Origin of the sequence: Intestinicryptomonas porci, from assembly GCF_033971905.1 — a bacterium.
GTDB lineage: Bacteria > Verrucomicrobiota > Verrucomicrobiia > Opitutales > Intestinicryptomonadaceae > Intestinicryptomonas > Intestinicryptomonas porci.
Genome location: NZ_JALBUT010000002.1, coordinates 1 through 115,343, shown reverse-complemented (window position 1 = coordinate 115,343; position 115,343 = coordinate 1). Strand labels below are relative to the sequence as shown.

The following is a 115,343-nucleotide window of genomic DNA, read 5'->3' as shown; positions in this document are numbered from 1 at the left end:
CTCAAAGCCTTCCGCATGCGCGCATTGCCTTATTATATCCCTGCACTTTTCGGCATCGGATTCTCCTTGCGGAAGAAAAGCCATCATCACGGCGTATTCGCCCGCGTTCGGAAGTTTGAAATTCAATGTCTTTCTGAAAAACCCGTCGGGAATCTGCGTAAGTATTCCCGCCCCGTCGCCCGTTTGCGAGTCCGCGCCGACTGCGCCGCGGTGCAGGAGACGGTCGAGGATTTTTATGCCGTCCAAAACTATTTTATGACTCGCCTTGCCGTTTATATCGACAATCATGCCGACGCCACAGGCGTCATGCTCGTTTTGGGGATCATACAACCCTTGTTGTTGTGGATAATTAGTTTTCATTGCTCTTTGCATATTTTGAAAGTTTCTACTTTTTTGTAGCAGATTTTATGCCAACTTTTAAAAAAATACAAAATTTTGCACGCAACATATTGAAAACAAACATTTTGCAAACATACATTTTTGTTCATTTCCGATTTGAGCAATCAATACAAAAACGCAACCAACAAATTTGTCAGTGCCAAAAATGAAAAAACTACAAATTTGTTTGCGCCAAGGAATACATTTTTGCAACAAATTGATTTTTGTATTTCTGAAAAATTTTTTTCAAAAACTAAAAAATCTTGTGTTTATAAAGGGCGAGCAACGCCGATTTTTGGCAATTTTACAAATTTTAAATACATAATTGCAGTTATTGGTATGGTTTGTGCTACAAAAAGTTATCAACCCTGTAAAAAGAGATGAAACTAATAATAGCATACATCAAGCCCGAACAGCTTGGCGACGTAAAGGAAGAACTCGTCAAGAGCGAAGTGTTCAGGCTCTCCGTAACTAACGCTCTCGGCTGCGGAAGGCAGAAGGGATACAGCGAAAACTACCGCGGAAGCGAAAGAGAAGTAAATCTTCTCAAAAAAGTCCGCCTTGAAATCGCCGTAAATGACGAGTTCCTCGATCAAACGGTTGACGCCATCATAAAAGGGGCGAAAACCGACCACATAGGAGACGGAAAAATTTTCATATTAAACATCGAAGAATGTATTCGCGTAAGAACAAGAGAAACGGGACGCGATGCAATCGGTTAACATTTAACGGAAAAACAAAATGAACTTAAAGTATTTATTGTCATTCCTTGCACTTGTTGCGGTAAGCAGCGTTGAAGCGGCGGAAGAAACTGTAAAGGTGTCGGAGGAAATGTTCACAATCAACAATCTCTGGATTCTGCTTGGCGCAATTCTGGTTTTTTCAATGCACCCGGGATTTGCGCTTGTTGAAACAGGCTTGTGCCGTGCAAAAAACAGCGTAAACATTCTGGCAAAAAACATGATAACCGTCGCAATCGGGCTTTTGACCTATTCGATTATCGGGTTCAGCCTGATGTATCCTGGCGAATCTTGGACGCTCGGCAAGGTCTTGGGCTTTTCGGGATTTGGGATTTCAAGCCCCGAAGGCATATCGGGCGCGATTGCCTATAACGGCGGCAAATACGGCTACTGGACAGACTTTATCTTCCAGGGAATGTTCGCCGCGACTTGCGTTACGATTGTTTCGGGCGCGGTTGCAGAAAGAATCAAGTTTGGTGCATACCTGATATTTGCAGTAATTTACGCAAGCTTGGCATATACAATCATAGGCTCGTGGGGCTGGGGCGGCGGCTGGCTTTCAAGCATAGGCTTCTATGACTTGGCAGGCTCGACTTTCGTGCATTCTGTCGGCGGCTGGGCGGCTCTGATGGGCGCAATGCTTCTCGGACCCAGAATCGGAAAGTATGTAAACGGTCATTCAAAGGCGATGCCCGGCAGCAACTTGGGCTTTGCAACACTCGGCGTGTTCCTGCTCTGGTTCGGATGGTTCGGATTTAACGGAGCTTCGGTTTTCTCGGCAGACCCTGTCATGGTAGCTTATGTATTCACAACGACTTCGCTTTCCGCGGCGGCAGGCTTGGTTGCGGCAATGCTCGCATCTTGGGCAGTGCAGAAGAAGCCCGACCTTTCAATGATGCTTAACGGTTGCCTTGCGGGGCTGGTAGGCATTACGGCGGGCGCGGACTGCGTGTCAATCCCCTCTTCCTGCATAATCGGTATAGTATCGGGCGTGGTTGTTGTGTTCAGCGTTTACTTCTTTGACAGAATCCGTATAGACGACCCTGTCGGCGCGCTTTCAGTGCACTTGGTTTGCGGCGTATGGGGAACATTGGCAGTCGGCATATTCTCGCCTGACCACGCTCTCCTTCCGCAGGTAATCGGCGTGGTTGCGGTTGCGGCGGCAAGCCTTTCTTCAAGCTTCATAATATTCTACGCAATCAAGAAGACCATAGGTTTGAGAGTAAGCAAGAACGAAGAATTGAAGGGGCTTGACATCTCCGAACACGCAATGGAAGCCTACAACGGATTTCAGATTTTCATTAACGAATAACTTTTAGAGAAGGAAAAAATATGAACGCAAGAAGAATTGCAATGGCGGAGATTGCCGACACCAATACTCCAGAAATAGAAGAAGGCGGCAACTTCATCGAAGAATTCGGCTGCGACGTATTCGGCATCAACACGATGTCCGAATACCTCCCCAAGCCCGTATTCAAGAAGCTGCGCGAAACAATGGAGACGGGCAAGGCTCTCGACTCCTCCATATCCGACGATGTTGCCCACGCAATGAAAACGTGGGCGATGGAACGCGGCGCAACCCACTACACCCACTGGTTTATGCCTCTTACGGGCGCGACTGCCGAAAAGCACGATTCATTCCTCGAAACATGCGCAAACGGCAATGTAATCGCAAGATTTTCAGGCAAGAACCTGATTATGGGCGAACCCGACGCGTCAAGCTTCCCCTCGGGGGGCTTGCGCTCGACTGCGGAAGCGCGCGGCTACACCGCATGGGACCCATCCTCCCCCGCTTTCATAAAGAGGGCAAACGGCGTCGCAACCCTCTACATTCCGACGGCTTTCTGCTCGTACACGGGAGAAGTTCTCGACAAGAAAACCCCTCTCTTGCGCTCGATGCAAGTTTTGAGCGCGCAGGCAAAAAGGCTTTTGAAGTGCTTTGACAAGGACTTTGAAGGCGGCGCGAAAGTTACGCTCGGTGCGGAACAAGAATACTTCTTGATTGACAGAAGATTTTATGTGCAACGCCCAGACTTGATGCAAACAGGCAGAACTTTGTTCGGCGCGCCCCCGCAACGCCACCAGCAGCTTGAAGACCACTATTTCGGCGCAATCAAGCCGCGCATTCTCGCATTCATGGCGGATCTCGATCGCGAGCTTTGGAGGCTCGGCATTCCCGCAAAGACGCGCCATAACGAAGTCGCGCCCGCGCAGTTTGAAGTCGCGCCGATTTTCGAGGAAGTCAATTTGGCAGTTGACCACAACATGCTCATAATGGACGCCTTGAAGCGCATTGCCGAAAAGCACAACTTTGCATGCCTCTTGCACGAAAAGCCTTTCGCGGGCGTAAACGGCTCGGGCAAGCACAACAACTGGTCCATATCGGTGGGCGACATCAACCTGTTAAATCCCGGCAACGACCCGCACCAAAACGCGATATTTTTGACGTCCCTTTGCGCGGTAATCCAAGCTGTTGACAAGCACGCGGATCTCCTGCGCTCGGCAATCGCGGGGGCGGGCAACGACCACCGTCTCGGTGCAAACGAAGCTCCGCCAGCCATCATTTCGATGTACCTTGGCGAACAGCTCGCAGACATCGTCGAGCAAATCGAAAAAGGTCAGGCAAAGACAAGCAAGCACGGCAAGACAATCAAAATCGGCGCGGACATTCTTCCCGAGCTCCCCTGCGACGCGACGGACAGAAACCGCACAAGCCCGTTCGCGTTCACAGGCAACAAATTCGAGTTCCGTGCGGCAGGCTCATCGCAATCCTGCGCAAGCCCGAACATTGTCCTCAACACCGCAGTTGCAGAAGCCTTCGACGAAATCGCAACCGCGCTTGAAAATCTGCCAAAGAATGCCGATTTCCACGCGGAATTGCAAAAGATGCTTTCTTCCATCATAAAGAAGCACAAGAAAATCATATTCAACGGCAACAACTACGGCGACGAATGGAAGAAGGAAGCGGCAAAGCGCGGACTGCCGAATTTGCGCACAACTCCCGAAGCCATAAAGCCGCTCACCGAAGCAAAGAACATCGCGCTCTTTGAAAAGTACGGCGTCTTTAACCGTGCTGAAATGCTTTCGCGCCACGAAATCTTCCTCGAAGAATACGAACGCAAAATCGGCATTGAAGCGGGACTTTCATTAAAGCTTGCCCGCACCCACATAATCCCTGCGGTTGCGGCGTATTTGAAGGAGCTTGGCGGCGCGCTTGAAACGGAAAAAATGCTGGGAGGCACAAAGAAGTCGAAGGCGGCGGCGTACGCTGCAAAAATCTCCGCACGCTTAAATTCCCTCATAGAAATTTCCGACAATCTCGAAACGCAAATCAAGAAGGCTGAAAAGCTGCCGAAGATTATCGAAACAATGGCAGAATTGCGCAAAGTTGCCGATGAAGTCGAAGGCGAAGTAAGCAACGAACTTTGGACGCTTCCAAAGTATTGCGAAATGCTTTTCGTTTATTAAACCAAATCCCGATTTTTAAAAAAAATGGACTTTTTACAAAATCTGTTTGCTGAAAGAATCGGAGGCGTCAACTACGGCAAAGCGACCGAAATTTACAAGTTTGAAAAAATCAAGCGCGCAAAGAGGTCCGCAATGCTCGCCCACCCCGATGTCGAGCTAATCGACATGGGGGTCGGCGAACCCGACGCCATGGCATTCAAGGAAGTTGTGGACGCCCTTTGCGAGGCGGCAAAAAAACCGTCAAACAGGGGCTATGCCGACAATGGCGGCATTCTATTTAAAACCGCCGTCAAAAACTACATGAAAAGCGTCTTCAATGTGGAGCTTGACGCGGAAAGGGAAATCGTCCACTCCATCGGCTCAAAAGCGGCTCTGTCAATTCTGCCAAGTTGCTTCATAAATCCGAAGGACGTCGTTATAATGACAGTCCCGGGCTATCCCATTTTCGGCACGCACGCAAAATATCTGGGGGGCGAAGTGTTCAATCTCAAACTTCTGCCCGAAAACAATTTTCTGCCAAAGCTAAGCGATATTCCAAGCGATGTATTAAAGCGCGCAAAAGTGTTTGTCATAAATTATCCGAACAATCCCACAGGCGCAAGCGCGACTGAAAGCTTTTACCGCGAACTTGTGGATTTCGCAAAGAAAAACGAGATTATCATTATTTCGGACGCGGCATACTCTTCGCTTGCGTTTGACGAAAAGCCACTTTCAATACTGCAAATCGAAGGCGCAAAAGACGTCGCCTTAGAACTCCACTCGCTCTCCAAAAGCCACAACATGACAGGCTGGAGAATCGGCTGGGTATGCGGAAATCCCCTCCTTGTAAAGGCTTATGCCGACGTCAAAGACAATACCGATTCGGGACAGTTTCTGGCAATTCAGGAAGCCGCCGCAACAGCTCTTGGCAATCCCGACATCACAAGGCAAATCGCAAAAAAATACTCGCGGAGAATGGATATTTTAATATCCGCCCTGTCCGAACTCGGCTTCGATGCAAAAAAGCCAAAAGCGGGATTTTTCCTGTATGTCAAAGCCCCGAAAGCCGCGGTTTCAAAAAGCGGAACTGTGAGGGAATTTAAAAATGCCGAAGATTTTTCAGAATGGCTCATAACCGAAAACCTGATAAGCTCCGTGCCGTGGGACGACGCGGGCGCGCATGTCAGGTTCTCAGTGACATTCTCCGCGCCAACGCCCGAGGACGAAATTAAAATCGTAAACGAAATCAAAAACAGACTAAAAGAATACACCTTTCAAATATGAAATTTTCAAAGTATCACGCGCTCGGCAACGACTATTTGGTCTTGGATCCGAACGACTGCCCAAACGTCCCTTCAAACGAAGACATTGTTAAGATATGCCACCGTAACTTCGGCTTGGGAAGCGACGGCATTTTGTTCGGACCTGAAAAGAGCGAAGTTGCCGATTTCAAACTTAGAATTTTCAACCCCGACGCAAGCGAAGCCGAAAAAAGCGGCAACGGACTCCGCATTTTTTCGCGCTATCTCTTCGACACAAAAAAAGTCGAAGAAAACCACGAATTTACGGTGGAGACGCTCGGAGGCGTGGTGAAGTCCACGGTTTTAAAGAACGGCAATTTCATAAAAGTCGAAATGGGCAAAGTAAGCTTCGACTGCAAAAAAATTCCCATTCTCAAAGACTGCGAAGAAGCAGTGAACTGCGATGTCGAAATAAACGGCAAAACCTACAAATTCTGCGCCGCCACAATCGGCAATCCGCACTGCGTACTGCCGATGGAAAAAGCGACCCCGCAAATCGCCCATACACTCGGACCGATTTTGGAAAACATGACTTCGCTCTTCCCCAACAGGACAAACGTCCAGTTTTTGGAAGTAATCGACCGCCAAAACATAAAAATCGAAATTTGGGAGCGCGGCGCAGGCTATACCCTCGCCTCAGGTTCAAGTTCGAGCGCGGCGGCGGCAGTCGCCAGAAAACTGGGGCTTGTAGATGAAAAAATCACCGTGCATATGCCGGGCGGTGAAATTTTCATAGAAATTGCGCCTGATTTTTCCATTACCATGAGCGGAAGCGTTGTAAAAGTCGGCGTTTACGAGATGTCAAACGACGTGATTTTGCAAAAATTGCCCCAATGAACGGACGCAACGCAAAAAAAAGCTTGCCAAGCATTGCCCATAAATGATTTAAAAAATTTCCCGTTATGAAGTATATTTTTATCACCGGCGGCGTTGTATCGTCTTTGGGCAAGGGGTTGACATCCGCGGCTCTCGGAGCACTTCTCGAAACCCGCGATTTGCGGGTTAAAATACAAAAGTTCGACCCATATTTGAATGTTGACCCCGGAACGATGAGCCCGTTCCAGCACGGCGAAGTTTACGTTCTCGATGACGGTGCGGAAACCGACCTCGATTTGGGGCATTACGAAAGATTTACCCATTCGCCGCTTTCCCGCGCAAACAACCTTACGTCGGGAAGGGTTTTTGAAACCATAATACAGCGCGAAAGGCGCGGGGAATTCCAGGGAAAAACGGTGCAAATCATTCCCCATGTCACAAATGAAATCAAACGCCACATTTACGCCGATGAAAACGAAGCAGATGTGGTAATCACCGAAATCGGCGGTACGGTCGGAGACATCGAAAGCCTGCCGTTTTTGGAAGCTCTGCGCCAGTTTTCGCTTGAAGTCGGCAAAGAAAACACGCTCTTTATCCATGTCACGCTCCTGCCCTATTTAAAGGCGGCAGGAGAGCTTAAAACGAAACCCTCCCAGCAGAGCGTCGCAAAACTGCGCGAAATCGGCATACAGCCCGACATCCTCGTATGCCGCACAGAACACCCGATGGACGAAGGCATGCGCCAAAAGCTTTCAATGTTCTGCAACGTCGAGCCAAAGGCAGTCATCGAAGAAGCCGACGTAAAGCATTCCATATACGAGCTTCCGCTCACATTGTCGGAAGAAGGCATGGACGAACTCGTCGCGCAAAAGCTCGGCTTGAAATCAAAACCAAGCGACATGTCAGGCTGGCGCGAAATCGCCCGCAAGCTCATACAGCCTTCCGTAGGCGAATGCCGCATTGCGGTCGTCGGCAAATACATCAATTTGCAAGACGCCTATAAATCCATTTACGAAGCCCTGACGCACGCGGGCATAGGCAACGACTGCAAAGTGAAAATCATCCGCGTCGATTCCGAAAACATCGAAAAATTCGGGGCAAAAAAATATTTGGAAGACGTTGACGGAATATTGATACCGGGAGGCTTCGGGAACCGCGGCATAGAAGGAAAAATCGCCGCGGCAAAGTTCGCGAGGGAAAACGGAGTGCCATACTTCGGGATTTGCCTCGGAATGCAAATACTTGTAATAGAATACGCGCGCAGCGTACTCGGATTTTCAGACGCAAACAGCCTCGAATTTAACGCTGAAACAAAACATCCCGTTATAAAAATAATGGACGACCAAATTGGCGTCGATTTGGGGGCGACAATGCGGCTCGGAGCGTATGAATGCTCCCTTGCGGAAGGCTCAAAGGCACATGCGGCATACAATACCGAAACAATAAGCGAACGCCACCGCCACCGCTACGAATTCAACAACGACTACCGCGATGCCCTTCAAAACGCAGGACTTGAAATTGCGGGAATAAACCCCAAGCGCAACCTCGTGGAAATAGTCGAAGTTAAGGGGCACCCGTGGATGCTCGGGGCGCAATTCCACCCTGAATTCAAGTCAAAGCCGTCTCGCCCGCATCCGCTTTTCTGCGCCTTCATAAAAAACGCGCTTAAAAGAAGCAAAAATTCGCAAAAATAAAAGCGGTTTAAACACAAAGCTCTTTAAAATGCCTTCGGAAAATTTCGCAAGAAACCATCTGATAAGGAATAAAGAAATCGAAAAAAAATATTTGCAAAAAAATATTTTTTTATTTGACAAATCGATAAAAAAAAGCCTTAATGGCATCTTAATTTTTTAACGGTGCTCGGTAGCTCAGCGGTAGAGCAGGTGACTGTTAATCACTTGGTCGCTGGTTCGATCCCAGCCCGAGCAGCCAGTTAAAAAAACAGCCGTATTTCTTTTTTAGAAGTGCGGCTGTTTTTTTTGGGGAGGGGGGCAATCCGAAAGGTTGTGGTATAGTAATTTTGAAGAAATATGAGTTTGCGTTCAAACCATGCGTCCGCAAAAATTAAAAATCCGAACTGACAGCATTTCCTTTCCGCATCAGCTCTCCGTAAGAAAAGCCGTATAAAAATATAGCAATGATAAAAAATATATATCATACCGCATCTTGATATAACATTTATTTGGCATTTTTAAGCCTGTTTTCTATTTTTTGATTTTGCGGAATTTTGAATTTCTGAATATCTAATCTAAGTTCCGACATCTGCGAAAAAAGCCCTTCAACATCGACTTCTTTTGCAGAGGAAATTAAAGGCAAACAGCTAAAAAATACGAATATCGAAATTAAAAGTCTCATATTATTCACAAATACAAGCGTTAATGTCTGTTGATTTTACATCTTGTAGATTTATAATATCATTTTGGACACCACAATATTCTCTAAAATTTTTAATAGCTTTTGCAATAGCTCTTTAACAAGTTTCTGTCCCCGACGGGATTGCCGCCGCAATTTGGCTCCCCTTCTTCGCATGGCTTGCAGTCATCTGCAATCAATAATAATGGCGATAAAGCCAGCCCCAATATCGACAATATTTTCATTAACTTATTTATCATATTTTTAATATACTAAATAAAATAAGTTCATAGTTTTAATTTATTTTTTAATGATTTTGCAAAGTCTTTTGAGACCAAACAAAAAAGCGGGCATTCCCCGCTTTTTTTGCCGCTTGCCATATTACTGTAATATAATAATAAGTCGCAAGCCCCGCGCAGAAGAGTTTAAATTGGTTCATAAAATTATTTTAACTGCGATAAAATATTTATGGAAAAAATATTTAACGAAAATGAAATCTGGTTTATAACGGGCGCGCAGCTCCTCTACGGCGGAGACGCCGTAATTGCGGTTGACAAGCATTCAAACGAAATGGTGAAAGGCTTGAATAATTCGGGCATTCTGCCAATGAACGTGGTTTACAAGGGAACCGCCAACTCTTCAAAGGAAGTGTTGGAAATTTTCAAGGCGGCGAACAATGACGCAAAGTGCGCGGGCGTAATCACATGGATGCATACTTTTTCCCCCGCAAAGATGTGGATTCACGGCTTGCAGGAATTCAGAAAGCCGCTTTTGCACTTCCATACGCAGTTCAACAAGGAAATTCCTTTCGACAAAATCGACATGGATTTCATGAACTTAAACCAGTCTGCGCACGGCGACAGGGAATTCGGGCATATCACTTCCAGAATGCGCAAGCCGCGCAAGGTGATTGTCGGGCATTGGCAGGACGAAAAAACGCAGAAAAAAATCGCCTCTTGGATGCGCGTTGCCGCCGCATGGCTCGACGCGCAAGACATGCGCATAATACGCTTCGGCGACCAAATGAACAATGTGGCTGTGACGGACGGCGACAAGGTTGAAGCAGAATTAAGGCTCGGCTACCATGTCGATTACTGCCCCATCGCGGTTCTGAAACGCTATCAGGACAAAGTTTCAAAAGAAGAAGTCGAAAGCCTGTTTGAAGAATACAAAAAGTCGTACACCATAAAAGGCGAAGACTTGAAAAACGAACATTTTGTCAAGCAGGTCAAAAACGCGGCTTTAATAGAAATCGCCCTTCGCAGGCTTCTTTCCGACATGGGAGCCAAGGCGTTTACGACAAACTTTGACGACCTCGAAGGAATTGACCAGCTTCCGGGGCTCGCAAGCCAGAGGCTCATGGCGGACGGCTTCGGCTTCGGAGCGGAAGGCGACTGGAAAACCGCCGCGCTTTTCAGAACGATGTGGGTCATGGGCAAGGGTCTTACCAAGGGCTGTTCTTTCCTCGAAGACTACACCCTGAATTTCGACGGCGAAAAAAGCGCGATATTGCAGGCGCATATGCTTGAAGTATGCCCGCTTATTTCGGAGGAAAAGCCGAAGTTGGAAGTGCATCCGCTCGGAATTGGCGGCAAGTCGGACCCCGCGCGCCTCGTGTTCACCTCGAAACAGGGCGAAGGCGTTGCCGCCACAATCGTTGACATGGGCAACCGTTTCAGAATGATAGTAAACAAGGTTGACTGCATAAAAAGCCAAAAGCTTCCGATGCTCCCCGTTGCAAGCGCGCTTTGGATACCGCGCCCGAATTTCGAAGTCGGAGCCGCGGCGTGGATTTTGGCGGGCGGCACGCACCATACAAGCTTCTCTTATGACTTGACAATCGAACAGTTGCAAGACTATGCTGAAATGGTAAATATTGAGGTGCTTGTAATAGATGAAAACACCACGATAGATTCCTTTAAAAAGGACATGCGCATAAACGAAATCTATTACATGCTAAACAAGGCCCTCATGTAAAATTCATACGGAAAGAGAATCTCTCATGGACGGAAATCAAGTTTCGATGAACGATGTCGCAAAAGCTTGCGGCGTTTCAAAAAACACGGTTTCGCTCGCGCTGAGGGATTCTCCGTCCATTTCCCCCAAAACAAAAAGCAAAATTCTAAAAGCCGCCAAAAATTTGGGATACGAAAAGAACATGACGTTCTCCAAATTCATGTCGGAAATAAAAAAGCACGGCGCAAACAAGTACCGTGAAACAATCGCGCTCATAAACGCAAACAAAAACCCGAACGCCTTTAAGGAGCACCCGACAATCCCCTGCTATGTCGAGGGGATACGCAAGGCGGCAAAGCGCGAAGGATTTGCCATCAACGAATTTTGGCTTTACGACAAGGATTTAAACGGGCGCAAGCTCGCAAGAATAATGAAACAGCGCGGCATACGCGGAGGCGTCATAACGGGACTTATGGACACAAACCTCCTGCCGCAGAGATACAAGGAAGTTTGGAGCTCGTTTAAGTTTGTCATTACGGGCGTAAGAACATACAACCCGACTTTGAATTTCACAATCGCCGACCACTTTCTGATTGCCTACAAAGCCACGCTGAAAGCCCTTGAATACGGCTACGACCGCCCCGCCTTGGTTCTTGAAAGAAGAATTGACGACCTAATCGAAGGCAGGTTTACGGGAGGCTTTTTGAGGGCGCAATTGCAAATGCCGAAAGAAAACCGCATAGAGCCGTTTTTCGACGTCAAGGAAGCCAACGAAGACATCGAAGTCTTCAAAAAATGGTTCAAGAAAAACAAGCCTAACGCAATCATCTGCCTTTATAACTCCGTCGAAAAATGGGTTGACGACATGGGGCTGAAAGTCCCGCAGGATCTCGGGCTTATCCAGCTTGAAAGAAGGACGCACCAGGGGAAATGGGCGGGAATGAACCAGCGAAACGACATCGCTGGGGAAGCGGCAATCGAAAGGCTTTCGCAAATACTCTATTCTCCAAACACCGACTTCAACATAAACATCACCGCTTCTTTGATAAGCCCCGAATGGGTCGAATCTGAAACTATTTTAAACAGAAACAAAACTTCCAAAAAAAAGAGCCGTTAAAGGCTCTTTTTAAGTTTTATTCAAACCCGTTCGGATGCGCAAAATGCCATTTGCAAGCAGTGCGTATTATGTCTTCCACATTCGCGTATTTTACGCGCCAGCCAAGCTCTTTTTTGGCTTTTGACGAGTCCGCATACAAGGCGTCGGGGTCTCCCTCTCTCCGCGGGGCGAACTCGTGCGGAACTTTCAAGCCACTGACTTTTTCGACGCCCCGTATTATCTCCAAAACCGAATTAGGCGTGCCCGTGCCCAAGTTGTAGTGCAGGAACTTTCCGCTTCCTTCAAGGAGCTTGAAAGAGGCGATATGCGCCCTGCTTAAATCGTCCACATGCACATAGTCGCGCAAGCACGTTCCGTCGGGAGTGTTGTAGTCGGAGCCGAAAATTTTAAGTGCGGGACGCTTCCCCATCGCGGCATAAATGGCAAGAGGTATCAGATGGCTTTCGGGAGAGTGGTCCTCGCCTATCGAACCGTCCTCCGCCGCCCCGCTCGCGTTAAAATAGCGGAACGCAACAGCATTCAAGCCGTACGCCCTCGCGCAGTTTTGCAGGAAATGCTCTACGTCAAGCTTTGTCTGTCCGTATGGGTTTATAGGATTTTGGGGCAAGTCTTCGACTATCGGCAGAGACTTCGGTATTCCGAACGTCGCGCAAGTCGAAGAAAATACGAACTTTTTGACATTATGTTCTATCATCGTTTCGATTAGCGATATGACGCCCGAAAGATTGTTTTTGTAGTATTTTATCGGCTCTAAAACCGACTCTCCAACATTTATGAACGCCGCAAAGTGCATTACAATGTCGATTTTTTCCCCGTCCAAAATTTTGCCCACAAGGTTTTTATCAGCCAAATCCCCCAAGTAAAACTTGACGGATTTGCCGAGAGCCTGCCTGTGCCCGTAAGACAAATTATCCAAAACAACAGGCTCATGCCCCGCTTCGATTAGCTGCCTCACGCAATGGCTTCCGATATACCCCGCCCCGCCGATTACAAGAACTTTCATATGGTCTTTCCTTTTAAAATTTGTTAAAAATTTCTCGCGCCGTCTCCCGCGAAACACTCAAAAATTTTCGGCCTTGCGCCAAACTTTTGCTCGTACCCCCTTGAGACTTCCTCCGCCTGCGCTTCCGTAAAATCTTCGGAAACAAGAGCCATTACAGCCCCGCCGAAACCGCCGCCGCTCAACCGCGCCCCGTAAACATTTTTTTGGAGCTTCAACAAATCTACAAGCTCGTCAAGCTCGGCGCACGAGTTTTCAAAGAGTTTTTTTGAGCTTTCGTGGGAAGCAAACAAAATCTTGCCCAAAGACGCCATGTCGCCAACCCTCATACACTCCTTTGCAAGAAGCACCCTTTCGTTTTCTTCTATGACGTGGCGCGCGCGCTTATAGACGGCCTCGCCCATCTTGTCTTTTTTTGCGTTCAAATCGCGCATCTTAAAATCGCGCAGCATGCGCTCCTTGCCGCCCTCGGACAGGATTTTTGCGGCTTCAAGGCATTCCTTGTGCCTTGCCGCGTAAAGACCGTCAACCAAAGCGTGCTTTTTCGTGGAATTAAAAAGATAAAATTTGCAGTCAGGGGCAAGTGGCAAAATTTCATATTCCTCTGTCTTGCAGTCGATAAAAACGACGGAATTTTTCTTTCCGAAACAGGAAACACCCTGGTCTAAAATTCCGCAAGGCATTCCCACAAAATTGTTTTCGCTTTTTCTTCCGATTGCCACCGCCTGCTTTTTTGAAATATGAAAGCCATAAAGCTTTGATAAGGCATAGCAAGACGCCATTTCTATCGCCGCGCTCGAACTCACGCCCGCGCCCTTTGGCAAATCGCTCGCGTCCGTAAAATCGAAACCGCAGTCCGCTTTAAGCCCCGCTTCAAGCAAAAACTTGAAAACGCCAAGCGGATAATTCACCCAGTTTAAAGAACGCGGCAAAGGCGTTATTGCGCCCATGTCAAGGCTCACCTTCTCCCCCGTGGAAGAGTTGGCAAAACATATTTTGCAGTCGCTTCTTTTTGAGACAGAAACGGCTATGTTTCTATCAATGGCAACCCCCATCACAAAACCGCCGTTATAATCGGTGTGGTTGCCGACAAATTCAATTCTTCCGGGAGCGACCGCGACAACTTGCGGCTCTGTGCCGAAAAACTTTTTAAACTTTTCAATGGCCGTTATTTCCACCATAAAATTTCCTCAGCTGAAATAAACATACAATGACGTTGTAATCACGAGCACCGCCGCGCCCATTATGTAAACCGACTTCGAGTGCTCGATGTTTATCTTTTCGTTCACGGGCATTTCGACTTCCTGTTTAAGCGGCTTTACAAGCGTCATAAGCATCATAATCAAAAGTATGAGAACGAAAGTTATCGCCATTCTGTTAAGGAACGCGACTTCGGGCAGGCATAGTTTAAGAATGCCGTAAATCACGGGGCTTGCAATGATGCCGACTGCGCCCGCAAAGCGCGGTGCTTTCTTGGAAAAGAGACCGAACAAAAATACCGCCAAAATCCCGGGCGAAAGAAAGCCCTGAAACTCCTGTATGTAAGTAAAGATGTTGCCGAAAGCGGGGCTGTTCAAAAACGGCGCGATTATGCATCCCGCGACCGCAAACACCGCCACGCACAATCTGCCCGCAAGCACCTGAACCTTGTCGGAGGCGTCTTTTTTCACAAAACGCTTGAAAATGTCTATCGTAAATATCGTGGAAGCCGCGTTAAGCATTGAGGCGAGAGAGCTTATGACCGCGCCGAGAAGTGCCGCAAAAATAAAGCCCGTAAGCCCGTTCGGCGGAACCAAATCCTTTAAGAGAAGCCCGAAAGCAGTGTCGTATTTATACCCGACAAGCTGGCGCGTTTTGACTTCGCCCAAGAGCTGGCTTTTCAAATTCGGATTTTTAAGTTCCGGATTTTTTTGAAACATCGACTCGTTCCATCCGTCAACAAGCCTGCGCAAATCGGGGTTTTGTTTTGCCCATGCCATGTCGTAGGAATAGCGGATGTTCTTCAAGGCATCGGCGTTTCTCAAATCAAAATACTGCCTGAACTCCTTTTGGATTTCGCCAATGCTTACAACCGCCTTGCCGTTTACCGCTGAAGATTTTGAGATTAAGTTTTCCGCGCTTTCAAGCTCGCCTGCGGGAATTTCTTCAAAATTTTTGTATTTGGCAAAATGCTCTCCCGCGTACGCAAGCATTACCGCGTTTGCGTTTGACGCCTGTATTTTTACGTCAGACGAGGCATAACCCGCCATTTTGTCGGCATACAAATTAAATGCGATAAGCCCCGGAAACACGATTAAAAACGGAATCAAAATTTTCATAAACGCCGCAAACATTATGCCCTTCTGCCCTTCCGCCAAGCTCGACGCGCCGAGAGTGCGCTGCATTATGTACTGGTTCAAGCCCCAATAATAGAAATTCGGAATCCAAAGCCCGATAATAAGAGCAGTCCACGGAACTTCGCTGTTGTCGGCGGGCAAAAACATTGTGAGCTTGTCGGCGTTCGCCGCCGAAAATTTTTCAATGCCGCTTGAAGCGTCCGTAATGTTTTTGAGGGCGTCAGTTCCCGCCGTGTGCGCGATTTTTGAAACTTCCAGCGCGCCCATGGCGTCAAAAGCAAGATAGGCTATAATCGCTCCGCCCGCAATCAAAGCCGCCCCTTGAATTAAATCAGCCCAAGCGCAGGCTTTCAATCCCCCCACAAAAACGTAAACCGCCGCCACAATGCCTATCGCCCAGGCAAAAAACGAAACGTCCATCGGCATTCCGAAAAACGTGTGCCCCGCAAACATTGTTGAAGCAGTAATCGCGCCCGAATAAATAACGCCCGTCACATTGACGGCAACAAGCACAACAACCATCATTAGCGACATCACCGTGCGCGAAAACGTGTCGAAGCGGTGCTCCAAAAATTGCGGCATTGTATATATTCCGCTTTTTAAGAATTTCGGCAAAAAGAAAAACGCCACAAAAACCAAAGTTATCGCCGCCATCCATTCATAGCTTGCAATGGCAAGACCCGCGGGACCCGCCGCGCTCCCGCTCATGCCGACGAACTGCTCTGTTGAAATATTTGCGGCAATGAGCGAAAAGCCTATGAGCCACCACGAAAGCCCCCTGCCCGCCAAAAAATATCCCTCCGCGTTTTCGCCCGACTTGCTCCTGCCCATATAAAGCCCGACAAACAAAACGAGCGCGACAAAACCTATGAAAATTGCTATATCAAGATTGCTGAACAACATAATTTATTTTCCGTTTTAAATTTGGTAGTACATTCCCCCGATAAATATCGGCTCGGGAATGAATAAAGAAACAATTTTTCCGCCCGATTGTAAAGTTTTTTATTTTCTATTTAAAATTTTGAAACAAAGTTTAAAATTGACAAGCAAGATTGCGACACTTAGCCTTAAATTATGCCTTTAAAAGAAAGAATCATTGCCGCATTAAAAAAATCCATACTTGCGCCAATGCTGTTTGCGTCGGCATCGTCAAGTTTTGCAGCCGCGGAATTTGACCGCGACTTTTCTCCTTCGGAAGGAATTTTGGCACCTTGCGAAAAATCTTTCAGGGATGAAATATGCCTTAACGGATACTGGCAGTTTCAGCCCGTCAAAATACCGAACGGCTTTAAATTCGGAAACGGAACTCCCCCCGAACTTGAAAAGCCCGCCCCCGACAAATGGGAAAGCGTGAAGATAAAAATCCCGTCGCCTTGGAACGTCAACAAATGGGGAGGCGGCAACAAAACGGGCGAAGGTACAAACCTGCCCTACGCGCCAAGCTCGGTATATTTCCCAAGCTATCCAGACTCTTGGTGCGACGCCCGCATGGGGTGGCTCAAAAAAGAAATCGACATTCCCGAAAACTTCCGCGGCAAAAGGCTGTTTTTACATTTCGACGCCATTGCAGGGCAGGCTCAAGTATTCGTAAACTCTAAGCCCGTCGGCTCGCACTTCGACCAGCACCTCGGCTTTGAATGCGACATAACAGACGCGGCAAAAATCGGAAAAAATGAAATTCTAATCGGGATACGCCACTCAAAACTTTTCGACAAGCACCACCCGAAATACAAAATGAACGCGACATATCCCGCCGGCTCAAACACCGACGACTTAATCGGGATATGGCAGGACGTATTTCTAATTGCAAAACCAGAAGTTTTTGTTGAAGAAGTGTTCGTTAAGCCATTGGTATCGAAGGGAATTCTTGAAATCGAAGTCTCCGTGAAGAATTCGTCGAAAAAGGATTTTGAAGGGCTTGTTTTTGCTGACATAAACGAATGGCTAAACGGCGCGACGCAGGACTTGAAAAAATCAAACGCGCTAAATTTGGACGACGGAAAGCCTCTCGGCAAAAGACTTGAAACGGTGCTTAACGCCCCCGAACCGAAATGGTCGCTTGCAAAAAATCCGTCTTTAAAGATTTCTCCGCAAAAAATTTCCGTAAAAGCGGGCAAAACCGCCAAAATAACTCTTTCGACATCGCCCAAAGACGCCCTGAAACTATGGTCTTTAAACGAGCCAAACCTCTACGCAGCCCTCGTAAAAATCAAAAGCGCGAAAGAAAACCTCGACATAAAATACACGCGCTTCGGCTGGCGCGAATTTTCGATTTCCGGCTTCAATATCCTCCTAAACGGTGAAAAAATCAAAGCCTTCGGAGACCTCCAACACCCGTTCGGGCCCTATACCTGCTCGCGAAGATTTATATACGGCTGGTACCAGATGATAAAGTCGTTCGGTGGCAACGCCGTCCGCCCGCACGCACAGCCATGGCACAAATGCTACTACGACATGGCTGACGAAATGGGGCTTATGGTGCTTGCAGAAAGCGGGCTTTTCGGCTCTTCAATACGCCCGAACCTCACAGTGGACGAAACTTGGATTAGAACCGAAGAGCAAATAAAACGCCTCGTGAAACGCTACCGAAATAATCCTTCGGTTCTGGGCTGGAGCGTCGGCAATGAAATGTTTGCAATGAGCCTGCCGCACTTGCAGGTCAAGAACTTTGAAAAATTCGGCAGAATAAAAGACGAAAAGAAGGTAAAGCAGGAAGACTTGCAAGACTACAAACAGTACAAAACTGACTTTGCCAAGCTTGAAGAAGATAAAAAGCTTTGGGAAGAAAAACTTGCAAACCTTGCAAAAGTCCCGCAAACACTCGACCCGACGCGCCCCTTCATAACAATAGATGGCGACAGAGACCTTTCGGGCAGTCTTCCCGTATGGAGCAGGCATTTCGGCGACGGCGACATATCAGGCGGAGTGCTTGAAGCAAAGAAAAATCTAAATGCCCCTAAACCAATGGTTGTAGGTGAATTCGGAGCGACATACTACGGCAACCCAAGCCGCGTTTACAAGTATTGGGGCGACGAAGTTTTCTCGTCTTATGCAGGGCGCAACAAGGCTCTTGCGGGCGACCTGTACAGGGCTGTGAAAGAGGTCGCAATTCCCCATCTTGCCTATTTTTCGCCGTCCGAAGTCTGCTGGTTCGGCATAGAGCATCTACCATACGGATATAACGACTTTTCAAGGCTTCCGAATTTGCGAGACGGGGTTTTCCCGAAAAAAGCATACATAGAGGGTAAACCGGGATACCAGTTTGAGCGCATACCGCCGTACATTTTCACGATAAATCCCGCAATAGACAAGTCATTGCCGTTTATGCGCCCCCTCGCCCACTACAAGGCGTTGAAAGCCGCAATCAAAAACGAGCCTTGCGAATTTGCGGAAGTCAAAATGCAAAAAATATTAAATCCGCAGGCGTTCAAGCACCCTCAAAACGCAAAGACTCTGCCGCCCGCGAAGTTCACCGAAGCATTCTTTGTCGGAAATGAAAATTCCGACTTGGCAAAAGCATTAAGAAGAAGGGGCGCAATCTTAAACTTTAAAAACGACAAACTGCCCTTTGTAATTGTCGATGCCGAAAACCTCACAAAAGAAGAGACGCAAATTTTAAAGAAAATCTCATCAAATACGTTTGCAAGAAATAAGGACGCAGTAATGCTTTTTATGGTCGCTGAAAAAGATTTAAGCGAAAGCGCAAAAGAATTTTTTGAAGATAAAATCGAAGTTGTGAAACATACGGGAACTGCAATGGACAAAGGAAAGAGCGAAATTGCAAATTGCTTTAATTTGTTCGACCTCTACTTTTCAGAACCGCAGTCGGGAAATTTTGAAGAGCGCAAAATCTTTAAACAAATAATTTCAGGCGATATTTTAAAAGGAGCTAAAACCGCCTTTGTGCCGTCAAATATCGACTGGTCGCTCTTTGACGCTCCCGAAATGCGAAAGTGCGCCCAGACAATCCTATACGAACGCCTGCAAAAGCCGCAAGGCGCAGTCTTGTTTGAAAAAAATCTAAAAAAAGGCAGGCTCGTTATATCGTCTTTAAACTATAAGCTTAAATCGAACCAGTCCAACCTGCTGATAAAAAGCGTCCTTAGAATTTTGGGACTTGCAACGCAAAGAGGCGAAGCGTCGGCTGAAAAAGCCTCGACCCACGACCTCTTAATGGACGGGCCGATAGATTGAAATAACCTGCACTCACAAAAGGCTGTCTGATTTTTTAGACAGCCTTTTTTATTGAAACAAAGATGTTTTTTATTACCGAAGAATCATTAAATTTTCACAAAACATTAGGCATTTCATATAACACGCAAGACTGCGGCTTAAACGAGACACAAAAAAACTGCGGTAGGACGTACATTGAAGCACGCAACTACTGCAATTATTTTTCGTAAAGCGGAGAAACGCAATATACAATATTTATTTTCGCAAAAAAACATTCGGCTTTCCTATAACGCGTAAGATTGCGGCTTAGACGAGCATTTACAAAAAAACTGCGGTAAGAGCGTACATAGAAGTACATGACTACTGCAGTTATTTTTCGTAAAGCGGAGAAACGCAATATACAATATTTATTTTCGCAAAAAAACATTCGGCTTTCCTATAACGCGTAAGATTACGGCTTAGACGAGCATTTACAAAAAAACTGCGGTAGGAGCGTACATAGAAGTACGTGACTACTGCAGTTATTTTTCGTAAAGCGGAGTATAAGCCGCAATATTACGCGTTATAGAAGTTCGGCAATTTGGACTGCGTTAAGTGCCGCACCCTTCCAAAGCTGGTCGCCCGCAACCCAGAAAGACAGACCGTTTTCAAACGCCAAGTCCTTCCTTATCCTGCCAACGCCGCACTTAACCTTGCGCTGGTAGAAAAGCGGCATCGGATACTTCAAGTTTGCGACATCGTCGTTTAGTTCCGCGCCCGAAAACTGCGAAATCACTTCGCGCGCGCGCTCGACGCTGACGGGCTTTTCAAACTCCGCGTTAATTGCGACGCTGTGCGCGCGCATTACGGGTATTCTTACGCAGGTCGTGGAGCATACGAGGCTCGGAAGCCCCAAAATCTTGCGGCTTTCATTTAGCATCTTCATTTCCTCTTTCGTGTAGCCGTTGTCTTGGAAGACATCGATATGCGGAAGGGCGTTGAATGCGATTTGATACGGATAAACTTTTGAAGTGATTTCTTCGCCTTTCGCGTACTGCTTAACTTGGTTATCAAGCTCCTGCAAAGCGGCTGCGCCCGTGCCTGAAACCGCCTGGTAAGTCGCGGCAAAGAACCTCTTTAAGCCGAACTCCCTGTGTAAAGGGCAGAGAGCCATCAGTGAAATTGCGGTCGTGCAATTCGGGTTTGCTATGATGTTTTTATGCGTCTTAATCGCTTCGGGATTGACTTCGGGAACAACCAAAGGCACATTCGGATCCATGCGGAACGCGGAAGAATTGTCGATTGCAATGCAACCCCTCTTCGCGGCTTCGGGAACGAGAAGTTTTGACGGAGTGCCGCCCGCTGAGAAAATCGCAATGTCGAGTTTTTCAAAACTTTCGGGCTTTGCTTCTTCGATTACGAATTTGTTGCCTTCAAACTCCACTGTTTTGCCTGCGGAGCGGGAAGATGCAAGCAGGGTAAGCTCGCTCATCGGAAAGTTTCTCTTGAAGAGAAGCTCCAAAAGTTCTTGACCTACGGCGCCCGTTGCGCCAACAATTCCAACTCTATACTTTTTTGACATGGATATTATTGATGAAATTTTTAAAGTTTGTGCAAAACACAATGTTAAACCTACAAAGCATTGTATTTTTGTAAAAATTGCCAAGCAAAAACTTTATCTTTTTAAAGAAAAATCTCTAATTGCGGAATATCCCGTTTCGACTTCGCGCAATCCGCCGTCTTGCGTGGAGGGTTCTCTCGGCACTCCTTGGGGGCTTCACAAAATCGACGGCAAAATCGGGGACGGATTGCCTCTTGACACGGTTTTCCGTGCAAGAAAACCCGATGGTCTCTTGTCCGAACAGACTGACGAAGAGAAAAAGAAAAACCTTATACTCGGCAGAATAATGCGCCTTAGAGGGCTTGAAGAAGGCTTGAACAGCGGCGGCAAATTCGACACATACTCGCGCTATGTTTATATCCACGGCACAAACCAAGAGGACAAAATCGGCACGCCCAACAGCCACGGCTGCATACTGATAGGCTCTCAAAATCTTAAAAAAATTTTTGACGAAACCGAAGACGGCTCTATTGTGTATATAGAAAAATAAAGGAATTTAATGCAATCAATTCTGGTAGTCGATGACGAAAAGCATACCCGCCAAGGGCTTCAAATGGCTTTGTCTGAAAATTACGATGTTTCATCTGCCGCAAACGCCGACGAAGCCCTGCGCCTGATGCAAACCCAAAATTTCGATGCAATAATAACGGATCTCAGAATGTCGGGCAAGTCGGGCTTAAACCTGATAGACGAAGCAATCCGTATGCCAAACAAACCCGCGTGCATAATGATGACCGCATACGGCAACATCGACGTGGCAGTAGAAGCCATGAAACACGGAGCGAGCGATTTTCTGACAAAACCAATAGACATAGACCGCCTTGAAACAATTTTAGCGCGCGCTCTCGAAAAGCGCAACGCCGGCAACTCCTCTCCCATTTCCGAAAAGAAATCGAAAATCAACGTTTCAAATTCAGAAATAATCGCGGAAAGCGGCGCAATGAAAAAAGTTTTGGAGCAGGCTCTGCGCGTCGCTTCTTCAAGAGCGACAGTCATGCTCACAGGGGAAACAGGCACGGGTAAAGAGCTTATCGCCGAATTTATCCACAAAAATTCTCCGCGCAAAAACGCAAAATTCGTTCCCGTCCACTGCGCCGCAATCCCGTCAAACCTCATCGAAAGCGAACTTTTCGGATATGAAAAGGGAGCTTTCACGGGAGCTTCCATTCGCAAGGAGGGACGCTTTGAAACGGCAAACGGAGGAACTTTGTTTTTGGATGAAATAGGAGAAATAGACTCTCCCACGCAAGTAAAGCTTTTAAGATTTTTGGAAACCCGAAAGATAGAGCGGCTTGGCGCGGTGGAGGAAACTCCGCTTGACATACGCCTTGTGTGCGCCACAAACCGCGACTTAAAAGCCATGTCCGCCACGGGAGATTTCCGCGAAGACTTGTATTACAGGCTTAACGTCGTCGAAATAAGCCTTCCGCCGCTTCGAAAGCGCAAAGAAGACATCGCGCCCCTTGTGAACTTCTACATAAAAAAATACGCCGAAGAAAACGGCGCGGAAAACGTAAGCGTATCGCCAAGGACAATGGAAATACTTTCAAACTACCAATGGCCTGGCAACATAAGAGAGCTTCGCAACTTCTGCGAAAACGCGGTGGTTTTGCGCACTTCAAACATCATCGATGAAAAGTCCCTCGACGCAAGGTTTTACGAAACCGAAAACCCCATTGAAAACGATTTGCCGCCTCTTACTTTCGACAAAAAAGAAAACGAACTTGCCCTCATAAAAAAAGCGGTTGAAAAATGCGGCGGCAACAAAAGCAAGGCGGCGGAACTTTTGGGCATAAGCCGCAGAACGCTCCACCGCAAGCTGAAAAGCTGAAAACCATAGCTAATCCGCAAAAAAACGGCTCTCTTTGAAAGAAAGCCGTTTTTTGTTTGGAATGAATTTTCGGCTATACGCGAACAGCTCCGTTTGCGGCGGAAGAAACGTTGCGGGCATAAAACTGCAACGCCTTGGAAACCACGCGGTCGCGCTTGGGAAGATAACCTTCCTTTTTCATGGCGTCCCTGCGCGCATTCATTTCGCCTTCAGAAATCAAAAGCGAGATTGAGCGGTTCGGAATGTCGATGTCAATCATGTCCCCGTTTTTGATTAGCGCAATGTCGCCGCCGTCCGCCGCTTCGGGAGAAGCGTGCCCGATAGAAAGCCCGCTTGTTCCGCCCGAAAATCTGCCGTCGGTCAAAAGCGCGCAAAGCTTGCCAAGCCCCATGCTCTTTAAGAAAGTCGTGGGATAAAGCATTTCCTGCATACCCGGACCACCCTTGGGACCTTCGTACAAGATTACGACAACGTCGCCGGGCTCGATTTCCCCGCCCAAGATTGCCTTGCTTGCGTCGCCTTCGGAGTGGAAAACTTTTGCGGTGCCCTTAAACTTCAATATGCTCTTGTCAACGCCCGCAGTCTTAACGATGCAGCCGTCGCGCGCGATGTTTCCGAAGAGGACTGCCAAGCCGCCGTCTTTTGAGTAGGCGTTTTCAATGTTTCTTATCGCCCCGTTTGCGCGGTCGGTATCCAAAGTGTCGTTGTACGCGGACTGCGAGAAAGCCTTGATGTTGAACTTTCCCCCGCCCGTTGCCTTGTAAAAATGCTTGGTTTCTTCGTCGCAATCAGCAGACAAAACATCAAACTTCTCGAGAGTTTCCGAAAGAGTTTTTCCCATGACGTTTTTAACAGAAACATCCAAAAGCCCCGCGCGGTTCAATTCGCCCAAGATGCCGTAAATGCCGCCTGCGCGGTGCACGTCCTGAACATGCACGTTTGGCACGCTCGGCGAAACCTTGCAAAGGTGCGGAGTAACTCTTGAAAGGGAATCTATGTCGCGCATTGAAAAGTTGACTTCGCCTTCGCGGGCGATTGCAAGAAGGTGCAAAACGGTGTTCGTGCTTCCGCCCATTGCGATGTCAAGCTTCATCGCGTTTAAGAATGCAGCGCGGGTCGCTATCGAGCGCGGCAAAATCGAAACATTTTCCTTGTCGTAATATTCGATTGCCATTTCGACAATCCGCTTTGCCGCCTTTTCAAAGAGATTTTTGCGCTCCGTATGAGTCGCAACGGTTGTGCCGTTGCCTGGAAGAGCCATTCCGATTGCCTCCATCAGGCAGTTCATCGAATTTGCGGTGAACATTCCCGCGCACGAGCCGCAAGTAGGACAAGCGGCGCGTTCGATTTCAAGAGCTGTCTCGTCGCTTACATTCGGGTTTGCGCCCGCAACCATGGAATCAATCATGTCAATCTGCTTTTCAACGCCGTCAACCACGATTTTTGCAGACTCCATGGGACCCCCGCTTACAAATATCGTAGGTATGTTGAGGCGCATTGCCGCCATCATCATTCCCGGCGTAATCTTGTCGCAGTTCGAAATGCAGATTAAGGCGTCCGCGCAGTGGGCATTTACCATGTATTCAACGCTATCTGCAATAAGCTCGCGCGATGGGAGAGAGTAAAGCATTCCGCCATGCCCCATTGCGATACCGTCGTCGATTGCGATAGTGTTAAACTCTTTTGCTATGCCGCCGAACTCCTCTATCTTTTGACATACGAATTTTCCGACTTCGTCAAGATGGACGTGGCCGGGGACAAACTGGGTGAAAGAATTGGCGACTGCTATGAGCGGCTTTTTAAAATCGCCCTCTTTTACGCCCGTCGCGCGCCAGAGAGAACGCGCCCCCGCCATATTCCTGCCTTCAAAACTTTTTTTGGATTTTCTTGTAAACATAAATTTTTTTGTTGTGAGATTATAAAATGACTTTAATTCTATAAGGTAAAGTTTTTTTTACATGGAATTTAATCTGAAGAAAATTTTAAAGGCATTGTTGTTTTCGACAAGCGAATGGCTCTCCATAAAAGACATCCAGGCAGTCATTACCCGCTACCACGAAGAAAACGACAAGGCGCAGGAGCAAAACGAAGACTCCGAAAGCGGGGAACAAGGCGTGATTGACGAAATCATAGCCCAAGTCCCTACCCTGCTCACCGCCACGCAAATCAGAGAGGCGATAGACGCTATGTCGGGCGAATTTGAAGAAAACCGCGAAGTTTACAAAATTTTGCAGGGTCCCAACGGCTTCAAGCTCTCGATTTCCCCCGACTATGCAGACTGGGTGAGGCTGCTAAGAAACGACCCCCGCCCTCAACGCCTGACGCAGGCGGCTCTTGAAACCCTCGCAATAATAGCCTACCGCCAGCCTGTCACAAGAGCTGAAATAGAAGCAATAAGGGGTGTTAGCGCGGATTCCGCAATCGCAAGGCTTTCCGACAAGGAGCTTATACAAATAACAGGCAGGGCCGACCTGCCCGGGCGTCCCCTGCAATACGGCACGACTTCCGCCTTTTTGGAATTTATCGGCATAACCTCTATAGAGGAGCTTCCCGCCTCCGACGTTTTAAGCCCCAATCAAATTTCGGAATGGATACGCAGGGCAAGCAACCCGAAAGAAATCAAAAACGAAGACGTCGGGCTTGCATCTGAAAAAGATGGGGCTGAAATTGCAAATCTGGATACGCCAAGCACAAATAAAAATTCCGAACTCCATCAGGAAAATCGGGAAATTTCGGAATGATTTTTCTTTAAAAAAAATTCCACACACACTTTAATAAAAAAGTAATTGGAAAATTTATGGACAAAAACACCTTCAGAGAGCAAATAGACAGCCTCGATACGCAGATATTAAACCTGCTTGAAAAACGAATTTCATGCGCAAAAGAAATAGGCAGGATAAAACTCGAAAAAGGCGAGAACATCTATGTGCCGAGCAGGGAAAGCAAAGTATTTGAAAATCTCATCAAAAAAAACGCGGGCAGAATAGACGAAGAAGCCTTGAAGGCGATTTACAGGGAAATCATATCCGCCTCAATTTCGGCTGAAAAAAAACTGCAAGTTGCATATTTGGGGCCCGTTGCGACTTTCACCCAGCAGGCGGCAATAAAGAACTTCGGCTCAAGCGTCGAATACCGCGCAATGCACTCTATCCCCGACATTTTCACGTCCGTCGAACTCGGAGAATGCGACTACGGGGTTCTGCCCATTGAAAATTCCACGGAAGGCGCGGTTTTCCACACAATGGATATGCTCGCAGAATCAAAGCTCATGATTGTGGGGCAGATATATCTAAAAATCGAGCAATGCTTGATTTCGCGCGGGAAGCTTGCGGAAATCCGCAAGATATGCTCTAAAGACCAAGCGATAGGCCAGTGCAGAAACTGGATACGCCGCAACCTGCCGAATGCCGACATAGAGTATGTGGAAAGCACGAGCCTCGCGGTAAAGCTCGCCCATGAAAATCCTGAAATTGCGGCAATCGCAAGCGAAGTCGCGTCCGATTTTTACGGGGTGCCCGTCATTGAAAAAGGAATTCAAGACAAGCACGAAAACATAACACGCTTCTTGGTAATCGGGCAAAAAGAGCCGCCAAAGGCTGAAAACGTCGAATACAAAACGAGCGTTGTCTTGTCTTTAAACGACCGCCCGGGAGCTCTTTGCGACATGATTATGCCCTTTAACCGCAACAACATAAACCTAACAAGGATTGAGTCCCGCCCAAGCCGCAAAAAAGCGTGGGACTACCTGTTTTTCATCGACTTTTTGGGGCATTGGGAAGACGAAGCCACCAGAAGGGTCTTCAAAGAACTTGAAATGTCTCTTCCAAAAATCAAATGGCTCGGCTCTTATCCCATAAAATAGCGGAGTGCTGTTTGAAACGGCAAAAAAACGGCTCGGGCATAAAGCTCAGAGCCGTTTTTGTTTTGCGAAAAAGCAAAATTACTTTTGAGAGTCGATTTTATGAAGCGCGAAAGCGTACGCACCGACTGCGACGGCTTCCGAAGTTCCGAGCTTCGAAACACCGATGCCGATGCGTTTTACGGGGTCAAATACCACTTCCCTGTCAGAGCCGTAAACCTTGATTTTCTTTTCGCTTCCCTTGACAAACTCGGCAAGTTCGCCTTCGTCTTCAAGGTTGTAAGCCTTTTGCGCAAGGCGCGGCAAAACAGTGCCGTCGTACTTTTTTATTGTGCCGTTCATGCGCTTTAAAATTGAATTCATAAAGAGCCTGTGCCCGTAAGACAAACCGCCGCCGATTACAATCAAAGAGTCGAACAAAGTCGCGGCTGTCGAAAGAGCGTCTCCCATGACATGCCCCATTTCCTCGTAAGCTTCAACCGCCGCCTGCCTGTCGCCTTCAAGCTTGCCAAGCGCAATGTCTTCAATGTCTTTCGGCGAAAGCGCGGCGTAGTCTTGCGCGCCTATCCTGCGGGCATACGCCTTTTGAACCGCGCGTATGCAAGCCCCCTCTTCGGCAATGCAGTCGGGATGCAAGCCGTTTTGCAAGAGCCAAACTTCCGTCGCATTTGAATTGTCGCCGATATAAAGCTCCCCGTCGGCAACCAAGCCTCCGCCAAAACCCGTGCCCAAAGTGACACCGAAGAGTTTTTTATAACGCTTGCTGCTTCCCGCCTCTTCAAGCTTCTTGTTGACGTACGGCAAAAAGCCCGCGATTGCCTCTCCGTAAACAAACAAGTCGCCATCGTTATTGATAAAGACGGGAACGCCGAATTCGTCCTTTAATACGTCAGCCAATGCAACACCGCCTGCAAAGGCGGGCAGATTGCCGACGTTGTAAATAATGCCGTTCGGATAATCCGCAGGCCCGGGGAATGCGAAGCTTATCGCGGCAGGCTTTTCGCCAATCTGCCCGATGAGCCTGCGAAATCCCTCTTTCATGTTCGCAATGGACTTGTCCAAATCCTTCGACTCGGAAGGCAGGCGCACGCTCTCCCCAAGCTGTTTGCCGCCTTTCATTGCGACAAACACGAAATTCGTGCCGCCCGCATCAAGAGTCAAAACCACTCTGTTGTCATTTTCGTAATTCATAAAAATTTTCCTGTTTTTAATTCTGCTTGTTTGAGGGTTTTACCAAAAAACCAACCGCCAAAATGTAAACCGTGCAAAGCGCGGGAACGATAAAGCCGATTAAATTGCCGTCTCCGTTTGAAACAATCTGAACCGCGCCATTTACAATTTCTTCTGTTTTAGTATCAAACTTGTCGGCAAGCCTGCCCATGACAAGCGGAATAAACGCGCCGCCGCAAATTGCGGTAATCATAAGCCCCGAAAGCTCGTTCGACTTTTCTGGCATTTTGTCGATGGCAATGGAAAATATCAGCGGGAACATATTTGCGAACCCGAAAGCTATCACAAACAAAGCCGCAATGGTAAACGTTTTTCCGCCTTCCGCAAGCATCGCAAAACCCGCCAGGGAAAGAATAGAAGTAAAAATCAAAAACGACTTAGGCGTAATTATTTTAAGAATTACCGCGCCCAAGAAACGCGCAACCATAATTGCTATGTAAAAATATGTAACAAACTGCGTTGCCGACTCCATCGAAAAGCCGAACTTGGACTTAAAGTAAACGGGCATTCCCGACCCTATGCAGACTTCCGCGCCGACATACAGGAAAATCCCCGCAACCATCATCAAAACAAACGGATTTCCCAGCATCGACAGGCAAGAGCCTATCGACGCCGCGCGTTCGGAAGACTTTTCCTCAATTTTTAACGACGCGACGGAAATTATGGTAATTAAAATGGAAACGGCAAAAATCGGCAAAAGCACGGGCCAGCATTTTTCCTCGGTGTAGCCCTTCAACGCCGCAATGGTGAAAACCGCGGGAGCAGTGAAAGAGCCTATCGCCTTGACAAACTGCCCAAGCGAAAGATTGCTTGAATACTGCCCATCGTCGGAAACATCGCGCATGATGGGATTTCCCGAAACCTGCAAAATAGTAGCCCCCGCGCCAAGCATCAAAATTGCCGAAAGGAAAATCGAAAATTTATCCACTCCCAAAACCATTACAGATGCGACGCCCGCAAACGCTATGATTAAGCCCGTCAAAAGCGTTTTTTTCTTGCCGATTTTAGATTGGATTATGCCCATCGGGACAGACAAAAGCCCGAACATTATAAACCCCGCAAAGGCGATTAAATTCGCCTCGAAGTTGTCGAGTTGGAATTTTCCCTTTGCTATGCCGACGAAAGAATTAACCGCGTCGCCAAATCCCATGCAAAGGAAAGCGAAAAATATTGGCAGTGTTTTAAGTTTCATAGAAAGTTTTTGTTATAAAGCTTAAATTATGTTTTTAAATTATTTGTTTTTCAATAAAAAACAGAAAAATCGCAATGTTTTTAGAATAACGCCCTGTTCCGCAAAAGCGTACAATCCAAAACAGAGAATTTTAAAGGCGCAAAAAAATCCGCATCAAAAAGAATAAATGCGGATTTTTGTAAAAACGCCCTGCTTTTTAGAACACCGTAATGGTTATGTTCTTAAATTTCAGGTTTCCCTTTTCGCAAAGGAAGCCCGCTTCGCCTTCGCCCGCGACTTCATAACCCGACTTCTTTGAGATGTCCTCCCACTTGTAAGTCAGGAAATTGCGGTCGGCATAGTGCCCGCAAAGGTTTGTGTTGGGAGTAACCCTTACGCCGTTTTCTTCAACGAAAATCATAATTCTGGACCAGCGTCCGTCTTTTGTTTCGTTAAATTTGTTGCCCGGCTTAATTACGCCGTTTATGGAGCCTATCGAAGTTTCGCCTTTGTCGGAATTGAGCTGGCAAAGCTTTATGCGAACAGCCTTCGAGACGTCGCCCTTGGGCGCGCGCACGAATATGCAGCCTTCTCCCGCTTCGTCGGCGTTAAATTCAAGGGAAATTGCGTAAACGCCCTTTGCATTTTTTATAACCAAGGGAGCACCTTCCGCACCTTTCAATTCGCCTCTTTCAATAGTCCAGTTCTTTTGCGCAGATTTTGCGGCAGACATGTCGTCCTTAAAAATGACAACCGAAGAAGGCCACTTTTTTGAGTTCGACTTCGCGCTGTCAACCTTTGAAAGAACTTGCGCTTCCTTTACGAAAACTTCCTTTTTCGGAGCGGCAAAAGCAAATAGCATCGAAGCCGCCGCGACAACTGAAAATACAAATATTTTTTTCATCGAGAAAACCTTTCAATTAGAATACTCTATATTCCTTGTGAATGAACTTGTTTGCTTCGGGCAAGCCGCGGCAAACGCCCTTTTTGTAGTCCCAATCAATGGTCTTATTGCCCAGGCGAAGCGAAAGAACGCCGAGAAGTCCCCATTCCGTCAAGTCCATAGAGTGCTCGACAAAGTTTGAGCCGGGAGTGGGTCCGCCCTGGCAGGCGCGGATAAATTCCATGCGGGCATTCCTGTCCGGAACGCGCGCATACTTTTTCGGCGGGCGGTTCTTGCGGAAGACTTCCCATTTTTCGGCGGGCAGCAAGCGCATGCGCGTGCCGTAGTCGTCGGTGTCAATAATCGCGCCCTTTGTGCCGACATAAAGCATTCCCGTGCGCGGAATATCTTTTTCTTCCTTGAACAAGCCGTCAGGCAAGTCCTTCAAGTGCGGGCGGCACTGACCTTCGTACCAATTAAAGACGACAGGCTTCGGACGCGTTTTTGACGCCCCGATTTCGTACTTTACCTTTGCCCATTTGGGGCATGAAAACTCCGTTGCGCCTTCCGATTCCGAAGAAACTTTAACGTCTCCGCGCAAGTCTATCGCAGTGAAAATCGGGTCGAACATATGGCATGCCATATCGCCGATTGCGCCTGTTCCCCAATCCCACATTCCGCGCCAGTCAAAGGGAACGTAGTCGGGATTGTAGTTGTAGTATTTTGAAACACCAAGCCACAAGTTCCAATCGAGAGTTGAGGGAACTTCAAATTTCTTTTCGGGGTCGGGATTTGGCAAGCCCTGCGGCCAAACGGGACGGTTTGTCCAAATATGGACTTCCGTAACGTCGCCGATGACGCCGGATTCAATCCATTCTTTCAATTCGCGGCATCCGTCGTAAGCATGCCCGTGGTTGCCCATTTGGGTCACCAAACCGGTTTTCTTTGCAAGCGCCTTCAAATAGCGGGCTTCGCCGATTGTGTGAGTGGCGGGCTTTTCGACATAAACATGCTTGCCCAAATTCATTGCCATGACGGCGGCGGGAAAGTGGGTGTGGTCGGGAGTGGCAATCAAAACAGCGTCGATGTTGTCTTTCTGCTCTTCAAGCATCTTGCGGTAATCGCGGTAGCGCGGGACGTTCGGCTCTCTCAAAAACCAAGCCGAAGCCCTGTCGTAATCGACGTCCGCAAAAGCCGCAAATTGCACGCCTCCTGCCATAATATTTGCGTCAACGCCACCCTGCCCGCCACAGCCGATGACTGCAAGGCGCACCTTTTTGTCAGGACTTACCAAGTTTGTGTGCGGCGATTTCCAGTTTTTGTCAACAACTTCCTCTTTGCCAAACAATGACGGTCCGAGTGCCAAACCCGCGCCTGTCAAAGCCGTTGCCTGCAAGAAGTTCCTACGCGATATGATATTCATATACTCCCCTTTTTTATTTTCAGCATGGTTAAAATATTTATTAAGGCGCAAAAAACGACTTTATGCACCCATCAAAATACATCTGTTTTGTTAACAAATAAAAAGTCTGCAAAAATATCCTTAAAAGTCAAACATTTTAACAAAAAAGGCGCATCTCAAACGGATGCGCCCTTTGCAAATTTACGGTTTGTCAAAACATGGAACAGGCAACCGTAACCCCCGCCATTACGATGGCAACCATGCTCATAAGCTTTATCAAAATATTCAATGACGGGCCCGAAGTATCCTTGAACGGGTCGCCAACCGTATCGCCGATTACCGCCGCCTTGTGGGCTTCCGAACCCTTGCCGCCGTAATTGCCCTGCTCGATAAACTTCTTGGCGTTATCCCACGCGCCGCCGCTGTTTGCCATGAAAACCGCAAGCACAAAGCCCGCCGCAAGCGCGCCAGCAAGCAAACCTAAAACGCCCGCAACGCCGAAAACAAGCCCGACCAAAACAGGGGCGAAAACAGCCAAAAGCGCGGGGATTATCATTTCCTTTTGCGCGGCTTTTGTAGAAATTTCAACGCACCTTGCATAATCAGGCTCCGCCTTGCCTTCCATAATGCCAAGCTTTTCCCTGAACTGGCGACGGACTTCATTTACCATCTGGGTTGCCGCTCTGCCGACCGCGTTCATTGTGAGCCCGCAGAACAGGAACGCCATCATTGAGCCTATAAAAAGCCCCAAAAGCACGCGCGGATTCATAAGATGCACTTCGTAAACATTCATGAAATCGACAAGGTTTGCGTTTTCCAAAGTTTTGCCAAGCTTGCCGAGAGCCGCAACAGCAGCGTCCGCCTTGCCGCCTCCGCCTACTCCGTGGGCTATGCCCATGCGGATTTCTTCGACGTAGGAAGCAAGAAGAGCCAAAGCAGTAAGCGCGGCAGAGCCGATTGCAAAACCCTTGCCCGTTGCGGCGGTAGTGTTGCCGAGGGCGTCAAGCATGTCGGTACGCCTGCGGACTTCCTTGCCAAGACCCGACATTTCGGCGTTGCCGCCCGCATTGTCGGCAATGGGCCCGTAGGCGTCCGTCGCCAAAGTTATGCCCAAAGTGGAAAGCATGCCAACAGCCGCAATGCCTATGCCGTACAAGCCGCTTGCCATGTTTGAAATATCCCAGTTTGCGGCAAACATGTAAGAAAGCGCAGTGCCAACAACAATCAAAAGAACGGGATAGCAGGTGGAGAACATACCGGTTCCCATTCCGCCGATTATGACAGTGGCAGGGCCTGTCTGCGCCTGTTCTGCAATTCGCTTTGTGGGCGCATAAGCTTCGGAAGTGAAGTATTCGGTAACTTTGCCAATCAAAATGCCTACAACAAGACCCACGATAATCGCCGCCCAGTTGCCCCACACATTCGGAAGATTTAAAAATTTCAATATCGCCAAAGACGAAAGGATTATCAAAACCGAACTTACGTTTACGCCCTTGCCGAGCGCGCCCAAAAGCTGCTTGCTGTTTGCCCCCGACTTAACCTTTACGCAATAAATGCCAATTACCGACAAGATAGTGCCAACCGACGCAATTAGCATCGGCGCAAGAACAGCCTTCATCTGCGTTGCGGGGTCTGACATAAATGCCGCCGCGCCCAAAGCGGCAGTGGCAAGCACCGAGCCGCAATAAGATTCGTACAAGTCCGCCCCCATGCCCGCGACGTCGCCGACATTGTCGCCAACGTTGTCCGCAATGGTTGCGGGATTGCGCGGGTCGTCTTCGGGAATGCCCGCCTCAACCTTTCCGACAAGGTCAGCCCCGACGTCGGCAGCCTTCGTGAATATGCCGCCGCCAACGCGCGCAAACAATGCCTGCAAGCTCGCGCCCATGCCGAAAGTAAGCATTGTGGTGGTAATTATCACCATCTTTTTGGATGCGCTCGCGTCTTCTACAAAGGCGTTCAAAATCAAAAACCAAACCGAAATATCCAAAAGCGCAAGTCCGACAACCGTAAGCCCCATGACAGCCCCCGAACGGAAAGCAACCCTTAGCCCCTTGTCCAAAGAATGGTTTGCCGCCCATGCCGCCCTCGAACTTGCGTAAGTCGCCGTCTTCATTCCGAAAAAGCCCGCAAGTCCCGAGAAAAATCCGCCGGTGAGAAATGCCACCCAAACCCACTTGTTCTGAATGCCCGCAACCCAGCCCAAATAGGCGAAAATAGCCGCAATCACAACAAACACGATTCCCACAATCTTATACTGCTGTTTCAAGTAGGCAAACGCGCCCGCGCGGACGTGAGAGGCGATTTTCTGCATAATTTCAGTGCCCGCCTCCTCTTTTTTCATGCTTTTGTAAAAATATAAAGCAAAGCCGAGAGCGACTATCGAAGCGATTGGCACAAGCCAAAATATTGGAGGAATGGATGCAAACGGACAGGAAGAAGCCGTATCGGAGGCGGATTGGATAATTTCAGTTGAATTCATTTTTTGCTATTTTAAGTTTTAGTTGATTTTTTAAATAAGAAAAAAGTCCATAACAAAACGGACAGGAAAAAATCCCATCCGCCTTGCATTCAGATTAAGCTCCGAAAGTTGTCAGCGCGCTGCGCCACCATGTGTAATACTTGTCGTCAAGCTCCTCGCGCGAAGGCATGGGATAATATATAAACTCGTCTCCCGCGCCAACGTAAAAACCGCGCTTTACTGTTCTGAAAAGAAGCTCGCCCACCATGTTGCGCACGACAACCTTGTTGTTTTTGCCGCTTTTTAAGCTTATTTCACGAATGCAGTCGCGCAAGTGCGGAATGTTTTTATATGGCAGGTTCTGGGCGTCACCGTTTTCGGGATCTTTTTCAAGCCCGCCCAAAGTTAAATCGCAAAACGCGATTTTTGCCATGTTCACAAGCCTTTCGGGGCTTGTCAAGCGGCTTGCGTACTCCTTCGGGTTTAGGACGCTCGCAACGCGAGGGCGGGCGGGCGCCAAGTCCTGATAAAGAAAAAGCTTGTCGGAATCGGGAACGAAGTCCGCCTTTTTAAGCTCCAAAGTCCTGCCGTCGGCAGTAGTGAGGTACAAATTGCGAAATGCCGAAATCGGGACGTGCTCCAAAACTCGGTAAACGGACAAATAAACCGACTTGTGCGGAGTCCCGTCGGCATGCGGAACGCAAAGCTCGTCGAACTTTCTCATCGGGAAATAGTCGCTTTTGAAATCGGGATTGATTTCAAAGAATATGGCCTGGTCAAACGAGCGATGGTAGTCGCCTGTTGCGTAGTACGCGCCAAACTGTTCGGGAGGCAGGTTTGAAGCAATCAAGGCTTCGGGAGCGAGAGATAAATACAAGAACTTTTCCATAGAAATCAAATGTAGGGCTTATTTTATTCCTTGCAAGAAAATTTTATTTTTCAAGGCGCAGTAAAAATTTAATAAAAAAATGTTGAAAGAAAAGCAGCTCTGCTCTTTTATGTCAGAAGTATGTTGAGGATATTTTTTTTAACGCTTTTTTCAATGGCTCTGTGCATTTGCGCGCCCGCGCAAAACGCCGAGCCGAAAGCAGTGGACATTACCAAGAATTGGGACAGCAAAGCTCCTGTTTACAGGATTTCAATTTCAGGCTCCGACGAGGCGGCAAACCTCGCAAGGCGCGCGCTTTCAACGCACGGCTCTTTCAGGCTCACAAGCGCCGACGCGCATTTTAACATATCTTTTTCAAAAGCCCAAAACAATTCCGTCGAACTTAAAATAGACGGCTCAAAACCTTTCTCCCAAATAGTTTACGGCAAAAATACCGCAAATGCCGTCGCAAAAGCCTGCGATTTGGTCGTTAGGAAAATTTTGGGAGAGCCGTCATATTTCACGGGAACTCTCGCTTTCGTTTCCGACAGGACGGGTCATACCGAAATTTATACTTCGGACATTCTATTCCAAAATATCCGCTCCATAACAAACGACAATTCCGATTCCCTGCTTCCGCACTGGTCGCCCGACGGCTCAAAAATAATCTATACGGGCTACTACCGCACAAAACTGATGGATTTGTACGAAATAAACTTAGCCTCGAAAAGCCGCAAGACATTCGCAAACTTCAAAGGCACCAACACAGGCGGGGCGTTCAGCCCCGACGGTTCGAAAGTCGCAATGATTTTGACTGCGACGGGCAATGCTGAAGTCTGGACATCATCTTCCATGTCAAACGCGAAAAACAACTTGAAAAGGTTGACAAAAACCTCCGCCGCCGAAGCGAGCGCAAGCTGGTCGCCCGACGGCAAAAAGCTGATTTTTTCAAGCGACGCACTCGGAGGCCCCCAACTTTACACAATGCCCTCTGACGGCGGCACAATGAAGAGAATACCGACAAACATCAGCGGCTACTGCTCCGAGCCCGACTGGAACAAACGCTATCCCAACCTGATAGCCTTCACGACCGCGCAAAACGGGGCTTTTCAAATAGCGGTTTACGACTTTGAAACAAAGGAAAGCAGAGTGATAACTTCGGGTGGCTCATCGAGCCTGCCGAAGTGGACAAACGACGGAAGGCACATAATATTCACGAAAAACCACGGCAAAAGCCGCGCCCTTTACATAGTCGATTCAATCACGCAAAAGCAAACCGCACTGCATTCCAAAAATCTCGGCAACTGCGGAGAAGCCGACTTCATTTTAAAAAATTAAAAGCGCAATAAAATGGTAATTTACACCTTAGACTTGGAAGGCGTGTTCATACCCGAAATATGGATTGCCGTGGCTGAAAAAACGGGCATCGAAGCCTTGAAGCGCACCACGCGCGACGAGCCCGACTACGACAAGCTGATGCGCTACCGCCTCGACATTTTGGATTCCCACAACATAAAAATTGCCGACATTCAAAACGTAATCGGGCAAATGGAGCCGCTGGAAGGCGCAAGGGAATTTTTGGACTGGCTGAAAGGGGAAGGAAGAGTCGTAATATTGTCCGACACCTTCGAGCAGTTCGCAAAGCCGCTAATGGCAAAGCTTGGCTACCCAAGCTTGTTTTGCCACTCGCTCGAAATAGAAGATGGCGGAAGAATTTCCGGCTACAAGCTTAGAATTTCTGACCAGAAGAGAAAGTCGGTGGAGGCATTCAAAAGCCTGAATTTCAACGTTGTGGCATCGGGAGATTCCTACAACGACTTGTCAATGCTAAGAGCCGCCGACAAAGCCGTTTTGTACCGCCCGACAGAAAAATTCGCAAAAGAAAATTCCGACCTTCCGACAGCTGAAAACTACGCGCAGTTGAAGGAAAAATTCACGGAGCTTTCAAAAAATCTTTAACAATCGAAAACTATGGCATCAAAGAAAAACGCAACCGACAGATACGCATCCCGCGGAGTTTCTTCTTCAAAAGAAGAAGTGCATGCGGCAGTTGACAAGCTCGACAGGGGGCTGTTTCCGAACGCATTTTGCAAAATCACGAAAGACTACCTTACGGGTTCAAAGAGCAAGTGCAACGTAATCCATTCAGACGGCAGCGGCACAAAGTCAATCATAGCCTACCTCTATTTCAAGGAAACAAACGACGCTTCCGTGTTCCGCGGCATTTCACAGGACTCAATCGTGATGAACATTGACGACTTGCTTTGCATCGGCGCGCTTGAAGGAATTGTAATTTCAAACACCGTAAACAGAAACGCCGTAAATTTCCCCGCGAAAGCCCTCGCCGAACTCATTGGCGGCGCGGAAGACTTCACAAACAAACTCTGCAAACTCGGGGTTAAAACTTACTCCGGCGGCGGAGAAACCGCAGACGTAGGCGACCTCACGGGCAGCGTGGTCGTCGATTCCTGCGCAGTGGCAGTTCTCGACCGCAAAAAGGTTTTGATGCCCGACGGAATAGACGCGGGGCTTTCGATAGTAGGTCTTGCCTCTTTCGGCAAGGCAAAATACGAAGATTTTGAAAACAGCGGCATCGGCTCAAACGGGCTTACGAGCGCACGCCACGACATGCTCTCGCCCTACTACCGCAAAAAGTACCCTGAAACTTACGACGCCAATACGCCAAAATCCCTCGTTTACTGCGGCCCCTACAAGCTTGAAGACAAGCTTCCCGAATCGGACATGACAGTTGGCGAAGCCTTGCTTTCCCCGACGCGCACCTATGCCCCCGTCATCGCAAAAATAGTGAAAAAACACCCGAAACTCATAAAGGGCATAATCCACTGCTCGGGCGGGGGGCAGACAAAGTGTATGCGCTTCGGGAAAAGCGTGCATTTCATAAAAAACAATCTCTTCACGCCGCCCCCGATTTTCAGGGCAATCCAGCGCGCAAGCAAAACTTCGACGCAGGAAATGTACAAAGTTTACAACATGGGGCACAGAATGGAAATATACTGCAAACCCTCCGACGCCCAAAAAGTAATCGACATTGCAAAGTCTTTCGGAATCGAAGCTAAAATCGTGGGGCGCACGGAACCAAGCAAGCGAAAAGACGGCAAAAACCATTTGACTCTTTCGGCAAACGGCGAAGAAATAAAATACGTTCAATCTTAATAAAAAACCAAAAATCCGTTATTAAATTTATGAAAACATCAAAATACATTAAAATCGCGGGAGCGGCTCTCTTGGCATTTCTCGCCTCACCACTAACAAACGCAATGACAAACGAAGAAAAAGAATACCTCAAACTCTATGGAATGATTGCCTGCGAACGCGTCGGCGCAAACCAGCTCCAGCTTACACCCGAACAGACAAAAGTCTTCATAGAAGGCATTGAAGCGCGCATTAAAGGCGAGCTGATTCCCGAAAGCGCGCAGGAAATCGCGCCGAAAATGAACGAATTTTTACAAGCCCAGGCTGAAAAGGCGATTCAGGCGGAGCTTGAAAAGAACAAGGCTAAATACGAAGAATTTTGGAAGAAAATCGACGCCGAAAAAGACATCGTTAAAACCGAAAGCGGCTTGCGCTACAAAATCTTGAAAGCGGGCGAAGGAGAATTGCCGACAGCGGAATCGACCGTAAAGGTCAACTATGTCGGCACTCTTCCCGACGGAAGGGAATTTGACGCGTCGGCAAAGCACGGAGGCCCTGCTGAATTTCCGCTTGCAAACGTTGTTCCCGGATTTCGCGAAGGCTTGCAGAAAGTCGGCAAGGGCGGCAAAATTATGCTCTACATTCCCGCCGAACTCGGCTACGGCAACCGCTCAATGGGCATAATCCCGGCAGGCTCTCCGCTTGTATTTGAAGTGGAAACAATCGAAGTAAAATAAGGCTTTTACAAAAAGCAGGAAAGCGGAGTAAAAAAACTCCGCTTTTTTTGTCTTAAAAATTTAGAAATATTTTATACAAAACAGCCTGATACTTTTTAGGAAAATAAAAAAATTGCAGGGTTAAAACCACCCTGCAAATTTCGCTTAACAGGCAAAGTTATTAAATTTTCTTTCCCTTGCAAAACTTCATAACAACCATAGAAGTGCCGTCATCTGATTTTTTGCAAAAATAAAGAATTCCGTTTTTAAGCATCATATAGTTTGTTTGGGCAAGAGCTTCGAGAAATTTATTTTCATAAGCGGCATACTTTCCCATTCTTCTGGTTGAAAGCATTTTAGTAAATTCAACATCGTTTAAACCCTTAAACTCCAAACCGCCGTTAAAAATGTTGCAACCAGACATTCCACGGACATCAAACCCGCCGTCGCCCTTTGAAAAAGAAATATAAACGGGTCCGAAATCTGTTTCGTTATTATGGGGGGCTGAAACTCCTTCCAAATTCGCGACATACATGGGCTTCCATTGAACTCCCGTAATTTCGTCCGACATCATATATTCGCCGATTGTGGAGCAGGCGCAAAGCAAAACCAAAGACAACGCCGCCAAAGATTTTGAAATTATTTTCATAACACACCTTTCGTTAAAATTTTCATTTTAAAAGTTTTTCGTTTTCAAATTTATCAAAAACAACGCCATGATCAATCTTATATCCGTTCAAAAATTGGCTTACCGAAAGCATTTTCGCGCACGGAGCCTGAATTTTTTGAACATTCAAAAAACCCTCCGCGCAAGAGATTAAAATGCGGTCTTTCGAGACGCTCGCAACCATTCCGAATTTGATATTTTTGCCGCCGCTATTTGCAAAAGCCTCTCCGATTTTCAAAACTTCCCCGTTTATTGAGACTATTCCGCAGCCGAAAGCGCGTATGCGCAAGTCGAGCTCGCGCGCGCTCTTTGAAAAATCCAAATACAAATCCGACTTTGAAATTTTGCGCGAATAAGTGGCATTTTCTTCATTTTGCGGAGTAAAAACCAAAGTTTTTTCCGCGATTTTATCAAAATTGCGCTCCAAAAGCCGCGCCGCGTCAATCCCGATTTTTTCGCGAAGCGACTTCCCCGTTTCGCGCGGGGAAATTTCAGTTTCGACAACATCAGCAACATCGCCCGCGTCCATTTTTTTTACAATGCGCATAAGGCTTACCCCCGTGGAAGTTTTGCCGAGAGCAATGGCGGTTTCTATTGGCGAAGCCCCGCGCAGTTCGGGCAAAATCGAGCCGTGCAAATTAAGACAGCCCAAAGGGGCGAAATTCAAAAACTCCTCTTTTAAAATCCTGCCGTAAGCCATTACAACAACGCATTCCGCCCCCGCATTTTTGAGAGCCTCAATGACATCTTTATCGGGCGATTTTTCGGGGCGCAAAAGCAAAACGCCGTGCGAAACAGCCCATGTGCTGACATCGTTTGGAGACACCTTGCCGCCCCTACCTTTAGGTTTGTCGGGGTTTGAAACGATTGCGACAAGCTCGGTTTTAGGATTTTTCCAAACCGACTCTATTGCGGGTATTGCCACCGCATCGCTTGCCATAAACGCAATTTTCATAAAGCCTCTATTTCTTTTTGCGAAGAGCCTTAATTTTTTGGCGCATCGCCTCTTTCTTTGCGATGAGCTTTTTCAAGGAATGCTTTTTGCGCGGATCTGTTTTCTTTTTGTCGGCGGGCTTTTTGGCGCGCTTAGGCTTTTCGATTTTAACCTTGCCTATTTTAAAGTTCTTCTGCGCCAAACGCTCGTCCGCGGCGATTTTCGTTTTGCCAACAAGGTCGAGTTTTAGAGAAATTCCGCCAAGCTTGAAATTTTCGCGCATGCTGTTTTCCAAAAATTTTTTGTACGCGTCAGTCAATATGTCGGCATTATTGCAGTATAAGCGCAAAGTCAATGGGCGGCTTGAAGTTTGAAGTGCGTAATAAACCTTGAACCTGCGCCCGTTGACATACTTTGGCGGATTGTCCGAAATCAAAGTTTTAAGAAGCACGTTTACCTTCGATGTAGGAAGCGGCTTTGCCATTTTCCTGTAAAGCTTTGCCGCCCCTATTAAAAGCCCTTCCATTCCCTTGTCCTCCTTTGCGGAGACGAAATGAATGGGAGAACCGCTCAAAAAGAACAGGCGTTCGCGCACAGCCTCCTCAAACTTTTCGCGGAATTTTGAAATGCTGTCGTAACCCCTTACACCGTCTTTTTTGAAGGCGTTTACGGCGTAGTCCCACTTATTTACTACAAGCATAACCGCCGCTCCGGTTTCCATAATTTCACCCGCAAGTTTCTGGTCGGATTCTGAAACGCCTTCCATTGCGTCGATTACAAGCATCACAACATCGCACTTGGCAATCGCCTCTTTGGTGCGCATCGTCGAAAAGAAGTCAAGCGAAGTATTCACCTTGCGGCGCGCGCGCACGCCCGCAGTGTCGAAAAACTCGAATTTCAAGACGTCGCCCCTGTCGTTTTCAAAATCGATGTCGCATTTCACGCAGTCTCTCGTCGTGCCTGCAACGTCGCTTACAATCAGACGCTTTGAGCCGAGCAAGCGGTTGCCGATGGAGCTTTTGCCGACATTTGGGCGTCCCGCAACGCAAATTTTCACGCGCTTTTCGGCTTCCTCCAAAGGCTCTTCGTCTTTAAGCTCGCCCAAATAAAATTCGACAGCCTGCCAAAGTTCATCCATTCCCCTGCCGTGTTCGGCGGAAATCGGGCAGACGTTTGAAAAACCGAGCTTGCAAAAATCCGAAATGCGGGAATCGTGTTCGGGGATGTCAGATTTGTTTACGGCAAGAATTGCATTCGTTCCGCTTTTTCTGATTTTGTCGGCAATCTGCTCGTCAAGAGGCATAAGCCCCGACTGGGAATCAACCACCAATATTATCAAGTCTGCGGCTGAAATTGCAAAATCCGCCTGCTCGTTTGTCGCATCGGCGATGACTTTTTGCGTCATCTCGGCGGTTGCGCCGATGCCGCCCGTATCCATCAAAAGAACGCCGCAAGGCAGTTTTTCGGCAACAATGTCGCGCGTGACGCCGGGCATGTCGTGGACAATGCTTACCCTGCGCCCCAGCATTCTGTTAAAGAGGCGGCTCTTGCCCACATTCGGACGCCCGACCAAGGCTATGCTTTTACAGTTTGACATCAAATCACCCTTCAAGTTTAGGCAGGATTTTTGCAATTCTATCGGTTGCCTTTATGATATTTTCGTAGCTCGTGGCAAAGCTCGCCCTCAAATATCCCTCGCCCGAAGAACCGAACGCGCTTCCGGGAACCATCGCCACTTTCGCTTCGCTTAAAATCAGCTTGGCGGTTTCCATTGAAGTTTTTTTGAAACGCTCGATGTTCGGGAACGCGTAAAAAGTGCCGCGCGGCATAAAGCAGTCCATACCGAATTCGTTGAACCTGCCGACAATGAAGTCCCTGCGCTGGCGATACTTTTCGCGCATAAATTCCATGTCTTTTCTGCCGTTTTTAAGAGCTTCCACCGCCGCCTCCTGCGAGACTATCGAAGCGCACATAATCGCATACTGGTGCGCCTTCATCATTGCGTCTATGATTTCCTTGGGCCCGCAGGCGTATCCCATTCTAAAACCGGTCATTGCAAACGCCTTTGAAAATCCGTGTATGAAAATCGTACGGTCTTTCATTCCGTCAAGAGAAGCTATGGAAATGTGCTCCCCTTCATAGGTAAGCTCCGCATAGATTTCGTCGGAAATGACGAGAAAGTCTTTTTCCTTCGCGAATTTTGCAAGCTCTTCGAGCTGTGCTCGGGTTGCGGTTCCGCCCGTCGGGTTTGTGGGGAAATTCATAATGAACGCCTTTACCCCCGGCTGCCAGGCGCGCTTTACGTCCTCAATGTCAAGCTCGAAACGGTTTTTGCCGTAAGTGTTTACGGGAATTGCAACACCGTGGCAAAGTTCGACACTCGGCGAATACGAAACAAAACACGGGGCGTGGTACATGACTTTGTCGCCCGGCTCGATTATGGCTCTGAGCGCGACATCCAAGGCTTCGGACGCCCCTACACTCACCAAAATTTCGTTGTCGGGATTGTAAGATGCGTTGAAATTCGCTTCGACGTACTTTGCGATTTCGACACGCAAACTCTTCATACCCAAATTGTCCGTGTAAGAGGTCTTGCCCTTTTCGAGAGCGAAAATCGCCGCTTCGCGGATATGCCATGGGGTTACGAAATCAGGCTCGCCTATGCCAAGCGACACGGCGTCCTTCATGGTAGAAGCGATTGCAAAAAAGTCGCGTATTCCTGATTTTGGAATTTGCCTTACATGTTTTGCAACAAATTCAGATGCAGATCTGCCCATTTTTATGTTCCTGTTCTATTTCAAAAAAAATACAGCCGCGCCGACTCTCGGCAAGCGCGCCGCAAAGAAATCCGCCTTTAAATTCTACGGCGAAACCAAAGGTCTGTCTTCGTTCGAGTTTTCCGTCGTTAACATAAAGCCCTGCTGCTTGTAGGTGCGCAAGAAGAAGTGCGTAGCAGTCGAAGTCACGCCATGAATGCTTGCAAGGCGTTCGTAAACAAAGCTTGCGACTTCGCGCAGGGAGCGGGCCTTTATAAACAAAAGCAAGTCGTACGCGCCGCTCATCAGATAGCAGGACTCGACCTGCTCAAACTTGCTGACGCGCTCGGCAAGGCGGTCGAAACCACCGTCGCGCTCGGGGCTTATTTTAAGCTCGATGGCAGCCCTGACAACCGACTTCCCTTCAAAGTCGGGATTGAACACGGGCCTCCACCCGAGCAAAATTTTGTCGTCAACCATTTTCTGAATTGCCGCTTCCACTTCGGGCTTTGACATCGACAATATTTTACCGATTTGCTCCGTGTCCAAAGCTTCGCCTTCCAATAAAAGTTTCAAGACCTTTTCCATAATGGGAAACAATCTTGCACACATCTTTAAGTTTTAAAACTCTTTTTTTTAGATTTTCGGCGAATTTTTTTGTTTTAGGCGCAAAAAGACAAAAATACGGACTTTTTCCCAATATTTGCTTGAACGGGGAGACTTTTTTTATTCCCATTACATCATGGGAAAGAACAGAAAACACTTTTATTTCAGAATTGCCGCATTTATGGTGCTTCCGCTTTCAATGCTGTGCGCATGCGCAAAAAGCGGTCCTATCGCGATAAATCCGATAGACATAAACTACAGATTTTCGCAGATGAAAAACGAACCGCCGCGCAGGGAAGCCGCAGACCCCGAAATTATCTTGTACAAGGGCAAATACTATCTGTTTGCCTCAAAGTCGGGCGGATACTGGTCAAGCGACGACTTGGCTTCTTTCAAATACATAAAGTTCCCCAAGAACTTCCCTACCGAAAACTACGCCCCGACCGTGGCTGAAATAAACGGAGAAATCGTATTCTTCGTATCGGGGCACGATAGCTTTTGGACGACTTCCGCCCCCGAAAGCGGCGAGTGGAAGAGAATAAAAGTCGATTATCCCCGCAGGGATACCGACCCCGCTCTCTTTAAAGACGACGACGGCAGAGTTTACATATATTTCGGCTGCAACCCGAAAGACCCGATTATGGGAGTTGAAGTCGATCCGAAAAACAACTACAAAATGATTGGCGAACCCGTCGAGCTTATCGGGCACGAATTTAAGACAAACGGCTGGGAAAAATCCGGAGGCAACAACCAAGACGACAGGTCCGGCTGGAACGAGGGCGCAAACATGATAAAGCATGGCGGCAAGTACTACCTGCAATACGCGGCTCCCGGCACACAATGGCGCAACTACGGCGACGGCGTATATGTTTCCGACTCCCCTCTCGGAAAATTCGTTTACCAGAAAAACAGCCCCTTCTCCGCAAAGCGCGGCGGATTTATCGGCGGCGCGGGGCACGGCGGAACATTCAAGGACAAATTCGGCAACTACTGGCATGTGGCTTCAATGCTTGTTGGCATACACCACGGTTTTGAACGCCGTCTCGGGCTTTTCCCGACATTCTTCGACGAAAACGGCAAAATGTATTCCTTAACGGAATTTACCGACCGCCCGTTTGAAATTCCGCAAAAGAAAATTGATTTTTCAAAGAAAAGCCTGTCCAAAAACTGGAACATCCTGTCGTACAAAAAAGGAGCGAAGGCGACTTCCGAATTTGGAGATTTCTCCGCAAAGAACGCGGTTGACGAAAAAATCGAAACATTCTGGTCGGCAAACACGGGCAACAAGGGCGAAAGGCTTGAAATCGACTTGGGGCAGGTTTGTAAAATCAGCGCGCTTCACATAAACTTTGCAGACGAGGGATTCAATACTTACGACGGCGACCCTGTCCCGATTTACCGCTACAAAGTGCTCGCCTCAAAAGACGGCAAAAACTGGGTTCAAATTTTGGACGAATCCGAAAACCAAAAAGATTCCCCGCATTCGCTCAAAGTCTTGAAAAATCCGCATAAGGCAAGATACGTCGCAATCGAAAATTCAGCAGACATGGACGGCGGGAAATTCTCGATTTCCGATTTCAGAATTTTCGGAAGCGCGAATATGCAAAAGCCCGCAAAGGTTGAAAACATTACCGTTTTGCGAGACTCAAAAGACCCGAGAAACGTCGAAATTTCTTGGGACGAAGTTGAAAATGCAGAAGGCTATGTTTTGCGCTACGGCATAGAAAAAGACAAGCTACATACGGCATACACCCTGCGCGAAAACAAGTTAAAAGGCTCTTTCTTAAATATCGGCGCCCCGTATTTCTTCACAGTTGAAGCATTCAACCGGGCCGGATTTGGCAAAGTGTCAGACATCAAGGAAGCCAAGTAAAAAATTAGCAAAATCCCAAAAACGGAAAGGCGGGGACAGCAAAAAAGCAGTCCCCGCCTCGTTTTATTGACTATAAGAAGAAATTATAAAAGCGAATAAAGGAGGTACAAGAAATAGAGTGTTGCCGCAGTGCCCATCAACATTAAAAGTGAAATGTTAAGCCCCATTTTGTACGAGCCGTTATTTTCACTTTCGGAAGTATCGACTGCCGTAAAGTTCAGCTTGTAAAACCTAAAACACAAGAACGCAAATATAACAACAATAAGCGTAAAAAATAAAAATCCTTGCGAAAATACGACTTCCACAAAGAAATCCAAAAATCCGTATTCCGAGTAGGAGTTCATCTTCCCTTCCGTAGAAAGAGCCTTCGGGCATAAAGCCCGAAAGCCCCATATCCTATTTTATACCTATAAAAAAATTACTTTCTTCTTCTGTACGCCGCAAACGCAAGAGCAACCGCGCCCAAGATTGCCGCATACGTCGAAGGTTCGGGTATTGCGGCATATCCGTATTCCGAAAAATGGGAAACAATAAAAGAAAGATATTTCCCATCGTAAGAAACATTGCTTACATCGTCTGCAACAGCCCAAACATCTTCCCCGTCCGCCTTATGATAAATAGAGAAATCCGACAAATTCAAAAACGGATTATCCACCAAGAAACTCAAAACAACAGTGTCTCCACCATCCATTACCACATCGAAAGAATATGAAGCCGCCGCCGCAAAATCAGAGCCGATTTGGGACAACAAATTTTGGGTTGTTGTGTTCACTTCATTTACGGAAGCATAATCCGAGTTAAACGCCATGCTTATCACAGTGTTTTCAGAACCTGATTCCGTCAAGGAGACCCTTCCGTTGTTTTCAACCGTCAAGGCTGCCCCTGCATTGTCCAAATTCATTTTTTCCGCCGAGCCGACTGTAAAAATATTTTCGGCAAAAATACCACCGTATACTTTTACAGAACCAAAATCCGCAATCGAGGAATTTGCCGAAAGAGCGTACGAACCTTCTTCAAGGCTTCCACCTGCTACAAGAGACAAAGTTCCCGCGTTGGAAAAAGTCAGATTTGAATTTGAAAGAGTGTTAGAACCGTTAATGGTTAGCGATAATACCGCGCCGCTTGCAATATTGACAGAAGACGCCCCAAGCTTATTGTTTACATTCATAACGCCACCGTTTACGTTCAATGCCCCCGTATAGTGTTCCATAGAAGAATTTACAGTAAGAGTTCCCAATCCGATTTTATTTATCGTGTGATTTGAACCTGCGTTTACTTCCGAACTGATTGAGTCATAGCCCGATCTTCCGTCTCCGATTTCGTAAGTCGCATTTTCAGATATGTCAAAGTTTACGGAACTTGTTCCGCGCATAAAAAGAAATCCTCCGCGCTCGTCTGAAAGAGTTCCGTTTTGGGAAAAATAATTGCCCAAATTTTTGATGTTTTTATCGGCAGATATTGTTACATTGGCATTGCGCACAATAATCGCTCCGCCTCCGTTATAAGAAAAGTCGTAATTTCCGACGCTCGCACCGTTGCTTGAAAATACCGTGTTTTTTATGGTGGAAGAGCCGCCATTCAAATACAGCGCGCCGCCAAGAGCTTCCTCTTCTCCCACAGCCTTATTATTTGCAAAAGACGAATTTTCAATCAAAATGCCGGAACCGCTTTTGCCTTGATATATGTACAGCGCGCCGCCGTAAGCTCCCGTGCCTTCCGCCAAATTGTTATTAAATTCGTTGCTGTTTATGGTTAGATTTATCGGTGAATCCTGCCAGCTGTCATAAATATATCCTGCCGCGCCATAAGCCCATCCGTCGCCCTGATACATGGAAGCGTCTGATTTATTGCCGTCAAAAATATTGTTTGACAAAGTGTAAGAACCGCCGAACAAGGATACTACCCCGCCTTGAACACTTTTGGCGGAAGATTTATTACCCGCAAATTTTGTTCCCGACACTTCAACATTCAATGCGCTTGAAGCGTATATTGCAGAACCCTGAGTGTTTGGATAAGCTGCGCCGTCCGCAGGAGTCGTGGCACTCAAATTTCCCTCAAACGAAGAATTTTTCACGCTCAAAGAACCGCCTGAGACTTTAATAAGCCCCTGCGCCCCTACGCCGCTTGCGGGGGAATTTTCAAATATCAAAGAATTGTTTTCAAAAGAACTGCTTTCAACTGACAAGCTTCCGCCCGATTGGACAGACAATAACGGAGTTGTAGAATAATTTTCGCCGTTATTCCATGCGGAACGGTTCGTTATGTTTGAATAGGTTGCATCTGAAACAGTCGCATTGCCTTTTGCATCCATAATCATTTTTGCGGAATTATCTGCCGCAATGCCCGTAAACTTTACATTGGAGTTTGATTCAACGTTGATTTTGTCAAAACCAGCAACTTTAAGCGCAGTAGAGCCTGAATATGCTTCGCTTGATGTCCCGATGTTTAAAGTTTTTGTACCTTCGACAATCGCATTTTCCGCATTGCCGTAAATCGTTCCGCCGATTTTTGCATCATTTGAAAGATTTACAACAACATTGCCAAGCATTTTCGAGGTCTGATTTGAGCCGCTTGCATATACATTGCCGGTTATTTCTCCGCCTGAAATATTCAAGGAGCTATCACCTTTTGTAAGGGCATATTTCCCCGATCCTCCTTCTCCTCCTCCGAGATATACATTACCATTGATTTTTCCGCCGCTTACGTTAATTTCAGCAGAACCCACTGCGGAATATTTAAGAGCTCCCCCATAAACATTGCCTTCTATATTTCCGCCTTCAATATTCATTGTAACTTTATTTGCGGAATTTGCCACGACGCTATCGGGAAGATCGTTTTGATTCATATAGCTTATGTCGTTTAACGTTCTTCCGCCACCGCCGTAAATATCTCCTTTTATCGAAGCATTTTCGGCGATTGTAAGAGTGGCGTCGTTTACGCTTACATACGAACCTGCAACAGAATATGCTTCGTTGCCGTTGCCGCTTGTGTCAATAACGGTATTCCCGCCGATATACACATTGGTGTTGCTATCTGTAGTCTGAAAATTTTGACCGCTTAGAATTGGAGACATAGAACCTGCCCTGATTCCATAATAAAAATTCCCTCCATATGTTTTTATGCCGATATCGCCATTGACAGTTCCAACAGACTGGTAGTTTCCTCCGACAAAAAACGTGTTAACACTGCCACTGTAAAATTCAATGTTTATGTTGCCGTTTACATTTTTACCATCGCCGCCATTATAAATGCCGCCAATAAAGACATCAACAACTTTTAAATTGTCGCTATCCACCGAGAGATTTACTCCGCCTACTGAAACATTTTGACCGCCGCCAACAACAAGCCCGTAAGTATTATTATCGCCGACAATATCCCATGACACAACATTTTCGGTGTCAACATTTGTTCCAAACAAAGAGTCTGCCCAAAGTTGATTTGTTAATAAAAGAGCAATCAAAGATGATGCTATAATATTTCTCATATTTCTTCTCATAAAATAAAAAATTTCGCAAAAAGGATGCGTATTTAGAATACGGATGCCTTTATGTTTGCATAATATAACAAATATAAGCATCTTAGCATTTTTTACTGCTTGCCTTTGCATAGGCAAAATTTGAAAAAACGCCATGCAACCCTTTTAAAATAAAACAATGTTGACAACCGTATTCTAAATACGCATGCCTCGGGATTTAAGAGGCGTTTTTTATTGCTTGAAAAGCAGGGGCAATTTTGAGAGAAATTGAAAATACACAATTTGAATTTTTTTAAGACATGTTACAAGCAGGCATAGTAGGATTGCCGAACGTCGGCAAAAGCACTCTTTTTAATGCGCTCACCCGCTCCAGAAAAGCGGAAGCGGCAAACTATCCATTCTGCACGATAGAGCCGAATGTCGGCGTCGTTGAAGTGCCCGACTCAAGGCTTGCCGTATTGAAAGGCATCGCCAAAACAAACGTGGTAATTCCCGCCGCAGTCGAATTTGTTGACATTGCGGGATTGGTTGCGGGAGCGAGCAAAGGCGAAGGGCTTGGCAACAAATTTCTTGCAAACATACGCGAAGTGGACGCAATAGTGCAAGTCGTGCGCTGTTTTGAAGACGACGACATTCTGCATTCACTCGGCTCGGTCGATCCTATAAGAGATATTCAAATTATTTTGACAGAGCTTGTCCTCGCCGACCTTCAAAGCTGCGAAAAACAGCTTGAATCGAGTATCCGCAAGGCAAAGAGCATGGACAAGGAATCCATAAAAAACGCCGAACTTTTGAAGGCTTTGGTCGCCCACTTAAACGAAGGCAAGCCCGCGCACACCCTCGAATGCTCCGACGACGACAAGGAGAGAATGAAGCAGTATTTTCTCCTAACCTCGAAACCGACCATCTACGCCTGCAACGTGTCAGAAAGCGACTTGGCAAATCCCGACGCAAATTTGTACGTCCAAAAGGTCAGGGAGTTCGCAAAAACAGAACACGACGCCGAAACATGCGTAATTTGCGCAAGAATTGAAGAGGAGCTTTCAGACTTGTCTCCCGAAGAGGGCGCGGAGTATTTAAAGGAGCTTGGCGCGCAAGACAGCGGCGTTTCGGAACTTATCCGCAAGACATACGATCTCTTGGGGCTTGCAAGCTTCTTCACGGCGGGCGAAAAGGAAGTCCGCGCATGGACTTTCAAAAAGGGAATGACTGCCCCGCAATGCGCGGGCGTAATCCACACCGACTTTGAAAAGGGCTTCATCAAGGCAGAAGTAGTTTCATACGAGGACTTGGCAAACGCAGGGTCCGTCGCAAAGGCAAGAGAGGCGGGGCACTACCGCCTTGAAGGCAGAGACTACATTTTTAAAGACGGAGACGTCGCGCTTTTTAGATTTAACGTATAGCGTGAAAATTCTTCTTAAAATATTCTACCTCGCCTCTTCGCCGATACTGACAGCGTTTTTGCTCGCCTATTCGGTATTTTCCATATTTTTTGCGACACTCGAAATTCCGAATATCGGCATTGCGGCAGTTCAGGCGAAATTTTTTGAGTCTTGGTGCGCGCTCGCATTCGGATTTATTCCGCTAATCGGCGGAAAAACCGTCGGAGTTCTGGCGATTTTAAACATTTTGGCGTCCGCCCAGAGATTTACAAGGCGCAACATCGAAGGAATGGGCTTTGCAATGACGCACATCGCCCTTGTGCTTTTAATCGTGTCGGGCTTTTTGCAGGCGGCGTGGAGAAAGGAAGGCGCAGTCGTTTTGCAAGAGGGAGTACCCCAAACTTCGATTTTAAAATCTTCAAGCGGACAGCCCGCATTGCTTTCAACGCTTCCCTTTTCCATTGAGCTAAAAAAATTCGCGATAGAAAACTACGAAAACAGCGACATCGCAAAAGACTATTCGAGCCTTGTGGTTTTCAGGTACAGGGACATAGCAATCGAAAAGCTCATAAAAATGAATGAACCCGCAAGCTTCGGCGCGTGGACGTTCTACCAGTCAAGCTATCGAGACGGCGGCAAAACAAGCGTATTGCAAGCCGTAAAAAATCCCGCGGGGCTTCTGCCAACGGTTTCGGTTGCGCTTATAATGTTTGGAATGGCTTTCACTTACGCCGTCAGAATTTTCAAAAAATCCAAATGAAAAAAATCGCCATAACACTCAGCTTTGCCGTTTGCATTGCAATAATCTGCTTCGGATACTTTTTCGGCAAGCGCGGCGCAATTTTAAAAGACGGTGCGGCTCTTTCTGAAATGCCCGTTATGAAAGGCGGTAGGCTCATGCCCCTTTCAAGCGCAAGCGCGGACATCTTGCGCTTCATATACGGCAAATCAAGTGTAAAAATCGGCGACAAGTGGGCGTCGCCAACCGAATGGTTAGTTTATATTAACGCCCGCAAGCTTGAAGCTTCGGAACAAAAATTTTTCAGCACCGACAACCGCGAACTTCAAAATCTGCTCGGCATAAAAGGAAGATACTATTCATACCAAGATTTTGAAAAAAAGTTTGAAGAGGCGTTTAATGCAGCAAACTCGCAGGATAACTCCCCATTTACAAAGGCGTGCAGGCTTGCGATAGAAAAAATCGCCGCGTACGAAGCCGCGTCAAACGCCTTGTCGTTTTGCCTTGAAGGGGCAACTCCGCGCGAAACGTTTGAAATGTGGAAAGCGATGACAAAGCGCGCGGCGGCGGAAATAGAAAGCGCGAAAGCCCAAAATAGAAAGCCTGACTCCGCAATTCTTGCCGATGTTTACCAATACCTGCAAGCCTTTCAGGAAATAAAGTCGCGCCACGACGAGCTGAAAAATTCAAACATTTTGGTGGTCTCAATGAGCGGCGGCTGGCAAACTCCACTCGACGCCCTCTTGGATACCGCCCCGTCCGAAAACAAAATCGAAACGTTTTCGCGCTACGGCGACATTGTGGAGTGCGTTTCCAAAAACAAGCCCGAAGAGGCAGACATACACATAAAAGAGCTTAAAAGCCTGCTGAATCCGCCATTTAAAATCAGGTTTGAAAACTTCGCAAACCGCCTCGACATTTTTTACAGGGGAGCGATTTTATACGCGGTTGCCGCAGTGATTTTGCTTGCGGGAACAATATTAAAAAGATGCGCAAACATCGCCTTTGCCTCGGGCGCGGTTTTTATTTCATGCGCGTTTTTAACGCACGCATTCGGAATGCTCGCAAGAATGTACATACAAATGCGCCCCCCCGTTACAAACCTTTATTCCTCTGTGATTTTCACCGGGCTTGTCGCGGTTGGAATTTGCATTTTTCTGATGCTAAAAAAAGGCAAAAAAATCTACGCAATGATTGCCGCCCCCGCCGGATTTTTATCGCTTTTGATTGCGCTTAACCTGCCCTATTCGGGCGACACAATGGGAAAGATGGTGGCGGTTTTAAACTCAAACTTCTGGCTTACGGCACACATCGTGCCGATGATGTTAGGCTATTGCGGAGTGTTTTTGGCGGGATTTGCGGCGTCTTTTAAGCTTCTTTTTAACGCCGCAAAGCTCGGAAAAGTTTCGGAAGAATCCAATTTTGAAACGGCAAAAACCGTGTATGCCATAATGTGCTTTTCAATGGTGTTTTCGTTTGCGGGAACAATGCTTGGCGGCGTCTGGGCAAACATGAGCTGGGGGAGGTTCTGGGGGTGGGACCCGAAGGAAAACGGCGCGCTGATGGTTGTGCTTTGGTCGGCTTTTGCAATACATCTTTACGCCTTTAAATACGCCAATGCCCGCGCGTTTCTCGCGCTTGCATGTATTGGCAACATTGTCGCGGCATGGGCGTGGTTCGGCGTAAACATGCTCGGAATCGGGTTGCATTCCTACGGATTTATGAGCGACGGATGGCTTTATCTCGCACTCTTTGTCTTGGCGCAATTTTTAATATCGCTTCTTGCGTTCGTAAAATGCCAAGCCGCACCGAATACAAACCATGAAAAATATTTGAGCCAAACCGATTTTTAAAATCTGAAAGGAGAAAAGTTTTCCATTTCCCTGCCGAATTTTGAATACACCGGCTTTGCCATGGGAGTTGAAATGCATGTAATCCAATCCAAGCCGCACTTTTTAAGCTCCGCCAAGACGGATTCCGCGAGGCTTTGGGCAATGCCCATTTTCCTGAAATTCGGATCGACAATCAAGTCGAGGAGATACGCGTCGCCCACTCCGTCCGACAATGCCCTGAAAAAGCCGACCATTTGCCCGCTTTCATCGAACGCCCCAAACGCGCAAAAGCTGTTTTTAATTGCCAAGTTTATCTTTGACACATCGTCTTTTTCAGAAATCCATCCTTCAAATTCATAAAGGCGGGCAACGGCTTCGGAATAATCTTTTTCAAAAGGATTTAACTTTAATATTTTAATTTTTGAACGCATATTGCGATATTACAATCTTGATAAAACAAAATTTCAACAATGATATTGGCAGAGTTAAAAATTCCCGAAAAAACCGCGTTCGACGCGAACGCTCTTAAAGACATTTCAGCGTCCGACAAAGCGCAAATATGCGCACTTATCGCAAAAAATCCATGCGACAGCTGCGAAAGAAATTTCGCCAACCTTTTCATGTGGCGCAAAATGTATAAAACGCAAATTGTAAAATCGGGCGGCTCCGTTTTGCCGTACAACAGCGCAAACCGCGTCATAATGTTCCCGATTGGCGAAGAGCCTTCGCCAAAAGAGCTTTTTGAAACGGCATCAGCATTCATAAGCGCAAAAAAAAGCGACGACGGCTTCATATACGACATTCCGCCAAGCTACGTTGAAAAGAACTTTTCGGAACTTTCCAAATATTTTGAAATAGGAGAAGACGAAAACGAATTCGACTACATATACGATTTAAACCACCTGATAAATCTAAACGGCACGCTGCTGCGCAAAAAGCACAATTTAATAAGGCAGTTCGACAAGCTTTACCCGAACGCCACCTTTCGGGAACTGAACGCGCAAAACGCAAACGCCGCATTCGACTTCATGCTTGAAATAAACCGCCAAAAGGAAATTTCAATAACCTACGGCGGGTTGAAAAACGAAGACGACGCGCTAATGTGCGCAAGGGAAAATTTCGAGTTTTTGAATTTAAGGGGCATTCTGCTCTTTGCCGAAGAGGGCGTTCTTGCGGGCGTTTCAATATTTAGCGAAATAAACCCGCAGATTTACACCGTCCATTTTGAAAAATGCAACCCCGCGTTCAAGGGCGCTCCGCAAAAGTTGGCATGGCTTGAAGCAAACGAAATAAAAAAGCTCGGAGCGTCAAGAATGAACAGGGAACAGGACTTGGGCATTGAAAACCTGCGCCATGCAAAGAGGTCTCTCGACCCCCTTTTCCTTTACAAGCGCAAATTTGCAAGAGTTAAGACAGCGTAAAAACGCCGCGAAATCCGTGCCTTAAAAAACGACTATTTTTTTAAGGTGCAAAGCTTCCGCTTCGGGCTTTTCCAAAACGACTTTTATAAATCTCGCAGTCTTTTTTTCTTTTAGATTTATATGCCAGCGTTTTTTGGCGAGCTTGCTAACAAATATTTTCTCCCAATCTTTGCCGTTTGAAGAAATGTAAACTCCGATTGGCGCGGTTCTAAACGCCATGTGATCGGCGCGGTTTGAAAGCTGAATGCCCGAAATCTGTTGCGGAGTTTTCAAATCCACAACGACATTCGGGTGTACCTCTTTCAAGGTATGAAAGGCGAAGTTTTGCGCGCCCTCCGTAGTGAAATCGTTTACCTTGGGCGACCATCTTTCGTCAACAGAGCTTAGTTTCACGTCTGCGCCATAGCTTATGACTTTCCCCGAAGGCTTCGGAAACAAGCTCTCGTCCTGCAAATTTTCACCCTCTTTCATTTCCGACATCGGATATGTATAGGAGATTTCCTCTGCCAATTTTTCAGGCGTCATATCTTTATCGACCAAGCCGAATTTAAAGCTAAACTTAACAGAGCCTTTAAAGAAGTGCCTGTATTTATCGAGAGTTTCTGGACCGTGGGAGCTGTTTCCGATGCCAAAAACATTCCATGCAATCCTAAGTTCCGAATTTGAATTTTGAGGAAGCTCATGGGGATGGTTCGCATTCTTCATTTCAGCCTGCGAGTTCGGCAAAATTGCAAAAGGAAGAGGCCTGTCAAGCGCGACAAACGCCAATTTGTATTTTGCCTTGTCGCTTGATAAAATCATATTTCTTACGTCTTCGCGATTGCCCGTATCCTGCGTTTTCGGGAAGAGTTCGAGGAACGACTTTACATCCGAAGAATAAATGCCGACATCCGCGCCCGTTTTTCTGTCGCAATAATTTGCCAATGGCCCCCTGCCGTAATACTCGACGTTTTTAAGCGACTTTTCGATGCCCATTCGCACGCCGATTCTTGCCAAATTGAGCTTTTCGGGCAGGTCGTTTACCTTCGTAAACTTGCAGTCAACCTGAACTCCCTGCATGCCCGGGGAATATTTGATTTCCGACAAAAATCCCGCGCCGTCTTCATTTAGCAGGAACTTTTTGCAAAGCACCGATCTCCCGTCGAAAACAACTTGCGGCTTTTCGGTTTTTAGATTGTCCAAGCCGTACATTTCATAGTCGCGCATAGGCGGCTTCATGCTGTCAATCCAAGCCTGCGAAATATCGAAATCAAGAGGCTCTGTGATTAGCGGCGATTTATCTTTTGAAGAAACCGCGCAAACCAAAGCGGCGTCCTTTTTGGAGAATTTTAAATCTATGGCATTTGAATTGCTAAAACAGGATGCTCTAAACACAATAAAATCTTTGTTTTCCGACAATTTTTTGAAATTAAAATATCCGCAAGAAGAAGCTATATGCGCGCTTCTTCCGACATACCGCTGGTGCTTTGCAACCACCTTGCCGCTTTGCTTTTCTTTTAAAGAGATATTTATAAAGTATTCGCCGTTTAAATTTGAATTTTCCACCAGCTTCTTGTCTTTTTCTATTAAATCCGCCGCGTCAATTTCTATTTCCGCGCTCTCCCACGGTGCAATATTTAGCGGCTTTTGCGCCCTTTTCGCCACAACTTTGCCGTTTCGCAGAACTTCGACTTCAAAGTCAAATTCGTTTAAATTTGTCGCCGTAAATTCGTTTGAAACCTTGAATTTGAACGGGCTTTCCGAGTCCTCAAACCATGCGTTTTGGTGGACTCTTTTAATGTCGTCGAACTTGCCCGAATATGTGCGGTCGGCAAAAATCACGCCGTTTAGACAGAAGTTGTTTGAAGACGGCTTCGTGCCCCAGTCTATCCCGTAGGTCAAATACTTTTCATTCGGATTTTCCTTTAGCGGCATCAATAGCGACTGGTCAACCCAATCCCACAAATATCCGCCGTTTAGCGAAGGGTCTTTTCTGAATTCGTCAAAAATCTCCTTTAAATTGCCCGTGGAATTGCCCATCGAATGCATGTACTCGCAAAAGATGAAGGGGCGCGTTTCATTTCTCATTTTTGTCTGGTACCACTTGATGCGCGGAAGCCCGCCATACATGCCCGAAACGAAGTCGGTCGGGCTGTTTAAACGCTCGTTTTTTAAAGTCAGAGGGTCGCGCATTTCGACTTCGGAATGCACGGGACGCCCGCCGCCAAATTCGCGCGCAAAGTCAAGCATTACCTGATGGTTCTTCGTAAAACGCCATGCGTTCTCGTTGCCCAAACTCCAAATAATCACGCACGGCACGTTTCTGTCGCGCAAAACCATGTTCTTCATTCTGTCAAGCGACATCGCAAAGAACCATTCGTTGTCGCCAGGAATTTCGTCCCTCAATCCGTGGGTTTCAAAATTCGCCTCGTCCATAATAGTGATTCCGTAGCGGGTGCAGAGCATCAAAAATTTATCGTCGGGCGGATAGTGGGAAGTGCGGACGGCGTTTATATTGGCTTCGCGCATCAGCTCGACGTCCTTTTTCATCCACTTGAAATCGCATGCCTTGCCCTTGTCGGGAGACCACGCGTGGACATTCGCGCCCTTTATCAGAAAACGTTTGCCGTTCAAACGGCATGTCTTGCCGTCTATCTCAAATTTTCTAAACGCAATGTCTGCGGCGACGGCTTCGGAAACCTTGCCGTTTTGCGACTCTTCCAATATCAGAGTGTAAAAATCGGGCTTGTCCGAAGACCACAATTTAAAGTTTTTTACAAGTCCCGAAATTTCTGCTTTCCCGCCGCTTGCATTTGCCGACTTTTTGAAAACAGCATTTCCGTTTTTATCGACTATGGAGGCAGAAACTTTCGAGTTTTCTCTTCCGCTCAAAAACACGGTCAAGTTTACTTTTGCCTCGTCCAATTTATCATTTAGCTTTATGTCTGCAAAATAATCGCGGATGTAATTTTTGGGGCGGCTAAGCAAGACGACGTCTCGGATTATGCCCATCATGTGCGGCATGTCCTGCATCTCGTAATACGCCCCCGTTGTGTTTTTAAAAACTTCGACTGCCAGCGAATTTTTGCCTGATTTCAAAAACTTTGAGATGTTGAATTCAGCAGGCGTAAAACTGTCCTCGCTGTATCCGACTTTTTCTCCGTTTACATACAGGAAAAATCCCGTGCGCACCCCGTTAAACCTTATGATTGTTTCGCGGTCTGCCCAGCCCTTCGGAAGCTCGAAAGACGTGCGGTAAACCGCTTTTTGGCGGTGTATTTCGGGAATGAACGGGCTTTTTGCAGCTTGCGACATTTCCTCGCCCTTGCCCTTATGAAAACCTTTAAGCCATCTGCCGTTTTTGTCGAAAAACATTTCAAGATTGATGTTGGCGTAAAAAATGCTGTCGTATCCGCAAGCCTGCCACGAATTTGGAACTTCGATTTCGTTCCAGTTGGAATCGTCAAAATCATAATTGAAAAATTCAGGCGAAACTTCTTCGGGCTTTTCGGCAAAAAAGAACTTCCACTTGCCGTTTAAGACATTCGCCCTGCCCGTGTTCTCATAGAGATTTTCCACATTCTCATCGCCTTGCGAAACGGGAACTTTTGAAGAATCGGCATAGGGGACGAAAAACGCCCGCGCAGGCTCTTTGTTTATGCGGAATACGGAAATGTCGTTCCACGCGTTTTGGGCGTCTTTTAAATCGATGCCAAGGCATGAAGAGCCGAGGCATAGCAGTGTCATAATAACAGTGTTTATTTTCATGTGGCAGGTTTGTTAAAAAAATTAAAAAAGCGACTTTGCGTTTTCGCTTGAAATGCGCTTAAACCAAGCCTCGGAAAGCGGCAGGCTCTCAAAGCGTTCTATCGCGCCCGCGCCGCAGTTTGAAGAGGCAAACAAAAACTGAGAAGGCGGAACGACTGTTTTTATCAAATTGAAAAATTCATCGGGAATTTCTCCGTCCAAAAGATAAAAAACTTTCGACATAAACGGCGCGTAAATTCCGCCGTCCCCGCTTTCAACGCTCCTCATTGCCAGGCTCGAAAGCAGGGCGGATCCGGAATGCGGCAAGATTATTTTCAAACCTTCAAAATTTTTAAAAATTCCGCTTTCAGCCAAATTCATCACGCACTGCGCCAAAAGCATATCCCCCGTCTCCAAAGAAAATTCGCCGCCTTTTACATTGGCAAAAAGATAAACGGGCTTTCCCGCTTCGGAAGCCTTCTTCAAGGCGAAAATAAAATGCTCGGAAGATGCGTCCTTTAAAGAGGAGACAAAAAGCGATATTGCCGCGCACTTATCGCCCGATAAAACTTCGTCCAAATACTTGGAAACACTCAAGCCGCTCGAAATGCGCGCGCAGTACTTTAATTCGTCCCCGCCTTTGCAGAATTTCAGAAGAGCAACATTCTTGGAGATTTCCGCATCCGAACTTTCCGACAATGCCGAAAAATCGCAAATTACGGCAGACTTGAACATCGAAGCGTTTTCGGGAGCGCACAAAGCGTCAAAAATGTCCGCGCCGCTTGCAACGTTTCCCCTCGCCCTCTTTACATTTTCAAGCGTGGCATAAGGTCTGCGCTTCAAGGCGGACGCCGATTGGGGCAAAAGGGCAAACGCCGCAAGCGCCATAATGGTTTTTTTGAAAAAATCACGTCTTGAACTGTTCTCCATAGGCAAATTTTATATGACAGAATTATAGAAGCACGAACATCGGCAAATCAAGGTTTTTTACAATTTGCCCGAAGAAGCTTATTTTTAACAAGAAAGTTTTTTTGTTTGCCAAATTCCGAAAATGGACAATGATAAAACGTTAAATTTACAACATTTTTTACTCTCACATTTACAAACATAAAAATTATGGAAGAAAAAATATTGACAGGGAATGTACTCGTCGCCCAATCAGGCGGCCCGACAGCCGTAATTAACGCAAGCTTGGCAGGCGTTGTGACGGAAGCATTGAACCACGAATGCATCGAAGAAATATACGGCGGCTTAAACGGCGTTGAAGGCATTTTGAAAGAACAGCTCATAGACTTGGCGCAGGAATCGCAACAAAACATACGCGGCTTGCGCCATACCCCGGGCTCCGCGCTCGGCACTTGCCGCTACAAGCTGACGAAAGAAAAGGACTTTGTCCGCCTTATTGAAGTTTGCAAGGCGCACAATATCCGCTACTTCTTCTATATCGGCGGCAACGACTCCCAAGACTCCGCAAACAAAATATCGCGCTGCGCGGAAGAGCAAAATTACGAAATGCGCGTAATCGGCATTCCCAAAACAATCGACAACGACTTGCCGATGACCGACCACTGCCCCGGCTACGGCAGCGTTGTAAAATATCTTTGCACGCAAATCCGCGAACTTGCGGCCGACCATGAAGGCATGGGCAAGCACGACTTGGTTTCAATCGTGGAAGTAATGGGCAGAAACGCGGGTTGGATTGCAGCCGGAACAGCCATCGCAAAGCGCAAGAACCAGATGGACGACCCTCCGCACATCATTTTGCTTCCCGAAGTCGCATTCAATCCCGAAGCTTTCATAAACGAAGTGCAGAATTGCCTGCAAAAGAACAAGTACTGCCTCGTTGTTGCAAGCGAAGGAATTAAGGACTCGAACGGCAATTATGTCGCGGCGGCAGACGGAAAAATCGACAATTTCGGGCATGCGCAACTCGGCGGCGTTGGCGACTATTTGCAAAACCTCGTCCAGACATCGCTTTCAGGCGTAAAAGCGCGCTCCTGCAAATTCGGGCACGCCCAACGCGCAGGCTCGCACTGCTCTTCTTTGACGGACTCAAACGAAGCGTTTATGTGCGGACAGGAAGCCGTAAAGGCGGCTGTCAGCGGCGAAACGGGCGTAATGGTTGCGCTTGTACGCGGCGATACCGACAAATATTCCTGCGAAACAAGCCTCGTTGATTTGAACGAAGTTGCAAACGTCGAAAAGAAGTTCCCCGAAAACTGGATTGGCGAAAACCAAATGTCCATAAGCTACCAGTTCACCCGCTACATTCTGCCTTTGATTCAGGGCGAAGTCCAAGTTCCTTTTGAAAACGGGCTTCCCTCTTATGTAAGGCTTGCAAACAACATGGTGGAACAGCTCCTTCCTCCGTACGAACTCTAATTTTAAATTCTTAAAACTACGCGTCGGAATAAAAAAATTCCGGCGCAATTCATTTGAAAAAAAGATGAAAAGAACACACACTTGCAACGAATTAAGACTGTCAGACGCAGGCAAAGACGTAATGCTCATCGGCTGGGTTGAATCATTGCGCGACCACGGCGGAGTGCAATTTTTGGATTTGAGAGACCGCGAAGGCATAACGCAAATAGTATTCCATCCCGAAAAGAAAGAGCTTTTCGAGCAGGTTCAAAAATTGCGCAGTGAAAGCGTAATCCAAGTCTCGGGCAAAGTCTGCAAAAGGGAAGAAGGCACCGCAAACGCGAATTTGCCGACAGGCGAAATCGAAATCAACGCGGAAAGCATGATTATCCACAATATCTGCGAAGTTTTGCCCTTCCCGCTTGACGAAAATGCCGACAAGGTAAACGAAGACTTGCGCTTGCAATACCGCTTCCTCGATTTGCGCAGGCCACGCAACCTCAACCTTTTGAGAATGCGCCACAAGGCGTCGAAGGCAATCCGCGACTATTTGGATTCGCAAAACTTCACGGAAGTTGAAACTCCCGCCCTCTTTAAAAGCACTCCCGAAGGCGCGCGCGAATTTCTCGTACCGAGCCGCTTAAACCCGGGATGCTTCTACGCCCTCAGCCAGTCTCCGCAGCAGTACAAGCAGATGCTCATGGTCGCGGGCATTGAACGCTACTATCAAATGGCAAGATGCTTCCGCGACGAAGACTTGCGCGCCGACCGCCAGCCCGAATTTACGCAGGTTGACATAGAGCTCAGCTTCGTTGACCGCGAAGACATGTACTCTCTTATCGAAAACATGCTTAAAAAAGTCTGGAAAGACGTTCTTGGAATCGACATCCCGACGCCTTTCCCGCGCATGGGCTATTACGAAGCGATGAACCGCTATGGCGTCGATAAGCCAGATACGCGCTTTGAGCTTGAAATCCAAGACTTTACGGAAACTTTCAAAAGCTCGCAGTTCAAGGTTTTCGCATCTGTCGCAAACTCCGAAGGCGGCGCAATCAAAGCTTTCAACGCAAAAGGCTTGGCAGACTTGACGCAGGGCGAATTGAAAAATCTTGAAGACATCGCAAAGACTCTCGGCGCAAAAGGTCTTGCGTTTATCAAGGCAGAAAACGGAGCATGGAAAAGCCCGATATTGAAATTCCTTTCAGAAAGCGAACAAAGCGAACTAAAATCGAAGCTAAACATTGAAGACGGAGACATTGTTTTCTTTGCCGCGTCAAAATGGGAACAGGCTTGCGCGATTATGGGCAGAATTCGCCTTGAAGCCGCGAAACTTCTGCAAAAGCGCGGCAAGCTGGAAATCCCCACCGATAAGTTCAATTTCCTGTGGGTGATAGAATTTCCGCTCATGCTCTGGGACGAAGAGCAAGGCAGATACGTTTCGGCGCACCACCCGTTCACTTCTCCCGTTCCCGAAGACGTGCCGTTCTTGCTTACAGACCCATTGAAGGTTCGCGGACAGCACTACGACATCGTTTTAAACGGCATAGAATTGGGCGGCGGTTCAATCAGAATCCACCAGCCCGAAGTTCAGGAAATGGTGTTTAAAGATGTGCTTAAAATCCCCGCCGACATCGTTGAGTCGCGCTTTGGATACATGCTAAACGCGTTCAAGTTCGGCGCGCCCCCGCACGGCGGCATCGCGCTCGGCTTTGACAGGCTTGTTGCAATACTCACAAACCGCCCGAGCATTCGCGACATCGTGGCATTCCCGAAGACTCAAAAGGGTCAGGATTTGATGGCGCAGTCGCCGTCGGCTGTCACGGAAAAGCAGTTGAAAGACTTGTTCATCGCAACGAATTTGCCCGAATAAGATTATCTTTAAAAATTCATATTTTTCACAAAACGGCTTGGCGATTTTGCTTAAAGCCGTTTTTTTGCGTTTTGCCTACCTCCGCAATGCCCGTAAAATTGTTTGACATTTCGGTTAATTTTTAAGGTAATGGTAATAGAATTTCTATTTTTTACAATGAATGGGGAACCAACAATTTCCATCTTTCAAAAGCAATATGCCTCCCATTGAAAATTTTACATTTGAAAACCTCTCAAAAACAATAAAATCGGCGGCGGATTGGCTGAACGAACGCCAGGCTCCCGACGGCATGTGGTGCGCCCCGCTCGAAACAAACTGCTGCATGGAAGCCCAATGGCTCATGGCGATGTATTTTATCGACTTCAAAGACCCAAAAACAGAAAAAGTCATAAGGTACATTTTGGATCGCCAGCGCGAAGACGGCTCGTGGGACGTATATTACGCCTCGGAACAGGGAGACATAAACACAACGCTTGAATGCTATTTCGCGCTCCGCCTTTACGGGCATAATCCCGACTCCGAATACATGGCGCGCGCCCGAAAATGGCTTCTGGAAAACAAATGGACAGAGCGCATAAGGGTCTTTACCAAATACTGGCTTGCCCTCTTTGGGCAATGGCCGTGGGCTTGCACTCCCGTGCTTCCTCCGGAAATAATTTTCCTGCCAAGCTGGTGCATATTTAACATTTACGACTTCGCGGCATGGGCGCGCTCCACAATGATGCCCATATCAATTTTAACTGCCCGCCGCCCGATAAAAGAGCTTCCAAAAAATCTCCAACCCGACGAACTTTTCCCCGAAGGAAGGGAAAATACGGATTATCGAATGCCAAACAACAGCGATTTTCCGCTGAGCTGGACAAATTTCTTCATGAAGCTCGACAATATGCTTCATACCTACAACCGCTTTCCGATAAAGCCGCTCAGAGAGCAGGCAATAAAACTCGTCTTGCAATGGCTCTTGGAACACCAAGACGAAGACGGCGCGTGGGGAGGCATTCAACCGCCGTGGATTTACGCCATAATAGTAATGCATGTTGAGGGATTTTCCACCGACCAAATAAACATGTCGAAAGCAATCGACGCCTTCAATTTGCACTGGCAGGTGAAAAGGGGCGAAGGCACGATGCTCCAAGCAAGCGAAAGCCCTGTGTGGGACACAATACTTACGATGATTGCCCTGATGGATTCGGGCTACACTCCCGAAAACTGCCCGCAGCTTTTAAAGGCTCTCGACTACATTTTATCGAAAGAAAACAGGTTTTATGGCGACTGGTCGGTGAAAACGGGCAAAAAGGTTGAAGCTTCGGGCTGGGCTTTCCAAAGGGCGAACAATTTTTATCCCGACATAGACGACACTGCGGAAGTCATAATAACTTTCAAAAAAATCCAAAATCTCATTCCCCGCAACACGGAAATAGCCTGCAAGCTTGAAGCCGCGCTGCGCAGGGCAATCAACTGGATTTTTGCAATGCAGTCGAAAAACGGAGGTTGGGCGGCATTCGACAAAGACAACACGCGCGAGCTTGTCACAAAAATCCCGTTCTGCGATTTCGGCGAAGTTCTCGACCCCCCGAGTTCCGACGTCACAGCGCACGTTGTCGAAGCCCTTTCCATGTGCGGATTTTCACGCTCCCATCCCGCTATGGCGCGCGCCCTCGAATTTATTTACAAGGAGCAGGAAGACGACGGCTCTTGGTTTGGCAGATGGGGCGTAAACTATATTTACGGCACTTGGTCGGTCTTAACCGCGCTCGCGGCAGTCGGGGACACGAAAGACACCCCCGCAGTCAAAAAAGCATTCGCCTACTTGCTCTCGAAGCAAAACGAAGACGGAGGATGGGGCGAAAGCATAGCCTCTTACATGGAGCCGAAATATTCGGGAACGGGCATACCCTCGACTGCCTCCCAAACGGCATGGGCGGTTATGGCGATGTTAGGCTTTGACTATCCCGAATATGAAGACGCCGTAAAGCGCGGCTGCGCATTTTTAATATCGTCGCAAAATGCCGATAATACATGGGACGAACCCTACTATACGGGGACGGGCTTCCCCGGATACGGTTTGGGAGCAAAAATAGATTTGAGAAACGGCAAGGCGTTGCCGCAGGGCAAGGAGCTGGCGCGCGGATTTATGCTGAACTACAACTGGTACAGGCATTATTTCCCCCTCACTGCGCTCGGCAGGGCAAGAGCAAAATATTTCGGAAAAATTTAACAATACATCGCGATGAAAAAAGTTTTGGGAATTGACATTGGCGGAAGCGGCGTAAAAGGCGCGATTGTTGACATAAAGACGGGCAAATTTTTGACGGAGAGACTGCGCGTGCCAACCCCAAAGCCATACAGCCTTGAAGGCCTCTTGGACGCGATAGACGAAATCATCAAAACTTTTAACTGGAACGGCGTCGTGGGATGCGGCTTCCCGGGGGTTGTCCGCCAGCAGATAATTGAGACGGCGTTGAATTTGGGTTCGCCCTTTTACGGCGTAAATCTCGCGGAAGAAATCGGCAGACGCTCCGCCTGCAACGCTTGGGTCATAAACGACGCCGACGCGGCGGGCATAGGTGAAATGCGCTTCGGCGCAGGGAAAAACCAAAACGGCTCCGTCTTGATGCTCACGGTCGGCACGGGCATAGGTTCAGCCCTGTTTACAAACGGCAATCTCGTCCCCAATTTGGAATTTGGCAGCATAAAGATGAAAGACAAGAAATCAGGCAAAATGGTGCTTGCCGAAACGCTATGCTCCGACGCCGCACGCAAAAGGCTCGATTTAAAATGGGAAGTCTGGGCGGAAAGATTTAACAAGTATTTAAACTACATACAAAGCCTCATAAACCCCGACCTTATAATTTTAGGCGGCGGAATTTCGTCCAAGCCCGAAAAATTCTTCGATTATCTCGATGTTAAATGCGATTTGGTTTTGGCGTCTCTTGAAAACCGCGCAGGGATTGCAGGCGCGGCGTTTGAAGCGGGAAAAAGAATTTCATAGTCTCCCCAAAAAAACAAGGCTTCTGCAAGCCTTGTTTTTTTTATGTAAAACTATTCGTAGCGCAAAGCTGTAATCGGGTCTAAACGCGCCGCGCGAAGCGACGGGTAAACTCCCGAAACAATGCCTATTGAAATGCTGAAAAGCATTGCGTACATCATGGAATCAAACGGCACTGCCATTTCTTCCGCGCCCAAAATCTGCTTCAAGGCAAACACGAGAGCAACGCTCAAAATCATTCCGAAAAGCCCCCCCAAGAAGCTTATGACAACCGATTCCGCCAAAAACTGCATGAAGATGTCGGACGACCTTGCGCCAAGTGCCTTTCTCACGCCGATTTCCCTTATGCGCTCGTTTATCACCGCCAACATTACGTTCATAATGCCGATGCCGCCCACAAAAAGCGAGATGAGCGCGACGCCGCCCAAGCCCATTTTCCATTTCATTTCGCGCGCCTTGTATTTTTCAAGCTCCGCCTCGCGGGTCGTAATCGAAAAATCCTGAATGCCGTTATGCATCTGGTTCATCGTATTTTCCACTTGCGAAACCACATCGGAAAGATTGCGGGCATCGCGCACTTTCATGTAAATCGTGTTTACGCCCCTGTCGCCGCGGTAGCGCATTGCAGCCGTCGTAATGGGGATATAAATCAGGCGGTTTTTCCTCGCCAACACATTGCGCCCGCCCACAATTCGCTCGTAGTGCTTCATGACACCCACGATTTGGTAAAGAGAACCTTTCACGCGCACAAACTTGCCTATCGGGTCTTCTCCCGGGGCAAATACAACCCTTGCGTATTCACTGCCTACAACCGCAACCGACGCATAAGAGCGCATGTCAAGCTCGCACAAGTTTCTTCCGCGCTCTATTTCAAGCTGACCTATGTCAACGTTGTCGCCGAATATCGCAAACACGGGCATCCATGTCCTGCCGCGCTTGCCTCGCACGCGCTCATGGCTCACCCAGATTTGGGGGCTTATGTACTCAATCAAAGGCACGGCATACCTAATGGCGTAAGCATCGTCTATCGTAAGCCCCTTTGAAAGAGAAGCAATGTCAGCCTGCTCGTCGGGAACGTCCTGCCTAACGACTTCAATAAGCTCCACACCGCCGCTTTCCTCAAACGCCTGGCGCGAATCTTTCATGAGATTGTCAACAACGCTCATCATCGCAACCAAGGCCGCACACCCCAAAATAATGCCTACCATTGAGAGCATCGAACGGATTTTGTGCGACCATATTTCGCCCAATCCGTTTGAGACGCCGACAAAAAATTCAAAAATGAAATTCATTTTGCAAGCGCCTTTCCCTTTTCGGTCAGCGAATCTTCGATAATCATTCCGTCGCTCATTCTTATGACGCGGTGCGCGCTTTTTGCGACGTCAAGATCGTGCGTAACCATTACGATTGTCTGCCCCTGAGCCACAAGATCGTCAAACAACGCCAAAACTTTTTTAACATTCTTTACGTCAAGCGCGCCCGTGGGCTCGTCTGCAAAAATCACGCGCGGGCGGTTCACCAATGCCCTCGCTATCGCAACCCTCTGGCGTTCCCCGCCCGAAAGCTGGTTTGGAATATGGTTTTGGCGGTGGAGCATTCCAACCCTGTCGAGAGCTTCTCTTGCCATTTCCTCCTGATTCCGAATTTTTTCTCGCGAATAAGAAAAGGGCAGCATCACGTTTTTTAAGACGCTTAGACGCGGCAAGAGATTGAATGTCTGGAAAACAAAGCCTATTCTGTTTGACCTGTACCATGCGCGCTTGTTTGCGGAAATTCTCGAAACGTCCGCGCCGTCAAAAATAATTTCCCCGTCGGTGGGGGTATCCATAAAGCCCAATATGTGCATCAGAGTCGATTTCCCCGACCCCGACGCCCCCAAAATTACGGCGTAGTCATTTTCGCAAATCGTTAAATCCACGCCTTTCAAGGCATGGACATCCTCGTTGCCCAAGCGGTAAATCTTGCGCAACGTCCTTGTCTGCATAATTATGCGGCGGTTTTCCGGCATGTCAATTTTCGAGATTATCCGTTTTTTCCTCTTTCGGGAAGTCTGAAATTGGGTTGGTTGCTACATAATTCTTTTTGGGGTACGAAAGCGCAATAATGTCGCCCTCTTTCAGCCCGCGCTTGATTTCGACATAGCGGATGTCGCTAATGCCGGTTTCAACTCGCTGCCTGCGCCATGAGCCGTCTTCGTTTCTAACAAACACATACTGCCAGGCGGCGTCGGCATAAACGGCGGAAAGCATGACCGCGCAAACGTCGCTCACCCTGCTTACGGGAAATTCAACATTCGCGCTGATACCGGGGCGGACTTTCCCGTCGGACGATTTAAAGCCGACTTTCACGGGGAAAACCCTCGTGTTGTTTTCATTCTTCGCGTAAGGAGATTTTGAAAGGACTTCCCCCGTGTACGTCAAATCCTTCATCGACTCAAAAGAAATGATAGGCTGTTTACCGTTTCCGATTTTTTCGATTTCGATTTCGTTGATCTTGACTTCCGCGTACAAATTTTCAAGAGAGCTTACCTTCATCAAAAGCGTTCCCGAGTTTACAGACCCCGCCCCGACAATGACCTGCCCCAAGGTCAAATCCATATCGGTGACAGTCCCGCTTTGAGGAGCCACGATTGAGGTTTTTGAAAGATTGTCTTTCGCCTTTTCCCATTCGGATTTTTTTACTTCGAGCTGAATTCGCGCCTTGTTCAAAGTGGTTTTCGCGTCGTCATAGTCTTTTGCGATTGCAAAGCCCTTTTTCATAAGCTCTTCCTGACGCACGAAATCGCGCTCCGCCTGCTCAAGCGAAAGCTTTTGCAAATTGTACTCGTTGTTAGCCATTGATTCCTCCGATTGAAGAGAAGTCTTGTCAAGCTCAACAAGAAGGTCGCCCGCCTTAACGATGTACCCGTCCTCAACCAAAATACGCGAGATTTTGCCGTTTATTTCCGAACGGATTTCCGTACTTACGATAGGCTCAACAAAGCCTGTCGCCGTTATTTTTTCGTAAATATCCACGCGCTTAACGGGTTGGGTAGGCGTCGGGTCGAGAGCTTCCCTCGCGCGGATTTCCAAAATGTATTTTCCCAAATAAAAAGTAATTAGCGCGATTGCGCCGACAATCAAAGTTCCCAAAAATATTTTTTTCATATAGTTTACCCCTTAATCTTTTGAAACCGCTTTAGTGGAAGGCGGAAGCTCGTATTCGCCCAAATCGCCCCATGTAAATGAATGGCGCCGCAAAATTGTGCCGTCAAGCCGCGAAAGCTTTGCGCGCGCGAGAATGACGGAATAGACCGCGTCGAGATAGCGGCTTTTGGATTCGTCCAAATCCCTCTGCGCCTGCAAAACGTCGCGAAAAGTGACAAGACCTACGTCATACAAAGCTTTTTGTTGGTCGAAAGACTCCATGTTGAGTGCCAAAGTCCTCGCCGCACTGCGCCGAGTTTCAATGCCCGCCTCCAAATCGCGGTATGCGGAACGCAGGCTTTGCATCAAATCCTGGCGAACGTTCGACAAGTTGACTTGCGACTGCCTCAAATTTATCTGCGACTTTACCTTTCTTGCCCGCTCCTCGCGCAATCCCCACGGAAGCGCGAAATCCACCCCCGCATTCCAAGAGTAGCCCTTGCGCTGTGCGGCGTGTTTGTAAGAATCCAAATAATTGTCGTCCTTGCTCAAAACCGACGCGCCCGCCCGCAGGTTCAAAGTGGGATTTACGTTGTCGTCGGCAACTACGTATTCAAGCCTGCTGCGCTCAATGGCTTCCATTGCTATTTGCATGTCGAGATCGAATTCGAGCGCGCCCGAAACAACGCCCTCGAAATTCGGCATTTCAATATTGTCCTGCGGCAAAACCGCAACCGCGAACATGGGGTTGTTGTCAAATTCAAGTTTCCCGAAAGTCCCCAAAAGCTCGTCGTTGTTCTGCTGTATGAGCTGTTCGGCTGAAATCATTTTTTCCTCCGCCTCCGCGATGTTGGCTTCCGCCTGCAAGACGTCCTGCCGGCGAATAATCCCTACCCCGAACTTTGCCTTGTTCTCTTCAAGAAGCTTCTTTGCAAGCTCCAAATTGCTTCGGCGCAAATCCCTGAAAGCATAAGCCGCCGACAAATTCCAGTAAGCGACTTCCGAATTCAATATCGTATCCAAAATCTTCTTGCGCAGTGCAAGCTCGCTTTCCTTGCGGTGGGAGCGCGCTATTGCAATGGGAGCCAAATTTACCGCAAAACCCGCGCCCTTTAAGACGGGCTGGGTCACGTCAACGCCAATGTTTGCGACATAATACGGATTTAAGGAAGCATCGTGAGAATTAGTCTCCGTCCTTGAAGAACCTGTCCAGACTTTCACGCTTCCTCCCGTTTCCACTTTTTTTTGCAAATTCAAATTGTAATTCAAATAATTGTTGCGCGGAATAATCGCGCCCTCGACATAAGACGAAGAGCGGGAGTCCTTGGAATCCGTGTAAGTAAATGAAAGATTAAGCTGAGGATCAAAAACCGACTCCTCTATTTTTACGTCCTGCGAAGTTTTTTCAGGCTCAAAACGGGTGTAAATCAAATTCAAATTGCCGCGCATTGCCGCATCTATTGCATTTTGCAACGTAAGGGGAGTTTTTTTAAGCTCCTCCGCGCTCGACACATCGGGGTCCACATTTTTAATGTCAATATTTTTTTGAGAAGCCTCTGCGCCGCCCGCCACAACAACTTCTGATTTATCGGGAACTTCCGCATTGACAGCCTGCCCTGCCGACAAAAGAAAAGACGCAGACGCCGCAATAAACATCAACTTTTTAAAAACCCCTATATACATATATCATTTTCGATAAAACCACTTTGACTCTGCCTGCGCAAGCATTTTTGAAAATATTTTTTAAACTTTAAACGATTTTTGAAAAAGAATTACGATATTCTAAAATATTGACTTTTCATCCTGTTTTTGAGATTTTTGTATCGTATATATTTAAGGACAAAATTTATCATGAGCAAAGAAATTGAAGAATCTTGCGAGTTTATGCTCGATTTCACAAAACTAAAAAAAATCGCGAGCTGCCCAGAAGATGTTATTCCCGCAGTGGCGCAAGACGCAGATAGCGGCGAAGTTCTCATCATAGGCTACGTAAACCGCCTCGCGCTCGAAACCGCCCTCAAAGAAAAAATGGCTACGTTTTGGAGCACTTCGCGTAACGAACTTTGGATTAAGGGAAAAACCAGCGGCGATTTTCTGGAAATAGTAAACATACTCGTGAATTGCGAACAAAATTCAATCGTTTACCAAGTCCGCCTGAAAGGCAAGGGTTCCTGCCACACAAAGAATGCCGACGGAACTCCGCGAAAGGGCTGCTACTACCGCAAACTCGTCCAAAAAGACGGCAAACTCGCCTTGGAATTTCTGCCAAGCTACAAATAATTTTTGAATTGCAATTTGATTTGAACAGAATTAAATTGTAATTCACAAAAAAATTAAAAATACACTTCTTATGAAATTTAAAATCAACAAGGAACACTTTTCCATTGGGTTGAAGCAGGTTTCGAACGTAGTCAGCTCAAAGCCGCAAATGCCCGTTTTAAACAACGTCTTGATAAAAGCCGAAAAAGGCAAAGTGCTTTTGACAACCACAAACCTCGACTTGGGCATACGTTGCTCCATAACGGCGGACGTCGAAGAGGAAGGCGACATTACACTTCCCGTAAAGCGTCTTGAAAAAATCGTTGCAAGCACGCCCGAAAAGGAAATCACAATCGAAAGCTCCGACGGACAAACCGCGCGCATACGCTCAGGCAGATACGAAGCCCCGCGTTTCAACGGCTTAAAAAGTGAAGATTTCCCGCCGCTTCCAAGCTTTGTTGACCAGCATACGTTTGAGTTCAGCGCATTGGAGCTTTCCTCCATGCTCCGCTCGGTTTCCTACGCGCAAAGCAACGACGAAAACCGCTACATATTGAATTCTGTATATTTCAACTTTGACGCGGGCAAACTCACGCTTGTGGCAACCGACGGACGCCGCCTCGCGCTCATCTCGCGCGACGTTCCGATGTCAGACGGCGACGAAGGCAGCATAATCCTTCCCGCAAAAACTGTTGCAGAACTCGAAAAGCTCCTGCCGCAAGGCAAGTCGGTCAGAATTTCCTTTAACGAACGCCAAGTAGCTTTCGACATAGCCATTGCCGACGATTCCGAAAGCAAGGGACTTGCGGGTTCAATCTACCTCGTTTCAAAAATCGTTGAAGGCAGCTATCCGAACTACAAACAGGTAATCCCGAAGGAAACCGATCGCCGCATAAAAATCGAACGCGAGCTTATGTCGGAAACTGTCCAGCGCGTTTCAATTATCACAAACGAAAAGCAAAATTCGGTAAAATTGAAGATTGGCGAAAACGCGCTTGAAATTTCGGCTCAAAGCGTTGAGTTCGGCGAATCGCGCGAAGTAATCGACGTTGAATATTCGGGCCCCGAAGTGCAAATAGGATTTAATCCCGAATTTTTGCTAAGCCCTCTTCGCAACCTCACCAAAGACGAAATATTCTTTGAATTCAAAGATGAAATGAGCCCGGGCGTTTTCAAAACTCTCGACAATTTCATATGCGTTGTGATGCCGCTTCGCGTGTAAGCAATTTAAGAAACAAAAAGCACCCGAAAAGGGTGCTTTTTTTGCGCAATCTGACTGCTTTGGGATAAGCCAAAACATTCCCCAAATAATTTGGCGCACAAAGAATGCACGCTACCTAAAATCTATCAATACAGAAGAATGGGGTTTTAACAAAACGCTTTTCAAAAGATTGCCCGTCCAAACTTCGCGAAATTCCGACGCGCCTATTCCCAAGCTTTCCGAAGTCCGCGCAAGCTCAATATCTTCCATAACGGCATCCGTTCTGTTAAATAGCGCAATGTAGCCGCCGACTCCGACGCGCTTTTCAGCCGAAATCGCAAGAACGCCGCCTTCGTTTTTCAATATGCGCACATTCTTCGAGTTTTTATGAAGATTTAATGCACGCCTGTTTATTAGAAGAGAAATCGTAAATTCATCGCAACTTGGCAAGTCTCCGCCGAACATAAGGGGGCTTTTACATATCAGCATTAAATTCATGAGCGTTAACTGTTCGTCCCTCGTTAACCTTGAAGACCTGTCCTTACCAACCTCGGCGCGAATGCCTATCCTGCCGAGCGGAAGCATGTCGCAATCGGGATAACCGCCGCTTGAAATATGACAAACCCGGCGCGAAGCGGCATCCATAAGGCGGTTTACATGTCCCCAGTCGTCCCATAAATCGGGAACAATGCGCCACATGTTCGCATTTGCCTTTACATGTTCTGCGCAATTTGTCGGAGTTTCCCCGGGAGAAACGCTTAAAACGATTTTTCGCCCGCACCTGTCAATAGCATGCCTTATCATTTCAATTTCTTCTGCATGATACGGATTTGCCAGATCGTCGATTTTCAAAAAATCCACGCCCCAAGAAGCATAAAGCGAAATAACGGAATCGTAATACTCCTGCGCTCCCGCCTTTTTAAAATCAATCGTCTTATTATCTTTAAGCCACCAGCAAACAGTTTTGTCGGAAGCGATTTTATCGGCGGTAATTCCGCCTGCGCCTTTTATGGGCGTTTTGTTTTGAACGGCGGCGTTGGGAACGCCCCTCATAACGTGTATGCCGAACTTTAAGCCTTTGGAATGGACATAATCAGCAAGAGGCTTAAAGCCCCTGCCGTTTTTCGCGCTCGGAAATCGGTTTTCGGCAGGCATATATCTGCCACACCCGTCAAGAACAAACTCGGGATCTTTTTGGTTATATCCGCCCGACGACGGATTTTTCACATACCACCTTATGTCAACCACGACATATTCCCAGCCAAAAATTTTCAGATTCTTTGCCATAAAGTCGGCATTTGCCCTGACTTCGCTTTCAACAACGGTAGGTCCGTAGCAATCCCAGCTGTTCCAGCCCATCGGCGGCGTTTTCGCCCAATCCTTGAAATCCGCAAAGGCAGTTGAAAACAAAAATACCCCAAGCAATACATTCCATATCCTCATAAAATAATTTTATGAGCGAAGGTTGGTAAAAGAAAGCTTTTTTTGCCTTTTGAAAAACAAAAATTTGTGCTTTCAAAAACAAATACTGCATAAAGACGCCAAAAAAAAGGACGCCGATTGGCGTCCTTTTTGGCTTGCGAAAATTTGAATTTCGCAATTAAAGAATTATTTTGTGGCTTCGTCCAAGATATCGCCCAAAGAGGTGAGATCTTGATCCTTACGGATTTTGTCGAATGCCGCAACTTCTTCAGCGAGCTTTTCAGCATCGTACTGTGCGGCCTTGATTGAAAGACCGATGCGGCGTTCGTCGCGGTCAATCTTTACAACGCGAGCTTTTACAGTGTCGCCGACTTTCAAGACATCCTTGATTTTTTCAACATGGTCTTCGGAAATCTGGCTGATGTGGACCAAGCCGTCGATGTCGTTTTGAAGTTCAACGAACGCACCGTAGTTGGTAATCTTGGAAACCTTGCCTTCAACGAGATCGCCAATCTTGAAGATTGAATCGATTTCTTCCCACGGGTCAACGGAGAGCTGCTTCATGCCCAAGGAAATGCGCTGATTTTCGGGATCTACAACCAAAACGATTGCGTCAACCAAGTCGCCCTTCTTGAGAACTTCGGACGGATGGTTGATTTTGCGTGTCCAGCTCATATCCGAAACGTGAACCATACCGTCGATGCCTTCTTCAAGCTCGACAAACGCGCCGTAAGTAGTGAGGTTGCGAACCTTGCCGGAAACGTGCGCGCCGACAGGATAGTTGTGGACAGCCATTTCCCACGGATTTTCTTCGAGCTGACGCAAGCCGAGGGAGATTTTCTGTTCTTCCTTTGAAATGTTCAAGACAACGGCTTCAACTTCGTCGCCGACCTTCAATACTTCAGACGGCTTCGAGATGCGCTTTGTCCAAGAGAATTCCGTAATGTGAACCAAGCCTTCCACGCCTTCTTCGAGTTCGATGAACGCGCCGTAGTTTACCAAGTTTACAACCTTGCCGGTTACATGCGCGCCGATGGGGTACTTGCGTTCGATGCCGTCCCACGGATTTTGCATTGTCTGCTTCAAACCCAAAGAAACGCGTTCGCGTTCGGAATCGACTTCGATAATCATTACGTCGATTTCTTCGCCAACCTTCAACATTTCCGACGGATGGGAAATTCTGCCCCAGCTCATGTCGGTTATGTGCAGCAAGCCGTCGAGACCGTCGAGATCGACGAATGCGCCGTAATCTGTAATGTTCTTGACAACACCCTTGCGAATATCGCCCGCCTTGATGTTGGAAAGGAGATTGCGGCGTTTTTCCGCGCGCTGTTCTTCAATGAGTTCGCGGCGGGAAACAACGATATTCTTGCGTTCCAAATTGATTTTAACAACCTTGAAGTCGTATGTCTGACCGACATACTGGTCGAGATTTTTCGGCGGCTGGATGTCGATTTGCGAAGCGGGCAAGAAGGAGTCAACGCCGATTGAAACGATGAGACCGCCCTTTACTTTGCCCTTTACGCGGCCTGCCAAAATTGCGCCTTCGGAGCAGGTTGCGAGGATATTTTCCCAATTCTTCTTCTGCTGCGCCTTGTCGTAAGAGATAACAGGGTTGCCTTCTCTGTCTTCGAGCTTTTCCAGCAAAACTTCAATTTCTTCGCCGATTTGAAGGTCGTTTATGTCTGCGAATTCGTTAACAGGCACTACGCCTTCACTCTTGCCGCCAATGTCAACAACGACTTCGTTCTGGCGGATTTCGATAATTTTGCCCTTGATGATAGAGCCTTGTTTTAGGTCTGCGAAGCTGCTGTTTGCAAGCAACTCTTCCATTATGTTACTCATTTTTTTCCTTAAAAACGTCTTTGGGGCAACGTGCCTTGCGGACGGGTTGAGGTTTATTTTTTAATTGAATGCCGCGGCAACCGCGCCGCAACATTTTTATCTTCGCTTAATTGCGATAAAGATAAAGGTTTGAATATTCCCACAGGATTTTGCGCATTGCAAGAAAAAACTTCCCCAATCAATATATTTTCCGCGATAGACTTTTTAACTATTTTGAGCTTAAAAAAGACTCTTTTTTGGCGATTGTAAACATAAAACAAAGATTTCCCGATTATGACAAAAAAACAAGAAAGGTATTTATGACATTTGTAAAATACTTAAAAACCGCAATAATCTCGCTTTCAATCGCCCTCGGCGTTGCCTCATTGGATGCGAAAGAAACATACACTTCAGATGTATCCGCGCTTCCGCAAGAGGCAATATCGTTTTTAAACAACAACTTTAAAGGCGTAAACATAACGAAAATCAAAATTGAAACAGGCTGGTTCAAAAAGACGACCTACGATGTCGATTTGGGAAACGGCGTTGAAATCGAATTCGACAAAAACGGCAACTGGAAGGAAATCGACAGCAAAGTCGCCAACTTGCCGCTTTCCCTGCTTCCCAAACAACTCGCAGAAGCCGTCAATAAAAAAGTTCCCGACGCAAAAATCGAAAGCATTGAGCGCAAAGGATACGGCTACAAAATCGAGCTTGAAAACGATGTCGAACTTTTGGTTTATGATGATTTGAGAGTGATAAAATCGCAAAAAGATTAAAAACAAAAAAGATTGATTTACAAAAAAAAGCATCGCAAAAACGATGCTTTTTTATTGTCCCGTTCAAAGACTTATTTTTTCCAGTCCATTCCAATGTCAATCCAAACAGACTGGTGGACAAGTGCGCCCGAAGATATGAAATCAACGCCCGTTTGCCCGACTTCTTTAATAGTATCGAGAGTAATCCCGCCGGAAGCTTCCGTCCAAGCCCTGTCGCCTACAATTTTTACGCCCTCTTTCAGTTCCTCCAAAGAGAAATTGTCAAACATCACCACGTCTGCCCCTGCTTCTAAAACGGGGGCTATCTGCGAAATGGAATCGACTTCGACTTCAACCGCATAGCCTTCGTTCATGGCTTTTGCCCTGCGGACGGCGGCGGCAAGATGTGCGCCCGAAACGGCGTCGGAAGAAGCCAAGTGGTTGTCCTTTAACATTACTCTGTCGAAAAGCCCCGTGCGGTGGGTGTACGCTCCGCCGCATGCAACCGCGTATTTTTCGAGCGTTCTGAAACACGGGGTGGTTTTGCGGGTGTCGAGAATTTTTGACGAACTTTCGCCGAGAGCTTCAACGTACTTTGAAGTCAAAGTGGCGACTCCCGAAAGATGCTGCAAGAAATTCAGCATTACCCTCTCAGCCCTAATCATCGTCCGCGCGGGGCCCGAAATTTCCGCGACAGCCTCTCCCTTTTTTACTTTTTCGCCGTCGCAAGCAAGAAGCTTTACGGAACAGCCCCCCTCTCCGTCAAATTTTGAATACACGTCCAGTATTATTTTTATCAGCGGCAATCCGCAAAGAGTCATATCCTTTCTGGCGGCAAGGACTGCGGAGCCTCCGACATTCGGAGTGAGAGTGTCGGTAGTCAAATCGCGCTTGTCTTTCGGCGCGGTTTTAAGCCCTGCGCCGCAAATGTCTTCGGCTCTAGCAAGGCGGACGATTTCAGCCAAATAATTTTCGTCAAGCTCCGCCCATGAGAGGCGGCGCACAAGGTGGTCGATAAATTTTCGGTTTTTCATAACTAATCTTTTATGTAAAATTCTTCACGGCACGCCATCTGCAAATTAAACGTAAGCGGACGCCCTTCTATTCCTGCGCTTTCGCATTTCCAAACTCCGCCCGCGCCTTCTATCAAGGAAAGCCCTGCGGCGATGTCCCAAAGGTTTATGCCGCGTTCATCGTAGCAGTCTGCCCTGCCCGATGCAACCCAAGAGCATGCTATCGCCGCGCTTCCGCACATTCTGACTTTTTTAAATGCCTGCATTCTCTTTACGAAAAGACGCATATTTTCATCAGAATAATCCGTGATGCTCGGGAAACCCGTCATAACGACAGCCTGCTCCATTGTCTTTGCCCATTTTGGCTCGACTTTCACTCCGTTTAAGAACAGCCCGAACTCCCTTCCGCCGCTGAAAAGCTCATTGCGCGTGAAATCGTAAACCGCCCCCACGACAGGCTGCATTCCGCACATAAGCCCGATGCTTACGCACACGCTCGGAATGCCGCGCAAAAAGTTGAAAGTGCCGTCAATCGGGTCAACCACCCAATAAGGCTCCGTTCGGGAAATCAAAGTTGCGTCTCCGCCTTTTTCTTCGCCAACAACTTCAATGCCCGTATCCTTTAAAATGCCGCGGATGAAAATCTCGCTTTCGACGTCCTCTTGAAGCTTTACGTCGTTTGCGGCGTCGCTGTTCACGCGCCTTTCGACAATTTTCGACAGACGTACGCCCGCCTTCAACGCGGCGTCTTCCGCGAATTTCAACATTTTAAAATTATCCATAATGTTTTGAAATAATGAATTTGGCGTCAGGAAATGGCAAGTATTTTAATCGCAGGGGAAAAATGCTTGTTTTTGCCAAAAGAAATCCGATAATTTTTAAAATATAGCTTTCATTTTTAACCCGCCAACACACAAAGACAAGATGCAGCAAAAACAAAACACGTCCGCAGGCGCGCAAACGAAATACCCGTATATAAACAGGGAACTAAGCTGGCTTGCATTCAACAGGAGAGTTCTGAACCTATGCTCAAATCCGAACTTTCCGCTGCTCGAAAGGCTGAGGTTTTTGTCGATAGCAAGCTCGAACCTCGACGAGTTTTTTGAAATACGCGTAGCGGGGCTTATCCAGCAGATAGAATCGGGCGTCATGACGGCGGATTTCGACGGGCTGGGTCCGAGAGAGCTTTTGCGCAGAATACACATCCAGACGCAAACGATGTCCGCCGACAAATACAGGATTTTTTACGATGAAATCCAGCCGCTTCTGCAAAAGGAAAAGATATTCATTCTGTCGATGTCGAAATGCTCGCGTCAGGAGAAGATGTGGCTTGAAAAATATTTCGACGCAAACGTGTATCCCGCGCTAACCCCGATGGCGGTTGACCCCGCGCATCCTTTCCCGTTTTTGAAAAACAAGGGAACTTACGTCATGCTTACCGTTGCAAACGCGCAGATAAAACGCGCCCCCGCGGAAATTGCCATAGTGCACACCCCCCAGATTTTATCGAGAGTGGTCAGAATTCCCACAGAAGATGAAAACGAATACCGCCTCGTGTTTTTAAGCGACCTTGTAAAACACTTTTCGGAAAAGCTCTTCCCGGGATATAAAATCAGAAACCGCGCCCTTTTCAGGCTTACGCGCAATTCAGACCTCTATATCGACGAGGAAGAAACCGAAAATCTTTTAAAGACAATCGAAAACGAATTGCACAGGCAAAAGAAAGGCGCGGCGGTAAGGCTCGAAGTCGAAGACTCAATTTCAGAAAACAACTTGAAGCTTCTCCTCGGCGCGCTCGACTTGGAAATAGACGACGTATATAAAATTTCAAAGACGCCCATAAACATGATAAGGCTCGCTTCCGCCTACGATTTGATAAGCAGGCCCGACTTGAAATTCCCGTCCTACAAGCCCGCACTGCCGCCCGAATTTAAAGACCCGAACGCGATATTCGACGCCTTGAAAGAGGGCGACAGGCTCCTGCATCACCCATACGAAAGCTTCCGCCCCGTCGAAGAATTCATAGCGCGCGCCGCAAACGACGAAAACGTCTTCGCGATAAAGCTTACCCTCTACCGCACAAACAGCGATTCGCGCATTTTAAATTCGCTTAAAGACGCGGCAATGAAAGGCAAGCAGGTAACAGTGCTCGTGGAGCTTAAAGCGCGCGGGGACGAAGAAAAAAACATAAGGTGGGCAAGGGAGCTCGAAGAGATGGGCGTGCACGTCGTGTACGGCATAGTGGGGCTGAAAACACACTGCAAAATCTGCCTTATCGTACGCAAGGAAAATGACGGAATGCGCCTTTACGCGCATATCGGAACGGGCAACTACAACTCGAAAACCGCAAAGGCATACACCGACTTGTCGTATTTTACCGCCGACAAATCCTTGTGCGAAGAAGTCGCGCAAGTTTTCAACACTCTGACGGGCAAAGTCGCAAACCCGCAATTTAAAAAACTGATTGTCGCGCCCTTCAACTTCCATTCAAAATTTTTGGAGCTTGTAAAAAACGAAATCAAAAACGCAAAAGACTGCAAGCCCGCAAGAATTATCGCAAAGACGAATGCGCTGATAGAGCAAAGCGCAATCGACGCCCTCTACGAAGCCTCGCAGGCGGGAGTCAAAATAGACCTCATCGTGCGCGGAATTTGCGGGCTTGTTCCACAGGTTAAGGGGCTTAGCGAAAACATAACGGTAAAGAGCATCGTCGGCATTTACCTTGAACACAGCCGAATTTACTATTTTGAAAACGGCGGAAACCCGCTCCTTTTTGCGGGGTCGGGAGACCTAATGCCGCGCAATATGTTTAGAAGAATCGAGTGCATATTTCCGATAGAAAATCCCGCCATAAAAGGACGCGTAATTGAAGAAATTTTGGGAAGCCTCTTGAAAGACAACATGTATTCGGACTACCTGCACCAAAACGGAGCTTACTACAAGGACGCAAAAATGAAATCCGCCCCTCAATTTTCGGCGCAGGAATTTTTCATGCAAAAAGAAAAGCCGAACATTTAAGTTCGGCTTGTCAAAAAAAAATCCTCGCAAAATCTTATTTTTCGTCAGGTTCAACCCATCGCCCTGAAGCCTTTATGAGGTTAATCAAATGCTCGATTGCCTCTTCCTGAGGGATGTTGATTTCAACGCACTGCTTGTTTTTGTATAGATTGATTTTCCCGGGCGCGCCTCCGACATAGCCAAAGTCGGCGTCGCTCATTTCGCCGGGGCCGTTCACGATACAGCCCATTATACCGATTGTGAGACCTTTAAGGTGCGATGTCCTCGCCTTGATTTTCGCGGCGGTTTCCTGAATGTCGTAAAGGGTTCTGCCGCAACTCGGGCAGGCGATGTACTCCGCCTTGCTTTTTCTTGCGCGCGCCCCCTGCAATATGGCAAGGGCAAGCTCGGCGTTGCGCTTCGGCGATTTTGAAATTTCCAAAGATGCTATGTCGCCAATCCCGTCGGTAAAAAGCGAGCCCAAATAAATGGACGCCTCCGTAAGTTTTGAAGATTCGTCGGCATTGGGCATCAAGCTTTTTGAATCGTCGAATTTAAGCATGACGGGGCAATCCAAATGCAATTTTTTTGCTTTCGCTACAAGCATTCTCGCTTCTCCCACCGAATGCCTTCCGCCTGTCGGAGCAGAGGGAACAAGCACCACAGAGCCTCTCGGCGCATTTCTTATGATACCCGAAAAATCTATGAGTTTGTCGGCTTCAATTTCCGCCGCAACGACCTTGGCATGCTTTAACGCGTCTTCCAAGTCGCAAGGCTCTTGGCACTTCGCAAAGTAAAAATCGCCACACTTATTCGAGCCGTCGAAAGAAAATTCCGCATGCTCATCTTCTCCGCCAAACACCGCGACTGACGGCACGCTGTCAGAGCCGACTTTAATGCCGTTAATTTCGACTTCATCGCACTTGCGACGGGTGTAGGAATAAAAATCCAAGTCTTCGTCAATCTGGGCGACAGCCTTTTGCGCGCGAACCTTGTCGATCAGGCGCGCAAACTCTATCGCGACGGGAACTTCCTCAACGGGATCTTCCGTAAGCGAAACTCTTATGGTATCGCCAATGCCGTCGAACAAAAGCCCGCCAATTCCGATTGCGCTTTTTATGCGGGCGTCCTCGCCGAATCCCGCCTCAGTCACCCCAAGATGCAGGGGATTTGCAAAGCCCTCCTCTTTCATCATCTTGACGGCGAGGCGGTAAGTTTCCGTCATTATACGCGTATTGCTCGCCTTGAAGGAGAATACGAAGTCGTTAAAATCCATGTCCCTGCAAATGCGCGCAAATTCAAAGGCGGCTTCAACCATTCCCAAAGAAGTGTCGCCATAGCGGCTTATTATGCGGTCGGACAGGGAGCCGTGGTTTGTGCCGATGCGCATTGCTCTGCCAAGCTCCTTACACCTTTTGACAAGGGGCGAGAACTTGTCGCGAACTTTTTCAAGCTCTTCGGCGTACTGCGAGTCCGTATATTCCACATGCCCCGAAAGCTTTTTGTCGCTGAAATTGCCCGGGTTTACGCGGATTTTCTCGACATGCTCAACTGCTTCCATTGCGGTTGCGGGAAGAAAATGTATGTCCGCAACAAGTGGATTTTGAAAACCCGCCGCCTTAAATTCCTTTGATATGAATTTGAGGGCTTTTGCCGCCTCCAAATTTTGCGCGGTCAGCCTTATTATTTCGCAGCCCGCCTCGGCAAGCTGAATGCATTGTTTTACGGAAGAGGCGACATCAATGGTTTTGGTGTTCGTCATCGACTGTATGCGTATGGGATTGCCGCCGCCGATGCCGACGCCGCCTACCATAACCTCGCGCGTCTGAAACCTGACGCAGTTAAATCTGGATGTGCAATAATTTTCCATAATTTTGTTATTCTTTGAAATTTACATCGTTTACATAATATGCGCGGTATAGGCTTTCCAACGCTTCTTCGGAATTGTCGCCGCTCCAGCGCATTATGTCAAAGTAGAAAACATAAAACATTAAAAAAACGAATATAAGCATGAATATGCCCTGCAAGCCCGCCACTATCCCTTCGGGGATTTTTCTGCGCATAAGCTTTGCTATGGTTGCAAACAGCATATGCCCGCCGTCCAAAACGGGAATGGGAAGAAGGTTTAATATCGCCAGATTTATGTTTACCAAAACTGCGAATGAAAGCACAAGCATCATGTCTATAAGCGAAAACTTGTACATGACCCTGCCTATGCCCACGGGACCTGAAAGATGCTTTAAGCCTATGTCACTCGAAGGGCTTGCAAGGCTCTTTAACGCGCCCCAAGTGCGCACAATGTTTTCCTTGAACTGCTCGGCGATGTTCGGATGCAAAACCGCGCGCTCCTCTTTTATCTCGTAGCCCATAAGCATTTTGTAGCCCGCAGGTTCGATTTCTGAAGAAATTACGGGAGGCAGGGTTATTTCGCGCATGTTCGAACCGTCTGGGTTTGAAAGAAGCATTTTTGAATAGACGTTTGAAGATGCGCTTATGCGCTCGCGCAAAACCGACAAGTTTTGAATTTCCGCGCCGTTAAACTGCAAGAGGATGTCGCCTGGCTTTGCGTTTTCCAAAAAATCAAGGTTTCTGTTCACCCAAAAAACCGCGATGGAGCCGCTTGCGTAAACGTCCAAATTTTTCGACTTGTCAGAAGAAAGCGACAAAAAGTCAACCGCCTTTTTCCCGCCTGAGGCAAACAAACTGCATAGCGGTTTTGTGACAAAAACTTTCTTGGGCGCGATTTTCAAATTTTTAATTTCACCGCCTCTTGAAACTTCAACAGGCACTTCCTTTTCCGACTTCCTTAAAAGCGCGCCTACATGGCTGTTCGAGTAAACTTTTACGCCCGCAACCTTGCTTACGACGTCTCCCGCCAGAATGCCCGCTTTTTCCGCAGGAGAACCTTTCATAACTGCCGCAACTTTCATTGAAGTTACAGGGTAAATGCCAATCATTCGTATTTCATCGCCCGTTTTTGAATTGGTCTTTACAAGGACGGGGTTTACTTTGACGCTGAACACCTCTGAGCCGCGCTCTATTTTAAGATTAACCTCAGGTTTGCCGTCTTCCGACCTGCCCGTGCCCATTGCGACAAGTTCGGCTATGTTTGAAAAATTTTCGGGCTTTACGGAATCGACTTCCAAAATTTTGTCACCCTCGCGAATGCCCGCCAAATAGGCGGGGCTTTTCAAAGTCTCGTTGTCGGAAACAATTTCTTCGGGGACAAAGCCGACTTGAGTCGAATTTAAAGATACGGAAGCGGGAATGCCGACAATCCAAATAATTGCAGCCAGGACCAGCGCAAACAGCAAATTGAAAAATGCGCCCGCCGCAGAAACTGCCATTTTGTCGAAATAAGAAATTTCAGGAAGAGTTCTTGCAAGCCGCTCTTCTTCGCTCATTCCGTCCGCGCCTTTTTCGCCGCCGCCTTCAAGCCTGCCCATGTCGGCAAGCTGCGGAAGCGCGACATACCCGCCGAACGGCAAAAGGGATATTCGGTATTCGCAGCCGTCCTTTCCCTTCCAAGCGCAAATTTTGGGCCCGAAACCTATCGAAAATTTCAAAACTTTCAAGCCCCTCCATTTCGCCGCAAGAAAATGCCCGAGTTCATGCACAAAAATAGAACCGCCGAAAAACACAACCATTACGGCGATGCCGAACGCGCTTTCAAAAATCGAGGAAAAATCAGGCATTGCAACGCCTTCCAAGCTCTCTTGCTATTTCTTCCGACTTCACCCTCGCTAATGCGTCGCGCTCCAAAAGCTCTTCAATGGAATTTACGTCTTTTGAGTCTATCTTTTCAAGCGCGGAACCGACAACCTTGGGAATATCAAGCCATGAAATCTTCCCCTTTATGAAGTTTGCGACCGCGACTTCGTTTGAAGCGTTGAATATGGCGGTTGCCGTACCGCCCGTTTTCAGAGCGTCAAAGGCATGCTTTAAGCACGGGAAGCGCGTTGTGTCGGGCGGCGCAAAGTCGAGGCTTAGGCATTTGGTAAAATCCACGGACGGCAAAATCGGATTTCCCCTTTCCGGCACAAGCAGGCTGTGCTCTATGGGGAATGTCATTGAAGGCGGCGCAAGATGCGCCAATATCGACCCGTCCTTAAAGCGAACCATCGAATGGACTATGCTCTGGCGGTGCACGACAACTTCAATCTGCTCGGGGCTTACGTCAAACAGCCACTTTGCCTCAATCACTTCAAGCCCCTTGTTTGCGAGGGTGGAAGAGTCTATCGTAACCTTTACGCCCATATTCCAGTTGGGGTGTTTCATCGCGTCTTCTGGGCGAATTTTTTGCATTTGCTCAAAAGTATAGTCGCGGAACATTCCGCCGGACGCCGTTATTATGAGGTTTGCGATATCCTCTTTTCTCTCGCCCTGAATGCACTGGAAAACAGCATTGTGCTCGCTGTCAAGAGGCAGCATTTTCACGCCCATGCGCTTCGCTTCCGCCATCATGAATTTGCCCGACATAACCAAGATTTCCTTGTTTGCAAGGGCAATGTCTTTCTTGCATTTTATGGCGGAAAGAGTGGGGATTAAGGCGTCCGTTCCAACGACTGCCGCAACAAGAGTGTCAAAGCCGTCCATCGTTGAAATTTCTTTAAGACCCTCCGCACCCCTGTAAAGAGTTGCGCCGTCAAACGCGTCTTTACCTTCGTCAAACGCGGCTTCGTCGGAAATGGCAACGTGCTTTACGTTGAATTCCCTTGCAATGTCCGCAAGCTTTTTCCAATTTCTGTTTGCGGCTATGCCCACAAGCTCAAGCCTGTCGGGATTTGCGCGGAGCACTTTCAAAGTGCTGTCGCCAATCGAGCCTGTTGCACCCAATAAAACTATTTTTCTCTTCATACCAAAAAAATCAAAAAAACTGCCCTGCGGAAATTATAATAAGATAAATGCCATTACGGGCGTGGTTAAAATCAAAGAGTCCGCCAAGTCGAGCGCGCCCCCTATGCCCGGAAGCGTGGAGCCCGAATCTTTCACCCCGGCCTTGCGCTTCAATGCCGACTCCACAAGGTCGGAAAGAAGCGCGACAAATGCAATAAAGGCGCACAACGCGCCGATAATCCAAACAGGAGTTCCATTAAAACTCTCCTTTAACAAATAATGCGCCATCGCCATACCGCCCGCGCATGACAAAAATACACTGCCCATCAACCCCTCGTAAGATTTTTTTGGCGATATTGAAGGAGCGATTTTATTGGTGCCGAACCGACTTCCGAACAGATAGCCGCCAATGTCGGAAAGCTTTATGACAAGTATCGCCCAAACAGCTATTTTTACGTCAAAGAACGCGATTTTAACAAAACAGCTCAACATATAGCCTAACGCCATGACTGTCAAAAATTCAGGAACAAGCGTTTTTATCGGATAGTCGTCGTAAGGAGATTTTAACGCCGCAACCGCAAAGAAGCCAAATAAAATTGCAGGAGACAGCACGCAAAACAAAGACATGTTTAAAATGGCAGGCAAATGGGAATTTAATCCCGACTCCTGCAAAATTTTTTCGATAAATATTATGGCAATCAAAGAGCCGACAACCCAAAAGCGCGGAGCAAGCCCGCACTTCTTTTCGATTTGGCACGCCTCGTAAGAGGCGAGAAACGCCAATGCCAAAATCAAAGCGGAAAAACCGAATGCCTTGCCGAAATAAATCGAGCAAGACAAAATTAAAAGAAGAAATATTGAACTTAGCGTGCGTTTAATCATTTGTTTTTAATTGTTCTGTTGTGAAACCGTAGCGGCGTTCGCGCTTTGCGTATTCGCATAAAGCCTTTTCAAGCTGACTTGCGTTGAAATCGGGCCAATATACATTTGTAAAATAAAGCTCCGAATATGCCGACTGCAACAAAAGATAGTTGCTAAGACGCATTTCGCCCGAAGTCCTTATAATCAAATCGGGGTCGGGCATTTTGGCGGTATCCAAATTTTCGGCAATATCCTTCCAGCAAACCTTACCTTTTTTTTCGATTTTGTTGACGGCTCTTACGAGTTCGTCGCGCGAGCCGTAATTCAAGGCAAGCACCAAATTCGATTTTGTGAAGTTTTCCGTCTGCTTTTTCAGCGAATTTAAGGCGTCTTGGCAATCTTTCGGAAGGGCTGATATGTCGCCTATTGTCAAAAACCTGACTTCTTTTTCAATGAAAAGCTTGCCGTATTTTTTTAAAGACGCCAAAAGAAGCTTCATGAGCGCCTTGACTTCAAGCTTGGGTCTGTTCCAGTTTTCGGAAGAAAAAGCGTAAAGAGTGAGATACTCAATGCCGCTTTTTACCGACTCTTCAACAACTTCCAAAACTCTCTTTGCCCCCTCTTTATGCCCCGAAACCCTCGACAGACCTCTTTCTTTTGCCCATCTGCCGTTTCCGTCCATAATAATCGCCACATGCCTCGGAATTGAGCCACACCTTGCAATTTTTTTGGGAGTTTCTGTTTTTCTTCTTATCATAAAATATAAAACGACCTTTAAATTAACATCATGTTTAAGATTTTTGCAAATAATTTTTACCGCAAAGAAAATGGTTGATTTCAGGGCTTAAAATCAAAATTATAAAGATTATGAAAAAATTTGCATGCGCCTTGATTGCGGCACTCGCGCTTTTTGAAGCTTATCCGAAAGTGTCTTTCTTTGCCGACCCCGCCCAATACGGCATAACACCGATAGATTCAGACGACCCTTTTTACGTCAACCCCGTCGCCATTACGGGACTTTCCGAAAAACCGCTTACGCAGCTTTTGGGAATAGACGTTGAACACTGCACAAGCTTAAACGTGGAATACGCCTCCAATATGGTGTCCGACGGAATGAGGACTTCAAACAACACGTTCGCGTTGTCGCTGTTAGACAGGGGCGAGCTGTTTGGCGGAGACGGCTACACGGAGCTTGACGCATATTTGCCGACCGATTCGCAATTTGCAAGAATGTACCGATTTTTGGGCGGATGGAAGTACAATCTCACAAAAGACCTTCACGTCGATCTTGGCGGAACTTTGGTTTACGCGTCAAAGAGAATTTCGGGAGCGGGAATTACGGGGGCGGGAACGCACTTTACCGGGGACATTTACGCGGGGCTTATTTTTGAGTCGCTTTTAAACCCATTCGCCTACTACTGCTACAACTTCGACTACGACTCAAACAAGATAACAATAGGCGTAAATCCGAAATTCAACCTCTCGAACATAACAAACATCGAAAATCTCTCGCTTGAAATAGAAGCTTACTGCGGATATGTGAAAGCCAACCGCTGGACTGCCGACGACAGGATTGACGGCGCACTTCCGCACAACAATTATTTTTATGTACAGACTGAAGCGCAGCTCGTTTATGTTCTGGCAAGCCGCTGGCGTTTTACGATTGGCGGAGGCTATGCCCATAACGACGGTGCGCGCGACATAAAAAACCTTTCAAACAGCCCGAACAACCTGCTTTGGATAAACACTTCTATCGGCTTCATATTCTAAAAGACAATGAAAAACACACTTCGCTTTATTTTGGCAATTTCAACTGCGTTTTTTGCATGCGCCTGCTCGTCGCCATCGCTTGAAAACAACGCGCGCAAAGACTGGTCATTCTTTGACGACGCAAGCGGAGACACTCTCGGCTACGACCGCAACTCAAACGTAAAAATCTCCTATGTGCGCACCCGTTACATAAGCGACATGGAAACGCGCTCAATCGGCGAAGCCCTCACGGGAGACGAATACACGCACGGCTACCTTACCCTGCGCTCCGACCCCGACTCGCGCGAAGGAATGTATTTTTTCATCATGACGGAACTCGGAGTTTCAAAAATTTCGGACGGCACCATGATAGAAGTCTATGTCGATTCAAACCAAACGCCGAAGGTCCGCGAATTTAAATTCGTCGTTCCAGAAACGCATTCGCTTCTAAGAGAAATAAAAATCGGCATTACGGGAAATGACTGGAAAGGCAAAAACGAAAAGCCGAACGCCTATAAAATCGCCATAAAAACGCCTGCTGGGAAGACCATCGCAGAATACAAATCCTGGCTTTGGAGCTTGGGTGAAAAATGAATTTTTCGGTACCCTTTGAAATAGAGAACTCCCCGTTTTTCCTGCCGTCCGATTTCAAGGAAACGCTCGACGGCGGGCAGTCTTTCAGGTGGAGGGAAGTCGGCGAAAACGCATTTGAGGGAGTTTTTGAAGACATCGCGGCAAGGCTTCTCTTAAACGGACGCGGCAAAGTTTGCGCCCAAGTCCCCGAAGGGTTCGACCAAGAAAAATGCGCAAAAAAAATAGCGGATTTTTTGGACGCCGAGCGAGACTATGCAAAAATCACAAAAAACCACAAGGACGAGAGGGTCGTGAAAGCCGCCAAGAGATTTCCGACCCTTCGCATTCTGCGCCAGACGCCGCAGGAAGCGATAATCTGCTTCATCTGCTCTTCAAGCAAGCGCATAGTCCAAATAAAACAATGCGTAAGCCTGCTTTCCGAAAAACTGGGAGACGAAATCGCCCCGAATTTCCACGCCCTGCCAAACTTTGAAAAAATCGCCGACGCGCCCATTGAAATTTTAAGAGACTGCAAGCTGGGCTTCCGCGCGGACTACTTAAAGCGCACTGCTCAAAAAATAGTTTCAGACAAATTCAACCCCGAAAGCCTGCGCGAAATGCCATACCAAGAAGCAAAGAAATACCTTCTCTCCCTTTCGGGAGTGGGGGAAAAAGTTGCGGACTGCATTCTGCTTTTCGGGGCGGCAAAATTCGAGGCATTCCCCGTTGACACATGGATTTCCAAAAGCATGGCGGCTCTATACGACTTGAAAACACCCAAGGACGCGCGCGCATTCGCCTCAAAACAGTTTGGCGCAAACGCGGGCTACATACAGCAGCTTTTGTTTGCCGACATACGGTCTAATCCTTAAAATGCTTGGGATACCTCGCTTTAAGTTCCTTTTTTATGCCAAGCCACGAAGTCTTCCAAAACTCTTCCAAATTTTGAGTGATTTGGACGGGTCTGCCGTTCGGCGCAAGAATTTCAAAAGTGGCAGGCATTTTTCCGTCTAAAATTTTTATTTTTCGCCCGTCAAAATCGTAAAGCTCGGAAAATTTCGCGGATACAACCGCCCTTTTCAAAGGCAGCTCGTAGCGGATTTTTACAGGCTTTCTGCGAAGCGGCAAATTTGCAAATTCGGGCGCAAGATAGTCGAGCATTGCCGCTTGTTCGAAAGACAGCCAGTCTTTCAAAAACGGAAGGACATCGGCGTTTCGAATTTCCGAATAGGAATTTTTTGCAAGGCACATCTGCTCAAAAATCATACGCTTTGCCTCTTCGTCTATCTTTGCAATTCCGCTTTCGGGGCATAGTTCCGACACGAAATTAACCCTGTCTATAAAATTTTCCTCAGCCTCCGACCAGTTTTTCAAAACGAGCTTCCCCTCCAAAATCATGTCGCAGAAAATCTTTGCGCAAACATCGGGCGAACTCGGCGCGCCGCTTGATTTTTCCAAAACCATGTCCCTGAACTTCACGAGTTTTAGCGCGGCAACCCTCTTTGAATTTTCGTCGAAAGAAACGCTTTCCACCTCTGAAAAATCGTTCGGGAAAAGCTCTGCAATCCATTCTTTTTTTAGCGGTACAATGCCTGACGCCATAATGGAAACGCGCCCGCCTACATTTTGCTCGGCAAGTTCCAAAGCCGCAAATATTTTAGAAGCGTACTTTTTCGACGAACGCCTTACCTCGCCTCTACGCCCCCCCGAAATGGCGCAAGCCAAAGTGCCCTCGTTTAAGCGCGCGCACACCCTGTCCGAAAACGCGCTTAAAACGGATTTCGCAAGCTCCACATTCAAGTCTCCCGAAGCCAGGCTTTTTTCCTCGCCTTTCAGCAAGTTGAAAAAGTCCCGCGACACTTCAAAAACCCTGCGGGCGTTCGCCGCGTGAATTCCGTAAGTTTTGCAAAAAGTTTCGTCGAAGTTTCTGCTCCGCGCAAGACGACAGATTTCGGAAATCTCGCCAAGCTCCGACGCGCATTCGCCAAGCATTTCGTAAAGCTCAAATTCGCTCCGTTCATTAACAGCGTCCATTTTAACGCGCCCGACATCCATAACCGCGGCAAACATTGCGGCGTCTTTCAAAACGCCCCTGCTGGCCGCTTCAATCAGCATTCTCCCGTAGCGAACCTCTGTCGGCAAGCGCGAAATTTTGACGCCAAGAGGCGTTGCATTAAAAAATTCATCGACTGCGCCAAGCTCCTTTAAAATTTCAAGAGCAGCAGCCATCTTTTCTTCGCTTGGAGCGTCCAAAAGAGGCAGAGCCGAAATTTCCAAACCCGCGACTTTAAGCCATAGCAAAATCTGGCTCAAATCAAGGCGGAGAATTTCAGGCAAAAGATACGGGGAGAAATCGGACTCTTCGTTTTTTCGCCAAAGCCTGACCGCGATGCCCGCAGAAGTTCTGCCCGCCCTTCCCGCGCGCTGAACCGCGCTCGCGTGAGAAATTCTTTCCACATACAAAGTGTTGACACCTCTTGAAAAGTCGTACCTCGCGACTCTTGCAAAACCCGAATCTATCACGAATTTAACGCCGTCTATCGTAAGCGAAGTTTCGGCTATGTTGGTTGCGACAACAACCTTGCGCCTTTCCGATTTTGCCACAGCCCTGTCCTGCATGGCTCCGCTCAAAGAGCCGTGCAGAGGCAAAACTTCCATTCCGCGCGACGACGGCATTTTTAAAATTGCGGAAATTGTGCGCGAAATTTCATAAGAGCCGGGCATAAATATCAAAAAATCTCCCGACGGATTTTCCCTTGCGAGCCTTTCAAATTCAAGCGCCGCCCTGTCCCATATTTTTTCGGTCTGCCCCCTGAGCGGCGCATACTCGATGTCAACGGGATATAACCTGCTTTCGCATTCAAGGCTGACCGCGCCGCCGCCAAGAAATTTCAAAATTTCATCTGCATCAAACGAAGCCGAACACACAAAAACCGCCAAGTCTTTCCGCCTTGACAAAACCGACTTTAAGACAAGGGCAAAAGAAATGTCGCTAAACAAATTGCGCTCGTGGAACTCGTCGAAAACAACCGCGCCCACACCCTTCAAATCAGGGTCGGACAAAACCATTCTGGCAAGCACGCCTTCAGTCACGAAAACGATTTTGGTTTCGGGCGAATAATTTTTTTCCATCCTGATGTGCCAGCCTGCAAACCCGCCCGCAGAAGAACCTGCGGATTTTGCGACATACTTTGCAAGAAGCCTCGCCGCAACCCTGCGCGGCTGCAAAACCAAAATCCTGCCTTCTATTTTTTCGGCAAGCATCATAGGCAGGCGAGTGGATTTGCCCGACCCCGTCGGGGCGCGAACGACAAATTTTCTTGCGCCGCCTTCAAGAGCGCAAAAGAGTTTGTCTTTAATTTTTTCTATTGGCAAATCCATAACTTGCAAAACAAAGAGCGCGAAAAACGCGCCCCCGAAAAATCGAATTTAAAATCGCGCAAACCTATTTCAATGTTTCAATGTCAAGCTTTGAAAGCATTTCTTTCGTGATTTTGCGGGCTTCATCCGTTGAAGACGCCCTTGCAAGCAAAACCGCCATTCTGCGATGCCCCTTAACCTCGGGCTTCCCGAATATGCGCATGTCGGTCTTGGGAAGAGCCAAAACTTCTTCAAGGTTGCCGAAAACAACCTCATTGCAATCCCCTTCGACAACAACCGCCCTGCTCGCCGAAGCCCCGAAATGCTCGATTTCAGGAATGGGCAAACCCAAAATCGCGCGGGCATGCAGGGCAAACTGCGACAGGTTTTGAGAAATCATCGTGACCATCCCCGTGTCGTGCGGGCGCGGAGAAACTTCGCTAAAAATCACCTCGTCGTTTTTTATGAAAAGCTCAACACCGAAAATGCCGAATCCGCCAAGCGCGTCCGTAATTTTCTTTGCATACTCCTGTGCGCGGGAGACGGCTTTTTCAGACATCGCCGCAGGCTGCCAGCTGACGCGGTAGTCTCCGCTTTCCTGCCTGTGCCCGACGGGCTTGCAAAAAGAAGTTCCGCCGATATGGCGCACGGTAAGCATTGTTATTTCATAGTCGAAGTCAATAAAACCCTCGACGATAACCTTTCCTGCTCCGGAACGGCCTCCGCTTTGCGAATAGTCCCAAGCCTTTTTAATGTCGGCTGCGGTTTTCACAACGCTCTGCCCGTGCCCCGAAGAACTCATTATGGGCTTTACGACGCACGGAAGACCTATCTTTTTTACGGCTTCCTCAAATTCTTTTTCAGTGCTTGCAAAAACGTACGGGGAAGTCCTCATGCCCAACTTTTCCGCGGCGAGAGTTCGTATGTTTTCCCTGTTCATCGTAAAATTTACAGCCTTGGCGGTCGGCACGACGTTAAAGCCCTTTTCTTCAAGCTCGATTAGCTTTTGAGTCGCGATGGCTTCGACTTCGGGTATTATAATGTCGGGCATTTCCTTGCGGATTACGCCTTCAAGGGCGTCTGCGTCAAGCATTGATATTACATGGGAGCGGTCGGCTATCTGCATCGCGGGGGCGTTTGCGTACTTGTCCACTGCGACAACTTCAACACCGTAGCGTTTCAACTCTATTGCGACTTCTCTACCAAGTTCGCCACTGCCCAAAAGCATGGCCTTCTTCGCGCTTTTTTTGAATACCGTTCCTATTTTTACCATAAGAAAACCCTTATTTTTATCGCAATAATCAAAACGCCTTCATTCGGCAAAGTCAAACATTAAGGAATTTATCGTTAGCATTTAAAAGAAGTTTCCGATTAGTAAAAAAACAATTCAAAAAAAAGGCAAAAAAATGAAATCAGACAAATTCATAGGCTTGATTCTCGCACTGGCGGGATTATTCTGTATCGCATTCCCAATCGCAACCTCAATATCCGTTGAAATAATCGTTGGCGCATGCTTCTTCGTTGGGGCAATATTTACGCTGTTTCAGTCTCCGCGGCAAAAAGGGGGATGGGACAAGGCGATATATCTGGCAATCGCGGTATTGTACGCAATCGGCGGCTTTATAATGCTCGCCTACCCCGTGCAGGGAACATTTATGCTTACAATGGTAATCGGCGCAATATTTTTGACGCAGGGAATTTTCACCCTCTTCTACTGGGCGGCAAAGAAAAAACGCCACGCAAACACATCGATGACCCTGCTAAACGGCATAGTAAACATCCTGCTTGGCGCGATAATCCTGCTAAACATAAACGCGGGGCTTGGATTTATCGGACTGCTTGTGGGTATCAACCTGCTCTTTACGGGCATAACAATACTAATGCAGCCGAGCCTTCCCAAAGAAGAAATCTGAAAAACGCCGTTAAAAACAAAAAAATCGGGGAAAGCATACCCCGATTTTTTTGCGCCCGAAAAAAAGCAATCAAAACGCTTGACAAAACAAAGAAATATGATTGTTCTATTTCTTTTATTTAATGGTGGATGTAGCTCAGTTGGTTAGAGCATCGGATTGTGGTTCCGAGGGTCACGGGTTCGAGTCCCGTTATCCACCCCATAAAACCAATAAACGCAAAACTGACGCAACCTAAAAGCAACAGTTTTGCGTTTTTTTTGCGCCCTGACATTTTTATGCAGTATTAAAAGGTTTATTTTGAATAAAATTTGAATATCATTCCTTCCATTGCTGATGCATAGAAAAAACAAGGCGTAAAAAACATTAAAAGCAAAAACAACTTTTTCATAAAGCTCCTCCCAAAAAAATATTTTATATTTTTATATGATTTTATGGAAAAACTGTTCGGCGTAAAGGTAAAAGTTGCTTATAAAGAAAGATTCTTCAAACAAGCAAAAGAATCATGCCTAAATACTTGCGAATGCAAATGAGAATACAAATGGGCAAAAAATCTATCTATTACGAAAGCGTTAACTGTAAAGTATGTGATGTTTTATAGGTGTGAACTTTGGGACGTAAAACAAAAAATAAACAGAAAACCAAACCCTGATTAAAAAAATATATTTGATACGCCGTGTTGGAATGGAGACGGATTTTCGTTAAGTTGCTTGATAGGTTGCGAGTGTGTAAAACAAACCCTAACTAAAATTCAGCTATTTGATACGCGAAATTGGAATGGGTACGGGATTGCGCCAAGCTGTTTGATAGGTGGGAACTTTGGGTACGTAAAAAAAACGGAAGAAATGCCCGATGAGTACATCCCAAAAAGTTTTCTTCAAAAACATTTTTGGAAACCCTGTCTGTTGTGTTTTGCGAACACGCAAGTTGCGAAGCAAGTTTGTGGGTAGCATAATTTGCGAAGCAAATTACCCCGAAGGGGCGAGAACAGCGCGGATTAGCGAAGCCAACCAAGCGAGCGAGTGCAATGGAGTGCTGACCACGTTTTAAGTGGGTAGCTTTGCCGAAAGATAAAGAGCCGAGCGTAGCGAGTGCCGAGACTTGCGAAGCAAGCGAGTACAAATGGGTAAAAAATCTATCTACTATGGAAGCGTTAGCTCTTTATCTTTCAGATGTTTGATAGGTGGGAACTTTGGGTACGTAAAAAAACGGAAGAAACGCGCGATGAGTACATCCCAAAAAGTTTTCTTCAAAAACATTTTTGGGAACCCTGTCTGTTGAGCTTTTACGAGCGTCGGCGAACTTACGTCCGCAAGTCGAAGTAAAAGCCAACATGGAGCGCGAGGGCGGAAAAAATCCTTTTAAGGAAGCGTAGCTGTAGAATTCCAAAAAGATTTTATCTTTTTTCCGCCCGTTTTATTCCGTTTTTTTAGAAGAGGACTTGCAAAGACGCCCTAAACGCATTCGACATCGCGCGCGACGCCAAAGGCGTTTGGTTTTCCGTATTGCCGACCGCACCGCGATATTCGCCCCATTCATAGCCGAACGAAACCTTAACCGCGGGAATGACGTACCAGTTTACCCCCAGATAAAAAGTCTGAGCCTTGTTGTACAAGTTGTAAACGTCCCCGGGAGTGGAAAAACCGCCCATTGTGACGGGATTGAAGCCCATTGAATCTGTCGAAAGCCAGGAAGCGCGGAATATCGGCTCTATCTTTCCGATTTCGTCCATATCGAATTTATAAGACAAAATGAAATTTATGCCCTGAGGGAAGGCGTCTTTGTTTGAAGCGTATTTGCCGTCTTCGACCCCTTGTATGAAATATTCGGCAATAAGAGTGAAGTCGTTATATCTAATCGTGAAGTAAGGATTTACGCCCCAAACTTTGTTTTTGTCGTCCCCGTTTTTCACAAAGCCGCCGTTGGCGTATCCGAAGTTTAAGCCCGCGTCCCAATACATCGGCTTATCCCCCAAAAATCCTTCTTCGTGATACGCCAAATTTGCATAGAAAGACAAATCGTTGTTGCCTTCGTAATTCGCCTTGTACGCGCTGCTGCCCTCATACGAATTGCCGCCGACAACAGAAACGCCATAGCTTAAACCCTTTACCTGCACAATGTCTCCGCTCCAAAACAATCCGATTGCGCGGGAGCCGAAATTCTTCATAACGTCATCGCTGTAAGCATTGGGGCGCGTGAAAAACCATGTCGCGACAGAGCGTTCGATGGTGAGCAAATCGAAGTCGTCCATATTCTGCTCATAGCCCATGTTGACTTTTTTCATGCCGACATCAAACCTGCCGGGCAAAAATTCCCAGTCGAACTGCTTGGAGATGACAACCTTGTCCAAATAGTTGCGCTTGACGCCCTCGGAGCCGAAGTCTGCAATTACGTCAATCAGCCATCCGCCGATGATTTCCGCGCTCAAGCCAACTTTGACGTACCGAAGCTCAAAACCGTTCGTGTCTGCGGCGCCATTTAGGTTATTCGGGCTTTTCACGGAATTTTTGCCCCATGAATACCATGCCTGCACTCCGCCGCCGATAGTCAAAATTTTCGTATTCACGCTCGAAGGAGTCACAACCACGCTGTCCTTTATGAGCCTACGAGCCTGATCTTCGGTGAGCGTCCCGTTTTTTACAAGCGTTTCAAGCAAACTTTTGTCTTGCGCGCCTGAAATCGCAGTAATAAACGCCATGAGGGCTGTCAAAAAAATCTTCTTCATTGAACGTTAAATTTTTTGTCTTTAAAATTGTTCAAATAGAAAATCTCACATATAAAAAAGAATGCAAGCCTTTTTATCCGCAAGGCAAATTTCGCGTTCAGGAGGTAAAAATCAGCTCTTTTTCGATAATTTCGCCAAACTCAAAATCGTCCAAAATTCTCGCGCCCGATTTTACGGCGGAGACGAAACGGACAGGAACGCACGCGCAGACGGCAACACCCTCGTGGCAATAGGCTTTCTTGCGCACCGCGCCGAAATCCTCCAAGAGAGTTATCAGCTTGTAATTGCTGTGCGGCACCAAAAACTTCATTGTTTTTGCCTTGTCCGACACAAAATCTTCAAGCCTTGCAATCAACTCGTCCATGCCCTCTTTGTTTTTTATGCTTGCCTCGATTGAGTCGGGACAGTCGAATTTAAGAGCGTGCAGGGCGAACGGGTCTTTTACAGCGTCGATTTTGTTTAGCAATGTTATGCATGGCTTTTCATTCGCCCCGAGCTGAGACAGCACTTCCATCGTGGTTTTGACATGCAAATGCGCGTCCGAATTTGAAGCGTCCACAACATGTATCAACAAGTCGGCAAAAGCCGCCTCTTCCAGCGTCGATTTAAAGGCGTCGATAAAATTGTGCGGAAGTCGGCGCACAAAGCCTACGGTATCGGTAATCAAAACGGAAGAGCCGCTTGGAAGCTTCAGCTCCCTCGTCGTCGGGTCGAGAGTCGCGAAAAGCTTGTTTTCGGCAAGAACACCCGCACCCGAAAGATAGTTCATAAGAGAGGACTTCCCCGCGTTCGTGTAGCCAACAATGGCGACGGTGGGAATATCCGACCTGTCGCGCCTCTTGCGCTGGGTTGCGCGGACTTTGCCGACAAGCTCTATGTCTTTTTTGAGCCGTGAAATTCTTTCAACGACCCTCCTTCGGTCGGTTTCAAGCTGACTTTCACCCGCGCCGCGCTGGGTTACGCCACCGCCGCGCTGCCTGCTTAAATGCGTCCATGCCCTCTTCAAGCGCGGCAGGCTGTAAACAAGCCGCGCAAGCTCGACTTGCAAGCGGGCTTCTTTGGTAGTTGCCCTGCGCGCAAAAATTTCCAAAATAACTTCCTGCCTGTCGATTACGCATTTTCGGGTTTCATGCTCCCAGTTTCGTTGCTGGGCGGGAGTGATTGAATCGTCAAAAACAATGCAGTCGGCTTTGAGCTTTTTCGCCTCGCGCCTGATTTCAGCAAACTTGCCCGCGCCCACCAAATAATGGGGATTAGGCTCGCGCAGATTGACGCAAATGCTTCCCGCCACTTCAAAGCCGATATTTTCCACAAGCTCCGCAAGCTCGTCCAAAAGCCCTCGCGCAAACTCTTCGCTTTCTCCGTCCTTGCGCAATCCGACCAAATAAGCCTTTTTTAATTGAAGCGGCTCGTCTTTTGAATTAGTGCGCTCCACCATGCCAAATAATTTCTTTCATCTTAAAGACATTGTTGCCATTTTATAAAAATCCGCAAGCTGATTTTTCGACATTTTCTTTTTCAACTTTACAAAAGCGGCGATAAATTTAAGTCTTTTTAGCATGAAAATTTTGCGTACAGTTTTGTTTTTTGCATGCTCAATTCTTTGCGCCTCATGCGCTTCACAAAAGAAAATCGCCTTCGGCTACGGCAAGTCGATACACTATTGGGGAGACCATGAAAATAAAATAATGTGCGAAATTCTAAGCGACGCCGCAAACGCCGCATTCGGCGAAAAGGCTTTCGCAAGCGCGGTAAATTTAGACGAAAACGCCGATTTTGAAAGCCTTAAAAAATACGACGCAATCTATGTGATAGCGGAAGGCGAAGACCATCACCCGTTCAAGGGCAAGAGCGGCCTCATAAAATCGCTAAACGAAAACGGCACAAGCTTCGCGTTTGTCCACTACTCCACAACTCCGACAAAAAACGACAATGAAGACGCCATAAAAGACGCTATCGGTGGCGTTTACGAAACGTATTTTTCGGTAAACCCCACGTTCGAGGCAAAGTTTGAAAAATTCGCAAAACATCCTGTTTCAAACGGCGTAAAACCTTTCGTTTTAACAGATGAAATCTACTTCAACATACGCTTTAAAGACGGCGCAAACATTGCGCACATTGCAAAAACGACGCCTCCCGATAAAGTTCGCAAATTCATGTTCGGCCCGCACACAGGCAACAAATTCGTGCGCGAAAATTTGGGAAGGGAAGAGACAATCGCATGGGCGTATGAAAACCCGAACGGAACGCGCGGCTTCGGGCTTACGGCGGGGCATGCAGTTTGGGCGTTGAAAAATCCCGACTTCTTTAAGATAATGCTAAATTCAAGCGCATGGCTTGCCAAAATAGAAGTTCCCGAAAACGGATTTGAGGCAAAAACGCCAAGCGTAGAAGAAATCGAAAAGAAAATTACAAAGGAAAAACGCCCCGACATAATCCCATACAAGGAACGCTGGCAAAAACAAATGTCGCAATGGCAAAGTTTGGATTGACTTGAAAGCCCCGTTTGGGAAAAATCAAAACCAATAAACTTCACTATGGGAAAAGCCGTTTACTTCATTTGCGCCGACGACGAATTCATCGCCGACAACCGCGCTCAAGAAATCTTTGCAGAGCTTGCAAAAGACGCGGTTTGCGACATGTCAAAGGAAGTGGTGCAAGGCTCGGCAGGCAACTCTGCCGACGCGCAGAAAATCTGCGCCCAGGCAATCGAAGCCGCCGCCACAATGTCGCTTTTCGGCGGCAAAAAAATTGTGTGGCTCAGGGGATTGAACTTCATAAACGACGCAAACGGCCGTAGCAAAGACACGCAGGCGGCTCTCGAAAAGATGGCTGAAACCGCCGCCAAATTCAAACCCGACGAAGTCGCATTTTTGATAAGCGCGTGCCCTGTTGACAAGCGCAAAAAAGCCTTCAAGATGCTGAAAGAAATTTCGGAATTTGAATCGTTTGAAAGCGCAAACGCGACAGAAGCGTGCATGCAGCTCTTGAAAACTCGCGCGGAAAAACTCGGCGTTGAGCTTGGCTATGACGCGGCGGAAATTTTGATTTCAACGGTGGCGGCAAACCCGAGAATGGCGTTGCAGGAGCTTGAAAAGCTCGCCTCTTATGTCAATTTTCAAGGCAAAATCACAACAAAAGACGTCCTAACCCTCGTGCCGATTTTCGGGGAGGGAAACTTTTTCGAGTTGGTTTCGCTTTACTACGAGGGCGATTTGGAAAAATCTGCCGCAGCCATACACAGATATTTTTTCACGAACAAAAACGCGAGCGCGCGCCCCATTCTCACAAACTTGCAACGCCAAAATTCAATGCTTATCCAAATCAGAGCGTTGATGGACGATGGCAAGCTTCCCAAAACCGACAGGTGGCTTCCGAAAGGTTCTCTTGAAAGGCTGGCGGACGAATACGCCGAAGTTTTTAAAAGCGATTCAAAGACAGCCTACAACATCTTCACCCAAAATCCGTTCGCCGTTGGCAGGCTCGCGCCGATAGCGTCGAAAACCCCCTTAAAAAAGCTTATCGACAACCAAATGAATTTCGTTAAAGCCTTTGAAGAGCTGATAAAGCGCGGCTCAAACTCAGACGAGCAGGTTATGCGCGAACTTTACCTGAAAGCCTGATTATTTCAAAGGCTCAACGCCGTCTAACATGTGGCGCAACAAAAACAAGTCGCGAATTTTTCCCTGGGCATCCTTCGATACCGATATTTCTTCAAAACGCTGGATGTTTGCGGCTTTTTCCTCGTCAGTCTGCGGAATTTTCGCACCTCCCAAACCATGGTCGGCTCCCGTCACTTCTATATAAATCAAGTCCGCGCCAAGCTTTTTTGCCTTTTCAGCCATGAGTTTCGACGCCTTGTAAGACACCAAATCGTCCTTGGAGCCGTGAATTATTAAAACAGGGCATGAAGAACGGCTAAGATAATTTATGGGGCTTACTTCTTCGGCAAGAGCTATGCGCTTGTCTTTCGGATTTTTCTCCTTCAAAAACTCAAACGAATTGCCCTCGCATTCTTTTTGAAATTTACGGATTTCATCGAGAGAACCGCCCATCAAACGCGCAAAACAACCCGCACCGTAACTTACGGTTCCCTTGTAGTCGGCTTCCGGATTTACGAAAGAAACGGCGGGGGCAAAGCCTATCGCGCCGACAAACTTCGGCTCGTACTTTTTAAGAGAAGGGTCTCCCACAAATTTGTCGTTTGGCGAAAGCGCCGCAAGCAAAGACAAATGCCCGCCCGCGGAATGCCCCGTCGTAATCATTCTGGTGGGGTCGATGCCGTATTTTTTGGAATTTTTGACAAGGAAACGCAAGGCGTCTTTTACGTCCGTTATGCAGTTTGTTATGTCCGTCTTGCCGTCTTCCGCAAAAGTGTAGGATATTGTGGCAACGGCAATGCCCTTTTCATTCAATGCCTTTGCCCAAGGGCCGCCGACATGGTACCTGTCGCCGCCGTTCCAACCGCCGCCGTGAATGTTCACAAGAATCGGCGCGCCGCCCTTGAACTTCTGCTCGCGCGGCAAAACGATGTCCATTGTGACGTCTTTGCCTTTAAATTTTTTGTAAACGACATCGCGCTCTACATTCAACCCCTTGTAAAGCCTGTCCGCCCTCTGCTTTATTTCGGCAAGCTTTTTAGCTTCTCTTTCCTGCGCGGATTGGGCGAAAACACCTGAAATTAACGATGCGGCAAGCAATGCAACTAATACTTTTTTCATACGGCAAGCAATATTTTTATACATAAAAAATGAAAACTGAAATTTTCGGCTTTTTCAAGAACAAAAGAGCTTCCACAAAACAGCAGACCAAACTGCAATCAAATTGATTACGGCAAAGAGCACCGCCGCGCTTCCCATATCTTTTGCGCGCTTTGCAAGCGGATGAATTTTATCTGTGCAAAGATTTACGCACTCCTCTACGGCGGAATTTAGAAGTTCGACGATTAAAAGCAAGAGTACAGAACCAATAAGCAAAAGCTTTTCCGAAATTTCCGCATCCAAAAACAGCGCAAGCGGAATTAAAACGGCAGACAGAGCAAACTCCTGCCTGAAAGCCGCCTCATTTTTCAAGGCGTTTTTTATGCCGTCCCAAGAATAGGTGAAAGCCTTTAAGATTCGGATAACCCCTTTGTTTTTGCGCGGCGCACTCTCCATTTTACTCCCCTTCCTCATCGGAAATTTCTTCCGCGCTCGGAAATTCCGCGCCCCTTACCGCGCGCCAATACGCCAACGCCAAAAAGGAATTCATGCGCCTGCGGGCGTCTTCCGAACAGTCTATGCTCTTTACATCCCGCAAAACGCCGTCATAAACCACGCAGTATGGATTAAGAGGCTCTACCGTCCGCTTTTCCCCGAACATCGGAGTTCCCCAAGCCTTGTACTCAAAGCCTTTGTCCGCCAACAGCTCAACCAATGTCGGAATGATGTCTATATGCGATGTAAAGCCCAATTCGTTTTGAAGCCCCGCATCCTCTATCGGCTTGCCCGTGAAAATCAAGGGAACGCACATCTTGTATTCGATGTCGTCTTCCAAGTACTTCGGAGTAAGACGCGCATTGTGGTCGCCCGTTATTATAATCAAGGCGTCTGAATATTTCGCGCGAATGTTGCGCACAAAATCGCCGATGGACTTGTCGGCATACCACATGTGCTGAACCTTGTTTTCGAGAGGGCTGTCGATGACGTTGGGGCAACCTTCCTTTTTCAAGTCAACTTCGTACGGAGGGTGGTTTGAAACAGTCAAAATTACGTTGAAAGTCGGGCAGTCGAGCTTGCGGTCAACAATGTAGCGGTAAAATTCCTTGTCAGGAACGCCCCATTCATACTGAAAATAAAGCGGGCTGATTTCGTCCCCCCCAATGGCTTCGTCAAAACCCATTTTCTTGCAGAAAGAGCCAATGTCACACCAAGACATAGCCGCGCCGCAAAAAAAGCTCGTCTTGTAGCCAAAACTTTTCATCAAATTGGCAAGCGAAAAATCGGTCGGATAGTCTTTTATGCAACCGGGGGAAAGAACGGCAAAAGGAATGCCGCCCAAAATGCAGGTGGTTGTGTCGGAAGTGCCTATTCCCGCGGAGACCGCGCGTTTGGAAGAAAGCCCCTTTTCGCAGAGCTTCAAGGTTTCGGGCATTAAATTGCGGCTTTGATGCTGCGGCGCAAGAGGCCACGCAGAATGACTTTCCGCAATGATTAAAAATATGTGCGATGGCTTCGATTTAAGCGGAGAACCCTTTGCAACGCGCTTCAACCCGTCGTCAATGTTATTAAGTTCGCGCCCCCCGCCCAAAAGGGAATTTGCAATGCCGCGAAGCTCCGATTTTTTCACGTTGAAAAAGCTTATGGAATCTTCAAACGTCAGAAATTCAAAGTGCGTTTTAAGCTCGAAACGCAGGCAGTACGCGGAATTGGGTATCAAATTGTTCAAAAACGGAGACTCCGAAATTACCGCGCTCGTGGGAGTCAGCGGCTCGCCGTCGAAATCCGCGCCCATCATGCAGAACGCGCAAAGCGGGGCGCAAAGCGCAAACGCCGCGATTTTCGTGCGCATTCTGTTAAAAACGGCGCATTTAGACGTCCGCATGTAAACGAATTTCACCGAAAGATAAATTAGGAACGTGCAGACCAATATTCCCAAAAAGATGGGAAATATAGGATAGCTTTTCACTATCGTCATCATAATCGCGCGGAAGTCGTCGTAAAAGATGCCCAGTATCCACTGGTTGAACTGGCTTTTGTACTCGTAAAAAAAGCAAATGTTCAAAACCGCCAAAAACAGCGATAAAGAAAGAATAAAGACATTGTATGAAATCTTCGCCTTTTCAATCCAACGCCCGTCGCGCCAAAAAATCGCAATGAAAGTCAAAACAAACGAAGGCAATATGAGATAAGACGACGTCATCAAATCAAACCGCACTGAAAGCCAAAGCCACTTGCCCGTAATAAGCTCAATCTTATCCGCACCGAAAAGCAAAAGCAATACCGCCCTGCCGATGAAATATACCGCAAACAGCTGGCAAAATAAAATCAAGTCTCTTATCAAATATTTCATTTGTAAAATTAAGGCGCAGTAAAGAATTTGTTAAAAATTCGCAAACATGCAAACCTGTGCATTATCTTTAAAACTAATAAACTAAATCGGAAATTTCAAACCTCTTCAAGAAAAATCAAATTTTGCGCTTTTCAAAAAGCGGCAAAACAATCTAATCTGAAAACCATGCAATACAAAGAAATAAGAAGAAAAGACAGAATTTGGAATTCGGAAGAATCCGACGAACTGCTATCCAATGCAGAATACGGATTTTTGGCGTTCGCCGACGAAAATTCAGGATACGGAATTCCCATAAGCTACGCCCGCGAAGAAAACAAGCTCTACTTCCACTGCGCGCCCGAGGGCAGAAAGCTCGAAGCCTTAAAAAACTGCGCAAATGTATCGTTTGCAGTTGTCGGGAAAACGAGAGTCCGCCCGAATGAATTTACGACATCATACCAAAGCGTCATTGCTCAAGGTAAAATCTTGCAAGTTTTCGAAGAAGAGGAAAAGCGCAAGGCACTGCGCCTTCTATTAAAAAAATATTCAAAGGGCTTTGAAGACATCGGGGAAAAATACATAGATTCTTCCATCGGAAGAACGGCAGTGCTTAGACTCGACATCGAGTTTGTCTCCGCAAAGACAAAGGGCGAAAAGAAAATGCAAAAATGAACGCCTACCTGCCCAAAAGCCTGCCAAAATAAAAAAGTCTTAAAGGCATAATGTAAAAATACCTGTAAAAAAACACGCTCACCCTCCTGTAAAAAGGGAATTTAGACTTCTTTTTTCCGTATCCGCCGATGGAAGAACCTCTTTTTTCCTCTTCAGAGGGAGACGGGAAAACAGAATATTGGCGGATGTTGTACTTGTAAAACTTAACCATTTCGTGGTCGAACGGAACAGTCATGGGCAAAAGCTTTTCGACCAGACTTTCGGCGGCTTTGCGGTTTACAATATACGCTCCCGATTTTTTCTTTGAAAAGAGGGACGCAACAAGCTTGTATTTGCCAAACAAGCCGCAAACCTTGACATTGCCCAATCCCTTGTCGGAAGCGGCGTTGAATTTTATGAAATCCCAACGGAAATCAAGAGCCAGAACACTCTCCAAAACCTTTCTGAAATCCGAATTGAAAACCATGTCATCTTCGAGAATAAGCCCATGCTTCTTTCCCGATTTCAGAAAGAGCTTCAACGCCTCATAATGGCTCAAATAACAGGCAATTTCATTCTTGTTTGTAAATTTTCCCATATTGCGCCTGAAAGCCGCCTCATTGAAAATCCCGCCGTTTATTTCCAAACTTTTACCTTCAACCGCAGGCATTCTCACATAATCCAAGCCCATTTGCTCCAAACGCGCGGAAATGCGGGACAGACGCTCCGTATCGGAATTCAAATTTATCAAAATAATTTGAACATCATCCATAAAACGACAAAATATAATTTAATAGTTCTATATTTAATAACGGATTGAAGCTGTCAAAATTAAAAACATAAAATAATTTGGATTTTTTTAAAAATTTTTCTTGCAAAAGCAAAAAGCATTCGTATCGTATATAAGCTTTAAATCGAGCTACGTCCCTATCGTCTAGCCCGGTTAGGACATAAGATTTTCATTCTTACGACCAGGGTTCGAATCCCTGTGGGGACGCCAGCTTGAAAAGCCTGCAAACAAGAGTGTTTGCGGGCTTTTTTTTTGTTCCAAGGGGATGAGAACCCTTGGGTTCGACGCCGAAGGTGGCGCGAAGCGACAGCCTGAGACGGTGGCTTTTTGCATTCGCAAAAAGAGCCGAGCGTAGCGAGTGCCGAGATGGCGCGGATTTTGCAAAGCAAAACCAAGCCGCGAGCACAATCCCCGTGGGGACGCCAGCTTGAAAAGCCTGCAAACAAGACGTTTGCGGGCTTTTTTGTGTTTGGCAGGGATGGCATAAATTGCATTTGCAATTTACCCAAAGGGCAAGCGAAGCGCAGTGCAATCCCACGACAAACGCCAGCTTGAAAAATTACCGCAGGAAACTGCGGTTTTTTTATGCTTGACGGGAATGGCATAAATTGCATTTGCAATTTACCCAAAGGGCAAGCGAAGCGCAGTGCAATCCCACGACAAACGCCAGTTCAAAAAGAGGTTTGCGAAAGCGAACCTCTTTTTTTGTATTCCTACGGGATGAGAACCCCTTGGGGTTCGACACCGAAGGTGGCGCGAAGCGACAGCCTGAGACGGTGGCTTTTTGCATTCGCAAAAAGAGCCGAGCGTAGCGAGTGCCGAGACGGCGCGGATTTTGCAAAGCAAAACCAAGCCGCGAGCACAATCCCCGTGGGGACGCCAGCTTGAAAAATTACCGCAGGAAACTGCGGTTTTTTTTATGTTTGATGGGGATAGCATAAATTGCATTTGCAATTTACCCAAAGGGCAAGCGAAGCGCAGTGCAATCCCACGACAAATGCCAGCTTGAAAAATTACCGCAGGAAACTGCGGTTTTTTTGTGTTTGGCAGGGATGGCATAAATTGCATTTGCAATTTACCCGCAAGAACAAGCGAAGTACAGCACAATCCACCGACAAGCGATTTACAAAACTTGTCCCGTCTTTATGAAAAATCGCGGAACTTTAATTTAATGAACCGATGACTTTGAAAAAATATTTATAATTACACACCCAATCATAATCAGCGCAATTCCAAGTATTGCGGGAAAATCAAGATTCTGCTTGAAGGCAAAAATCCCTAAAAAAGATATGACGACAATCCCAACTCCGGACCAAATTGCGTAAGCTATGCCAAGCGGAATCGTCTTTACGGAAAGCGACAGAAGATAAAAAGAAATTCCGTAAAAAACCAACAAAACCGATGTCGGAAGCAAATTCGTAAATCCGTTTGAAAGCTTGACAAGCGAAGTCGCCATAATTTCAAAGACGATTGCGGCAAATAAAATCAAATAGGCATTCATAATGAAATAATCTCCCAAAACAAAAATTCGTCAATCCGTAATTTTAAAAGAGATTCCTATAAAATCTCTATCAATGCTTTTCTTTCTATTGTCAGGATTTGTGGAATAAATAAACTCAATGCAATGAGCTCTGTTTAAGCCAAAAAACATAAAAAAATTTTGTAGATTTTTTGGGAAAAGCGGGAAAATATGGGCAATTATCAACAACTTATGAAATTTGAATTTTTAGCGAAAAACACAAAAAAAACGACTTAGGAATTTCCTAAGTCGTTAATTATCAAATGGTGGTAAGGACTGGATTCGAACCAGTGAACAGCATAACTGAACGGATTTACAGTCCGCGCCCTTTAGCCACTTGGATACCTTACCAAGCATTTTTGAAAGTATTACACAGTACAAATTTTTTATTCTTTGCCAAGCTTTTTTTTAAAAAATTTTTAAATCGCAAAAAAAGCAGGGCAATGCTTTGCCCCGCCCCGCCTAAATCTCCGAAATTGCCATGCTATTTATACGAGTTTTTGCGGACGGGAGGCATTTCTGTCATTTTGCTTTCGCCGCGCAGAATTTTGCCTATTTCCCCCGTAAGGTATAGGTAATAGTCGCTTCCCATACCCTCGTTTGTAAGGAATTTGCAACCGCCGAGTTCAGTAATGTCGTCTCTTATTTTAAATATTGCCGTGCCTTCGTCAACTTCGTCAAACATTGCAACGTATATCATTTTTGAGCCGTTGTCTATCATCGCCTTTGCGAGCGTCCAATAAAATTCGCCCTTCAAACGGGGAGCGCTGTTAAATTCCGCCGACTGCCCGCGGGTTTTCATGAGGTTGTACCAGCTAAACCCTGGATAAATGACGGGGGCGTAGTCAACATTCATTTCCTCGCAAAACTTGACGTCTTTTGAAACCCTGTCGTTTAGAAGTTCAAGAAGCGCGTCTTTTGTCTCTTTTGTTCCGTCGAGCTTAAACCTGCCGGGATTCCACGGAGAAACCACGTCGCACATTTTCATGATTTCGTGAAGCTTCGGGTCGGGCAAAGTGTCCAAGTCGAGAGTGCGGAACGTAGGCGGAACGCCAATCATAATCGAGCAACCGCCGTACTCCTTGTCTTCCTTCAAAAACTTGATGAACTTTTCGATGCCCATTGTTTGGAGGTCGTATGGTCTATCGACAAACCCAAGCCCCCAAATTGAAACGAGCGGTTTGCCGTTGTGGAAAAGATAGTTTGTGTTCTCGCCGCCTGTGATTTTCAATTCGTCAACCAAAAACTTCCAGTCGTCAATGAGCCTTTGTGAAATATCCTGCCCCTTGCGCGCGCCCGACAAGTCGTACATCACAACCAGAGCCCTGCCGTATTTTTTCGACGCCTCCTGCGCGTTTTTCAAAATCTTAACGCCGTCATGCCGATAATGCGGATTGGTTGTTCCGAAAAATCTTTGAACCATCGCGCCGTCAATGTCGTACTCTTTCATCCATTTGAAATGGGTATCGACAGTCTGATAGTCGTAAGAAGAAAATACCTTAACGGGCTTGCCGTCTTTTATGAAACCGCTCTCATAGCGGTTTTCGTATTCCGACATTTCAGGAAGAGCCTCAACAGTGCAGTTGTTTTCGGAAAAACCGCGCGAACCCCAATGAACCCAGCCTCTGCCTGAGCCGTCGCCCTTTGCCCTGAACCAGCCCTGGTAGCCCGCCATAACTTTGCCCTTGTAGCTCGTATGGATTGGATTCGTGCCGTGTTTGGACTGGGCGGAAAGCGAAAGAGACGCAAAAGCCGCAAGTCCTAAGAACAAAATTTTCATTTTATGCATAAATAAATAAATTCCCCCGTTATAAAATGTTGCGTAAAAATTTTATGCGTAAAATAGAGTCTGTTTGAAAAAAAATAAAGCCTTTTTTGAGGCGCGATGCAAAAATTCAAACAAAATCCGTAAAAATGGAAATATCGGCGGCGTTTTTCACAATAAATGACGCGGGCAATTCGGGAGATTTTTTTGCGATGTCTGAAAACAGACGCCTCAATGCTTCCTTTTTAGCGTCGCCCAAAACAAGCATGAAAATTTCATGGGAATTTAAAACGGCGTTTGCGGACATGGTAAGGCGCATTTGCCCGCTTTCAGGATGCCTTGCGGGAACAAACATCCGCTTGGTCGTCAAGGCCTCTTTATCCCCCGAAAAAATCGAAGCCGTATGCCCGTCCGTACCCAAGCCGAGAATGACGCAGTCGAATTGCGGAGTGTCTGCGCAATATTTTTTACCCGCGTCTTCAAGGACATTGAAAACTTCGCGCTCATACCTCGCCGCTTCGTCTTCGGGCGGCAATGTTCCGTCTATTTTAAAAATCTGCGAATTTGGAATTTTAAGCGGCTCGAAAAAATTCCTGTACGCCTCTCCGAAATTGCTTTCGCTTGAAGAGTCTTCAACCATTCTTTCGTCAACCCAAAAAAAGCGCACGGAGCTCCAGTCAATTTTTTTTGAGAAGAAATCGCGCCATATTTCAAACATAATCTTAGCGGTGCCTCCGCCCGAAAGCGCAAGGTTGAAAAACCGCGATTCGCGCATGGCAACCAGCGTCTGCAACGCATTCGATAGCGCGAATACCGCATCTTTTGCGTTCTTAAAATTTTCAAAATTTATCATTTTTAACTTTCAGTTGGTTCTATTTTGCAAACGTCGGCATCGCGCAGTTCTTTAAAAACCGGCGGGAATACCCCCTTTTCATATACATGCAAATTTTCCCTTCCTTCCATGCGCCAAAAGTTTAAAATCGGCTCGACAAACTTCCATGAATAGCTTTGGGAATCGTTGCGGGCAAAGAGAGTGTTGTCGCCTAACATTGCGTCTAAAAGCAGACGCTCGTAGGCGTCGGGCAAACGCTTTGGAGAAATGGACTTGTAGTTGAAGTCCATGTTAACCTGACGAACCTCAAAACCCGCCCCCGGAACTTTAAGCCCGAACATGAGCGATATGCTCTCGTCGGGATAAATCCGAATAGTAAGGGAATTGCAGGACGAGCCGCAGCACTGCCCCTTGAAGAGTTTTTGCGGCGCCGCCTTAAACCTTATTGCGATTTCCGAAGTTTTTTCGGGCATTGCCTTGCCCGTTATGATGTAAAAAGGCACTCCGCCCCAACGCCAGTTTTCAATAAAGAATTTCATCGCAACGTAAGTTTCGGTCGAAGAATTTTCCGAGACGCCCTTTTCCCGCGCATATCCCAAATATTGGGCGCGTATCACGTCGGCTTTAATGTCCGAATCGGACAGCGGTTTTAAACTGCGCAAGACCTTTGCGATTTCGTCTCTTATTGATTCCGAATCGAAAGTTGCGGGAGCTTCCATTGCGACAAACGCCATGAGCTGCAAAAGATGGCTTTGAACCATGTCGCGCAACGCCCCCGCGCCGTCGTAATATCCGCCCCTGTTTTCGACGCCCAAAGTTTCAGACGCGCGGATTTCCACAGAATCTATGAAATTCCTGTTCCAAAGAGACTCGAATATTCCGTTTGCAAACCGCAAAACCAATATGTTTTGCACAGTCTCCTTGCCAAGGTAATGGTCTATTCTCAAAATCTCGTTTTCTTCAAAAATTTTCAAAAGCTCGGAATTTATGTCTTGCGAACTTTCAAGGTCGAAGCCGAAAGGCTTTTCAACTATTATCCGCCTGAAACCGCCCTCTTTCGACTTGTTAAGCCCCGCTTTTTTCAAGGCGCGTGGAATTATGCGATACATGTCGGGAGGAGTGGCAAGATCAAACAAAATATTGTCGGGAATTTCCGTCTTTTCGCGGATTTCAACAAATTTCTCCCGAAGCCGAAAATAGGAATCTTCGTTTAAAGTGTCTATGCAAAGATAAAACACGCGCGACAAAAACGAGTCCAAGATTTCCGAATCAGGCTCTTTGTCCTTCAAAAAACTTCTTATGTTTTCACCTGCATACTTTCTGAAAGACTCGTCGTCGAAGTTCGTTCTCGACACCCCCAAAACGGCAAATTTTTCGGGCATCATTCCGCGCGAAAAAAGCTCGTATAGCGACGGCATGAGCTTCCGCTTCGCAAGGTCTCCAGAAGCTCCGAATATCGCCAATATTTGATTCTTGGGTCTTTCCATTTTCACTCCCATTTCGTATGGAAAAATTCTCCGCGCGGCGCGTCCGTCCTCTCGTAAGTGTGCGCCCCGAAGAAATCTCTCTGCGCCTGAATCAAGTTGGAAGGGCTTTCCGTCTGGCGCACAAAATCAAAATACGCGAGCGCGGAAAACATTGCAGGCATTGAAATTCCGCCCTGCGCGGCAAGGCTTGAAACTTCCCTCAAGCTGTTCACGCTTGAACGGATTTCCTCCGCGAAAAATTCGCTAAACAGCAGATTTTCCAAATCGCAGTCCGCGGAAAACGCCTCTGTCACCCTGTCCAAAAACTTCGCTCTTATTATGCACCCTCCGCGCCATATCTTGGCGATTTCTCCAAGATTTAAATTCCAGCCGAATTTTTTCGATGCGGCGGACAATATTGAAAAACCCTGAGCATAGGCGATTATTTTTGCGGCGTACAAAGCATTTTCCAGCACCGCGCCCATCGCCCCGCTTGGCATGTTGAATTTGCATTCCGAACCGAAAATCCGCGCCCCCGATTTGCGCATTTCAACCATGCCCGACACAAACCTCGCAAACAGAGCCTCCGCGATGCACGAAATCGGGCTGCCAAGTTCCGCTCCGCTTTCGACGCTCCACTTCCCGGTGCCTTTCTGCCCCGCGGCGTCCAAAACCAAATCGAGCGAAAACTGCCCGTTTTCGTCTTTGTGCCGCAAAATTTTTGCAGTGATTTCAATCAGGAAACTTTCGAGCTTTCCGCGGTTAAACTTTTCAAAAACTTCCGCCATTTCCTCGTTGGAAAACTTGCCGCTCTTTCGCATGGTCTGATATATTTCCGCAATCATCTGCATGTCGGCGTATTCAATTCCGTTATGGATTGTCTTTACGAAATGCCCGCTTGCGCCGCCGCCAATCCATTCGCAGCACGGCTCCCCGTTCGGGAGCTTGGCAGCTATCTTTTGAAGGTACGGCTTTATTTTGCCCCATGCCTTTTCGTTCCCCCCGGGCATAATCGAAGCCCCGTTTCTCGCACCTTCTTCGCCTCCCGAAATTCCCGCTCCGACAAACAAAATCCCGCTGTCTTCCAGTTCATCGAGCCTTCTTGCGGTATCCTTAAAATTTGAATTTCCGCCGTCGATGACAATATCGCCGCGGCTTAAAAACGGCAGAAGCCCCCTTAGCATTTCATCTACGGCATCGCCCGCCTTCACCATCAAAAGGATTTTTCTCGGGCTTTCCAAACTCTGCGCGAAATCCTTTAAATTAGTAAATCCCAAAATTTTTTTGCCTGCGCCTTCACCTCTTAAAAAAGCTTCAACCGCATTTTTTTTGCCCTTTGACAAACGATTGAAAACGCTGACTTTCACGCCTTTGTCCGCCAAATTTAACACTATGTTCGAGCCCATTACGCCCAAACCCACAACTCCGAATTCAGATTTTTCCATAAATAAAAAAGATTTACGCGCTCTTTATCGGAAAATTTCAGCCGTCCTAAATAATGACGATGTTTTTTTAAGTCTTGACCAATGCAATTTATGTCAAATATTCTTATTTCTTTTATTTGAACAAATATGCACGATTTAATATCAAACGCCATCGAATTTTTTATGCGCGCGCCGTCCGCAAGGCTTGCGTGGGTATTATTGTTTTCCGCAAGCGCGTTTGAAGTCGGATTTGCCGTCATGCTGAAATACTCGGAAGGGTTTACAAAAATCATTCCCTCCGTTTTCGTGTGCGTTTTCGCGATACTTAGTTTTGCGTTTCTAAATTTGTGCATACGCACCCTGCCCGTTGGAACAGCTTACGCGATTTGGACGGGCATAGGCGCGCTCGGAGTCGCAACCTATGGGATTTTTATTTTTCACGAACCTTTCCAGCTCGCAAGGATTTTGTGCCTTGCGTTCATCCTGATAGGCGTTGTGGGGCTTCCGCTTCTTTCAAACCACTCTTAAAAAATTTGAGTCGCTTAAACGCGACTTTTTTAGCGTTTTTTGTTTCCGAAGGATTTTTCCTTGAATTTGCTTTTGCCCGATTTTGCGGAAAAGCCGCGCGTTTTTTTAAGGACATCGCGCTGCTGCCTGCGCTCGGCAAGACCCTTGTTCACTTTTATCGGGGAAAAATCGGGCGCAATTTCAGAACAGTACATCGCAGCCCCCATAGTCATCGGAAGCGGAATGAAATCCTGAACCTGCTGCAAGCTCCAATTCGATTTAGCAAGAAACTTGTCAACCACTTCCATGTTCTCCGCGGTGCATCCGGGGAAATTTGAAATGAAATACGGAACCATAAACTGGCGTTTGCCGACGCGCCTGTTCACTTCGTCAAAAATCTCCTTGAAAGCCTCGAACTCTCCCGCCTTGCCCTTGCGCATGAGGCTTAAAACCCTGCCGTCGAGATGCTCGGGCGCGACGCTGACCTGCCCCGAAACGTGGTCTTTTATTATCTTCCTCGTCTGCCTCGGCTGGGCAAGAGCCAAATCCAGGCGAACCCCCGAATTTATGAAGCAGTGCCTGACTTTCGGAAGCTTCATTATCGAGTCCAAAAGCTCCATCAAAGGCTCTTCTTTCGCATTGTAATTTTTGCAAAAAGACGGGAATAGGCAAGAATAACGCCTGCACTTCTTGCAAATTTCGGGGTCGCGGGGGGAATGCCCGTAAATATTGCCCGCCGCCCCTCCGATGTCGCTGATTGTTCCGCGAAAGAACTTCTCCTGCGAAAGCCTCTTTATGCTCCGCAGCACGCTTTCCTTGCTGCGCGAAACCAAATGCCTGCCCTGATGCGACACCAATCCGCAAAACGCGCACCCGCCGGGGCATCCCCGCACTACGGGTATGGATTCTTTTATCATCTCCCACGCGGGAATTTTTTCCTTGTACGAGAAATGCGGCAAATTCGAAAACGGAAGCTCGCAAAAATAATCGAACTGCTCCTGCGTCAAAGGCGGGCGCGGAGGCTCGACAAGCAAAATTCTGCCGCGCGTCCGCTGGACAAGCCTTTTGGCGTTCCACGGATTTGTTTCAGACTCCGCTATTTTTGTCTCGCGCATTATCGCAAGCTTGTCGGAGCATATTTCCTCAAAACTCGGAAGCTCCCTGCAATCTTCCCCAAGCTCGAAAGATTCGCTTTCCTTCCCTCCAAGATAACGGCAAGTTCCGCGAATGTTTTTGAGGTCTTTGCCGTCCCTAAGCCTGCCGAAAATTTCAAGCATCGTAAGCTCGCCCATGCCATAGCAAAGCAAATCCGCCTTGGCATCGACAAGCACACTCGGGCGCATTTTATCCTGCCAATAATCGTAGTGGGCAATGCGCCTTAAACTTGCTTCAACCCCTCCCAATATTACCGTTATTCCGGGGAATGCCTGGCGCGCAAGCTGGCTGTAAACAACCGAAGCATGCGGCGGACACCGCCCAAGCTCCCCATTTGGTGAAAACCTGTCCTCCCTGCGAAGACGCCTGCCCGCAGTGTAAATCTTTACCATCGAATCCATGTTGCCGCTTGCGACGGCGCACCCCAAACGGGGTCTGCCAAACGCCTTTAAGGAATCGGGATTTTTCCAGTCGGGCTGGGCACAAATCGCAACTTTGTACCCCGCGTCAAGCAAAACCCTCGCAATCAGAGACGGACCGAAAGTAGGATGGTCCACATAGGCGTCTCCCGTAATTACTAAAATGTCAATGCCGTCCCAACCCCTCGCCTCAACCTCTTCGGGAAGCATCGGAACAAATTTCAAAAGAATGTCGCGTGGAAAAGACATAAAAATTTATCCGCCATATAAACATATTTTCCGCGCGGCATGCGACATTTTTTTATCTAAAAATTTCCGAATATTGCAAGCCATACGCAGTCCTCGGAAGTGCGCCTTACCCTGTGCAAAACATGCCGTTTTATAAGCAAGCCGTCCCCCTTTTTCAAAAACGCGACTTCGCCTTCAAACTCTATCTGCGCCTCGCCTTGCAACACCCAAACCTTCTCGTCTTCCTCTTGGTCATACCAAAATCCATCAGGAGACGAGGCTCTGTTTGAAACAATGCGCTCAACCCTGAAATTTTCCGACTGCGCCAAGATTTCGGTTTCTTCCGAACCGCTCCGCAATCCGACCATGCTGAAAAAATTATCCATAAAAATATTTTTAAACATTCCGCAATTTTCCGACAATCGAATTTTTTGTTGATTGAAAAAATTTTTCATGCAGACTTTCCTTTTTTATGGCAAAAAAATTTACGGCACTTTTTGACTTGGACGGAGTGATTGTCGATACCGAAGCTGAATATACAAAGTTTTGGGATAAACAAGGCGCTATCTACCACCCTGAAATTAAAAACTTTGCGGCGGGCATCAAGGGCAATACCCTAACGCAGGTATTCGACAAATTTTTTGCGGACAACCCCGAAGCCCAAGCCAAAATAACGCGGGAACTCGATATTTTTGAGCGCGAAATGCCTTACGATTACATCGAAGGCATACTCGAATTTCTTGACGCCATAAAGCGCGCGGGGACAAACACGGCAATCGTCACAAGCTCAAACGAGAAGAAAATGCAAAGCGTCTTCGCGCGCAGACCCGAACTTCGCGGCTTTTTCGACGACGTGATTACGGCAGAGCGCGTAAAAAAATCCAAGCCCGATCCGGAATGCTACCTGCTCGGAGCGTCAATTTTCGGCGCGGATAAGACAAGCGGATTTGTCTTTGAAGACTCAAACGCGGGGCTTGCGGCAGGCAAGGCTTCGGGATTGAACGTCATAGGGCTTGCGACTACATACCCGAAAGAGAAAATCGAGAAGTTTTGCGTGGATGTAATTCCGAATTACAGGGGATTGGATGCTGCATTTTTCGACAAAGTATTGGCTAAGCAAAAAATTTGAAAAAAAAGCTTGCAAAACAAAAATACTTAAACAGTATTGCAAACTTTCTTTTATGAAAAACGGGCGGTTAGCTCAGTTGGTTAGAGCGTCTGTCTTACACACAGAATGTCACAAGTTCGAGTCTTGTACCGCCCACCATTTAGAAAAAACGCGAACTATGTTAAACAGTTCGCGTTTTTTTGCGCCCACAATCTTTGACGGAGAACGGAGTTTTGTACCCATCAACAAGACGAGAACTTGTGAAACAAGTTCGACCACAAAAGTTTTGGGGTCAACACCAAAGAGAGTGGATTTTAGTGAAAGACGCCGCATAGAACCAAGACCCTCAATCTGTAATTTTGGAAGTTTCGATAACCATAAGCCATTCGTTGTATCAGTTTCATTTTTCTATGGAA

The 115,343-nt window shown here is 47.2% G+C and carries 96 protein-coding genes and 5 tRNA genes (1 of these 101 running past the window's edge); 44 read left to right on the top strand and 57 right to left on the bottom strand.

What is annotated here, in order from left to right; translation table 11 throughout:
* A protein-coding gene (gltB, locus tag MOX91_RS02280) for a glutamate synthase large subunit (protein WP_370396457.1) crosses the window boundary here: on the bottom strand, positions 1–360 show its start. 4,101 nt of this gene lie to the left of the window's left edge; 360 of the gene's 4,461 nt are visible here — the first part of the coding sequence; it begins with the start codon at positions 358–360; the stop codon falls past the left edge of the window.
* A gap of 120 nt (positions 361–480) precedes the next feature.
* On the opposite strand from gltB, the gene MOX91_RS02275 reads away from it, so the two are divergent.
* The 8 genes from MOX91_RS02275 (at position 481) to MOX91_RS02240 (ending at position 8,614) form a co-directional block, all read left to right on the top strand.
* Complete coding sequence (locus MOX91_RS02275; RefSeq protein WP_370396456.1) at positions 481–762, top strand: hypothetical protein; 282 nt, start codon at positions 481–483, stop codon at positions 760–762.
* Entirely contained in the window at positions 759–1,100 is a 342-nt protein-coding gene (locus tag MOX91_RS02270; protein ID WP_370396455.1) for a P-II family nitrogen regulator, read from the top strand. The genes MOX91_RS02275 and MOX91_RS02270 overlap by 4 nt, the downstream gene beginning before the upstream one ends.
* A gap of 97 nt (positions 1,101–1,197) precedes the next feature.
* Complete coding sequence (locus tag MOX91_RS02265) at positions 1,198–2,430, top strand: ammonium transporter (protein ID WP_370396571.1); 1,233 nt, start codon at positions 1,198–1,200, stop codon at positions 2,428–2,430.
* 41 nt (positions 2,431–2,471) lie between these two features.
* Complete coding sequence (locus MOX91_RS02260; protein WP_370396570.1) at positions 2,472–4,586, top strand: glutamine synthetase III family protein; 2,115 nt, start codon at positions 2,472–2,474, stop codon at positions 4,584–4,586.
* A gap of 24 nt (positions 4,587–4,610) precedes the next feature.
* On the top strand, positions 4,611–5,849 hold the full coding sequence (locus MOX91_RS02255) for an LL-diaminopimelate aminotransferase (RefSeq protein ID WP_370396454.1): 1,239 nt from the start codon (positions 4,611–4,613) through the stop codon (positions 5,847–5,849).
* A complete protein-coding gene (gene dapF / locus MOX91_RS02250) occupies positions 5,846–6,703 on the top strand; it encodes a diaminopimelate epimerase (RefSeq protein WP_370396453.1) in 858 nt (285 codons plus the stop codon). Before MOX91_RS02255 ends, dapF begins: the two co-directional genes overlap by 4 nt.
* A gap of 65 nt (positions 6,704–6,768) precedes the next feature.
* Positions 6,769–8,376: a CTP synthase gene (pyrG, locus tag MOX91_RS02245; RefSeq protein WP_370396452.1), complete on the top strand. Its 1,608-nt coding sequence runs from the start codon at positions 6,769–6,771 to the stop codon at positions 8,374–8,376.
* 163 nt (positions 8,377–8,539) lie between these two features.
* Positions 8,540–8,614 (top strand) — tRNA-Asn (locus MOX91_RS02240).
* 246 nt (positions 8,615–8,860) lie between these two features.
* Here the strand turns inward: MOX91_RS02240 and MOX91_RS02235 are convergent.
* Positions 8,861–9,037 carry a hypothetical protein gene (locus tag MOX91_RS02235; protein WP_370396451.1) on the bottom strand — a complete coding sequence of 59 codons (177 nt, stop codon included), beginning with the start codon at positions 9,035–9,037 and terminating at the stop codon, positions 8,861–8,863.
* A gap of 92 nt (positions 9,038–9,129) precedes the next feature.
* Positions 9,130–9,294 carry a hypothetical protein gene (locus MOX91_RS02230; RefSeq protein WP_370396450.1) on the bottom strand — a complete coding sequence of 55 codons (165 nt, stop codon included), beginning with the start codon at positions 9,292–9,294 and terminating at the stop codon, positions 9,130–9,132.
* A 208-nt stretch (positions 9,295–9,502) separates the two neighbouring features.
* Between MOX91_RS02230 and araA the strand changes: the two genes are divergently transcribed.
* Both araA and MOX91_RS02220 read left to right on the top strand, forming a co-directional pair.
* Positions 9,503–11,011, top strand: a complete 1,509-nt coding sequence (gene araA, locus MOX91_RS02225) for an L-arabinose isomerase (RefSeq protein ID WP_370396449.1) — start codon at positions 9,503–9,505, stop codon at positions 11,009–11,011.
* Positions 11,012–11,036: 25 nt separating this feature from the next.
* Entirely contained in the window at positions 11,037–12,107 is a 1,071-nt protein-coding gene (locus MOX91_RS02220; protein ID WP_370396448.1) for a LacI family DNA-binding transcriptional regulator, read from the top strand.
* A 16-nt stretch (positions 12,108–12,123) separates the two neighbouring features.
* On the opposite strand, the gene galE is transcribed toward MOX91_RS02220, so the two are convergent.
* Genes galE through MOX91_RS02205 form a run of 3 tightly spaced genes read right to left on the bottom strand, consistent with a single transcriptional unit; the run spans position 12,124 to position 16,346 of the window.
* Entirely contained in the window at positions 12,124–13,110 is a 987-nt protein-coding gene (galE, locus tag MOX91_RS02215; RefSeq protein ID WP_370396447.1) for a UDP-glucose 4-epimerase GalE, read from the bottom strand.
* A gap of 23 nt (positions 13,111–13,133) precedes the next feature.
* The gene (gene galK / locus MOX91_RS02210) at positions 13,134–14,288 is read right to left on the bottom strand and encodes a galactokinase (protein WP_370396446.1); all 1,155 of its coding nucleotides are present in this window, start codon (positions 14,286–14,288) and stop codon (positions 13,134–13,136) included.
* A gap of 9 nt (positions 14,289–14,297) precedes the next feature.
* The gene (locus MOX91_RS02205; protein ID WP_370396445.1) at positions 14,298–16,346 is read right to left on the bottom strand and encodes an SLC5 family protein; all 2,049 of its coding nucleotides are present in this window, start codon (positions 16,344–16,346) and stop codon (positions 14,298–14,300) included.
* A gap of 171 nt (positions 16,347–16,517) precedes the next feature.
* Between MOX91_RS02205 and MOX91_RS02200 the strand changes: the two genes are divergently transcribed.
* Complete coding sequence (locus tag MOX91_RS02200) at positions 16,518–19,637, top strand: glycoside hydrolase family 2 TIM barrel-domain containing protein (protein ID WP_370396444.1); 3,120 nt, start codon at positions 16,518–16,520, stop codon at positions 19,635–19,637.
* A 541-nt stretch (positions 19,638–20,178) separates the two neighbouring features.
* On the opposite strand, the gene MOX91_RS02195 is transcribed toward MOX91_RS02200, so the two are convergent.
* On the bottom strand, positions 20,179–21,177 hold the full coding sequence (locus MOX91_RS02195) for an aspartate-semialdehyde dehydrogenase (RefSeq protein ID WP_370396443.1): 999 nt from the start codon (positions 21,175–21,177) through the stop codon (positions 20,179–20,181).
* Between MOX91_RS02195 and MOX91_RS02190 the strand changes: the two genes are divergently transcribed.
* Together MOX91_RS02190 and MOX91_RS02185 are read left to right on the top strand one after the other, a co-directional pair.
* Positions 21,176–21,706: a L,D-transpeptidase family protein gene (locus MOX91_RS02190; RefSeq protein WP_370396442.1), complete on the top strand. Its 531-nt coding sequence runs from the start codon at positions 21,176–21,178 to the stop codon at positions 21,704–21,706. The genes MOX91_RS02195 and MOX91_RS02190 overlap by 2 nt on opposite strands.
* A gap of 9 nt (positions 21,707–21,715) precedes the next feature.
* On the top strand, positions 21,716–23,047 hold the full coding sequence (locus MOX91_RS02185; protein WP_370396441.1) for a sigma-54-dependent transcriptional regulator: 1,332 nt from the start codon (positions 21,716–21,718) through the stop codon (positions 23,045–23,047).
* A 73-nt stretch (positions 23,048–23,120) separates the two neighbouring features.
* Here the strand turns inward: MOX91_RS02185 and ilvD are convergent, their stop codons facing one another.
* The gene (gene ilvD / locus MOX91_RS02180) at positions 23,121–24,944 is read right to left on the bottom strand and encodes a dihydroxy-acid dehydratase (RefSeq protein ID WP_370396440.1); all 1,824 of its coding nucleotides are present in this window, start codon (positions 24,942–24,944) and stop codon (positions 23,121–23,123) included.
* Between the two features lie 61 nt (positions 24,945–25,005).
* On the opposite strand from ilvD, the gene scpB reads away from it, so the two are divergent.
* Positions 25,006–25,788, top strand: a complete 783-nt coding sequence (scpB, locus tag MOX91_RS02175) for an SMC-Scp complex subunit ScpB (RefSeq protein WP_370396439.1) — start codon at positions 25,006–25,008, stop codon at positions 25,786–25,788.
* A gap of 56 nt (positions 25,789–25,844) precedes the next feature.
* Positions 25,845–26,909 carry a prephenate dehydratase gene (gene pheA, locus MOX91_RS02170; RefSeq protein ID WP_370396438.1) on the top strand — a complete coding sequence of 355 codons (1,065 nt, stop codon included), beginning with the start codon at positions 25,845–25,847 and terminating at the stop codon, positions 26,907–26,909.
* A 78-nt stretch (positions 26,910–26,987) separates the two neighbouring features.
* Here pheA and MOX91_RS02165 read toward each other — a convergent pair whose 3' ends face one another.
* From MOX91_RS02165 to MOX91_RS02140, 6 genes are all read right to left on the bottom strand, one after another.
* Positions 26,988–28,097 (bottom strand): ROK family protein, encoded by a 1,110-nt coding sequence (locus MOX91_RS02165; protein ID WP_370396437.1) that lies wholly within the window; start codon positions 28,095–28,097, stop codon positions 26,988–26,990.
* A 16-nt stretch (positions 28,098–28,113) separates the two neighbouring features.
* A complete protein-coding gene (locus MOX91_RS02160; RefSeq protein WP_370396436.1) occupies positions 28,114–29,328 on the bottom strand; it encodes an MFS transporter in 1,215 nt (404 codons plus the stop codon).
* A gap of 196 nt (positions 29,329–29,524) precedes the next feature.
* Positions 29,525–30,211 carry a 3-keto-alpha-glucoside-1,2-lyase-like domain-containing protein gene (locus tag MOX91_RS02155; RefSeq protein ID WP_370396435.1) on the bottom strand — a complete coding sequence of 229 codons (687 nt, stop codon included), beginning with the start codon at positions 30,209–30,211 and terminating at the stop codon, positions 29,525–29,527.
* A gap of 16 nt (positions 30,212–30,227) precedes the next feature.
* Positions 30,228–31,613, bottom strand: coding sequence for a Gfo/Idh/MocA family oxidoreductase (locus MOX91_RS02150; RefSeq protein WP_370396434.1), 1,386 nt, complete (start codon positions 31,611–31,613; stop codon positions 30,228–30,230).
* Between the two features lie 190 nt (positions 31,614–31,803).
* Entirely contained in the window at positions 31,804–34,074 is a 2,271-nt protein-coding gene (locus MOX91_RS02145) for a sodium-translocating pyrophosphatase (RefSeq protein WP_370396433.1), read from the bottom strand.
* 94 nt (positions 34,075–34,168) lie between these two features.
* Positions 34,169–34,942, bottom strand: coding sequence for a hypothetical protein (locus MOX91_RS02140; protein WP_370396432.1), 774 nt, complete (start codon positions 34,940–34,942; stop codon positions 34,169–34,171).
* 120 nt (positions 34,943–35,062) lie between these two features.
* On the opposite strand from MOX91_RS02140, the gene MOX91_RS02135 reads away from it, so the two are divergent.
* From MOX91_RS02135 to MOX91_RS02120, 4 genes are read left to right on the top strand one after another with little or no spacing between them, the layout of a single operon-like run.
* Positions 35,063–36,259 (top strand): beta-propeller domain-containing protein, encoded by a 1,197-nt coding sequence (locus MOX91_RS02135; protein ID WP_370396431.1) that lies wholly within the window; start codon positions 35,063–35,065, stop codon positions 36,257–36,259.
* Positions 36,260–36,271: 12 nt separating this feature from the next.
* Positions 36,272–36,880: a bifunctional phosphoserine phosphatase/homoserine phosphotransferase ThrH gene (gene thrH, locus MOX91_RS02130; protein ID WP_370396430.1), complete on the top strand. Its 609-nt coding sequence runs from the start codon at positions 36,272–36,274 to the stop codon at positions 36,878–36,880.
* 12 nt (positions 36,881–36,892) lie between these two features.
* Positions 36,893–38,095, top strand: a complete 1,203-nt coding sequence (locus MOX91_RS02125; RefSeq protein WP_370396429.1) for an AIR synthase-related protein — start codon at positions 36,893–36,895, stop codon at positions 38,093–38,095.
* 29 nt (positions 38,096–38,124) lie between these two features.
* Positions 38,125–38,811: an FKBP-type peptidyl-prolyl cis-trans isomerase gene (locus tag MOX91_RS02120; RefSeq protein WP_370396428.1), complete on the top strand. Its 687-nt coding sequence runs from the start codon at positions 38,125–38,127 to the stop codon at positions 38,809–38,811.
* Positions 38,812–38,971: 160 nt separating this feature from the next.
* Here MOX91_RS02120 and MOX91_RS02115 read toward each other — a convergent pair whose 3' ends face one another.
* From MOX91_RS02115 to MOX91_RS02095, 5 genes are all read right to left on the bottom strand, one after another.
* Positions 38,972–39,439 (bottom strand): META domain-containing protein, encoded by a 468-nt coding sequence (locus tag MOX91_RS02115; RefSeq protein WP_370396427.1) that lies wholly within the window; start codon positions 39,437–39,439, stop codon positions 38,972–38,974.
* 22 nt (positions 39,440–39,461) lie between these two features.
* Positions 39,462–40,412, bottom strand: a complete 951-nt coding sequence (fmt, locus tag MOX91_RS02110) for a methionyl-tRNA formyltransferase (protein ID WP_370396426.1) — start codon at positions 40,410–40,412, stop codon at positions 39,462–39,464.
* Between the two features lie 7 nt (positions 40,413–40,419).
* Positions 40,420–41,988, bottom strand: a complete 1,569-nt coding sequence (gene der, locus MOX91_RS02105) for a ribosome biogenesis GTPase Der (RefSeq protein ID WP_370396425.1) — start codon at positions 41,986–41,988, stop codon at positions 40,420–40,422.
* 4 nt (positions 41,989–41,992) lie between these two features.
* Positions 41,993–43,168, bottom strand: coding sequence for an aminotransferase class I/II-fold pyridoxal phosphate-dependent enzyme (locus MOX91_RS02100; RefSeq protein ID WP_370396424.1), 1,176 nt, complete (start codon positions 43,166–43,168; stop codon positions 41,993–41,995).
* Between the two features lie 84 nt (positions 43,169–43,252).
* On the bottom strand, positions 43,253–43,735 hold the full coding sequence (locus MOX91_RS02095; RefSeq protein ID WP_370396423.1) for an Lrp/AsnC family transcriptional regulator: 483 nt from the start codon (positions 43,733–43,735) through the stop codon (positions 43,253–43,255).
* A 154-nt stretch (positions 43,736–43,889) separates the two neighbouring features.
* Between MOX91_RS02095 and MOX91_RS02090 the strand changes: the two genes are divergently transcribed.
* The gene (locus tag MOX91_RS02090) at positions 43,890–45,626 is read left to right on the top strand and encodes a family 43 glycosylhydrolase (RefSeq protein WP_370396422.1); all 1,737 of its coding nucleotides are present in this window, start codon (positions 43,890–43,892) and stop codon (positions 45,624–45,626) included.
* 83 nt (positions 45,627–45,709) lie between these two features.
* On the opposite strand, the gene MOX91_RS02085 is transcribed toward MOX91_RS02090, so the two are convergent.
* Both MOX91_RS02085 and MOX91_RS02080 read right to left on the bottom strand, forming a co-directional pair.
* Positions 45,710–45,970 (bottom strand): LEA/WHy family protein, encoded by a 261-nt coding sequence (locus tag MOX91_RS02085; RefSeq protein WP_370396421.1) that lies wholly within the window; start codon positions 45,968–45,970, stop codon positions 45,710–45,712.
* 74 nt (positions 45,971–46,044) lie between these two features.
* Complete coding sequence (locus MOX91_RS02080) at positions 46,045–49,110, bottom strand: beta strand repeat-containing protein (protein WP_370396420.1); 3,066 nt, start codon at positions 49,108–49,110, stop codon at positions 46,045–46,047.
* A gap of 290 nt (positions 49,111–49,400) precedes the next feature.
* Between MOX91_RS02080 and ychF the strand changes: the two genes are divergently transcribed.
* From ychF to MOX91_RS02065, 3 genes are read left to right on the top strand one after another with little or no spacing between them, the layout of a single operon-like run.
* On the top strand, positions 49,401–50,504 hold the full coding sequence (gene ychF / locus MOX91_RS02075; protein ID WP_370396419.1) for a redox-regulated ATPase YchF: 1,104 nt from the start codon (positions 49,401–49,403) through the stop codon (positions 50,502–50,504).
* 1 nt (position 50,505) lies between these two features.
* On the top strand, positions 50,506–51,243 hold the full coding sequence (locus MOX91_RS02070; RefSeq protein ID WP_370396418.1) for a cytochrome c biogenesis ResB family protein: 738 nt from the start codon (positions 50,506–50,508) through the stop codon (positions 51,241–51,243).
* A complete protein-coding gene (locus MOX91_RS02065; protein WP_370396417.1) occupies positions 51,240–53,075 on the top strand; it encodes a cytochrome c biogenesis protein in 1,836 nt (611 codons plus the stop codon). The genes MOX91_RS02070 and MOX91_RS02065 overlap by 4 nt, the downstream gene beginning before the upstream one ends.
* Here MOX91_RS02065 and MOX91_RS02060 read toward each other — a convergent pair.
* Positions 53,072–53,485 (bottom strand): GNAT family N-acetyltransferase, encoded by a 414-nt coding sequence (locus MOX91_RS02060; RefSeq protein ID WP_370396416.1) that lies wholly within the window; start codon positions 53,483–53,485, stop codon positions 53,072–53,074. The genes MOX91_RS02065 and MOX91_RS02060 overlap by 4 nt on opposite strands.
* 39 nt (positions 53,486–53,524) lie before the next feature.
* On the opposite strand from MOX91_RS02060, the gene MOX91_RS02055 reads away from it, so the two are divergent.
* Positions 53,525–54,475 (top strand): phosphatidylglycerol lysyltransferase domain-containing protein, encoded by a 951-nt coding sequence (locus MOX91_RS02055; protein ID WP_370396415.1) that lies wholly within the window; start codon positions 53,525–53,527, stop codon positions 54,473–54,475.
* A gap of 21 nt (positions 54,476–54,496) precedes the next feature.
* Here MOX91_RS02055 and MOX91_RS02050 read toward each other — a convergent pair whose 3' ends face one another.
* Together MOX91_RS02050 and MOX91_RS02045 are read right to left on the bottom strand one after the other, a co-directional pair.
* Positions 54,497–58,222, bottom strand: coding sequence for a glycoside hydrolase family 2 TIM barrel-domain containing protein (locus tag MOX91_RS02050; RefSeq protein WP_370396414.1), 3,726 nt, complete (start codon positions 58,220–58,222; stop codon positions 54,497–54,499).
* A 21-nt stretch (positions 58,223–58,243) separates the two neighbouring features.
* The gene (locus MOX91_RS02045) at positions 58,244–59,131 is read right to left on the bottom strand and encodes an amidohydrolase family protein (protein ID WP_370396413.1); all 888 of its coding nucleotides are present in this window, start codon (positions 59,129–59,131) and stop codon (positions 58,244–58,246) included.
* Positions 59,132–59,317: 186 nt separating this feature from the next.
* Between MOX91_RS02045 and MOX91_RS02040 the strand changes: the two genes are divergently transcribed.
* The 4 genes from MOX91_RS02040 (at position 59,318) to ppgK (ending at position 65,424) form a co-directional block, all read left to right on the top strand.
* Positions 59,318–60,583 carry a 6-phosphofructokinase gene (locus tag MOX91_RS02040; RefSeq protein WP_370396412.1) on the top strand — a complete coding sequence of 422 codons (1,266 nt, stop codon included), beginning with the start codon at positions 59,318–59,320 and terminating at the stop codon, positions 60,581–60,583.
* A gap of 64 nt (positions 60,584–60,647) precedes the next feature.
* The gene (gene aspS, locus MOX91_RS02035; RefSeq protein WP_370396411.1) at positions 60,648–62,432 is read left to right on the top strand and encodes an aspartate--tRNA ligase; all 1,785 of its coding nucleotides are present in this window, start codon (positions 60,648–60,650) and stop codon (positions 62,430–62,432) included.
* Positions 62,433–62,628: 196 nt separating this feature from the next.
* Positions 62,629–64,650 carry a squalene--hopene cyclase gene (shc, locus tag MOX91_RS02030; protein ID WP_370396410.1) on the top strand — a complete coding sequence of 674 codons (2,022 nt, stop codon included), beginning with the start codon at positions 62,629–62,631 and terminating at the stop codon, positions 64,648–64,650.
* Between the two features lie 12 nt (positions 64,651–64,662).
* Positions 64,663–65,424 (top strand): polyphosphate--glucose phosphotransferase, encoded by a 762-nt coding sequence (ppgK, locus tag MOX91_RS02025; RefSeq protein ID WP_370396409.1) that lies wholly within the window; start codon positions 64,663–64,665, stop codon positions 65,422–65,424.
* Positions 65,425–65,474: 50 nt separating this feature from the next.
* Here the strand turns inward: ppgK and MOX91_RS02020 are convergent, their stop codons facing one another.
* The 4 genes from MOX91_RS02020 to MOX91_RS02005 are packed head-to-tail and all read right to left on the bottom strand — an operon-like array spanning position 65,475 to position 70,202.
* Positions 65,475–66,713, bottom strand: a complete 1,239-nt coding sequence (locus MOX91_RS02020) for an ABC transporter permease (RefSeq protein ID WP_370396408.1) — start codon at positions 66,711–66,713, stop codon at positions 65,475–65,477.
* A complete protein-coding gene (locus MOX91_RS02015) occupies positions 66,710–67,429 on the bottom strand; it encodes an ABC transporter ATP-binding protein (protein WP_370396407.1) in 720 nt (239 codons plus the stop codon). Before MOX91_RS02015 ends, MOX91_RS02020 begins: the two co-directional genes overlap by 4 nt.
* 1 nt (position 67,430) lies before the next feature.
* A complete protein-coding gene (locus MOX91_RS02010) occupies positions 67,431–68,567 on the bottom strand; it encodes an efflux RND transporter periplasmic adaptor subunit (protein WP_370396406.1) in 1,137 nt (378 codons plus the stop codon).
* Between the two features lie 12 nt (positions 68,568–68,579).
* Positions 68,580–70,202, bottom strand: coding sequence for a TolC family protein (locus MOX91_RS02005; RefSeq protein ID WP_370396405.1), 1,623 nt, complete (start codon positions 70,200–70,202; stop codon positions 68,580–68,582).
* Positions 70,203–70,397: 195 nt separating this feature from the next.
* Between MOX91_RS02005 and MOX91_RS02000 the strand changes: the two genes are divergently transcribed.
* On the top strand, positions 70,398–70,826 hold the full coding sequence (locus MOX91_RS02000) for a phosphoribosyl-AMP cyclohydrolase (RefSeq protein ID WP_370396404.1): 429 nt from the start codon (positions 70,398–70,400) through the stop codon (positions 70,824–70,826).
* 70 nt (positions 70,827–70,896) lie between these two features.
* On the top strand, positions 70,897–72,027 hold the full coding sequence (gene dnaN / locus MOX91_RS01995) for a DNA polymerase III subunit beta (protein WP_370396403.1): 1,131 nt from the start codon (positions 70,897–70,899) through the stop codon (positions 72,025–72,027).
* Between the two features lie 111 nt (positions 72,028–72,138).
* Here the strand turns inward: dnaN and MOX91_RS01990 are convergent, their stop codons facing one another.
* Both MOX91_RS01990 and rpsA read right to left on the bottom strand, forming a co-directional pair.
* Positions 72,139–73,449, bottom strand: coding sequence for a glycoside hydrolase family 27 protein (locus MOX91_RS01990; protein WP_370396402.1), 1,311 nt, complete (start codon positions 73,447–73,449; stop codon positions 72,139–72,141).
* Positions 73,450–73,614: 165 nt separating this feature from the next.
* Positions 73,615–75,273 carry a 30S ribosomal protein S1 gene (rpsA, locus tag MOX91_RS01985; RefSeq protein WP_370396401.1) on the bottom strand — a complete coding sequence of 553 codons (1,659 nt, stop codon included), beginning with the start codon at positions 75,271–75,273 and terminating at the stop codon, positions 73,615–73,617.
* Positions 75,274–75,572: 299 nt separating this feature from the next.
* Between rpsA and MOX91_RS01980 the strand changes: the two genes are divergently transcribed.
* A complete protein-coding gene (locus MOX91_RS01980) occupies positions 75,573–76,031 on the top strand; it encodes a PepSY-like domain-containing protein (protein ID WP_370396400.1) in 459 nt (152 codons plus the stop codon).
* 71 nt (positions 76,032–76,102) lie between these two features.
* On the opposite strand, the gene nadC is transcribed toward MOX91_RS01980, so the two are convergent.
* Together nadC and MOX91_RS01970 are read right to left on the bottom strand one after the other, a co-directional pair.
* Positions 76,103–77,044 (bottom strand): carboxylating nicotinate-nucleotide diphosphorylase, encoded by a 942-nt coding sequence (nadC, locus tag MOX91_RS01975; RefSeq protein ID WP_370396399.1) that lies wholly within the window; start codon positions 77,042–77,044, stop codon positions 76,103–76,105.
* 2 nt (positions 77,045–77,046) lie between these two features.
* Positions 77,047–77,805, bottom strand: coding sequence for an inositol monophosphatase family protein (locus tag MOX91_RS01970; protein WP_370396398.1), 759 nt, complete (start codon positions 77,803–77,805; stop codon positions 77,047–77,049).
* A 142-nt stretch (positions 77,806–77,947) separates the two neighbouring features.
* Between MOX91_RS01970 and ppk1 the strand changes: the two genes are divergently transcribed.
* Entirely contained in the window at positions 77,948–80,041 is a 2,094-nt protein-coding gene (ppk1, locus tag MOX91_RS01965) for a polyphosphate kinase 1 (RefSeq protein WP_370396397.1), read from the top strand.
* Positions 80,042–80,075: 34 nt separating this feature from the next.
* On the opposite strand, the gene ispG is transcribed toward ppk1, so the two are convergent.
* The 5 genes from ispG to uppS are packed head-to-tail and all read right to left on the bottom strand — an operon-like array spanning position 80,076 to position 86,474.
* Positions 80,076–81,890 carry a (E)-4-hydroxy-3-methylbut-2-enyl-diphosphate synthase gene (gene ispG / locus MOX91_RS01960; RefSeq protein WP_370396396.1) on the bottom strand — a complete coding sequence of 605 codons (1,815 nt, stop codon included), beginning with the start codon at positions 81,888–81,890 and terminating at the stop codon, positions 80,076–80,078.
* Positions 81,891–81,897: 7 nt separating this feature from the next.
* Positions 81,898–83,715 (bottom strand): RIP metalloprotease RseP, encoded by a 1,818-nt coding sequence (gene rseP / locus MOX91_RS01955; protein WP_370396395.1) that lies wholly within the window; start codon positions 83,713–83,715, stop codon positions 81,898–81,900.
* Positions 83,708–84,877: a 1-deoxy-D-xylulose-5-phosphate reductoisomerase gene (gene dxr / locus MOX91_RS01950; RefSeq protein ID WP_370396394.1), complete on the bottom strand. Its 1,170-nt coding sequence runs from the start codon at positions 84,875–84,877 to the stop codon at positions 83,708–83,710. Before dxr ends, rseP begins: the two co-directional genes overlap by 8 nt.
* Positions 84,878–84,910: 33 nt before the next feature.
* Positions 84,911–85,738 (bottom strand): phosphatidate cytidylyltransferase, encoded by an 828-nt coding sequence (locus MOX91_RS01945; protein ID WP_370396393.1) that lies wholly within the window; start codon positions 85,736–85,738, stop codon positions 84,911–84,913.
* Positions 85,731–86,474, bottom strand: a complete 744-nt coding sequence (gene uppS / locus MOX91_RS01940) for a polyprenyl diphosphate synthase (protein WP_370396392.1) — start codon at positions 86,472–86,474, stop codon at positions 85,731–85,733. Before uppS ends, MOX91_RS01945 begins: the two co-directional genes overlap by 8 nt.
* 110 nt (positions 86,475–86,584) lie before the next feature.
* Between uppS and MOX91_RS01935 the strand changes: the two genes are divergently transcribed.
* From MOX91_RS01935 to MOX91_RS01925, 3 genes are read left to right on the top strand one after another with little or no spacing between them, the layout of a single operon-like run.
* Positions 86,585–87,487, top strand: coding sequence for a hypothetical protein (locus MOX91_RS01935; protein ID WP_370396391.1), 903 nt, complete (start codon positions 86,585–86,587; stop codon positions 87,485–87,487).
* A gap of 6 nt (positions 87,488–87,493) precedes the next feature.
* The gene (locus MOX91_RS01930; RefSeq protein ID WP_370396390.1) at positions 87,494–88,060 is read left to right on the top strand and encodes a hypothetical protein; all 567 of its coding nucleotides are present in this window, start codon (positions 87,494–87,496) and stop codon (positions 88,058–88,060) included.
* Complete coding sequence (locus MOX91_RS01925) at positions 88,057–88,911, top strand: DNA-3-methyladenine glycosylase family protein (RefSeq protein ID WP_370396389.1); 855 nt, start codon at positions 88,057–88,059, stop codon at positions 88,909–88,911. The genes MOX91_RS01930 and MOX91_RS01925 overlap by 4 nt, the downstream gene beginning before the upstream one ends.
* On the opposite strand, the gene MOX91_RS01920 is transcribed toward MOX91_RS01925, so the two are convergent.
* The gene (locus tag MOX91_RS01920) at positions 88,901–91,420 is read right to left on the bottom strand and encodes an ATP-dependent helicase C-terminal domain-containing protein (RefSeq protein ID WP_370396388.1); all 2,520 of its coding nucleotides are present in this window, start codon (positions 91,418–91,420) and stop codon (positions 88,901–88,903) included. The genes MOX91_RS01925 and MOX91_RS01920 overlap by 11 nt on opposite strands.
* Positions 91,421–91,484: 64 nt before the next feature.
* The gene (gene purT, locus MOX91_RS01915) at positions 91,485–92,672 is read right to left on the bottom strand and encodes a formate-dependent phosphoribosylglycinamide formyltransferase (protein WP_370396387.1); all 1,188 of its coding nucleotides are present in this window, start codon (positions 92,670–92,672) and stop codon (positions 91,485–91,487) included.
* Positions 92,673–92,805: 133 nt separating this feature from the next.
* Here purT and MOX91_RS01910 point away from each other — a divergent pair, with 133 nt between their 5' ends.
* Positions 92,806–93,312: an HdeD family acid-resistance protein gene (locus MOX91_RS01910; protein WP_370396386.1), complete on the top strand. Its 507-nt coding sequence runs from the start codon at positions 92,806–92,808 to the stop codon at positions 93,310–93,312.
* A 124-nt stretch (positions 93,313–93,436) separates the two neighbouring features.
* Positions 93,437–93,513 (top strand) — tRNA-His (locus MOX91_RS01905).
* A 1,225-nt stretch (positions 93,514–94,738) separates the two neighbouring features.
* On the opposite strand, the gene MOX91_RS01900 is transcribed toward MOX91_RS01905, so the two are convergent.
* Both MOX91_RS01900 and hflX read right to left on the bottom strand, forming a co-directional pair.
* Positions 94,739–96,034 carry a putative porin gene (locus MOX91_RS01900; protein WP_370396385.1) on the bottom strand — a complete coding sequence of 432 codons (1,296 nt, stop codon included), beginning with the start codon at positions 96,032–96,034 and terminating at the stop codon, positions 94,739–94,741.
* Between the two features lie 97 nt (positions 96,035–96,131).
* Positions 96,132–97,472: a GTPase HflX gene (hflX, locus tag MOX91_RS01895; protein WP_370396384.1), complete on the bottom strand. Its 1,341-nt coding sequence runs from the start codon at positions 97,470–97,472 to the stop codon at positions 96,132–96,134.
* A gap of 121 nt (positions 97,473–97,593) precedes the next feature.
* On the opposite strand from hflX, the gene MOX91_RS01890 reads away from it, so the two are divergent.
* Positions 97,594–98,526 carry a ThuA domain-containing protein gene (locus tag MOX91_RS01890; protein ID WP_370396383.1) on the top strand — a complete coding sequence of 311 codons (933 nt, stop codon included), beginning with the start codon at positions 97,594–97,596 and terminating at the stop codon, positions 98,524–98,526.
* A gap of 45 nt (positions 98,527–98,571) precedes the next feature.
* Positions 98,572–99,657 carry a DNA polymerase III subunit delta gene (gene holA, locus MOX91_RS01885; RefSeq protein WP_370396382.1) on the top strand — a complete coding sequence of 362 codons (1,086 nt, stop codon included), beginning with the start codon at positions 98,572–98,574 and terminating at the stop codon, positions 99,655–99,657.
* Here holA and MOX91_RS01880 read toward each other — a convergent pair whose 3' ends face one another.
* From MOX91_RS01880 to MOX91_RS01870, 3 genes are read right to left on the bottom strand one after another with little or no spacing between them, the layout of a single operon-like run.
* Complete coding sequence (locus MOX91_RS01880) at positions 99,658–100,755, bottom strand: prolyl oligopeptidase family serine peptidase (protein ID WP_370396381.1); 1,098 nt, start codon at positions 100,753–100,755, stop codon at positions 99,658–99,660.
* Between the two features lie 54 nt (positions 100,756–100,809).
* On the bottom strand, positions 100,810–101,190 hold the full coding sequence (locus MOX91_RS01875) for a diacylglycerol kinase (protein WP_370396380.1): 381 nt from the start codon (positions 101,188–101,190) through the stop codon (positions 100,810–100,812).
* Between the two features lies 1 nt (position 101,191).
* Positions 101,192–103,084 carry an LTA synthase family protein gene (locus MOX91_RS01870; RefSeq protein WP_370396379.1) on the bottom strand — a complete coding sequence of 631 codons (1,893 nt, stop codon included), beginning with the start codon at positions 103,082–103,084 and terminating at the stop codon, positions 101,192–101,194.
* 165 nt (positions 103,085–103,249) lie between these two features.
* On the opposite strand from MOX91_RS01870, the gene MOX91_RS01865 reads away from it, so the two are divergent.
* Positions 103,250–103,735: a pyridoxamine 5'-phosphate oxidase family protein gene (locus MOX91_RS01865; protein ID WP_370396378.1), complete on the top strand. Its 486-nt coding sequence runs from the start codon at positions 103,250–103,252 to the stop codon at positions 103,733–103,735.
* Between the two features lie 4 nt (positions 103,736–103,739).
* Here the strand turns inward: MOX91_RS01865 and MOX91_RS01860 are convergent, their stop codons facing one another.
* The gene (locus MOX91_RS01860) at positions 103,740–104,486 is read right to left on the bottom strand and encodes a glycosyltransferase family 25 protein (RefSeq protein ID WP_370396377.1); all 747 of its coding nucleotides are present in this window, start codon (positions 104,484–104,486) and stop codon (positions 103,740–103,742) included.
* Positions 104,487–104,637: 151 nt separating this feature from the next.
* Here MOX91_RS01860 and MOX91_RS01855 point away from each other — a divergent pair.
* A tRNA-Glu gene (locus MOX91_RS01855) sits at positions 104,638–104,714 on the top strand.
* Here the strand turns inward: MOX91_RS01855 and MOX91_RS01850 are convergent.
* From MOX91_RS01850 to gnd, 8 genes are all read right to left on the bottom strand, one after another.
* Positions 104,680–104,946: a hypothetical protein gene (locus MOX91_RS01850; protein ID WP_370396376.1), complete on the bottom strand. Its 267-nt coding sequence runs from the start codon at positions 104,944–104,946 to the stop codon at positions 104,680–104,682. The two genes, MOX91_RS01855 and MOX91_RS01850, sit on opposite strands and share 35 nt — an antisense overlap.
* A 179-nt stretch (positions 104,947–105,125) precedes the next feature.
* Positions 105,126–105,443, bottom strand: coding sequence for a hypothetical protein (locus MOX91_RS01845; protein ID WP_370396375.1), 318 nt, complete (start codon positions 105,441–105,443; stop codon positions 105,126–105,128).
* A 229-nt stretch (positions 105,444–105,672) separates the two neighbouring features.
* The gene (locus tag MOX91_RS01840) at positions 105,673–106,005 is read right to left on the bottom strand and encodes a DMT family transporter (protein ID WP_370396374.1); all 333 of its coding nucleotides are present in this window, start codon (positions 106,003–106,005) and stop codon (positions 105,673–105,675) included.
* Between the two features lie 282 nt (positions 106,006–106,287).
* Positions 106,288–106,374 (bottom strand) — tRNA-Tyr (locus tag MOX91_RS01835).
* A 133-nt stretch (positions 106,375–106,507) separates the two neighbouring features.
* Positions 106,508–107,803, bottom strand: coding sequence for a glycoside hydrolase family 99 protein (locus tag MOX91_RS01830; protein ID WP_370396373.1), 1,296 nt, complete (start codon positions 107,801–107,803; stop codon positions 106,508–106,510).
* Positions 107,804–107,918: 115 nt separating this feature from the next.
* Positions 107,919–108,641 (bottom strand): 6-phosphogluconolactonase, encoded by a 723-nt coding sequence (gene pgl, locus MOX91_RS01825; RefSeq protein WP_370396372.1) that lies wholly within the window; start codon positions 108,639–108,641, stop codon positions 107,919–107,921.
* Between the two features lie 2 nt (positions 108,642–108,643).
* Positions 108,644–110,107: a glucose-6-phosphate dehydrogenase gene (gene zwf / locus MOX91_RS01820; protein WP_370396371.1), complete on the bottom strand. Its 1,464-nt coding sequence runs from the start codon at positions 110,105–110,107 to the stop codon at positions 108,644–108,646.
* 2 nt (positions 110,108–110,109) lie between these two features.
* Positions 110,110–111,531 carry a decarboxylating NADP(+)-dependent phosphogluconate dehydrogenase gene (gene gnd, locus MOX91_RS01815; protein WP_370396370.1) on the bottom strand — a complete coding sequence of 474 codons (1,422 nt, stop codon included), beginning with the start codon at positions 111,529–111,531 and terminating at the stop codon, positions 110,110–110,112.
* Between the two features lie 126 nt (positions 111,532–111,657).
* Between gnd and MOX91_RS01810 the strand changes: the two genes are divergently transcribed.
* Positions 111,658–112,038, top strand: coding sequence for a DMT family transporter (locus tag MOX91_RS01810; RefSeq protein WP_370396369.1), 381 nt, complete (start codon positions 111,658–111,660; stop codon positions 112,036–112,038).
* Between the two features lie 29 nt (positions 112,039–112,067).
* On the opposite strand, the gene MOX91_RS01805 is transcribed toward MOX91_RS01810, so the two are convergent.
* Together MOX91_RS01805 and MOX91_RS01800 are read right to left on the bottom strand one after the other, a co-directional pair.
* Complete coding sequence (locus tag MOX91_RS01805; RefSeq protein ID WP_370396368.1) at positions 112,068–113,840, bottom strand: YgiQ family radical SAM protein; 1,773 nt, start codon at positions 113,838–113,840, stop codon at positions 112,068–112,070.
* Positions 113,841–113,896: 56 nt separating this feature from the next.
* On the bottom strand, positions 113,897–114,205 hold the full coding sequence (locus tag MOX91_RS01800; protein ID WP_370396367.1) for a cupin domain-containing protein: 309 nt from the start codon (positions 114,203–114,205) through the stop codon (positions 113,897–113,899).
* 86 nt (positions 114,206–114,291) lie between these two features.
* Here MOX91_RS01800 and MOX91_RS01795 point away from each other — a divergent pair, with 86 nt between their 5' ends.
* Positions 114,292–114,948 (top strand): HAD family hydrolase, encoded by a 657-nt coding sequence (locus tag MOX91_RS01795; protein ID WP_370396366.1) that lies wholly within the window; start codon positions 114,292–114,294, stop codon positions 114,946–114,948.
* Positions 114,949–115,009: 61 nt separating this feature from the next.
* Positions 115,010–115,086: transfer RNA gene (locus MOX91_RS01790), tRNA-Val, on the top strand.
* On the opposite strand, the gene MOX91_RS01785 is transcribed toward MOX91_RS01790, so the two are convergent.
* Both MOX91_RS01785 and MOX91_RS01780 read right to left on the bottom strand, forming a co-directional pair.
* Positions 115,057–115,260 carry a hypothetical protein gene (locus tag MOX91_RS01785; protein ID WP_370396365.1) on the bottom strand — a complete coding sequence of 68 codons (204 nt, stop codon included), beginning with the start codon at positions 115,258–115,260 and terminating at the stop codon, positions 115,057–115,059. The genes MOX91_RS01790 and MOX91_RS01785 overlap by 30 nt on opposite strands.
* A partial coding sequence (locus MOX91_RS01780; protein ID WP_370396569.1) for a transposase occupies positions 115,242–115,343 on the bottom strand: 102 nt, incomplete at its 5' end. The genes MOX91_RS01780 and MOX91_RS01785, both read right to left, overlap by 19 nt.

What these genes read in the sequence shown, in the direction of transcription:
- MOX91_RS02270 (WP_370396455.1), top strand. Translation starts at nt 759, where the DNA reads ATGAAACTAATAATAGCATACATCAAGCCCGAACAGCTTGGCGACGTA.
- MOX91_RS02260 (WP_370396570.1), top strand. Translation starts at nt 2,472, where the DNA reads ATGGCGGAGATTGCCGACACCAATACTCCAGAAATAGAAGAAGGCGGC.
- MOX91_RS02255 (WP_370396454.1), top strand. Translation starts at nt 4,611, where the DNA reads ATGGACTTTTTACAAAATCTGTTTGCTGAAAGAATCGGAGGCGTCAAC.
- dapF (WP_370396453.1), top strand. Translation starts at nt 5,846, where the DNA reads ATGAAATTTTCAAAGTATCACGCGCTCGGCAACGACTATTTGGTCTTG.
- pyrG (WP_370396452.1), top strand. Translation starts at nt 6,769, where the DNA reads ATGAAGTATATTTTTATCACCGGCGGCGTTGTATCGTCTTTGGGCAAG.
- MOX91_RS02235 (WP_370396451.1), bottom strand. Translation starts at nt 9,037, where the DNA reads ATGAGACTTTTAATTTCGATATTCGTATTTTTTAGCTGTTTGCCTTTA.
- MOX91_RS02230 (WP_370396450.1), bottom strand. Translation starts at nt 9,294, where the DNA reads ATGATAAATAAGTTAATGAAAATATTGTCGATATTGGGGCTGGCTTTA.
- araA (WP_370396449.1), top strand. Translation starts at nt 9,503, where the DNA reads ATGGAAAAAATATTTAACGAAAATGAAATCTGGTTTATAACGGGCGCG.
- MOX91_RS02220 (WP_370396448.1), top strand. Translation starts at nt 11,037, where the DNA reads ATGGACGGAAATCAAGTTTCGATGAACGATGTCGCAAAAGCTTGCGGC.
- galE (WP_370396447.1), bottom strand. Translation starts at nt 13,110, where the DNA reads ATGAAAGTTCTTGTAATCGGCGGGGCGGGGTATATCGGAAGCCATTGC.
- galK (WP_370396446.1), bottom strand. Translation starts at nt 14,288, where the DNA reads ATGGTGGAAATAACGGCCATTGAAAAGTTTAAAAAGTTTTTCGGCACA.
- MOX91_RS02205 (WP_370396445.1), bottom strand. Translation starts at nt 16,346, where the DNA reads ATGTTGTTCAGCAATCTTGATATAGCAATTTTCATAGGTTTTGTCGCG.
- MOX91_RS02200 (WP_370396444.1), top strand. Translation starts at nt 16,518, where the DNA reads ATGCCTTTAAAAGAAAGAATCATTGCCGCATTAAAAAAATCCATACTT.
- MOX91_RS02190 (WP_370396442.1), top strand. Translation starts at nt 21,176, where the DNA reads ATGGATATTATTGATGAAATTTTTAAAGTTTGTGCAAAACACAATGTT.
- MOX91_RS02195 (WP_370396443.1), bottom strand. Translation starts at nt 21,177, where the DNA reads ATGTCAAAAAAGTATAGAGTTGGAATTGTTGGCGCAACGGGCGCCGTA.
- MOX91_RS02185 (WP_370396441.1), top strand. Translation starts at nt 21,716, where the DNA reads ATGCAATCAATTCTGGTAGTCGATGACGAAAAGCATACCCGCCAAGGG.
- ilvD (WP_370396440.1), bottom strand. Translation starts at nt 24,944, where the DNA reads ATGTTTACAAGAAAATCCAAAAAAAGTTTTGAAGGCAGGAATATGGCG.
- scpB (WP_370396439.1), top strand. Translation starts at nt 25,006, where the DNA reads ATGGAATTTAATCTGAAGAAAATTTTAAAGGCATTGTTGTTTTCGACA.
- pheA (WP_370396438.1), top strand. Translation starts at nt 25,845, where the DNA reads ATGGACAAAAACACCTTCAGAGAGCAAATAGACAGCCTCGATACGCAG.
- MOX91_RS02165 (WP_370396437.1), bottom strand. Translation starts at nt 28,097, where the DNA reads ATGAATTACGAAAATGACAACAGAGTGGTTTTGACTCTTGATGCGGGC.
- MOX91_RS02160 (WP_370396436.1), bottom strand. Translation starts at nt 29,328, where the DNA reads ATGAAACTTAAAACACTGCCAATATTTTTCGCTTTCCTTTGCATGGGA.
- MOX91_RS02155 (WP_370396435.1), bottom strand. Translation starts at nt 30,211, where the DNA reads ATGAAAAAAATATTTGTATTTTCAGTTGTCGCGGCGGCTTCGATGCTA.
- MOX91_RS02150 (WP_370396434.1), bottom strand. Translation starts at nt 31,613, where the DNA reads ATGAATATCATATCGCGTAGGAACTTCTTGCAGGCAACGGCTTTGACA.
- MOX91_RS02145 (WP_370396433.1), bottom strand. Translation starts at nt 34,074, where the DNA reads ATGAATTCAACTGAAATTATCCAATCCGCCTCCGATACGGCTTCTTCC.
- MOX91_RS02140 (WP_370396432.1), bottom strand. Translation starts at nt 34,942, where the DNA reads ATGGAAAAGTTCTTGTATTTATCTCTCGCTCCCGAAGCCTTGATTGCT.
- MOX91_RS02135 (WP_370396431.1), top strand. Translation starts at nt 35,063, where the DNA reads ATGTTGAGGATATTTTTTTTAACGCTTTTTTCAATGGCTCTGTGCATT.
- thrH (WP_370396430.1), top strand. Translation starts at nt 36,272, where the DNA reads ATGGTAATTTACACCTTAGACTTGGAAGGCGTGTTCATACCCGAAATA.
- MOX91_RS02125 (WP_370396429.1), top strand. Translation starts at nt 36,893, where the DNA reads ATGGCATCAAAGAAAAACGCAACCGACAGATACGCATCCCGCGGAGTT.
- MOX91_RS02120 (WP_370396428.1), top strand. Translation starts at nt 38,125, where the DNA reads ATGAAAACATCAAAATACATTAAAATCGCGGGAGCGGCTCTCTTGGCA.
- MOX91_RS02115 (WP_370396427.1), bottom strand. Translation starts at nt 39,439, where the DNA reads ATGAAAATAATTTCAAAATCTTTGGCGGCGTTGTCTTTGGTTTTGCTT.
- fmt (WP_370396426.1), bottom strand. Translation starts at nt 40,412, where the DNA reads ATGAAAATTGCGTTTATGGCAAGCGATGCGGTGGCAATACCCGCAATA.
- der (WP_370396425.1), bottom strand. Translation starts at nt 41,988, where the DNA reads ATGTCAAACTGTAAAAGCATAGCCTTGGTCGGGCGTCCGAATGTGGGC.
- MOX91_RS02100 (WP_370396424.1), bottom strand. Translation starts at nt 43,168, where the DNA reads ATGGGCAGATCTGCATCTGAATTTGTTGCAAAACATGTAAGGCAAATT.
- MOX91_RS02095 (WP_370396423.1), bottom strand. Translation starts at nt 43,735, where the DNA reads ATGGAAAAGGTCTTGAAACTTTTATTGGAAGGCGAAGCTTTGGACACG.
- MOX91_RS02090 (WP_370396422.1), top strand. Translation starts at nt 43,890, where the DNA reads ATGGGAAAGAACAGAAAACACTTTTATTTCAGAATTGCCGCATTTATG.
- MOX91_RS02085 (WP_370396421.1), bottom strand. Translation starts at nt 45,970, where the DNA reads ATGAACTCCTACTCGGAATACGGATTTTTGGATTTCTTTGTGGAAGTC.
- MOX91_RS02080 (WP_370396420.1), bottom strand. Translation starts at nt 49,110, where the DNA reads ATGAGAAATATTATAGCATCATCTTTGATTGCTCTTTTATTAACAAAT.
- ychF (WP_370396419.1), top strand. Translation starts at nt 49,401, where the DNA reads ATGTTACAAGCAGGCATAGTAGGATTGCCGAACGTCGGCAAAAGCACT.
- MOX91_RS02065 (WP_370396417.1), top strand. Translation starts at nt 51,240, where the DNA reads ATGAAAAAAATCGCCATAACACTCAGCTTTGCCGTTTGCATTGCAATA.
- MOX91_RS02060 (WP_370396416.1), bottom strand. Translation starts at nt 53,485, where the DNA reads ATGCGTTCAAAAATTAAAATATTAAAGTTAAATCCTTTTGAAAAAGAT.
- MOX91_RS02055 (WP_370396415.1), top strand. Translation starts at nt 53,525, where the DNA reads ATGATATTGGCAGAGTTAAAAATTCCCGAAAAAACCGCGTTCGACGCG.
- MOX91_RS02050 (WP_370396414.1), bottom strand. Translation starts at nt 58,222, where the DNA reads ATGAAAATAAACACTGTTATTATGACACTGCTATGCCTCGGCTCTTCA.
- MOX91_RS02045 (WP_370396413.1), bottom strand. Translation starts at nt 59,131, where the DNA reads ATGGAGAACAGTTCAAGACGTGATTTTTTCAAAAAAACCATTATGGCG.
- MOX91_RS02040 (WP_370396412.1), top strand. Translation starts at nt 59,318, where the DNA reads ATGGAAGAAAAAATATTGACAGGGAATGTACTCGTCGCCCAATCAGGC.
- aspS (WP_370396411.1), top strand. Translation starts at nt 60,648, where the DNA reads ATGAAAAGAACACACACTTGCAACGAATTAAGACTGTCAGACGCAGGC.
- shc (WP_370396410.1), top strand. Translation starts at nt 62,629, where the DNA reads ATGCCTCCCATTGAAAATTTTACATTTGAAAACCTCTCAAAAACAATA.
- ppgK (WP_370396409.1), top strand. Translation starts at nt 64,663, where the DNA reads ATGAAAAAAGTTTTGGGAATTGACATTGGCGGAAGCGGCGTAAAAGGC.
- MOX91_RS02020 (WP_370396408.1), bottom strand. Translation starts at nt 66,713, where the DNA reads ATGAATTTCATTTTTGAATTTTTTGTCGGCGTCTCAAACGGATTGGGC.
- MOX91_RS02015 (WP_370396407.1), bottom strand. Translation starts at nt 67,429, where the DNA reads ATGCCGGAAAACCGCCGCATAATTATGCAGACAAGGACGTTGCGCAAG.
- MOX91_RS02010 (WP_370396406.1), bottom strand. Translation starts at nt 68,567, where the DNA reads ATGAAAAAAATATTTTTGGGAACTTTGATTGTCGGCGCAATCGCGCTA.
- MOX91_RS02005 (WP_370396405.1), bottom strand. Translation starts at nt 70,202, where the DNA reads ATGTTTATTGCGGCGTCTGCGTCTTTTCTTTTGTCGGCAGGGCAGGCT.
- MOX91_RS02000 (WP_370396404.1), top strand. Translation starts at nt 70,398, where the DNA reads ATGAGCAAAGAAATTGAAGAATCTTGCGAGTTTATGCTCGATTTCACA.
- dnaN (WP_370396403.1), top strand. Translation starts at nt 70,897, where the DNA reads ATGAAATTTAAAATCAACAAGGAACACTTTTCCATTGGGTTGAAGCAG.
- MOX91_RS01990 (WP_370396402.1), bottom strand. Translation starts at nt 73,449, where the DNA reads ATGAGGATATGGAATGTATTGCTTGGGGTATTTTTGTTTTCAACTGCC.
- rpsA (WP_370396401.1), bottom strand. Translation starts at nt 75,273, where the DNA reads ATGAGTAACATAATGGAAGAGTTGCTTGCAAACAGCAGCTTCGCAGAC.
- MOX91_RS01980 (WP_370396400.1), top strand. Translation starts at nt 75,573, where the DNA reads ATGACATTTGTAAAATACTTAAAAACCGCAATAATCTCGCTTTCAATC.
- nadC (WP_370396399.1), bottom strand. Translation starts at nt 77,044, where the DNA reads ATGAAAAACCGAAAATTTATCGACCACCTTGTGCGCCGCCTCTCATGG.
- MOX91_RS01970 (WP_370396398.1), bottom strand. Translation starts at nt 77,805, where the DNA reads ATGGATAATTTTAAAATGTTGAAATTCGCGGAAGACGCCGCGTTGAAG.
- ppk1 (WP_370396397.1), top strand. Translation starts at nt 77,948, where the DNA reads ATGCAGCAAAAACAAAACACGTCCGCAGGCGCGCAAACGAAATACCCG.
- ispG (WP_370396396.1), bottom strand. Translation starts at nt 81,890, where the DNA reads ATGGAAAATTATTGCACATCCAGATTTAACTGCGTCAGGTTTCAGACG.
- rseP (WP_370396395.1), bottom strand. Translation starts at nt 83,715, where the DNA reads ATGCCTGATTTTTCCTCGATTTTTGAAAGCGCGTTCGGCATCGCCGTA.
- dxr (WP_370396394.1), bottom strand. Translation starts at nt 84,877, where the DNA reads ATGAAGAGAAAAATAGTTTTATTGGGTGCAACAGGCTCGATTGGCGAC.
- MOX91_RS01945 (WP_370396393.1), bottom strand. Translation starts at nt 85,738, where the DNA reads ATGATTAAACGCACGCTAAGTTCAATATTTCTTCTTTTAATTTTGTCT.
- uppS (WP_370396392.1), bottom strand. Translation starts at nt 86,474, where the DNA reads ATGATAAGAAGAAAAACAGAAACTCCCAAAAAAATTGCAAGGTGTGGC.
- MOX91_RS01935 (WP_370396391.1), top strand. Translation starts at nt 86,585, where the DNA reads ATGAAAAAATTTGCATGCGCCTTGATTGCGGCACTCGCGCTTTTTGAA.
- MOX91_RS01930 (WP_370396390.1), top strand. Translation starts at nt 87,494, where the DNA reads ATGAAAAACACACTTCGCTTTATTTTGGCAATTTCAACTGCGTTTTTT.
- MOX91_RS01925 (WP_370396389.1), top strand. Translation starts at nt 88,057, where the DNA reads ATGAATTTTTCGGTACCCTTTGAAATAGAGAACTCCCCGTTTTTCCTG.
- MOX91_RS01920 (WP_370396388.1), bottom strand. Translation starts at nt 91,420, where the DNA reads ATGGATTTGCCAATAGAAAAAATTAAAGACAAACTCTTTTGCGCTCTT.
- purT (WP_370396387.1), bottom strand. Translation starts at nt 92,672, where the DNA reads ATGGTAAAAATAGGAACGGTATTCAAAAAAAGCGCGAAGAAGGCCATG.
- MOX91_RS01910 (WP_370396386.1), top strand. Translation starts at nt 92,806, where the DNA reads ATGAAATCAGACAAATTCATAGGCTTGATTCTCGCACTGGCGGGATTA.
- MOX91_RS01900 (WP_370396385.1), bottom strand. Translation starts at nt 96,034, where the DNA reads ATGAAGAAGATTTTTTTGACAGCCCTCATGGCGTTTATTACTGCGATT.
- hflX (WP_370396384.1), bottom strand. Translation starts at nt 97,472, where the DNA reads ATGGTGGAGCGCACTAATTCAAAAGACGAGCCGCTTCAATTAAAAAAG.
- MOX91_RS01890 (WP_370396383.1), top strand. Translation starts at nt 97,594, where the DNA reads ATGAAAATTTTGCGTACAGTTTTGTTTTTTGCATGCTCAATTCTTTGC.
- holA (WP_370396382.1), top strand. Translation starts at nt 98,572, where the DNA reads ATGGGAAAAGCCGTTTACTTCATTTGCGCCGACGACGAATTCATCGCC.
- MOX91_RS01880 (WP_370396381.1), bottom strand. Translation starts at nt 100,755, where the DNA reads ATGAAAAAAGTATTAGTTGCATTGCTTGCCGCATCGTTAATTTCAGGT.
- MOX91_RS01875 (WP_370396380.1), bottom strand. Translation starts at nt 101,190, where the DNA reads ATGGAGAGTGCGCCGCGCAAAAACAAAGGGGTTATCCGAATCTTAAAG.
- MOX91_RS01870 (WP_370396379.1), bottom strand. Translation starts at nt 103,084, where the DNA reads ATGAAATATTTGATAAGAGACTTGATTTTATTTTGCCAGCTGTTTGCG.
- MOX91_RS01865 (WP_370396378.1), top strand. Translation starts at nt 103,250, where the DNA reads ATGCAATACAAAGAAATAAGAAGAAAAGACAGAATTTGGAATTCGGAA.
- MOX91_RS01860 (WP_370396377.1), bottom strand. Translation starts at nt 104,486, where the DNA reads ATGGATGATGTTCAAATTATTTTGATAAATTTGAATTCCGATACGGAG.
- MOX91_RS01845 (WP_370396375.1), bottom strand. Translation starts at nt 105,443, where the DNA reads ATGCTATCCCCATCAAACATAAAAAAAACCGCAGTTTCCTGCGGTAAT.
- MOX91_RS01840 (WP_370396374.1), bottom strand. Translation starts at nt 106,005, where the DNA reads ATGAATGCCTATTTGATTTTATTTGCCGCAATCGTCTTTGAAATTATG.
- MOX91_RS01830 (WP_370396373.1), bottom strand. Translation starts at nt 107,803, where the DNA reads ATGAAAATTTTGTTCTTAGGACTTGCGGCTTTTGCGTCTCTTTCGCTT.
- pgl (WP_370396372.1), bottom strand. Translation starts at nt 108,641, where the DNA reads ATGATAAATTTTGAAAATTTTAAGAACGCAAAAGATGCGGTATTCGCG.
- zwf (WP_370396371.1), bottom strand. Translation starts at nt 110,107, where the DNA reads ATGGAAAGACCCAAGAATCAAATATTGGCGATATTCGGAGCTTCTGGA.
- gnd (WP_370396370.1), bottom strand. Translation starts at nt 111,531, where the DNA reads ATGGAAAAATCTGAATTCGGAGTTGTGGGTTTGGGCGTAATGGGCTCG.
- MOX91_RS01810 (WP_370396369.1), top strand. Translation starts at nt 111,658, where the DNA reads ATGCACGATTTAATATCAAACGCCATCGAATTTTTTATGCGCGCGCCG.
- MOX91_RS01805 (WP_370396368.1), bottom strand. Translation starts at nt 113,840, where the DNA reads ATGTCTTTTCCACGCGACATTCTTTTGAAATTTGTTCCGATGCTTCCC.
- MOX91_RS01800 (WP_370396367.1), bottom strand. Translation starts at nt 114,205, where the DNA reads ATGGATAATTTTTTCAGCATGGTCGGATTGCGGAGCGGTTCGGAAGAA.
- MOX91_RS01795 (WP_370396366.1), top strand. Translation starts at nt 114,292, where the DNA reads ATGGCAAAAAAATTTACGGCACTTTTTGACTTGGACGGAGTGATTGTC.
- MOX91_RS01785 (WP_370396365.1), bottom strand. Translation starts at nt 115,260, where the DNA reads ATGCGGCGTCTTTCACTAAAATCCACTCTCTTTGGTGTTGACCCCAAA.